We start from the raw sequence: 115,343 nt of genomic DNA on the forward strand, positions 1-115,343 counted from the left end.
TTTTGAATATTGAGGTTTCACTAAAATTCCCTCGTTTTGTGAAATTTTACCGGTTTTTCTATCCATAATACAAACGCCGATTTCTATAATTTCACTTTCTTGGCCTCTCGGCGGTCGGTCGTCCCAACACGTAGCTTCGAGGTCTATAATTAATATTTTGTCTGTTGTTTTCATTTGTTTAAAAAATTTAATATTTGTGGCTGGAAGTCTGAAGCTAGAGGCAGAAAGTAAATTTCGCACTGCAAAAAACTTCCCACTTCTATCATCCATCTTCCTAACCAAGTTATGACTGCAAAATTTCTCTCAAAATTTTGGCAGCATTGTAAGCATCGTCGGCTCCGCTGTGATGGTTTCCATCAAAATCCATGTTCATATAATGTAAGGCTCTTTTTAAACCCATCATTTTATGATGTCCGATATAATTTTTGAATTGATACATTACATTCAGATAATTTTCTGAGAAAGGGTTTTCTATTCCGAGATAATCACACTGTTCTATCATCTGTTCTTTATCAAAATTCCCAAAACCGGCCCAGGTCAGTGGTATTGAGTGATATTCATCTTTGATTTTCTCACAGGCTTCTTCGAAATAAATTCCTTTTTCTTCAATTAATTGTGGAGTAATTCCTGTAAGATTTGTACAAAATTTATTGATTTTAGACCTCTCAGGAATGACATAAATACTTTGTTTCTTAGAAATTGATTTTGTTGTTCTGTTTAATTCGCAAATTCCTATTTCTATAATATCAACTTTTTGTCCGGCAGGAATTCTGTCATTTTCCCAACATGTGGCTTCTAAGTCGACGATTAATATTTGATTTGTTGTTTTCATTTTATCATTTTTATTCTATTTATTCTATTTATTTTCATTCATCTGCGTTTTTTGTTTTTATTAATTTTTGAGGAGAAAGCGGGAAGAAATACCCAAAGAAGAATTGATATTGCTGCTAAAGCTTTGCAAAGATAAAACCACGAGTACGCATTCTATTTACGTAGTAAAAAAATAATTACAAAAAAACTCCCCGAAGGGAGTATTTCTAATTTCTAGGTGCAAACGGTGGTGTCCATTTTTTCTTTTTCATGATTTCTTTTACTTCTTCGTAGGAAACAGGATAGAAATTATGACAATCTACCCCGACATCGAAACTCAGCGCCAATTCATCATCCGGTAAAGTACCGTGAGAATGACCGTATAATTGCCAAACTCCTCTATGTGAACCGTTCCAAGTGCGCATTGCGTAATGAAAAAGAATTATTTTTTGTTTACCATTGCTGTTTTCGGGTTCATCGATTTTTAATTCGTGATAATCTTTGATGAAAGCAAAACGTTTAGGATATGTTAAAGTCGCACCTTCGTGATTGCCTTTTATGAGATGAATATTTCCATTGAGTCGATCCAAAATTTCTTTTGTAAAATCTGGTTTTCCTAAACTCATATCGCCCAAATGGTAGACTGTATCGTTCTCGCCGATCCTTTCATTCCATCTTTTGATAAGTTCTTCATTCATGTGTTCCAAAGACTCAAAAGGTCTTTCGGAGAATTTTATAATATTTTCATGACCAAAATGATGGTCTGCGGTAAAAAATATATTTGGTTTCATTTTTTTAATTGTTTGTTATTTAATCACAAAAGTTTTTTTAACACTTAAGAGCACATTCGTTTTTTAAAGTTTATTACTTTGAAAATATTTTAGTTCACATAAGATTAAAAATCAAAGATTTTTATAAAACTTAAGTAGATGAAAGAAAATAGAGAAAAGATAAAAGACTTACAACCTGATACTTATCTTCATAAAATAGAACATTAATTATTTTGCAGAACTTAAATGCTCTTTTCACCATTAATATTTAAACTTTAAGGCAGCTTAAGTGCTAAACATTTTCTAATTTTAATTGTTAATGAATATCCGTAATTAATAACAACTTAATTTTCAACAGTTTGTTTGTCATTCCGCAGGAATCTAAACTAATTTATTTTCAATATGTTGAGATTCCTGCGGAATGACAAAACGACTGCTGATTTTAGCGTTATGCTTAAAGACGGACATTCACAATTGTTATAATATTTACATAAAAGCTTATGTAAATAATTCCTAAAACTACATTTTTACAGTCATCAATTCTTCTTTTATCATATCAATGACCAAATTATTCAATTTCTTGTTAATTCTTTTATGCTCTTCTTTTTCTATAGTTGTGAAAGCTTTCGGGAAGTCTTTTTCAAAATCGTCTAAAATATCCTTTGCAAAAAGACCGATAACTTTACCTATCATTTTAGGTTCGAACTCACCAACTTTACTGACAACATTATTCAAACGGTTTATGGTTGCATATTTTTGTATTTCATCCCAGATATCTTGAGCTATTTCGCTGAAATAAACTGCCTTTTGAATAGGTTTATCTTTATTTACCATCTTAGATTTTTCGGTCCATTTTTCATTTTTATTTTTCAAAATGACTCTTGAGCCGTTTCCAAAATATTTGGTTTTTAAAGTTTTAATAATTGTTCCTTCGCATACATTATTTTCAATTTCCGGCAATCCCAACCAAGCTGGAATTTTAGAATCAAATGCATTTGAGAATTTCAAAACTTCTTCCAAAGTTCCTTGGAACAAAATTTTTGCATAGAAAAATCCTGTATCTTCGAAAATTTGGTTAACCAAATCTGTATCCAAATAAGTCGTTCCATTCAACTTAATATCGAATGCGTAAAATTCATTTTGAGGTGTATATTCAACACCTTTTTGAACTTTTATCGCTTCTTTTACCGATTCAACTTCTTTATGTTTGTAGCCTCCACCAAATAATTCTCCGTAGATTACTACAGTTTCTACATCCGGATGAATGGTTTTTATTTTTTCGAAAACGTTGATGACTTTTGTTCTGTAACGTTCTAAAATTTGATGTGCATTGTAGAATTTTTCATCTTTTTCGATGAAAGCAGTTCTTTTGGCAATTTTAATTTCTTTTCCGTCAGTGAAGAAAGAGAAATTAGCACCGTGAACCTTTTCCTGAACGACAAAAACCTCATCCCAGAAACCTTGTAATCTAATTTGATCGATGACTCGGGTTTGGTAAGCATTTTCTATAGAGTTATATGTTTTAAATATCATTTCTTTAATTTTTTATTATTTTAATCACATTTTTTACACTTAAGAGCACTTTAGTTTTTTTAGTTTACAACTTTGAAAATATTTAGTTCACCTAAGAGAAAATCAAAGATTTTTCAAAAACTTAAGTGACCTTTTTCAAAATAAATTTATCAATTACAAAAAGCTTAAGTGTTAAATTTTCATAGTTTTAATTCATTATTTTTCATCTGAGTAACGTGTCTCTTAGCATGCAGCGAAAGAAAGTAAATGTATTCATATACATTAATTTTCCCTAACTTATTTACGGTCATTGTCGTTTTACAGAGTAGACCTTCACCGTTTTTCATCAAGTCTAAATAGTTTAAACATTGATGATTTTGCTGAGAAATTAAACTTCTGATTTCATTTAAATTTAATTCTCCTTTTGGTTCCATGTGTTCCGGTCTTATCCATTCAAAAGCGCCGTACTCGCCTACTTTTTCAAACTTTTCCTGATTGAAACTATAATTTTCTATTTCAAGATTTAAATCAAGATTGAGATAATTCCGCATTGCTTTTCTTGAACCTTTTTCAATGAGAATCAACAAATAAAAGTTCGTGAGATAAATATGTTCCAAAATCTGCTGAACCGTCCAACCTCCGTTTGAAGGCTGAAAATTCAACGTTTCATTATTTTTATCAAACCATTTATCAACCTCACCAAAACTGAGTTTCAAATGTGTTTTTATATCTTGAATTAATCTAAAAATATCCATTACTTTATTTTTTTAAAACTTGATACAATAATTTTGCTGTGTTAAAAGCGTCATCTGCACCATTATGATTACTCCCTTCAAATTCTATATTTCTTGTCTGAAGTTCTTTCAATAGTCCAATTGGCTTTTCACCAGTCATTAAACTTATCAAGACTTTTAAATCAAGATACGTTTCACTAAAGGGAAATTTGATCTCAAATTCTTGACATTGACTTTCCATAATTAACTTGTCGAATCCACCATAACCGGCGTATGTTCTTCGTAATGAATTATATTTGTTTTTGATATTTGAACAGGCTTCTTTAAAAGAAATGCCTTCTTTTTCTAACTTTTCAGGCGTAATTCCTGTCAATTTTGTACAATATTCACTTACTTCCGATTGTGTCGGTTTTATCAAATAGCTTTTTTTGCCTTCGATATTTCCGTCCGACATATTGAGTTTACAAATTCCAATTTCAATGATTTCTCTTTTTTGATTTTCAGGAGTTTGCCCTTTTTCCCAACATGTGGCTTCGATATCTATGACAATTACTTTGTCGTATAAAAACATTTTAATTAATTTTTTTTATGGAAGCTGGATACAGGAAGTTTATATCGGTTTAAAAACTTCCAGCTTCCTACATCTCGCTTCCAGCTATTTTACACCATCATATCAGCACAATTGGAACTTGCGAATGCGTAAGGTTTTGCTTTAAACACATACCCCATTCCCAAAATATATCCCATTGCGTCTTTCAAAGCGACGTTGGATTTAAAATCCGGGTCAGTGTTAATGTCTGCGTGCACCTCCATTTCTACATCATACATTTCGAGAATAGAACAAATTGCATAAGCGATTTCTACAGACTTATTAACTTCATTCAACATTCGTTCTTTGATACTGATATTTTGTATTTCTCTTTCTTTTCTGATAAAGGTAAACGCTCCTTTTCCTTCACGAATAAAAACTACTGCTGTTGCATAATTGATGGCATTACCGTAAACGTGGGAATCTGAACCCACACAAATTTTTAGTCGGTGTCCATTAGCTTGTTCGCGAATGATGGCTTCTTCTACCAATGTTGTGATAGTATTTCGGAAAATCTTTCCGGTCATGTTTTGCCATGTTTGTTGTTGCGTTTCCATTTTTTCTACATGTTTTAAATTTGTTTTATTTACATATTAATTCGTTGATTCATCAGGATTCGAACCTGAACAACAAGAGTATATTTCCTGCATGCTTCCTTTACATTATAAGTGATATTGGTGGAAGTAGTAGGGTTCGAACCTACTCAGCAATGAAGCAACAGATTTTAACTCTGTTACTTTTTATTTTTAAGGAATCGTTCAATTAGTTCCTCATGTCAGTCTGCCCCGACTCTCCAACTTTGGCGTACTTCCCTTTTTTATGGGTAATAAGTAATTGATAATGAGTAATTCTCCCAATTAACTTTTAACTCTAAATTTTATAAAGAAAAACAAAGCCTGTCTCTATTTTTAGTTTGATGTAAGAACTTCTGCGCTCGACAAACTTTTATTTTTCCTTTGGAACTCATCTCATTTGAGTTATTTGAGATGGTTATGGGATTCAAACCCACTCAGCTTACGCAACGGTTTTGCAGACCGCCCCGACTCTTCCACTTCGGCGAACCATCAGATTTTATGAGTAATGAGTAATTTTTAAACTAACCTCTAATTAAAATAAAGCCTGTCTTAATTTTTGTTTGATATAAGAACTTCTACGCTTTGACAAGCTTTATTTGTCTAAAAATTTATATTATGTTTAAAACTTTTCTCATTCATTGACCATCATTATTAATTCTCTTTTTTTTGAGTTAAGAAAAAACCTGTCTATATTTTTGTGTTTTTTTTGGCGTAAAGATCTTCTGCTCTCGACAAGTTTTTTCTTTTTCTCTTTTGAAAAAATTAACATTTAGTTATTTGCGATTCTGGAAAGATTCGAACTTTCAACTTCTGGTTTAACAGACCAGCGCTCTACCATTGAGCTACAGAATCATTTTGTAATTTCGGAAGGACTCGAACCTTCAACCTTCGGCTTATGAAACCGATACTCTAACCTATTGAGCTACGAAATCTTTTGCACTCCATAAGAGAATCGAACCCTTATTTACTGCTCGAAAGGCAGTTGTCCTAAACCATTAGACGAATGGAGCAAATTGTCTGGAAAACAGGGTTGTTCATTGTTCCTTTTTATTGTTTTTAAAGGCATTTACGAATGCTTCACATTTCGAACCTATAACCTCCCGCATCCAAGACGGGTAAACAACCACCGTTATCTTTCCAGTTTTCAGACTCACTTCAAAATTCTTTTCCGAGAGACAGTCGGAGCAGAAAATTTTCCATGAATCTTTGTAATCCCAGAAAGAATCGAACTTTCAACTCCCGGTTTAAAAGACCGGTGCTCTAACCATTTGAGCTATGAGATTATATTAATTTTGAGAATGGTGAATCGTCAATGCGCTTCGCTGGTCTATTTTTAATTCACTAGTGAAACAAAATTCACCATTGACCATTCACTTTTAATCACTTTGGGTATCTTCGGGAATCGAACCCTGTTCTCCGGTGCCACAAACCGACGCTTTACCAAATAAGCTAAAGAAACCATAAAAAAAGCGCCTCTTTTTGAGAGGCGCTGTATATTTTTGACGTGTCGCTACATTAGCTGACCCATTTATATAAGCACCTTTTATTTACAAATTCACAATTAAGACACACCGCTCCTTTCGGTTCTTGCCCTTGTAGACTTGAATACTGATTGGATATGTTTAGTAAATGTTTCATTATATTTTTGTTTTAAATATTTTTAATTGAAGCCTGAAAACCAGTTGCTTTCAATTTTCGGTTGCAAAGTAAATATGTTTTTTTTGAATTCGCAAATTTATTTTCAATTCAAACCATTGAAAATCAAACAGATACACCTTAGGTTTAGATGTAAAATTCTTATCTGTAATACTTTACAGATATCTTAATTACCTAAATGACTGTCTCTCATCGGTTTATTTATCACTCTTATTTATCTTATTAATTGTTCATTTTGCATTAAATAAATTTCAATTTTCTGATTATTTTTTTTCATTCTAAATAATTTCTGCCCTAAAAACACAAAAAACGCCCCGAATGTCGAGGCGTTTTCACTATATTTTGATAAAATTTTACGTGTTTATTGTAAATAATTTTCAAAGCAAGCACATTTCGCCTCATTCCACACCATGCATTCATATCCGAACAACCCCTTTATTGATGGGCAATCGCATAGATTTAAACTGATATGTACTCTTTGTATTGTCATAATTTTACTGGGGCAAAGATAGATATTTTTTGTATTTTTAAAAAAATTCTAATAACCTATGAGAAAAATTTACTTTTTATTTATTATTTTAATTAGTTCTTTAACCTATTCACAATGCTGGAAAACTGTCACAAGCGGATACAAAACTTCTTACGGAATTAAAAATGACGGAACATTATGGGGCTGGGGAGTAAATGAGTTTGGACAACTCGGAAATGGAACCACCGTAGATTCAACTGTACCAATTCAAATTGGAAATGAAAATGATTGGATAGAAGTAGCGGCAATGGATGGCTCAAGCCATGTATTAGCTATTAAAAAAAATGGAACTCTTTGGGCTTGGGGATGGAACTCTTGGGGACAAGTCGGAAACGGAAATAATACAAACATATCTGTTCCCACGCAAATCGGAACAGATACAAACTGGAAAACTATTGCATGTTATGACAACCATAGTCTCGCCTTAAAAAAAGACGGAACTCTTTGGGCATGGGGAAACAATTACAACGGTCAACTAGGAATGACAGGAGGACATAGATATTACCCTACACAAGTTGGTAGCGATAATAATTGGGCTGTTATTGCTACAGCACTTTCAACCTCTTATGCAATAAAAACCAATGGTACTTTATGGGCTTGGGGAGATAATAACAGAGCTCAACTAGGTAACGGAACATTCGGTGTATGGAATAATCCCACCCCTACACAAATAGGAGTAGATACCAACTGGAAAACTGTAAGTGCTGGACATGTACGTGCTGCGGCTATTAAAACTGATGGTACACTTTGGCAATGGGGTGAAAAATTCAATTTTCCTGTTGCAGCTCCATATCAAACATTTCCGATACAAGTTGGTAACGATAATAATTGGAAAGATTTAGAATTAGGATACTTATATGCAACTGCGATAAAGACAGATGGAACATTATGGTCTTGGGGATATGGAGAGCTAGGTGACGGAACCTTTCATGGTTTTACAGCAAATCCTATCCCCGTAAATTCACAAAACGACTGGAAATTTATATCATCAGGTATGTACTATTCAATGGCATTAAAAAATGATAATTCACTTTGGGTTTGGGGGAGTAATTCTAATGGAGTTTTAGGTGACGGTACGACGGTTACAAAACTATATCCAGTTCCTATTAGTTGTCCTTTGTTGGTTTTATCAACTTATGAAACGAATATTGATAAGAACTTTGACATTTATCCTAATCCTGCAAGAAATACTATTACTATAGTGGGAAATAATGATTTTGTAAACATTCACGTTTACAGCATTGAAGGAAGGTTTATTAAAGATTTCTCTATAGAAAATAAAAAAGTTAATATCAGCTTTTTAGAAAAAGGAATCTATATTCTTAAAGCTCGAGATAAAAAAAATAATTTTTACACGAAGAAACTTATTAAACAATAAATCAATAAAAAGGTGGCCTAATTAACTTAGCCACCTTTTTATTATAATTTAGATTGAGTTTATTTCATTCATCTAACTATTCATTTCCTCGAAATTTAGAAACATCCTTGATAATCATGTAACTTTTTATAATCAGAAGTTGCAATAATTACGATTTCTTTTGCTTCGACCAAAGGAAGACTGGGAAATATTTCTCTTATTTTATTGATTGCAAACAGAGGTGATTTATATTTAATCTTCATTTCATTTACAATTTCATAAACATTTTTACCTTCGTGATTAAAATGAAGATACTTATTGATGTTATCCATTTGAAAATTTTTAAATCAATTTCTAAATATTTTATTTCTCCCCGTTCTGTATCTTGAAATATCTTTTAAAATCACCTCATCTTCCGGATTAAAATGCTTTAATTCATTGATAATCGAAGAATGTTTTTCTACATTTTCTGCAATGATTTCGTAAGCGATATTTCTAGTTGTTTCATGTAGTTTTACATCTTTTTTAAATTCATGTTTCATCGCTTCCAGATACATCAATTTCTTATCAGAAGGTGTTTTTAGATATAAATTTTGAATTTTAATATTTAAATCTTCTACACTATTGATATTCACAAAATAATTATTCAGACAATTAAATGCGTCTTTATTTTCTTCCCAACCTTGTAGCAAAATGTTCTGTGCTTCATCTGGAACATTCATTTTTTTGCGGTAAATAAGAGAAGCTTTCACCATTTGGTCATTACTTACATAATCATCAACAACCATCTGATAATAAGAATGTGCATTTTTGGTATCGTTAATCTGCATATAAAGGTCACCTACTTTTTCTTTTTGCTCGAGCTCTTTGTACAATTCAATTGATTTTTGATATTGTTTCGCTTTCTCAAAACAAGAAGCCGCTTCCGACTTATTATTCAGTTTTTTAAGATAAATTACGGCAGCTTCATTGTATAAACCGCCATCTTCGAGCGTTTTTGCGCCACGAAAATTATCATTCAACAAATTCATATATACTTTTGCAGCTCTTGTATAATCTTTTTCGGCAATATATTTTTCAGCGAGCTCTTCATATTTACTTCTGATTCTGTCGAACAAAGAATTGTCGAGATAAAAATTTCCGCCACCGCCTTTTTTCCCTGAAGAATTTCCAGATTTTTCTTTATTCTGAAGGAGGATTACTACAAAAAATACAATCACCAAAACGACGATAAAAATCACCAGATTTCCAATAACGCTCCAAAATGTTTTTTGAAAAAGCTCAGCAAAAATCGCAATGATTTTAATGATTGCCAAAACCATAAGCGCTCTCAAAAATTTGTCTATAAACTTCTGTTTATTCATTGTCTTCAGATTTTAAAATAGTTTTATCTTCCCTGAAAAGCCTGTATAAAAGAAGTGCTACACAAATAATCAAAGCCCAGACAAACCAATTGTAGCCAAACATTTCGATGATTGGATAAAAAATATAGCCCAGCAACATAACCAAAACAACCATTAGAAAAATTTTGATTCCGAGAGGAACATTTTCTCCACCGAAATCTATCTTTTTCTTTTTAAAAATAAGGGAATATAATCCTACAACACCTGTCATTAAAAGAATCAGCCAAAAAATATCCGATATTGAAACGTTTTGTGTTCCGTCATTTGATTTATTTTCTCCTTCAAGATAAGCCTGAGAATTTTCATCTACATCGGAAACTGGCGGCTCAATCGTTCCATAAAGCTTGCCTAAAGAATCTGCCATCAGAATTTGCTTTCTATTAAGCACCATTTTCACAACCCCTTTATCAGCAGGGATTCCGTTTCCTTCTTTTGTAAGTGAATCTGCAATTTTGTTTTGTAGTTTTTCGGTATTTTCTGTAATTACTTTTACTATTTTTTTATTGTAAATTGTTTTGAGAGAGTCTTTGGTTTTATTTTCATCAATTCTGTATTTTTCAACATCTTTTACGATATCATTTATCGATTTTTCATGATATTCTTTGGTTGCTTCATGGAAATCATTCATCAATTTTCCTCTTCGCTTTCTGTAAATAGAATCAATTTTTATATCAATATCAGTAATCCCAGATTTGAAGGCTAAAATTTTCCCAATCTTACTTTCCTGTTGAGCTTTTCCGGAACTTATGTGTTCCTCGGTTTCATCTTTAGTAAACTGAAATCCTATTCTGCCTATCACCATTAAAATGATAAAAACAAAAAAAATCCAACGGTAATTTCCCGAGCCAGAACTTCCATCTGAAGAATCACCACTTCCACCAAAAAAGTTTTGAAACCAGTTTCCAAATTTAAACTTGCTAAAACCATCCCCTCTTGAAGTTCCCATTATATCGAGCGGAACACCCAATTCTACAGCTCTTTCAGGATATTTTTCAATATATTTTAAATATTTCTCTATTTCCTTTTTATTTCCTGCCATTACCTTTTTCATATCAAAAGGCAGGTTTTTCATCCATTCTTCTTCGGTTTGTGGCTTCTGAAGCGCTTCCATCACTTGGTCGTTATCCATTTCAACCATAAAGCTTTTAATCTCTTGTGGAATTATTACTCCATTGGATGGTTTTCTAAGTTTATCTTCTGCTTGTTTAGGATGATTAAGCATTGAAAGCCAATCGATTTCCTCGTTTAATTTTACCAAGCCAAAATCGGGATGCATCACCAGAAATTCAGCGTTGGTATTTTGCCAGTCTTCAGGATTAATTTTAGGATAAAAAGTGGTATTTTCAGGAATAAAAAGTTTGTCATCTACGCATTGAAAATAAGCGTTCTTTCCAATTTCAGAAGGCACAAAATTTTTAAAAATCAAAAAACATCCGTACACAACATTCGGCTCGTTAGAAGGAATGGGAAATGAAAGAACTTCATCTAAATCGATTCCTAAAATTTCCATTTCATTAAACCAAATCAATGGTGAAGAACCTTTAATTAAAAGCCCTTTTTTAGGATAATTATTTCTCGGAAAAGGTTTAATTCTCAGTTCCATATTCTACAATTTGATGAATAAATGGTTCTAAATATTCTAAAATCATGTCATCCATTTTTCTTATTTTCAGTAAAGTACTTTCAGGTAAATAATACTCTGAACCTCCGAATTCACTATGACTCGCCAAAGCTAAAAACCCAACATCCATCGATGGAATATAAAACTCAGGAATACTTTGATTGCTGCTTTTAAAAGTTAGCATTCCACGAGAATCTGTGATAATTTCGCTGCCTTCAGAAAAAGTAAATCTGTTTTTATTTTGCTGAGCAAAAATCGTCATTGGATATTTATTACGATAAAATACTAATGAATTATCATAATTTTTGGTCAACGCATTGTTAGAAATCACAATACCATGTTCTGAATTGATGCCTACATTGTTGAAATTATTTAAAATTTTAACACCATTGTCATTCAGTTTATAGAGTTCAGTTTCAACTTTTGAATTGTTCTTTTCAACAGCATAAATATCACTTATAACTTCAATAGAGATATTTCCTTCTAAATTTATTTTGTAAACCTCGAAAGTTTCTTTCTTAAATAAATAAAAATCTTGATTGAAATGGACAAGTTTAGACCCATTTTGAATTTTATAACCTGACAAATTCAATTCAAAATATTCTCTTGTATTTACATTTAATTTAGAAATTAGTTTTTTATCCGGTTGATAATGACATAAAATAAATTGTTGCTGTTTGTTTTTGGCTAAAGCAAACTGACCTTTTGGCCTTACCGAAATATCTTCAAACAAAACCTCACAACCCCGATGAATTTTATACTGGTCGTAATAGTTTTTATTATAGTAATTATCTGATAAATAGGTTTTAAGCAACTGTTTTTTAGAACTTAAAATAAAAAATTCACCTTCATATAAAAATGTTGCAATTCTATTTTTTAAGGTTGGAAATAAAATAGGATAGTTCAACGGAACATCTGCTTTTTTGCTTTTCAGAGAGTTATTATTTTCTCCTTTTAGGTTTCTCTTTGGAGGATTTGCCCACAATTCTTTTAAAGGAAGCATGATTTTCTGAACGTGTTTTCTTGTTCCTTTATCATGCTTGTAAAAATTGAGTTCACCTTCTGCTGAAGTTGTCACCAGAAATTTCAACTGGTCTCTATTTTCATGGATGACTTTTTGAAGGTTTTGATTTGATAAATTCTCCTGATTGGTCATAAAAAATACTTCCAAATCTTTTCCGCTATGTTCTTCCTTAAAAAACTTTTCTAGTGATTGTGAAACGTCCAAATTCGGACTTACAAGATTCAGGTTTTCGATAACTTCTTCTACTTTATCAAGGTTAATGGGAGTAGAATTTTGTCCCAAAGCAAAAACCTTACACTCGGAATGTGCTTTCGGATGTTTGATGACCGCAATTGCCGATGCAAACGCCAAAACTTTCGGAGTTCCCCAATTTTTCAAGGAAGTATCGATGAGAATAATCCTTTCAAAAACATTTTCTTCAGGCGGAATTTCACGTTGAATGTATAAAGCTTCATTATTTGCCACACGATTCATAAAAACCTCATCTTCATTGGCAAATTCCGACAAAAGCATTCTGCTGAAATCGCCTTTATTAGTCATATCAGAAACTCCGCCAATCGGCTGTTCACCGGGAGAAAGATGACGCATCGGAATTTTCAGCCCGCTCCAGATTCTTTTAATTAAGCTTCCAACTTGAAAAGTTTTAGGCTCTTCTATTAATTGCTGAATAAAATCTTTATCAGTTTCTATTGTTGTTTCTTCTTTGATAAGTTCGTCTTCTAAATCAACAATTTCTCCAAAACCCTTCATTGTATCAATAATAGATTCGGTGGTAGAAAACTTTCTGTTGATATATGCTAATGTTCGAATATCTTTTCTAAATACCTCATAATTAAAGTTTCGTTTATTCGTACATTCTTCGATAATACTAGGCTTCTTAATGTATCTATCATATAACTGTTCTGCGTTTTTAGAAGAAACTCCAATTCTATTCTCGGAAAAGACAGTTAATAAAAGTGTAATTTTATTCTGTTTTATCGTGTATTTTTCTGGCAAATTACATAGCTTCTTGAGAAGTTCTATCGCTTCTTCCAACAACTCTCTAGTTTCTGTTCGTTCAACATAACGATTAAGTTCAGAAAACAGCGATTCAATATCAGCAAATTTATCCTGAGTTACATATAAAACTAATAATAACGCACCAAGCGGTGGCCAACCTTGTAATTGGATTTCTTTTAAAATTTCAATAATATACGGGCGATAAGCAACCGTTGTCATTACATTTGGGAAGTAGATAATACTAAGTTCAGAAAGATGATCATCAGTCCTCCATTCCCAAAAATAACTTTCGTAAGATTGGAAATATTCTTCTAATTCCATTCTTGTGATTTTTCAGCCAGACGAAATGAACTTACAGACAGTTTTCTGAAATTCTCTTTATTGATAGACAAAACACTACCGTCTTCATTCCACAAAAGCCATTGATTTTGATTTGCATTATATTTTCTTTGGAGCAAAGAACTCATATTTTTAAATTCAAAATCGAAACCTGTCGGTAAAAGATGCTCGTCTTTCAGCCAAAATGTTTTTCCAGGAAAACTCAACAAAGGATTTCCCATAAATAATGCTTTATCATTAATGACAATCCAATTCAGTTTTTCTAATTTGAATTTTGGTATCGTTACAATCATTTCTTTAACATCAGAAATCGAACATAGCAAAGCCATTGCAGGTTGTTCTTCTTCGCTTGGCTTTAATTTAATCTCAACCTTTTCCTCGATTCCAAAAAAATTATTATTTGAAATAGGAAAAGTTAGTTTTAAAGCTTTATCAATAGGATTCCAAAGCAAAGCAGTTCTCACTTTTTTAGCGGGAACCAAAGAATCTTTTCGAAATAAAAGTCCTTCTCTTAATTCGTACAGCAAAAAATTGGGCAACTGTTGAATTTCCGATGAAGCAACCTGTTCATCGGTAAAACCTCTCAACCAGATTATTTCTTCATCCATGGCAATCTGAACATTTTTCCAGTCTCGAATAGACCCTAAAAAATCTTTATCAGCATGGGGAAGTTCAGCCCAAAAAGTTTTTATACCGTTTGAAGAATTTTCTGCCATAAACTTTCTATTTCCTGTTGAATATATTGTTTTTGCTCAGGATTTCTGATCCAGTCACAACGAGTTTGAAGATACCTTAGCTTATCTTTTATCACGTTTTGTTCGTCAAAACTTAATGTTCCACTGTTCCATTTTTCGATGAGGATTTTTACATCTTTCATCACTTCTTCCGGATTGGGAATTTTATTTTGTAACGCTTGCGGATGAGATTTCGGATGGTCGTCTTTCTCAATCGTTCTGTTGATAATTCCCTCAAGAATTTCAATCTGTTCTTCGGTATCCCAAATATGCTTCAACACCCATAAATCTGAAATAACTGCTTCGTTTCGACCACAAATTAATGCACTTGCGGCAATTAAATTTTGCAACTTCACAGCACGACGGTCAGAAATGGCAATTCCTGTATTTCTAAGGTTGATAATTGTATTTAAATAAACTTTGTAAATAGGTTTTAGGTCTATTGTTTTACACAAACTTTGAAGTTCTTTAATTTCGTTCGACAAAATTTCAGGCGTTTCTGTTTCTGTATTATTTTCCAATTTTCTTCCGGCTAAAAGTACTTGCTGAAGAAGGTCAGGATTCACATTATCAACATTTATTCTGATTAGAAAACGGTCAAACAAAGCATTCAAGGCTTCGTCTTCAGGAAGAACATTACTCGCACCGACAAACATCAATGCGGGAAGTTTTTTTGTTTCTTTTCCTCTTTTGAAAATCTTTTCGTTTAAAGCCATCAAAAGAGAATTCAAGATTGCCGAATTGGCATTAAAAATCTCATCCAGAAAAACCATCGACGCTTCGGGCATCATCCCTTCCGTGTTGGTCAACAATTCGCCTTCTTTTAATTTTCTAATATCAAAAGGACCGAAAATTTCGTTCGGTTCTGTAAAGCGTGTTAAAAGATATTCAAAGTTTTTACCGTCTGTTACAGCATTGGCTAAGGTTCTTACAATAGCAGACTTTGCCGTGCCGGGAGGTCCGTACAAAAATGCATTTTCTCTTGCCAGCAAACAGATTCCGAGCAAATCTACAACGTCATTTTTACCAACAAAAGTATCTTTTACATGGGCAAGTACTTTGTTTAATTTTTCTATATTTTGAGTCATTTGTTTTTTATATTATTTTCTTTCAAACAGTTTTTATATAATTCTCGCTGATTGTACAGATTTAGCTGATTAAAAACAGAGAAATTAATCTGCTTAATCTGCGAGATAAATTATTTTCATTTAAATTTAATATTTGAAAATATTTTTCGTTCGCAAAGGCATTCCACTCAGCAAAGAAAAACGAGCGTTTTAATCATTAATTATTTTTAATTCTTTCCAAAAAATATCTTTATACATCCCAAATTCTGCTATTAACAATTGATTGATGTAGGGGATTTCTGCGAGCTTATAAGCTTTCTTTTCTACAATTCTTTCAAGATATAATTTTCGGTAAGTTTTATCTTTCAATTCTTCTTTCCAATTGATTTTTTCAAGATTTACATCAAATCCGACAGCTGAATAATGAAATGACTGCAGGATATTTTCCAGAATATTGACTAAAGGATCTGTAGAATCTGCAACCTGAAGCCCAACAACAATCTGTGGTAAAAATCTTAACGACAAATCTGCGGATAAAATTGCGGAAACATTATTTTCATCTTTATACTGTAGAATCAGCTTTTCTACATCTTTCGCCGTATCTTTTCTTATTAAATACAATTGAGCGCTGTGGTACAAAATTTTCCCAGCCCAAATAGCAGCTTCTTTATTGAATGGAATTTGATCAGATAAAAAATCTAATCTTTCTTTTTCAAATTCAGATTCAAAAAAATCTTCCGCCTCATTTTCTTCTTTTTGAGATACTGTTTTAAGGTTAGAAAAAACTGTTAGTGCACCTTCTTTTCTAAGAAGAAACAAAGTATCTAAAAATGGGGATTTATTTTCCATCATCTAACAAAAATAGAATTATTTTCTTTAATTGTTTATGAATTTTAAAAACTGAAATAAGATTCATCACCTAAATGGATAGATAAACCAAAATATCTTTCAAAAAAAAATAATCCACTTCATCTTTACATTGCCTAATTCTCAACTAAACAGTTAACGTTTTAAACAAGAATCATAATTAGTTGATGATAAACAATTAAAAAATCTAGAATTTGTATTAAATTTATATAAAATTGAATTTCTTATCCTAAGTCAATGAATTGGATATCATTCTAGCCTTAGATTTGCATTATAAATAACAACAAAAAAATACATACAATGGCTACAAAATGGAATTTAGACCCAGCACACAGTGAAATTACTTTCAAAGTAAAACACATGATGATTTCTAATATTAAAGGTAATTTCACTAACTTCAATGCTGAAATAGAAGCTGAAGATGATACTTTTGCCAATGCAAAAACTACGGCTACAATCAATGTAGATTCTATCTCTACTCACAACACTGACAGAGATAATCACTTGAAATCTGCAGAATTCTTTAATGCAGAAGCCAATCCAACAATTACTTTTGAATCTAATGCTCTTAATAATTCTGTAACCGGAAATCTTACGGTAAATGGTGTTACCAAGCCAATTACTTTGGATGTAGATTTCGGAGGAATCAACGTAGATCCTTGGGGAAATACAAAAGCAGGTTTTTCTTTTGAAGGAAAAATCAACAGAAAAGATTTTGGTCTTAACTGGAATGCAGCTCTTGAAGCAGGAGGTGTAATGGTAAGCGAAGAAGTAAAAATTGCAGGTGAATTGCAATTTGTAAAACAAGCTTAATTTTAAAATAAGTTTCTACAGCCCACAATTTGTGGGAATAATGAAATTAATAGTTTTTTAAATCAAAAAGGTTCAGGGATTTTATTAACCTTGAGCCTTTTTTAATCTTCATAAAAATGAATCTCAACGATTTACAGAATATAAGCAGCCAATTTAAAAATTCTCAGAAAATGCCTGTTCTTTTTCTGGGCCATGGCTCTCCGATGAATGCTATTGAGGAAAATCAGTTCGTTCAGGGTTTTAGAAATGTGGCGAAAGAAATACCGAAACCTAATGCGATTTTGTGTATTTCTGCACACTGGTTTACGCGTGGAACAAAAGTTACGGCGATGGATATGCCCAAAACAATTCATGATTTTGGTGGTTTTCCACAGGCTTTGTTTGATGTACAATATCCGGCTCCCGGAAACCCTGAATTAGCGCATGAAATTACCGATATTTTAAATCTTATTGTGGAAGAAGATCACAATTGGGGACTTGATCACGGAGCTTGGTCTGTGATTAAGCATATGTATCCGAATGCTGATATTCCGGTGATTCAGTTAAGCATTGATTATACAAAACCACCACAGTATCATTTTGATTTGGCAAAAAAATTAGAAAAACTAAGAGAAAAAGGAATTTTAATTATTGGCAGTGGAAATATTGTTCATAATCTAAGATTAATTGATTGGCGAAATATTGATACCGTTGGTGCGGGTTGGGATTGGGCAATTGAAGCTCGTGAAAAAACCAACAATTGGCTTCTAGATGGAAATTTCCAAAATCTGATTGATTATCAAAAACAAGGGACTCCTCTGCAATACGCCATTCCTACTCCCGATCATTATTTACCTTTAATTTATTCTTTAGGTTTAAAAAATAAGTCTGAGGATTTGATTTTATTTAATGATGATTTAATTGGCGGTTCGTTGAGTATGACGAGCGTAAAAATCGGTTAAAATTAAATTCCTTTTAGCTGCTTTTTATATCACTATAAATTTAGTAATATTGTTTACCATGAAAAAAGCAGTATTACTCTTGATGATCATCTTACCTTTTTATCTTTCGATTGCTCAAGTAATCAAAGGTACAGTGGTAAATGATGCCGAAAAGCCCATTTCCAATGTCAACATTTATTTAGACGGTACAAAAACAGGGACTATTTCTGGCTCAGACGGAAGCTTCAGTCTTAATATTCCTTCTAACAACAATAGTTTAGTTTTTAAAAAAGATGATTACGAAACATTTACAGTTAATACATCACAAGTTTTAAACAAAACATTGAAAGTTGTTTTAATTAAATCTAAAGAGATTGAAGAAGTAGTTATCATTCCTTTTACAGAAGCTACGTATAAGAATTACATTCATTTCTTTCTAGATTCTTTCATTGGATATGATAAAGAAAATGTAAGAATAAAAAATCAACGCGCACTAAAATTTGCCTACGATAAAAATAATAAAACTTTAAAAGTAAAAGCTCCACAAACTTTAATCATCGAAAATAAAAACTTAGGATATACCATCGAATATAATCTTGTAGAATTTTTTGCAAATTTTAATGAAAATACAACCCGATTTGTGGGTACCAGTTTCTTCAAGGAAACAAAAAGCAACGATAAAGTAAAGCTGAATAGAATGAATGCTTACGATGGCAGTCAGGTTCATTTTTTCAGAAGTGTTTTTGAAAATAAAGTTGCTAATGAAGGCTTCATTGTGAACCAAATTACCAAGTTTCCGAACTCAAAATATCCGACTGAAAAAGAATTACAACGACTCAAAGATTTTGCTGAAATGTTTAAATCTAAAGGTACACTGAATGTTCCGGAAGATATTTTAGATATTGGCAACCGTAAAAGAAATGAGCAACCTTATAAAATTGCTATTACAAAAACCCAGATTCGGGAAACTGAATATACTAAAAAAACAGACAGCAAATTGTATTTAGACTATGATTATATGATGCAGATTAATTTCAAAAAGTATTTTTATGAATTGAAAAAAGGTCAGTTTGTAAAAGCTACAATCCCAATTATACAGACCTCTTTTCTTCATCCCGAAAACGAAACTTTTGAAATTTACCCTAACGGAAATACCTCAAACCCCGGCATACTAACCAACCAGGGGGAATTTACAAAAGATAAAATTGAATTTCTGTTACCTTTAGATTATCAACTGGGAGATTGATTGTATATTATTATTAAAATTATTGCACAAAAAAAATTCGGAAGATAAATCTTCCGAATTACAATATGAATAAGTGTGTCAATTAGATTCTTGTAATAGAAACAACATGTGGTACGCCTTCGATTGGGCAATAAACTTCCACAATAGCTTCCCAAATTACATCTGAAGGAGGCATAGAGGCATCACATTTGAAACGGTAGTTAGTTCCGTTTACAATTTGTGTAGAAACCATTTTAGGAGAATATTTTACTCCTACAAATCCTCTCATTGCTTCGTCAAATACTTTTTGATCTTCTGGTGTAAGAGCGTGGTATGCTGTCCATCCTCCTACTAATGATTTTTGTGCTGTTGTCATGATTAATATTTTGTTTTGCTCCTACTCTTGTGGCTTTTCGGATTACGCCCCGTTTTTAAATGGTTCCTGGTCTCCATGGTTAAAGTTTTTTTTACAGATTGTTTATAAATCCTATTGAATAATTTAAAAGTTAACCATCAATATTTTTTAATAAACAATGCTATATTTGGTTGTGATCACATGACAAAACTAGCTCAGAAAAAATAAATTTAATAGCGTATAAATACGTATTTTTAATTTTAAGTATAATTACTAAATACCACATTTATTAATAAAATACATTATTAATATAAATTATAAAAACCATTTTAATAACAATAAACAATATTTAACAACAAATACAAAACCATTAATTCGATATAAACTTTAAAATCAAAACAGATTTTAAATCAAAAAAAATCGAAAACCCTACACTCCTATTAAACACAAAAAGTAGCGCTGTTTTTACATCACTACTTTTAAAATTTATTTTCTAATCTTGATTCTTAAAATATAATATCAAAACCTATTGCACAGCCTGCAAAACATTAATATTTCCGTAGCCGTAATCTGCATTTTTTGTTGGATAATAAGTTGCTGACTGTCTCATTTTATTTAAAACCTGATCTCTCGTCCATGAAGGATTTTTAGACCAAACCAAGGCCGCAATTCCTGCTGTGGAAGCTGTTGCTACAGAAGAACCGCCCACATAATCTGTTTGCGCATTGTAATAACTTAAAACCGGAATACTATTTCCTGAAGCTCTTTCCATCTGATAGGTAAAATCAATTTCACTTCCAGAATGGCAGACATCACATTTCTGATTCGAAGTATTTTCTTTCACTCCCGTTATTGCCTGTGTTTCGGGCATCCAAGCAGGGAAAATCACACCTACAAAATTTGTAAAACTCGTTGAAGTTCCTCCTGCACAGAATATCAATTTTCCTTTAGAATATGCATATTTCACACCGTCTTCAATTTTTCCGACTGAAAAAATATGCCCCATCGACATTGAAATAATTTTTACACTTGCCGTGTTTCCAAGATTGGTAAAAGCTATTTTCACGCCTTCTTGCTCATGATAACCATCCAAAACAACATTAGAAGCTGCACGATAAGAAATTAAATTAGCATTATAAGCAACACCAACGGGTTGTCCCTGATTATTTCTCGGAGCCGCCATCGCAGAAGCCATGCTCGTTCCATGCCCACATTTATCATCTGCACCATCGTAACCCGAACTCCAAGGCCAAACAGAATCTACATATACTCCATTTTTACTGATTGTTCTGCCCGAAGATGAGCCATTATTAAAACTTCCGCTCAAAAGACTTTGGTTAAAAGAAACTCCAGAATCGATTAATCCAATCGTAACGCCCGCTCCGGTGCTGTAATTCCATGCGCTTGTTATGTTATGTTTAGCAAATGACCAAGGCGCTTTTGCATTCGGAGTAACCGTTGTATAATCTGAGCTATTTAAAGCGGTAGATTCAAGACCACAACCTGAAGAACTTCCACTGGATTTGGCAGTACCTCCATTGATTTTATTTTCATTTTCAAAATAACGGTAATCTGCAGGCTCAAAATAACGGATTGATTTTAATTTCCTCAATGCTATCACAGTTTCCTGTTTTTCAATATTAACATCAATTTGATTTAAATATTCATCTGAAGAGACTAAAATTCGCTCATTTTTTCCTTCGTACTGTTTTATTATATCTAAAATTTCCTGTTGTAGAGCTTCAGAATTAGAAGATTTGCTTCTGTCGAAATCATCTTTTGAATTACCGAAACCGATAGAAGCTATTTTATTTCCCTGAACAATTCCGCTCCATAAAAAGTGAGTAGAAGCCTCGTTCCAGGAGAATCTTCCTTTCGTTTTGGTAGTTTGATTAATCTGTTCGTTGATTTGTCTTGCACTTAACGGGTCTGTCTGTACAATTTCTGTTTCAACTGCATTGGTCTGCATTTCTTCAGTGGAACAAGAGTACAACGCAAAAGTTGCGAATAGATAAAATACACATTTTTTCATAGTTAAATATTTTAAATTTGGTACGACAAGATATTAATTTCTAATGATATAGAAGGATTAAAAATTTCATTTTGAATCTAATCTACTATGCGATAAATACTGAATATTAATCCTGATTACAGATTTATTTTCAGGAATGAATTTGTAGTACAAAACAAGATTGATAATCTTACTATTTAAGCATATTAACTCTAATAAAATAGTAAAAAGTGATTCGTTAAAGTTATTCCTAAAATGCTACAGTTATCTGAACTTGTTTTTGTAATTTTGTGTTTGAAATTTTTTACTAGATGAAAGAGAGTGCTGTAAAAAAAATTGCAGTTCTTACCTCAGGAGGCGATGCTCCAGGTATGAACGCAGCATTAAGAGCGGTGGTAAGAACCGCAAATTACTATAATATCGAATGCTACGGAGTAAGAGAGGGCTACAATGGCCTTATTCACGATGATTTCCTGAAAATGGGAGCTCGTTCCGTAAAAAATATAATCAATCAGGGTGGTACAATTCTTAAATCTGCCCGTTCAGTAGAATTCAGAACCCAAGAAGGACGTCAAAAAGCTTTTGAGAACTGCCAGAAATTAGGAATTGATGGCTTAGTTTGTATTGGTGGAGACGGAACTTTTACCGGAGCAAAAATCTTTAGTGAAGAATTCGGAATCAGAGTAATTGGAGTACCAGGAACTATCGATAACGATATTTTCGGAACTGATAACACGATTGGTTACGACACTGCATTAAATACGGCGATGGATGCGATTGACAAAATCCGTGATACTGCAACTTCTCACAACAGAGTTTTCTTTGTTGAAGTAATGGGACGTGATGCAGGATTCATTGCTTTAAACAGTGGTTTAGCAACCGGAGCTTTAGATATTTTGATTCCTGAAAGAAAAGACAGCATCGAAGATTTATTCGGAAAATTCAGAAATGCAGAAAAAACAGGTAAGGCATCAAGCATCGTTGTTGTTGCGGAAGGTGAAAAACTAGCTAATGTGTATGAATTAGCCGAAAAAACAAAAGCAGAATTCCCCGATTACGACATCCGCGTAGCTGTTTTAGGGCATATGCAAAGAGGTGGTTCACCGAGTTGTGCAGACCGAGTTTTGGCAAGCAGACTTGGTTATGGTGCCGTTGTAGGATTAATGAATGGTGAAACCAATGTAATGGCAGGAATGCGTTCTAATGATTTAACATACACTCCGATTGAAGAAGCCATTAAAAAACATAATGAAATCAATAAAGACCTTTTATTAATTTCAGAAATTTTAGCAATCTAATCTATTTAATATAATTTTAAAAAAAAGTAAAACACTATGTCAACAATTAAAGTAGGTATTAACGGTTTTGGTAGAATCGGTCGTCTTGTTTTCAGAGCAATGACAGAAAGAAGCAACATCGAAGTTGTAGGAATCAACGATCTTATCAATGCAGAATACATGGCTTACATGTTAAAATACGATTCTGTACACGGAGTTTTCCCAGGAGAAGTTTCTGTAGAAGGTAACGACCTTGTGGTAAACGGAAAGAGAATCAGAGTTACTGCAGAAAGAGACCCTAACAACCTAAAGTGGAACGAAATCGGTGCAGATTACATCGTAGAATCTACTGGTTTATTTTTAGATAAAGAAAGTGCTGCTGCACACATCAACGCTGGTGCTAAGAAAGTAATCCTTTCTGCTCCTTCTAAAGATGATACTCCAATGTTTGTAATGGGTGTAAACCACACTGAGCTTACAGATGATGTAAAAATCTTCTCAAACGCTTCTTGTACTACAAACTGTTTAGCTCCTTTGGCTAAAGTAATTCACGATAACTTCGGAATCGTAGAAGGTTTAATGACAACTGTACACGCTACAACGGCTACTCAAAAAACTGTTGACGGTCCTTCAGTAAAAGACTGGAGAGGTGGTAGAGCTGCTCTAAACAACATTATCCCTTCTTCTACTGGTGCTGCAAAAGCAGTAGGAAAAGTAATTCCTTCATTGAACGGAAAATTAACAGGGATGTCTTTCAGAGTACCAACTGTTGACGTTTCTGTAGTAGATTTAACAGTAAGAATTGAAAAAGGTGCTTCTTACGAAGAGATTTGTGCAGTAATCAAAGCAGCTTCTGAAGGTGAATTGAAAGGTATTTTAGGATACACTGAAGATGCTGTAGTTTCTCAGGATTTCGTAGGAGACAAGAGAACTTCAATCTTCGATAAAGATGCAGGTATTATGCTTTCTCCAAACTTTGTAAAACTAGTTTCGTGGTATGACAACGAAATGGGTTACTCAAACAAATTGGTTGATATGTTGGTTCATTCTTCTTCTTTGTAATTGAAACATTTCAAATTGATATAAAAAAACCTTCCCGATGGAAGGTTTTTTTTGCTTATTATAGAAATGTCTAGTCCTAAAATAACGATACAAAAAAAATCGTTATGAAAGACTCATTAGAAATGCTTTATCTCAAGCTTTTTATTAATGCCCGTGCATCTTTAGTAAGGCTATAAGTAAGAGAAGCAAATACTCCTACTCTGTATTTATCTCTTGAATAAGAAGTTAAATCATCAGCTACAGGTACTTTAAGTCCTTCATATCCATCCTTTAATTCTCTTACATTTTTTAGCGATGCACCAAGCGTGAAAAATATCCTATCCTTCTTCCCCATCAATATAGTTGGTCCTATGAAAAAATTTGATATTTGTATCTTACCTCCTACAACATCCAATCCCATTCCTGCACTACCTCCAAAAGAAGTATAACCAGTTCTTCTGTAGCTCATAGTTACCATGCCTATAAGTGATGATGAAACTAATTTCTTTTCATAGGTTTTAAGCTGATTCTCTAGACCAATTTCATAACGAGAAACTTTGCCATAATATGCCGCAGCAAGACCTAAACTAAAATCCACTCGTGTTCCTCCATAAATAGCTTGCCTATAAATAAAGTTTCTTGACTTATCGTTTTTGCTAATCTTTGCCTTATCACGCAGTTCAATATTTATCTTAAACTCTACCATATCATTCTCCGGCTGAAAAGGATCTGATTTTACAGTATAATTTTCTAAATTATCTAATTGTGTTGTGACTAAAAATGCTTGTTTTATAATCTCATCCGAGTGATATTTAGCAAACCATAAATTTAATTGATCAGCCTTTTCTTTCTGAAATTTTGGATAAGAAAGCAACTTATCTATACCACTTTTTTCCATTATAAGGTCTAAATTATTCATCGTATAAAGTTTTACATATACTTCATTTAACTCCGAATAACTTTTCTTATACTCATCCATTTGTGATATACCTGATAACAATTCTTTTGAATTTGATATTATTTCTTTTCGATAAAATTCTTTATATCTTAAAGTATCTAAATCTGGTATTTCTGCAATTGCACTTACCTTTTTTGTTATACGTAACAATAAAAAAACAGACCTACAATCATCTATAAATTTTTTATATTTTTCATTAAAATCATTTGACAAAACTTGATATTCTTTAGTTTTCTCATTAATTAAAATCTTATTTTCTTTTATCTTTTCAGAGTTTTCAATAATTCTTTGTGTGATTTTATTATAGGTATTTTGTAAATTCATCAATACTTTAAGTGAATCGGGGTAATACTTTATATACATAGCCTTTTTCTCTAGTATTGCATCTTTAAATGTATTAGCATCTTTATCTTTCGTAGACACTTCAACTTTCAAAACATTTAATATTTCCGCATTCTCAGCTTTAAGTTTTAAGTTTTCATCGTTTAATATTTGATTTTGATTAATAGCTGATATAGCTTCACTATTTTTTTTCTTCTCAGAAGGGTCACCTTTTAAGTCATTATTAGTAATGACTTCCGTTTGTTTTGATAAATTTTTATTAGCTTCTACCTGTTCTAGCGAAAGCTTTTCTTCACCTTTTTGCAATTCTTTTTGAGTGAGATAATTTATTAACTCCTTATCAAATTTAGATTCACCAACAATAGAATCTTTAGAAGTAATAGTTATCTTATATGCAAAAGGGTTTATATTTTTAATTATAAAGATTACTGGAGTATGAACTTTTATTTTATGGATATCTTTAGAATAATCCCCAAGCTTAAAATCATAAATGATATGTTGAGTCGAGTCAATATACTTTCGTGAATTTGCAGAATCTTTTTGCGCAAACGCCATCCCCACCCATCCGAGCAGAAACAGCAATAAAATTTTTGTTCTCATGATTACTTTTGTTTTTATGGTTAGTTTTATAGAAAGTTGAAATCACAACTGTCAAAGTATTGACGGCCGAGTTTTCAGGTATTAGTTTATACAAATATCTATATTTTTTTAACACAAAAGTATTTTATTAGAATAAATTTTAAGAAATATTTAACATACTCTCCGTAACACTGAATTAATCCAACGTCTTGCTTTTCAACGACCAAACACCACCGTTGTAAATATTGAGGTCAATTTTAGAATTAATTCCGTGTACGATTCCGTTTTCTGTAAATTGCCAGAAATCCCATTGGTCTTCGGGCGAAGGTTGGGGAACATCATTGTAATTGGCAAGCCAAATTGGGTAACCATCAAATTCGCCTCTCAGAAAATCTTTGTAGTAATGATAATAGGTATAAATGATGGGTTTTTCACCATAGGTTTCTTCTACAATTTTACACCAGATTTTTAAATCCTCAATTAGCTTTTCTTTTGACTTACTTTTTGGAATCTTTTCGATATCTAAAACCGGAGGCAAATCACCACTTTCCAATTTTACATTATTTAGAAAATTATTAGCCTGAATAACCGGATCTTCATCTGCTCTGTAAAAATGATAGGCTCCACGGATGAGATTGTACTCTTTAGCAGAAGCCCAAAATTCATCAAAATTTTTATCAGCATTTCGATTTCCCATCGTGGCTCTCATCACGACAAATTCCAACGGAATTGTCTTATTTCCTATCGTCAAACTATCCCATTTTATATCTTCTTTATTTTGATAATGAGAAATGTCAAAACCATAGGTTTTATCAAGATTATTAGATATGATTTTCTGAATTCTTAAAGTTTCAGATTCGGTATTTTTGAGCTTCTTATGAGTGAATTTATTAAAATACAAAGCATAATAGTAACTGATTGATTGCTTTAGATATAAACCTGTTCCGATAAGTGCAATCATCAATATAGCCAATACAATGATGCGGCGCAAAAAATATTTCTTCCGTCTCGTTTTATGGATGCTTTTGGCAGTTTTTTTGGTGTACTTTTTATGGCTCATAAAGTTTAGCAAAACTAACTTTTTAAGCCATAAAATACTAAATAAAATAAGTAAATTTGTGTATTATGGAAACACGCGAAAAGATCATCATTATTGGAGGAGGTTTTGCGGGATTGCAGCTTGCAAAAACGCTGAATAATAAAAATAAAAAGGTAATAGTTCTCGATAGAGTAAATCACCACATGTTTCAGCCGCTCTTCTATCAGGTGGCATGCGGACGAATAGAGCCTTCCAATATTTCTTTTCCTTTCAGAAAAATCTTTCAGCAATCCAGAAATACTCAGTTCCGTTTAACCGATGTAAAATCTATTGATACAGCCAACAATAAGGTGATTACAGACGAAACAGAATTCACTTACGACAAATTAATTATCGCAACCGGATGTAAAACCAATTTTTTTGGCAATAAAGATCTCGAAAGTAAAGCTTTCGGAATGAAAAACACTCAGGAAGCCATCAGTATAAGAAATCATGTTTTATTGACTTTCGAAAAACTAATTCTTGAAAAAAGCCGAAGCGATGATGGAAACTGGAATATTGTTATCGTAGGAAGTGGCCCAACCGGAGTAGAATTGGCAGGAGCATTTTCAGAAATGAAAAAAGAAATTCTTCCGCGCGATTATCCTTACATGAATTTTGATCAGCTTCAAATTATTCTCGTAAGCTCTACCGAAAAACCTTTGGCAGTAATGAGCCCCGAAGCTCAGGAAAAATCTGAAAAATATTTAAAAGAATTAGGTGTAAAGTTTCTCAGTGGTGAAGTCGTAACAGATTATGACGGGAATAAAGTGTACATGAAAAGTGGCAAAGAAATCCCATCAAACAATGTAATCTGGGCGGCTGGAGTTACAGGGAATGTTATTGATGGTTTTCCTGCTGAAAATTTAGTCAGAAATAGATATATCGTAGACCGTTTCAACAAAGTAAAAGGTTATGAAAACATCTATGCAGTCGGCGATATTGCCTACATGGAAACGCCCAAATATCCTCAAGGTCATCCTCAGGTAGCGAATGTCGCGATCAATCAGGCAAAAAATTTAGGTAAAAACTTTTTGAGGCCTCATAAAAGTGATTGGGTAGAATATGAGTATAAGGATCAGGGTTCTTTAGCCACTATCGGGAAACACAGAGCCGTTGTAGATTTACCATTTATAAAATTTCAGGGATTTTTAGCCTGGTATTTTTGGATGTTCTTACATTTAATGCTTATTTTGAGCGTCCGAAATAAACTGGCGATATTTTTTAACTGGATGTGGAGCTATTTTAATAAAGATTCATCCTTACGCCTGATTATTTCGCCATCCAAAAAAAATAATACGCAGCAATGAGAATTGACATTATAAGCGTACTTCCAGAATTAATGGTAAGTCCGTTTCAAACTTCTATTTTGAAAAGAGCAATTGATAAAGGTATTGTAGAAGTACATTTTCATCAGTTAAGAGATTGGTCGGTTAACAAACATCGTCAGATTGATGACGAACCTTACGGCGGAGGTGCTGGAATGGTCATGATGATTGAGCCTATAGATAAATGCATTTCTGAACTTAAATCTCAGAGAGATTACGATGAAATCATTTATTTAACACCTGATGGAGAAACTTTAAACCAAAAAATTGCCAACACCCTTTCTATTAAAAATAATTTAATCTTTTTGTGTGGGCACTACAAAGGAATTGACCAGCGTGTAAGAGATTTACATATTACCAAAGAAATTTCTATTGGAGATTTTGTTTTAACTGGCGGTGAACTGGCAGCCTGCGTTTTGGCAGACTCTATTATTCGTCTTGTACCTGGAGTTTTAAATGACGAGCAAAGTGCTTTAACAGACAGTTTTCAAGATGACTTGCTTTCTCCACCCATTTACACAAGACCAGAATCTTACAAAGGTTTGGATGTCCCAAAAATACTTCTAAGTGGAAATTTCGCTAAAATAGAAGAATGGAGGCACGAGCAGGCAATAAAAATAACTACCGAAAAACGTCCCGATCTTTTAGAATAAGCTTAAAAAAACTATGCAATAGATAGTTTTGATGTAAATTTCACATTATTTATTGTCTTTCTTTAAATTTCCTTACAAAATATTTCACATACAAATGGATTGCTTTTAATTGAACAATACCTATTTTTTTTTGAAATTTATATTGTAAATTTGGGAAATATTTATCATTGTAATTAAAAATTGAGATTTTATAAATCAATTTGATGTAAGCATTTTTTAAGACTTAAAATTTTGCTATATTTAATGGTAAATTCGATTTGAATTTTATTAGAATTAGAAAAATATGTCGATGGAGCTTTTTGCTTTTTACAATGTTGAAAATTTATTTTTGCCCGATCCGCCGCAGATTCATAAACTCGACCCCACAAAATCAGGATTACGAAACTGGGATGATAGAAAGTACAGAACTAAGCTCTCAAAAATTGCACATGTTTTTCGTTTAATGAAAGAAGAAAACGGAATTTTGCCTGCCCTTATCGGCTTATGTGAAATTTCCGGAAAACAAGTATTAGAAGATCTGATACAGCTTGACCCTTTCAGCTCACAATACGGAATTGTACACTACAATTCTCTCGATGAGCGAAAAGTAGATGTTGCTCTGCTATATGATAAATCTAAAGTAGAAATTATAGATTCTGAAGCAATCACTTTCTTTTTTGAAATTGTAGACAACAAACCCGATAATTATGATACAACAAGGGATGTACTCTTTGCCAAAGTAAAGTTTAAAGAAGAAATAATGAATGTTTTTGTCGCTCACCTTCCTTCGAAGAGAGAAAAAGACATTAATCAACCCAAAAGAAACTTTATAATGGATGAAATTCGTGGCAGAATTTTAAATATTATTAACGAAGATAAGGAACATGTCATTGTATGTGGAGATTTTAATCAAAACCCGGATGATGAAAATTTAATAAAAATTCTTTACGACAATACACAAAAAAAGGTCTTACATAATCCTTTTCAAAAGTTGTTTTCAAATAAAAAATATTCTACTTTTCATTACAAATCCGGATTATTGTTTGACCAGATTATGCTGTCTGATTCTTTTTTTAAAGCTGATGCTGCATTATCTTTTCAGGATGCAAAAATTTTTAATCCTGAAAGTATGAGTACCCAAAATAAAGGTTTTGAAGGCAGACCCTTCAGAACGTATGCAGGAACAAGGTATCTCGGTGGATTTAGTGACCACTTTCCGGTATTAGTAACTTTTAAAAGTAAAACATATTGAGATGAAAAATACAGACGACGGTACAAGCTATCAATTGGATGCGCTAGACAAAGAAATTATTTATTTGTTGATGGACAATTCTAAAAGTTCTTTAGCATATATATCTAAACAAGTAGGGATATCTACCACCGCTGTGCATCAGAGAATCAAAAAACTCGAGGTGGCAGGGGTTATAGAGAATTCTATATCATTTTTAAACCCTAGAAAAATAGGGTATAAAGTAGTATCATACATTGGTATGTTTCTTGATCAGCCCAGTCATTATCCTGAAGTTGTAAAAGCTTTAAAAGAAGTAAATGAAGTGGTAGAAGCACATTATACTACAGGAAATTATACTATTTTTCTAAAAGTTTTATGTAAAGATAATGACCATTTAATGCAGATATTAAGTAAACTTCAAAAGCTGAAAGGGGTGACAAGAACGGAAACTTTCATATCTTTGGAACAAGGTATTTACAGACAACTGAAAGTATAATCATGATAAACATTGCTCAATATTTAGATTCAACCTATTTAAAAACGCCACAACAGTCAGGAATTTCTGAACAAGAAACCCTACAAAAGGTGAAAGACTTAACTCAGGAGGCTATAGATTATCATATTTTTTCTGTGATGATTCGCCCTGACTATGTCGCAGAAATTAAACGTTTTTTAAACGAAAAAAATTCTAAGGTGGTTGTTGGGACCGTTATTGGTTTCCATGAAGGAACTTACTCTATTGACGAAAAATTAGCTGAGGCAACCCAAGCAATTAATGACGGAGCAGACGAATTAGATTTTGTAATAAACTACGAAGCGTATCTTAAGGGGGATTTAGAACTCGTAAAAGATGAATTTGTAAGATGCACGCAACTATGCATTCAGCATCAAAAAATTGCTAAATGGATTATTGAGATAGCGGCTTTAACGGATGAGCAAATTGCAGACATTACTAAAAATATCTCAACGTGGGCTGAAGAAAATTTTGATGAAAAATATTTAAAAAATATTTTCGTTAAATCTTCAACAGGTTTCTTTCAAACACAAAACGGAAAACCAAACGGAGCAACCTTCGAAGGCATTAAAATAATGCTTGATAACGCAGGTAAACTTCCTGTAAAAGCCGCAGGTGGGGTAAGAACACCGGAAGATGCAGAAAAGATGATTAAAATAGGCGTAAAAAGGATTGGAACTTCTTCTGCACTCGCGCTTATAAAAAATGATTCTTCATCAGAAGGTTATTAATTAAAAACGAAACTTAAAAATAATAAAACCCATCAAAATTTGATGGGTTTAGTTTTTATACCTGAGCTTGATATTCTGCATAAAACTCTTTAGTTTCATTAATCACAGCATCCATTTCCTCCAAAGTAAATACTTCTAAGAATTTTCTTCTGAAATCTTTAAAATGTGGAACTCCACGGAAATAATTACTATAATGTTGTCTCATTTCTATTAATCCCAGCTTTTCGCCCTTCCATTCAGCACTCCATTCAGCATGTTGACGCACTGCCAATAATCTGTCTGATACCGTTGGAGCAGCTAGATTTTCACCTGTTTTAAAGAAATGCTTTATTTCATTAAAAATCCATGGATAACCAATCGCAGCACGACCAATCATAATACCGTCGCAGGCATATTTATTTTTATACTCTAGCGCTTTCTCGGGCGAATCAATATCACCATTACCAAAAATAGGAATTTCTATATTAGGATTTTGCTTAATTCTAGAAATATGTTCCCAATCAGCTTCCCCTTTATACATTTGTCCACGCGTTCTTGCGTGAATTGTTAAAGCTTTAATGCCCGTTTCCTGAAGACGTTCAGCAACTTCATCAATGTTGATTGAATTACTATCCCACCCCAAACGTGTTTTAACAGTTACAGGAAGGCTTGTAGAGCTTACTACAGCCTTAGTTAAACGAACCATCATATCAACATCCTTCAAAACACCGGCACCGGCACCTTTGCAAACTACCTTTTTCACAGGACATCCAAAATTGATATCTACCAAATCAGGATTTACAGTCTCCACAATTCTTGCAGACATCGCCATAGCCTCTTCATCACCACCAAAAATCTGAATTCCTACAGGTCTTTCATAATCGAAAATATCCAGTTTTTTTCTGCTTTTAATAGCATCACGAATTAATCCTTCAGAAGAAATAAACTCCGAATACATCAAATCAGCGCCATGCAATTTACACAAACGTCTGTATGGAGGGTCACTCACATCTTCCATCGGAGCCAACAAAAGCGGAAATTCCGGCAGTTCTATATTGCCTATTTTTATCATGGTGCAAATTTACGAATTTCTAAACTCTAAACAATTTAATAATATCTATTATCTTGATACTTAAATATCTTAGTATACAAAATCAAGATTCTTGCATCATAAATAGACTTCTCAGGAGCTATTTCCGGCTCTCCGCTGTATCTTTTTCATGACACCCACCGCTTTTCCCTTTCGTCAAGAAAAAGGATGTCGCTGCTATCCGGGCTAGGAAACCCAGCATAAAACATTTTATTTGATTAATAGAATATTTTATTCAAGATATAAATATGCCTATGATGAATTTGTTGAGAAAATAATGAATAAATAAATAGAATGTGAATAATGGTTTCGCTCCTCCGGAGCTCTGAGGCATTTGGTTGCTATTATCTGCTACAAAGGTTACGCTCCTCCGGAGCTTTAAGAGATTGGGATAGAATAAATTCCCTGCTTCTGCTATCCGGGATAGGAAACCAAGCATAAAATAAAGATTCAGATTAATAGAATATATTATTCAAGATATAAATATGCCTATGATGAGTTTATTGAGAAAATCTAATGTGGATAATAGTGTCGCTCCTCTGGAGCTCTGAGGCATTTGGTTACTATTATCTTCTACAAAGGTGTCGCTCCTCCGGAGCTATAACGCATTCGGTTGTTATTATCTGCTACAAAGGTTACGCTCCGAAGGAGCGCCCTATTCCCTATTCCCTATTCCCTATTCCCTATTACCTATTACCTATTACCTTCGCTTTAAGTTTAAAGCAAAAAAAAAGTCTCATACAAATTCATGTATGAGACTTTTAAAAAAACTGGCGGCGACCTACTCTCCCGCTTTCGCAGTACCATCGGCGCTGGTGGGCTTAACTTCTGTGTTCGGAATGGGAACAGGTGAGCCCCACCGCTAAAACCACCCTAAAGGTTGTATATAAGAGGTTAGAGATTAGTAGTTAGAGATTAGTAAAAACTAACTTCTAATATCTAGTTTCTAACTTCTGGTTTTATCGATAAGAATATTCACAAAGAGAGAACCTTTAATTGCGCAATTAAGCAGTTGCCAATTAGGCTATAAATCTACGGGTAATTAGTACTACTCGGCTATGCTGTTACCAACTTTACACCTATAGCCTATCAACGTGGTCATCTCCCACGACCCTTAAAAGATGTCTCATCTTGAGGCGAGTTTCGCACTTATATGCTTTCAGTGCTTATCTCTTCCAAACGTAGCTACTCAGCGGTGCTCCTGGCGGAACAACTGATACACCAGAGGTTTGTTCAATTCGGTCCTCTCGTACTAGAATCAAGCCCTCTCAAACATCTAACGCCCGCAATAGATAGAGACCGAACTGTCTCACGACGTTCTGAACCCAGCTCGCGTGCCACTTTAATGGGCGAACAGCCCAACCCTTGGGACCTTCTCCAGCCCCAGGATGTGACGAGCCGACATCGAGGTGCCGAACCTCCCCGTCGATGTGAGCTCTTGGGGGAGACTAGCCTGTTATCCCCGGAGTACCTTTTATCCTATGAGCGATGGCCCTTCCATACGGAACCACCGGATCACTATGTCCTGCTTTCGCACCTGATCGACTTGTAGGTCTCACAGTCAAGCACCCTTATGCCATTACACTCTACGCACGGTTACCAAGCGTGCTGAGGGTACCTTTGAAAGCCTCCGTTACTCTTTTGGAGGCGACCACCCCAGTCAAACTACCCACCACGCAGTGTCCTTCTAAAAGAAGTTAGGCTCCAAGTAAGTAAAGGGTGGTATTTCAACGTTGACTCCACAAACACTAGCGTGCCTGCTTCAAAGTCTCCCACCTATCCTACACATTACTTACTCAAAGTCAATACGAAGTTATAGTAAAGGTTCACAGGGTCTTTTCGTCCCATTGCGGGTACTCGGCATCTTCACCGAGACTACAATTTCACAGAGCTCATGGTTGAGACAGTGCCCAGATCGTTACACCATTCGTGCAGGTCGGAACTTACCCGACAAGGAATTTCGCTACCTTAGGACCGTTATAGTTACGGCCGCCGTTTACTGGGGCTTCAGTTAAACGCTTCGCATTGCTGCTAACGCCCTTCCTTAACCTTCCAGCACCGGGCAGGTGTCAGACCCTATACTGCATCTTTCGATTTTGCAGAGTCCTGTGTTTTTGATAAACAGTCGCCTGGGCCTTTTTACTGCGGCCACCATTGCTGATGGCGTCTCTTCTCCCGAAGTTACGAGACTATTTTGCCTAGTTCCTTAACCATGATTCACTCTAGCACCTTAGGATTCTCTCCTCGACTACCTGTGTCGGTTTATGGTACGGGTTGCTTCACTTCGGCTTTTCTTGGAAGCACTTTCCCTACAACAACTTCGCCCGAAGGCTAGGTCTTGACTATTCCGTCAGTCTCCAGTAAGTACGGCACTCCGTCCCCTTTTTAGTGTGAGCAAGTATGGGAATATTAACCCATTGTCCATCCACTACCCCTTTCGGGTTCGCGTTAGGTCCCGACTAACCCTCAGCTGATTAGCATGGCTGAGGAAACCTTAGTCTTTCGGTGAGCGGGTTTCTCGCCCGCTTTATCGTTACTTATGCCTACATTTTCTTTTCTGTCCGCTCCACCAAGCCTCACGACTCAGCTTCTGTGCAAACAGAATGCTCCCCTACCAGATACAACTCAAGGTTGTAAATCCATAGCTTCGGTACTCTATTTATGCCCGATTATTATCCATGCCGGACCGCTCGACTAGTGAGCTGTTACGCACTCTTTAAATGAATGGCTGCTTCCAAGCCAACATCCTAGCTGTCAATGCAGTCCAACCGCGTTGCTTCAACTTAATAGAGATTTGGGGACCTTAGCTGTTGGTCTGGGTTCTTTCCCTCTCGGACACGGACCTTAGCACCCGCGCCCTCACTGCCGTGGAACATTTATTAGCATTCGGAGTTTGTCAGGAATTGGTAGGATTTGACTCCCCCGCATCCAATCAGTAGCTCTACCTCTAATAAACTTATACACGACGCTGCACCTAAATGCATTTCGGGGAGTACGAGCTATCTCCCAGTTTGATTGGCCTTTCACCCCTACCCACAGGTCATCCGAAGACTTTTCAACGTCAACCGGTTCGGTCCTCCACTTTGTGTTACCAAAGCTTCAACCTGCCCATGGGTAGATCACAAGGTTTCGCGTCTAATACTACTAACTAAGCGCCCTATTCAGACTCGCTTTCGCTCCGGCTCCGGACCTGAAGTCCTTAACCTCGCTAGTAACATTAACTCGTAGGCTCATTATGCAAAAGGCACGCCGTCACCCAACTTGTGGGCTCCGACCGCTTGTAGGCGTACGGTTTCAGGTTCTATTTCACCCTTCTATTCGAAGTGCTTTTCACCTTTCCTTCACAGTACTTGTTCACTATCGGTCTTTCAGGAGTATTTAGCCTTGGAGGATGGTCCCCCCATATTCAAACAGGATTTCACGTGTCCCGCCCTACTCATTTATCACTTAAATATGCCTTTCATATACGGGGCTATCACCCTCTATGGCTGTTCTTTCCAGAACATTCTATTAAACATATAAAAGCTTTTGGGCTAATCCGCGTTCGCTCGCCACTACTTACGGAATCTCTTCGATTTCTTTTCCTCAGGGTACTTAGATGTTTCAGTTCTCCTGGTTTGCTCTCCTTGCGGAGTGACTGGTCTTCAACCAGACGGGTTGCCCCATTCGGACATCTGCGGATCAATTCGTGTGTGCCAATCCCCGCAGCTTTTCGCAGCTTACCACGTCCTTCGTCGCCTCTGAAAGCCTAGGCATCCGCCATACGCCCTTAACGATTTCTTTCCTAATTATTAATTAGTTCAGTATTTTTGCTTTAGCATTGCTGCTAAAATATTTTTGTAAACTCAAACGCTTAATTGCGCTCGGTTTTCTCTTTGTGATATTTTTACCGTTAATGTCAATGATCTTTATGCTATTTCTGATCTAATTCGCAAAATATTGTTTTTGGCTCTATTTGCTTCTTAAAATTAAACCATAAATCATGTTATATTACTATAACAATGTGGAGAATAAGGGAGTCGAACCCTTGACCTCCTGCGTGCAAGGCAGGCGCTCTAGCCAGCTGAGCTAATTCCCCGCTAGTTTAGATGTTAGTAGTTAGAAGTTAGAGATTAGTAAAAAACTAACTTCTAATTTCTAGATTCTAACCTCTATTTAAATTAGTAGTCTCGGGCAGGCTCGAACTGCCGACCTCTACATTATCAGTGTAGCGCTCTAACCAGCTGAGCTACGAGACTTTGTTATGAGTAATGGGTGATGAGTAATAAGTAATATTTGCATATCTCTTTTTTCTCTTCTTCATACTCAATCTCTCTTCCCTAATACTAATTTCTAGTGGGTTTTGTATTTCTTATATATATTATAAGTAATAAATAATTGGTAATGAGTAATTAATACAAGCTGTTACACTTGGCTCTTTTTACTTTAACCTTTTTACTTATACTTATATATCAACCAAATAAAAACTAAAGCTTCTCTTTAAGTAAGTGCATGGACACATTGTGTCCTTATTTTTTATCGTCCGAAGACGCTCTAAAATGAGATGTTCCAGCCGCACCTTCCGGTACGGCTACCTTGTTACGACTTAGCCCTAGTTACTTGTTTTACCCTAGGCAGCTCCTGTTACGGTCACCGACTTCAGGTACCCCAAACTTCCATGGCTTGACGGGCGGTGTGTACAAGGCCCGGGAACGTATTCACCGCATCATGGCTGATATGCGATTACTAGCGATTCCAGCTTCATAGAGTCGAGTTGCAGACTCCAATCCGAACTGAGACCAGCTTTCGAGATTCGCATCCAGTCGCCTGGTAGCTGCCCTCTGTACTGGCCATTGTATTACGTGTGTGGCCCAAGGCGTAAGGGCCGTGATGATTTGACGTCATCCCCACCTTCCTCTCTACTTGCGTAGGCAGTCTCACTAGAGTCCCCAACTTAATGATGGCAACTAGTGACAGGGGTTGCGCTCGTTGCAGGACTTAACCTAACACCTCACGGCACGAGCTGACGACAACCATGCAGCACCTTGAAAAATGTCTTGCGAAAAGTCTATTTCTAAACCGGTCATTTCCCATTTAAGCCTTGGTAAGGTTCCTCGCGTATCATCGAATTAAACCACATAATCCACCGCTTGTGCGGGCCCCCGTCAATTCCTTTGAGTTTCATTCTTGCGAACGTACTCCCCAGGTGGCTAACTTATCACTTTCGCTTAGTCTCTGAATCCGAAGACCCAAAAACGAGTTAGCATCGTTTACGGCGTGGACTACCAGGGTATCTAATCCTGTTCGCTCCCCACGCTTTCGTCCATCAGCGTCAGTTAAAACATAGTGACCTGCCTTCGCAATTGGTGTTCTAAGTAATATCTATGCATTTCACCGCTACACTACTTATTCCAGCCACTTCTACTTTACTCAAGACCTGCAGTATCAATGGCAGTTTCATAGTTAAGCTATGAGATTTCACCACTGACTTACAGATCCGCCTACGGACCCTTTAAACCCAATAAATCCGGATAACGCTTGCACCCTCCGTATTACCGCGGCTGCTGGCACGGAGTTAGCCGGTGCTTATTCGTATAGTACCTTCAGCTTTCCACACGTGGAAAGGTTTATCCCTATACAAAAGAAGTTTACAACCCATAGGGCCGTCGTCCTTCACGCGGGATGGCTGGATCAGGCTCTCACCCATTGTCCAATATTCCTCACTGCTGCCTCCCGTAGGAGTCTGGTCCGTGTCTCAGTACCAGTGTGGGGGATCACCCTCTCAGGCCCCCTAAAGATCACTGACTTGGTAGGCCGTTACCCTACCAACTATCTAATCTTGCGCGTGCCCATCTCTATCCACCGGAGTTTTCAATAATAATTGATGCCAATCATTATATTATGGGGTATTAATCTTCCTTTCGAAAGGCTATCCCCCTGATAAAGGTAGGTTGCACACGTGTTCCGCACCCGTACGCCGCTCTCTCTGTCCCGAAAGACAAATACCGCTCGGCTTGCATGTGTTAGGCCTCCCGCTAGCGTTCATCCTGAGCCAGGATCAAACTCTCCATTGTATGTTTGTCTGACTCACTCAAAGTTAATTGACGCTTTAGTTTTTCCTTACTTGGTTGTATATTATTTTTCAATGATCTCTTCTCTCTCGCTTTTTACGATACCTACATTTTCTGTCGTTTTCAGTATCGATTTGCGTGTGCAAAAGTAAAAAATTATTACTAATTGACCAAATGTTTTTTGAAGAAATTTTAAAGTTTTTTGATGACCCTAAATCCTTCTATCAACACCTAATCTATCTACTCCTGCGCTTCCCGTTTTACCGGACTGCAAAGATACTAATCTTTTTAACTCTCGCAATCTTTATTACTAAAAATTTTAAAGAGTTTTTTTTGATTTTATATCTTAAAGTTGATATTAGTTTTTCCTTTTTAAACTATATAAATAGTAGCTTCTGCGCTACTGAATCTCTTTCGTTTTTCAGTGGGGCAAAAGTAGAACTTTTTAATAACACAATCCTAATTTATTTAACATTATGTTTAATTTCAATTCATATTGAAGCTTAAACGACTGGTTCGGTGGATGAATAATTTAGTGTGTTGGTGTGTTGGTGTGTTGGTGTGTTGGTGTGTTGGTGTGTTGGTGTGTTGGTGTGTTGGTGTGTTGGTGTGTTGGTGTGTTGGTGTGTTGGTGTGTTGGTGTGTTGGTATCGCTCCTACGGAGCTCTTATCCTGGTTTGCTCATATTTATTCTACAAAGTTTTCACTCCTCCGGAGCTTATATATAATAGGAAAGAAAGTAATTGTTTTTACTTGATAAAAATATGACATTGAGATTCTCTTGATATCAATTAATAATTAATGGAACGATAAATACTCTACAAGTACCTTCTAAATATCGAAAGAACAAAGAATTCTAATACAAAATTAATCCTAGCCCCGATGGGAACGGCATCCTTTTTTTTGCTGGGGAAAAGCTTTGGCAAAAAAAAAGATATAGTGGACAGCGGGATTAAGCTCCTGAAGAAATAGGTAAGTGAGTTGGAGGGTTGGAGGGTTGGAGGGGTTTAGGATTGGAGTCGCTCCTACGGAGCTCATACTATAATCATATCGTTGGGATACAAAGATGGCGCTTCTACAAAGCGCTTAATTGTACTCATTGCTTTTTCTACACAGATACTACTCCTTCGGAGTAACAAATATTGTACAAAAGCTTTTGAGGTATTGTGTAATGTTAAATAGTAAATCTATAGGATATTGTTAAATTATAATACATCTGATTATCTATTTATTAAACTAATAAATTTTAAAACATTGATAATCAGATTTCTAAAATATTTTAAACTTTAGCAAAGTTCTACAAAACTATTTCAAATTAACAATACCATCTATAGAGGTAAATTCCCTTGAAACTGATTGTGGAAGATATTAAAGAATATCAGTAGGCAGAGTTGAGAGACAAAGCGACAGAATTAAATTTTAGTAATTAATGGATGATAATAAAATGATTATTGGTCTATAATACTAAACATAAGTATTTTGGGAAAACATTATTTTAGGATTTAAAATATAAAATGTCCTTAGTTTCTTAAGAAAATAATGAAATAAATGTAATATGGATAATAGTGTCACTCCTCCGGAGCTCTAAGAGATTGGGATAGGATTGGATTATTCCCTGCTACAAAGGTTACGCTCCGAAGGAGCGCCCTATTCCCTATTCCCTATTCCCTATTCCCTATTCCCTATTACCTATTACCTATTACCTTCGCTTTAAGTTTAAAGCAAAAAAAAAGTCTCATACAAATTCATGTATGAGACTTTTAAAAAAACTGGCGGCGACCTACTCTCCCGCTTTCGCAGTACCATCGGCGCTGGTGGGCTTAACTTCTGTGTTCGGAATGGGAACAGGTGAGCCCCACCGCTAAAACCACCCTAAAGGTTGTATATAAGAGGTTAGAGATTAGTAGTTAGAGATTAGTAAAAACTAACTTCTAATATCTAGTTTCTAACTTCTGGTTTTATCGATAAGAATATTCACAAAGAGAGAACCTTTAATTGCGCAATTAAGCAGTTGCCAATTAGGCTATAAATCTACGGGTAATTAGTACTACTCGGCTATGCTGTTACCAACTTTACACCTATAGCCTATCAACGTGGTCATCTCCCACGACCCTTAAAAGATGTCTCATCTTGAGGCGAGTTTCGCACTTATATGCTTTCAGTGCTTATCTCTTCCAAACGTAGCTACTCAGCGGTGCTCCTGGCGGAACAACTGATACACCAGAGGTTTGTTCAATTCGGTCCTCTCGTACTAGAATCAAGCCCTCTCAAACATCTAACGCCCGCAATAGATAGAGACCGAACTGTCTCACGACGTTCTGAACCCAGCTCGCGTGCCACTTTAATGGGCGAACAGCCCAACCCTTGGGACCTTCTCCAGCCCCAGGATGTGACGAGCCGACATCGAGGTGCCGAACCTCCCCGTCGATGTGAGCTCTTGGGGGAGACTAGCCTGTTATCCCCGGAGTACCTTTTATCCTATGAGCGATGGCCCTTCCATACGGAACCACCGGATCACTATGTCCTGCTTTCGCACCTGATCGACTTGTAGGTCTCACAGTCAAGCACCCTTATGCCATTACACTCTACGCACGGTTACCAAGCGTGCTGAGGGTACCTTTGAAAGCCTCCGTTACTCTTTTGGAGGCGACCACCCCAGTCAAACTACCCACCACGCAGTGTCCTTCTAAAAGAAGTTAGGCTCCAAGTAAGTAAAGGGTGGTATTTCAACGTTGACTCCACAAACACTAGCGTGCCTGCTTCAAAGTCTCCCACCTATCCTACACATTACTTACTCAAAGTCAATACGAAGTTATAGTAAAGGTTCACAGGGTCTTTTCGTCCCATTGCGGGTACTCGGCATCTTCACCGAGACTACAATTTCACAGAGCTCATGGTTGAGACAGTGCCCAGATCGTTACACCATTCGTGCAGGTCGGAACTTACCCGACAAGGAATTTCGCTACCTTAGGACCGTTATAGTTACGGCCGCCGTTTACTGGGGCTTCAGTTAAACGCTTCGCATTGCTGCTAACGCCCTTCCTTAACCTTCCAGCACCGGGCAGGTGTCAGACCCTATACTGCATCTTTCGATTTTGCAGAGTCCTGTGTTTTTGATAAACAGTCGCCTGGGCCTTTTTACTGCGGCCACCATTGCTGATGGCGTCTCTTCTCCCGAAGTTACGAGACTATTTTGCCTAGTTCCTTAACCATGATTCACTCTAGCACCTTAGGATTCTCTCCTCGACTACCTGTGTCGGTTTATGGTACGGGTTGCTTCACTTCGGCTTTTCTTGGAAGCACTTTCCCTACAACAACTTCGCCCGAAGGCTAGGTCTTGACTATTCCGTCAGTCTCCAGTAAGTACGGCACTCCGTCCCCTTTTTAGTGTGAGCAAGTATGGGAATATTAACCCATTGTCCATCCACTACCCCTTTCGGGTTCGCGTTAGGTCCCGACTAACCCTCAGCTGATTAGCATGGCTGAGGAAACCTTAGTCTTTCGGTGAGCGGGTTTCTCGCCCGCTTTATCGTTACTTATGCCTACATTTTCTTTTCTGTCCGCTCCACCAAGCCTCACGACTCAGCTTCTGTGCAAACAGAATGCTCCCCTACCAGATACAACTCAAGGTTGTAAATCCATAGCTTCGGTACTCTATTTATGCCCGATTATTATCCATGCCGGACCGCTCGACTAGTGAGCTGTTACGCACTCTTTAAATGAATGGCTGCTTCCAAGCCAACATCCTAGCTGTCAATGCAGTCCAACCGCGTTGCTTCAACTTAATAGAGATTTGGGGACCTTAGCTGTTGGTCTGGGTTCTTTCCCTCTCGGACACGGACCTTAGCACCCGCGCCCTCACTGCCGTGGAACATTTATTAGCATTCGGAGTTTGTCAGGAATTGGTAGGATTTGACTCCCCCGCATCCAATCAGTAGCTCTACCTCTAATAAACTTATACACGACGCTGCACCTAAATGCATTTCGGGGAGTACGAGCTATCTCCCAGTTTGATTGGCCTTTCACCCCTACCCACAGGTCATCCGAAGACTTTTCAACGTCAACCGGTTCGGTCCTCCACTTTGTGTTACCAAAGCTTCAACCTGCCCATGGGTAGATCACAAGGTTTCGCGTCTAATACTACTAACTAAGCGCCCTATTCAGACTCGCTTTCGCTCCGGCTCCGGACCTGAAGTCCTTAACCTCGCTAGTAACATTAACTCGTAGGCTCATTATGCAAAAGGCACGCCGTCACCCAACTTGTGGGCTCCGACCGCTTGTAGGCGTACGGTTTCAGGTTCTATTTCACCCTTCTATTCGAAGTGCTTTTCACCTTTCCTTCACAGTACTTGTTCACTATCGGTCTTTCAGGAGTATTTAGCCTTGGAGGATGGTCCCCCCATATTCAAACAGGATTTCACGTGTCCCGCCCTACTCATTTATCACTTAAATATGCCTTTCATATACGGGGCTATCACCCTCTATGGCTGTTCTTTCCAGAACATTCTATTAAACATATAAAAGCTTTTGGGCTAATCCGCGTTCGCTCGCCACTACTTACGGAATCTCTTCGATTTCTTTTCCTCAGGGTACTTAGATGTTTCAGTTCTCCTGGTTTGCTCTCCTTGCGGAGTGACTGGTCTTCAACCAGACGGGTTGCCCCATTCGGACATCTGCGGATCAATTCGTGTGTGCCAATCCCCGCAGCTTTTCGCAGCTTACCACGTCCTTCGTCGCCTCTGAAAGCCTAGGCATCCGCCATACGCCCTTAACGATTTCTTTCCTAATTATTAATTAGTTCAGTATTTTTGCTTTAGCATTGCTGCTAAAATATTTTTGTAAACTCAAACGCTTAATTGCGCTCGGTTTTCTCTTTGTGATATTTTTACCGTTAATGTCAATGATCTTTATGCTATTTCTGATCTAATTCGCAAAATATTGTTTTTGGCTCTATTTGCTTCTTAAAATTAAACCATAAATCATGTTATATTACTATAACAATGTGGAGAATAAGGGAGTCGAACCCTTGACCTCCTGCGTGCAAGGCAGGCGCTCTAGCCAGCTGAGCTAATTCCCCGCTAGTTTAGATGTTAGTAGTTAGAAGTTAGAGATTAGTAAAAAACTAACTTCTAATTTCTAGATTCTAACCTCTATTTAAATTAGTAGTCTCGGGCAGGCTCGAACTGCCGACCTCTACATTATCAGTGTAGCGCTCTAACCAGCTGAGCTACGAGACTTTGTTATGAGTAATGGGTGATGAGTAATAAGTAATATTTGCATATCTCTTTTTTCTCTTCTTCATACTCAATCTCTCTTCCCTAATACTAATTTCTAGTGGGTTTTGTATTTCTTATATATATTATAAGTAATAAATAATTGGTAATGAGTAATTAATACAAGCTGTTACACTTGGCTCTTTTTACTTTAACCTTTTTACTTATACTTATATATCAACCAAATAAAAACTAAAGCTTCTCTTTAAGTAAGTGCATGGACACATTGTGTCCTTATTTTTTATCGTCCGAAGACGCTCTAAAATGAGATGTTCCAGCCGCACCTTCCGGTACGGCTACCTTGTTACGACTTAGCCCTAGTTACTTGTTTTACCCTAGGCAGCTCCTGTTACGGTCACCGACTTCAGGTACCCCAAACTTCCATGGCTTGACGGGCGGTGTGTACAAGGCCCGGGAACGTATTCACCGCATCATGGCTGATATGCGATTACTAGCGATTCCAGCTTCATAGAGTCGAGTTGCAGACTCCAATCCGAACTGAGACCAGCTTTCGAGATTCGCATCCAGTCGCCTGGTAGCTGCCCTCTGTACTGGCCATTGTATTACGTGTGTGGCCCAAGGCGTAAGGGCCGTGATGATTTGACGTCATCCCCACCTTCCTCTCTACTTGCGTAGGCAGTCTCACTAGAGTCCCCAACTTAATGATGGCAACTAGTGACAGGGGTTGCGCTCGTTGCAGGACTTAACCTAACACCTCACGGCACGAGCTGACGACAACCATGCAGCACCTTGAAAAATGTCTTGCGAAAAGTCTATTTCTAAACCGGTCATTTCCCATTTAAGCCTTGGTAAGGTTCCTCGCGTATCATCGAATTAAACCACATAATCCACCGCTTGTGCGGGCCCCCGTCAATTCCTTTGAGTTTCATTCTTGCGAACGTACTCCCCAGGTGGCTAACTTATCACTTTCGCTTAGTCTCTGAATCCGAAGACCCAAAAACGAGTTAGCATCGTTTACGGCGTGGACTACCAGGGTATCTAATCCTGTTCGCTCCCCACGCTTTCGTCCATCAGCGTCAGTTAAAACATAGTGACCTGCCTTCGCAATTGGTGTTCTAAGTAATATCTATGCATTTCACCGCTACACTACTTATTCCAGCCACTTCTACTTTACTCAAGACCTGCAGTATCAATGGCAGTTTCATAGTTAAGCTATGAGATTTCACCACTGACTTACAGATCCGCCTACGGACCCTTTAAACCCAATAAATCCGGATAACGCTTGCACCCTCCGTATTACCGCGGCTGCTGGCACGGAGTTAGCCGGTGCTTATTCGTATAGTACCTTCAGCTTTCCACACGTGGAAAGGTTTATCCCTATACAAAAGAAGTTTACAACCCATAGGGCCGTCGTCCTTCACGCGGGATGGCTGGATCAGGCTCTCACCCATTGTCCAATATTCCTCACTGCTGCCTCCCGTAGGAGTCTGGTCCGTGTCTCAGTACCAGTGTGGGGGATCACCCTCTCAGGCCCCCTAAAGATCACTGACTTGGTAGGCCGTTACCCTACCAACTATCTAATCTTGCGCGTGCCCATCTCTATCCACCGGAGTTTTCAATAATAATTGATGCCAATCATTATATTATGGGGTATTAATCTTCCTTTCGAAAGGCTATCCCCCTGATAAAGGTAGGTTGCACACGTGTTCCGCACCCGTACGCCGCTCTCTCTGTCCCGAAAGACAAATACCGCTCGGCTTGCATGTGTTAGGCCTCCCGCTAGCGTTCATCCTGAGCCAGGATCAAACTCTCCATTGTATGTTTGTCTGACTCACTCAAAGTTAATTGACGCTTTAGTTTTTCCTTACTTGGTTGTATATTATTTTTCAATGATCTCTTCTCTCTCGCTTTTTACAATACCTACATTTTCTGTCGTTTTCAGTATCGATTTGCGTGTGCAAAAGTAAAAAATTATTACTAATTGACCAAATGTTTTTTGAAGAAATTTTAAAGTTTTTTGATGACCCTAAATCCTTCTCTCAACACTTAATCTATCTACTCCTGCGCTTCCCGTTTTACCGGACTGCAAAGATACTAATCTTTTTAAATCTCACAATCTTTATCGCTAAAAATTTTAAAGAGTTTTTTTGATTCTATATCTTAAAGTGGATATTAGTTTTTTCTTTTTAAACTATATAAATAGTGCTTCTACGCTACTGAATCTCTTTCGTTTTTCAGTGGGGCAAAAGTAGAACTTTTTATAAACACAATCCTAATTTATTTAACATTATGTTTAATTTCAATTCATATTGAAGCGTAAATGACTGACTGGATGAATGAATAATTTAGTTGGTGTGTTGGTGTGTTGGTGTGTTGGTGTGTTGGTGTGTTGGTGTGTTGGTGTGTTGGTGTGTTGGTGTGTTGGTGTGTTGGTGTCGCTCCTATGGAGCTCTTATCCTGGTTTGCTCATATTTATTCTACAAAGTTTTCGCTACTCTGTAGCTTATAGATAATAGGAAAGAAAATAATCGTTCTTACTTGATAAAAAATATGACATTGAGATTCTCTTGATATCAATTAATAATTAATGGAACGATAAATACTCTGCATGTAGTACCTTCTCAATATCGAAAGAACAAAGAATTCTAATACAAAATTACTCCTAGCCCCGATGGGAACGACATCCTTTTTTTGCTTAGGGGAAAGCTTTGGCAAAAAAAGGTATAGTGGACAGCGGGAAATAGCTCCTAAAAAAAATACCTCCGAAAGAAATCGGAGGTAAGACATTTCAAATGTCTATATTATATAGAATACACTTTACTATAAATTTTGAGGTAAAGAAATATTATTCTTTTTCATATACTCAATAAGCTCATTGTATTTGTCTTCGTAATCGTCTGTACTGCACTTGTGAGAAATGCTGCAAATTTCAGAGGGTTTTATTTTAAGAATGTCTGAAATTTTTGTGAGAATATCGAGATGGATTTTCACTTTTGAATTTTCGATATCAGAGTATGCTTTTTGTGAAATACCCATTTCGAATGCCATATATTCCTGAGTAAGGTCACGGTCGCGTCTTATTTTTCTGATATTTTGTCCACAAATTTTCATCACACAAGTACTTTAGTAGTTTTCGGTATATTTTAGAAGTTTATCTAATAGCCTTAGACAAAGTTAGTAAATACCTTTGTCAAAACATTACATACACAGCATGATATTTTTTTTCAAGGCATCGAAACCCTTTATTTAAGGGAGATTCTACAAAAAATATTATTCGCTGCAAGATACAAGACTTATGGAGACGCAAAAATTTCATTATGACAATAATATTGTCAGAGCATTCCTCTATGCCACCGTAGTATTCGGAATCATCGGTTTTATTTTAGGATTAACCGCTGCTTTGATGCTATTTTATCCTGAATTGCCAGAATTTTTATTTGGTACTGATGATACGACTATTCAAAGTTTAAGAAGTGGAAATATTCAGGGGCTTATTAATTCTCAGGGTGCTTTAGGCTTCGGAAGAATCAGAATGCTTCATACGAGTGCGGTGATTTTTGCTTTTGTCTGTAATTCTTTTTTCTGTGGTGCTTATTATAGTATGCAGCGACTTCTCAAAACAAGAATGTACAGTGATACGCTATCATGGATTCATTTCTGGACATGGCAAATTATGATTATTGCCGTTGTTATTACTTTCTTAATGGGAATTAATACTTCAAAAGAATATGCGGAGCATGAATGGCCGATTGATATTTTGATTACTTTCTCTTGGGTAATTTTCGGAATCAATATGTTTGGAACGATTGCCAAAAGAAGAGTTCGTCATTTATATGTTGCCGTTTGGTTTTATATTGCAACATGGATTGCCGTTGCGATGCTTCACATATTCAACAATTTAGAAGTTCCATTATCATTTACGAGCTGGAAATCATATTCTGCGTATTCAGGTGTGAAAGATGCTTTGGTACAATGGTGGTACGGTCACAATGCAGTAGCTTTTGTACTAACGACACCGGTTTTAGGTTTAATGTATTATTTTATGCCTAAAGCAGCCAACCGACCGGTATTTTCATATAAATTATCCATTATTCACTTTTGGTCATTAATCTTCGTATATCTCTGGGCAGGACCTCATCACCTTCAATATACGGCTCTTCCAGCTTGGGCTCAAGCGGTGGGAACAGGTTTCTCTATCATGCTGATTGCTCCGTCTTGGGGTGGAATGCTGAACGGATTATTAACTTTAAGAGGAGCCTGGGATAAAGTAAGAGACAATCCTATCCTGAAGTTCTTTGTCGTTGCAGTTACCTGCTATGGAATGGCCACTTTTGAAGGGCCACTTTTAGCCACCAAATCTTTAAATAAAATCGGGCACTATACCGATTGGGTAATTGGTCACGTACATTTAGGTGCTTTAGGGTGGAATGGCTTCATGGCATTTGGAGTTATCTATTATCTAATCCCGATTATGTGGAGAACTGAACTTTGGTCTAAAAAATTAGCAAACTGGCATTTCTGGCTCGGAACTTTAGGTATTATTTTCTATGCTGTACCCATGTATATCGCTGGATTTACCCAAGGTTTGATGTGGAAACAATTTAATCCCGACGGAACTTTATTGTGGAAAAACTGGCTAGATACTGTAACTGCGATTATTCCATACTTTAAAATGAGATTCTTAGGTGGATTATTTTATCTGAGCGGAGCAATTTTAATGGTTGTCAATGTTTACAAAACTGTTAGAAAAGGTTCATTCCAAAAAGAAGTTCCTGCAGAAGCACCCGCTTTAGCCAATGTAGGTACGGGCAGAAAAGAAGGCGAAGGCGTGCATCTTTGGCTAGAAAGAACCCCTCACCTATTATCAATATTAGCTTTCGTAGCAATTGCCATCGGTGGATTGGTAGAAATTGTTCCTACGTTAACTGTAAAAAGCAACTTACCTATAATATCAGCGGTAAAACCTTATTCACCATTAGAACTAGAAGGAAGAGATCTTTATATAAGAGAAGGCTGTAATTCTTGTCACTCACAAATGATCAGACCTTTCCGTGATGAAGTAATGAGATTTGATGGTAAAAACGGAGAATACTCTAAAGCCGGAGAATTCGTTTACGACAGACCATTTTTATGGGGATCAAAAAGAACAGGACCCGATCTTCACAGAGAAGGCGCAAGAAACCCAGATTCATGGCACCTAAAACATATGTACAACCCAAGAATTACTTCTGCAGGTTCTATTATGCCCCGTTTCCCTTGGTTGATTAGCAATAAATTGGATCGTTCTAGAATGGTTGATAAAATGTCTTTGATGAAAAATACGTTTGATGTTCCTTACACCAAAGCACAGATAGACTCAGCAAATAAATGGGCCGATAATCAGTCTAAAGCAATTGTAAAGAGAATTTACTCTGAGGCCACCGATGTCAAAGACCAGATGGATCAAGAAAAAATCGCCAAAGGAAACAATTTTATTCCGATGGAGCAAAGAGAAATTATCGCGATGATTGCCTATCTGCAAAGATTGGGAACCGACATCAAAACGACGGATATTAAGACAGCAAGCGTAGATTAATTTTAAATATCATTACAATGAAAACGAGAACCCCCATATCTATATATATAGCAATAACGATAGGTATTACTGTATTGGCGTTCGAAATGTTCGCACAAGATTCTGATTATTTTTCTACACCGTTCTTTTGGGCCTTGCTTATTATCATTACCATTTTGCTGCTCATCATGAATTCTATCGGAGATTTAGTAGAAAACGAAAGATTCGCTAGGCTTACCGATGAAGAAAAGCAAGAATACATTACCAATAACACAACACCATATATTCAGAAGCTTTGGAATTCAGCTTTTAAAAAACAATCCCAAACTGAAGAAAAAGACCTTCTCATCGACCATGGTTTCGACGGAATTACCGAACTCGATAATTCTTTACCTAAATGGTGGATTGGTCTTTTCTACTTCGGAATTATTTTCTGCGCCGTGTATATTATTGCATTTGCCTTCACAGATTACGCTCATCCTGAAGCAGAATATGAGAAAGAATCTAAACTGCAATTAGCTTCCATCGCAGAATATGAAAAAAATGCGCCGCCAATTAATTTAGAAACGGCAAAATACAGTGCAGATTATATTGCAGAAGGGGAACAGCTTTTTAAAACCAATTGTGTAACCTGCCATGCAGACGGCGGAAAAGGCGGAATTGGTCCCAACTTAACCGACACGTACTGGATTAACATCAAAGAAAAAAGCTTATTTAAAAATGTTTTCTGGATGCTTGAAAATGGCTCACCAAACAATCCGACCATGCGCCCTTTCATAAAAGACGGAACCATTACCGGAAGAGACGCAGAAAAAATCGCATCCTATATATATCATATTAATCAGGAAAAATCTCCTGTTACAGAAAAACAAGGTGGTGCTGCACCACAAGGTGAAGCTGTAAAATGGCAAGAATAATTAACTCATCTAAATATATTTAACTATGAATTGAATCTCCATCAGATGTATGTCGCGGTTGTAACTCAACTAACATCTGAAAACCTATTCACTTTAAATATTCCATAATATTTAAATCTCAACTGAGGCATACATCAACACAAAAACCTGTTCTTTGATCAGGTTTTTGTCTTTTACAACAGATACCACATTTACATTAAATTTCAATGAATATCCTCTGTTGGCAAACATATTGCTGAATGTATTCAAACAAAGCCTTTCCAGCAGGCGTTTTCGAAAAAAATTAATCATGGTAAAGCTTATCAAACTTCAAGTTCTGAAGATTTAAGGTAAAATGCGTATTTTTAAACATCGATGAACAACACTCATCCATCAAAACAGCATTTCATTGTCTAAATCACAGAAATTTTGAAAATAAAATTCAACAAAAGAAAAATTCTCAGAGGTATTGTTATTACAATTATCTCTTTTATTGTTTTAATTATATTGCTTATTTTAAGTTTGAGGCTTCCCGCAGTTCAAAACTTTGTAAAAGATAAATTAATCGTTTATCTAGAGAAAAAAATAAAAACCAAAGTAAGTCTCGACAAAGTATACATCGGTTTCCCAAACAGTCTCGTGATGGAAAATCTTTACCTGAAAGGTCAGAATATAGACACTCTTTTAGCCGTAAAAAAATTCGATGTCGGTTTAGATATGTGGCAATTGATGAATTCTAAAGCTGATATTACCTCCATAGACTTAGAAGGCGTTCGCGCCAATGTGGTGAGAAATCCGCAGGGAAAGTTTAATTTCGATTATATTATTGATGCTTTTGCCACCTCAGATAAAGAACAGGAACAAAAACCTTCGAAACCTTTTATAATTTCTTTAGATAAAATTAAATTAAAGGATATCGGGATTACGTTTAATGATGAGCAATCCCGCAATGATATTAAAGTTTATTTTAACTCTTTTGATACCCGGGTAAAAACGTTTGACCTTCAAAACAATTCTTATGCCGTCAACGACATTAATCTTGACGGATTAAAATTAAAACTGAAACAGGATTTAGTAGAAGAAGTAGCCAAAAATGTTGAACAAAAAGTAGATTCATTAAACCAGAAAAAAGCAATGAAGCTTGGTTTAAATAAAATAAACCTGACCAATTTCGACATTGATTACGGTGATGACAATACCAAAACATTTGCAAAAATTCTTTTTAAAGAATTAAGCACAAAAGTCAACAGCATTGATTTAGAAAATAACGATTATAATGTTGGAAACGTTTATTTAACGGGGGCAAACATCAACGCTAATCTATTTCTTCCTGCAGAAAATGCAAATCCTAAAAACGTAGAAAAGCCTGAAGTTTCAAAAGCGACAGCTAAAGAAAAAGCGATGAAAGTCATTTTAGGAAAACTTCGTTTAGATGATGTAAAAATCGCTTACAACAATACTGCGATTGCTCCTACAAAAAGCGGAATGGACTTCAATCATCTTAATTTTGCTAAATTAAATCTTGATGTAAGAAATTTTAAAATGGAAAACAATGGTTTTGCAGGTTCTGTGAAATCAGCCGAAATTAAGGAAGCAAGAGGTTTGGATGTACAAAAATTCAATACCGATTTCATCTATGCTGAAAAAGAAGCTTATCTGAAAAATCTTTATCTGCAGACTCCGAAAACAATTTTAAGAGATGAAATTATTTTAAATTACAACTCGATTGAGCAATTATCATCCAATTTGGGAGCGGTAAAAATTTCTGCCGACATCCGAGATTCTAAAATCGGTTTTTCTGATATTTTAAATTTAGTTCCTACTTTAAGAAATACAGCGCCATTTAATAAATATCCGAATGCCACTTTAAATGTAAATGCCTTCGTTCGAGGAACGGTAAATGATTTATCTATTCAAAATCTAAAGGTTTCAGGTTTAGATAAGCTCAAAGTTTTGGCGTCAGGAAAAATCAAAAACGCAATGAATCCTGACCAATTGTATTACGATTTAAATGTTGCTGAACTTTCTACCACATCAAAAACGATTTACAATTTAGTTCCGAAAAATACGATTCCTAACAACATCACTTTGCCTTCTTTCATGACCATTCGTGGAACTGCAAAAGGAAGTACTCAAATTTTTGATACTAACTTACGTCTCACTTCCACTTTAGGAAATGCAGCGGTTATTGCAAAAGCAGATATCAGAAGAAAAAACAGAGAAACTTTTGATGTAAAAGCAAACCTTCAAAGTTTACAGATTGGAAAAATCATTCAGAATAAAGATTTAGGAAACATTACGGCACAAATTAATGCAAAAGGACAAGGTTTTGACCCGAAAATAATGTCTGCAAATCTTTCAGGAGACGTGCAATCTGCAACTTACAACGGCTACACCTATCAAAACATGAATTTGAAAGGGAAAATAAATCGTGGCGCTTATGATATTGATTTAAACTCAAAAGACCCTAATGCCAATTTACATCTTGCCGCCTCCGGAGTTTTTAATGATAATCCGACGGTGAAAGTGAATGGAAATATTAATAAATTAGATTTAAATAAATTAGGATTCTACAGTTCACCCATGATTATCGCTGGTGCAATTGATGCCGATTTTAAAAGTCTTGATCCGGATAATTTGAATGGTTATCTTAATTTACAAGATTTTGCCATTTCAGATACCAAAGAAGTTTATCCAATTCAGGAAATCAGGCTGAATGCGGTTTCTACGGCAGATTCAACTTTAATAAAATTCAATTCTCAAATTGCAGATGTTGAACTGAACGGAAAATATAAACTCACTCAGATTTTTGGGGCTTTAGCACAAACCGTTAACCAATATTATCAGTTTCAAAAACCTGGAAAAGCACAGAAAGTTGATGCGGGACAGTTTTTCACCGTTAATGCATCCATTAAAAATGATGATTTAATCAGAAAATTTGTTCCCGATTTAAAAAGTTTTGAAACCATCAACATCACAGGAAATTACAATGCAGATTCTCAGAAAATAGAATTGGATGCAAAAATTCCGCAGGTTTTGTATGGAGCCAATTCTTTAGAAAATACCAATTTAAAAATCACCAACGAAAATCAGGCTTTACAATATGATCTGAGTGTTGCCGCTTTAAAAAGTGAAAGTTTTGCCATCAATAAAGTAAATATCAATGGAGATGTTGCCCAAAACACTATCAATTATAACATTACCACAAAAGATGATAAAGATGAAACCCAATTCTTGATTGCAGGTAATGCCAAATCAATGAATGATATTACCGAAATATCATTAAATCCGAATGGTTTAAAACTGAATTATATGGATTGGACAGTTGCCGAAAACAACAAGATCCAGATTTTCAGCCAGGGAATTGTCGCTGATAATTTCCGATTATCTAATTCGGGAGCCGAAATTTCTTTACAGTCTGAAAGCAGTTCACCAACAAGTCCGTTAAATGTTTCTTTAAAAGATTTTAAAATTGAAACAATTACAGAGATTATTAAAAAAGATTCTCTATTAGCCAAAGGAACCATCAACGGAACGGCTCAACTAAGAGATTTAACCAAAAACATGACGTTTACATCAGACATTAATGTTTCAGATTTAATCGTTTACGGAAGTCCGGTCGGAAATTTAGATATTAAAGTTCATAATCAGTCGGCCAATCTTCTCAATGCAGATATTGCTCTTTCAGGGAATAATAATGATGTGAAGATTTTAGGAAATTACAATACTTCTTCCAGCACATTTGATTTAGATTTAGCGATTAAGCAGCTTCAGATGAAAACGCTTCAGGGCTTTTCGATGAATGCAATTACCAATACGGAAGGCTATTTGTCGGGAGATCTTAAAATTACAGGAACTACGACTGCTCCCAAAATTTTAGGTGATGTAAAAATGAATAATGTAGGATTGATGATTGCTCAAACCGGAAGTGATTTTAGAAATATTAATGATAAAATAGGTTTTACGAACAGAGGAATTGAGTTTGATAATTTTAAAATTAAAGATAAAGACGGAAATTCTTTAAAAATAGACGGACAGATCTTAACGCAGACTTACAAAGATTTTGCATTTAATCTTAATGTAAATGCAAAAGATTTTAAAGTGGTAAACTCTGAAAAATCCAATGATGCCATGATGTACGGAGTTCTGGCGATTGATGCGGCTTTAAAGATAAGAGGAAATCTTGATTTACCGAAAGTTGACGGCAGACTTGCAGTTTCAGAGAAAACAGATTTCACGTTTGTCCTTCCACAATCGAGCCCATCGTTGCAGGAAAGAGATGGTATTGTAGAATTCATCGATCAGGATCAAATCGCTCTTAATAAAACCATTAAAACCGATTCTGTTAACGCACAAAGTCCAATAAAAGGACTTGATTTGAGCGTGAATATCGAAGTGGATAAAGAAGCTAAAATGTCGATTATCATTGACAAAGCCAATGGAGATTTTGTAAAACTTCAGGGTGAAGCAGATTTAACAGGCGGAATTGATCCTTCAGGAAAAACGACTTTAGTCGGCGTTTATCAGGTAGAAAAAGGAAGCTATGAAATGTCTGTAAGCCTTTTGAAAAGAAAATTTGACATTCAAAAAGGAAGTACAATAACCTGGACCGGTGAACCAACTACTGCCAAACTCGATATTACCGCAATTTACAAAACCAATGCGGCACCAATTGATCTTGTAGAACAACAGTTTGCAGGTGACCAGGCGCTTTTAAATCAGTTTAAACAAAGAATTCCGTTTAATACATTACTGATTTTGAAAGGTGAACTATTGAAACCTGAAATCTCTTTTGATATTACCACAGAAGAAAAAAATAATGCAGTATCTTCTGCTGTAACAGAAACAATAGACGGAAAACTAGCACAATTGCGACAAGATGAAAACGAAATGAATAAGCAGGTTTTTGCATTGCTTTTACTCAACCGTTTTATTGGCGAAAACCCTTTCGAAAGCAATTCTGGAGTTTCTGCTGAAACATTGGCGAGACAGAGTGTGAGTAAAATTCTTTCGCAACAGCTCAATAACATTGCCTCAAATCTTATAAAAGGAGTTGACCTTAATTTTGATCTAGAATCTACTGAAGATTACTCTAGCGGAACTCAAAATACAAGAACCGATCTGAATATCGACATCAGTAAAAAACTATTGAATGACCGTTTGAAAGTTACAGTAGGAAGTAACTTCGGATTGGAAGGTGAGGCAAGACAAAATGAAAACACCACCAATATTGCCGGAGATGTTACCATAGATTATAGCCTCTCAAGAGACGGAAGGTATATGCTGAGAGCGTACCGAAAAAATGATTATCAGGTTGCTTTACAAGGGCAGATTATAGAAACGGGAGTCGGATTTATCATTACTTTAGATTATGACAAGTTCCGAGATATCTTCCGTAAATCGAGAAGCAATAGAAATAAGGAAAACAGAGAAAATAAAAGAAAACAAGATAACCAAGTCGTAGAATTTAAATAATGAAGAATACCTTTAATATATATTGCAAATATTTTTTGGCATCGGGAATTACGGTGGCCGTTATCTCATGTAGCAATACCAAATTTCTAAAAGACGGACAAATGCTCTACACCGGAGCTGAAGTAAAAATAGAAAACGACAGCCTCACAAAAAAAGAAAAAAAAGAATTAAAGGCTGCACTCGAAGAAAACCTTACTCCAAAACCGAATTCTACCTTTCTTGGTTTAAGACCAAAATTATATGCATACAATACGACGAGTGAACCCAAAAAAGAAAAAGGTTTAAAATACTGGCTGAAATATAAATTTGGAGAAGAACCTGTACTGTTAGGAGATGTTGACAGAGAATTTAATAAAGATATTATTATTAATTATTCTGAAAACAAAGGTTATTTTAATGCTAAAGCCAAATACGATACCGTTTCAAAAAATAAAAAAGCACAGGTAATTTATACTTTAAATCCGGGAGCGAGATATCTAATCAGTAATGTTAATTTTCCACAAAATTCTACACTTATTAATACTGAAATTCAGAATTTAAAAGACAAAACCTTACTTAAACCAGGAAATCCTTTTGATCTTGAAGTTATCAAAAATGAACGACAAAGAATCGACAATGAACTAAAAGACAAAGGTTTTTATTATTTCAGTCCAGATAATATTATTGTACAGGCAGACAGTACCGTGACTAAGGATTCAAAAGTTGAACTTATTGTAAAACTGAAAGACAATACCCCAAAACTGGCAACCGAGCAATTTACCATTGATAAAGTAGTTGTTTTCCCTAATTACAACCTTCGCGATGCTAAAAAAGGAAAATATAATATCCCAATGAATCCTGATTCTTTGAAAGGATATGAGTACAACGATATTTACGTAGTTGATCCTAATAAAAAGTTTAAACCGAAAATTTTTGACAGAGCTTTATATTTTGACAAAGGAGACGTTTATAACCGAAAAGACCATAATTTATCGCTTAACCGACTCATCAGCCTTGGTGTTTTTAAGTTTGTGAAGAATGAGTTTGTCGTTTCAGATTCTTTAAATCATAAGTTTGATGCGTATTATGTATTAACTCCGAGAGAACTTCAGTCTTTACGTCTGGAAGCTTTGGGAAGGACCAACTCTGCAAATTATGCAGGAAGCGAATTAAATTTAAACTGGACGCAACGAAATTTTTTCCGTGGGGCAGAACAGTTTAAAGCTTCTATTTATGGTGCATTTGATGTGCAAATCGGAGGTCCTGCTGATGCCGAAAATATTTTCAGAGCGGGAGCCAATACGCAGTTATCGATTCCAAGAATTGTAGCGCCTTTCCGTTTTAATTCTTCGAGTGCTTTTGTACCGAGAACCAATATTAAACTGGGGTACGAGTTTCAAAACCGTACAACATTATATTCTTTAAATACATTGAATGCTACATTTGGGTATCAATGGAAAGAAAATGTAAGGAAAGAGCATGAATTGAATATCATTGATGTTTCTTTGATTCGTCCGGCAGACATTACTGAAAAATTTGAAACTAAATCTAAAGGTAACCCTTACCTTCAAAGAATAACTGACAAGCAACTTATTTTCGGTCCCACTTATTCTTACACCTACTCTACCACAATGCTTCCGAAAAAAAATACTTTCTATTATAAAGGAATGCTCGATTTAGCAGGAAATATTACAGGCCTAGTAACTGGAGCCAATGTAAGAGAAGGAAAAGAGAAAACAATATTTGGAGTTCCTTTTAGTCAATATGCCAAAATTGAAAATGATGTAAGATTCTACCGTAAGTTTAGTGAGAAAACATCTTTCGCATCGAGATTTATTGCAGGAGTTGCCATTCCGTATGGAAATTCAGAACATATCCCTTTCTCACGACAGTTTTTTGTAGGAGGAAGTAATAGTATCAGGGCATTCCGTGCAAGAACTTTGGGACCTGGGAGCTACGACCCCCGAACTCCCGATACAAACAGAGCGCTTTTTGACCAGGCGGGTGACATAAAATTAGAATTAAATGCTGAATACAGAGCCAATCTTTATAAATTCTTAAATGTTGCTGCATTTGTAGATGCCGGAAACATCTGGTTGATGAATGATGATATCAATGATGAAGGAGTCAATACAAGACCTGGAGGAAAATTTTCTAAAGATTTTTTAACCGAAATTGCTGTAGGAGCCGGAGTTGGTTTACGACTTGACTTTTCAATTTTAGTTTTAAGATTAGATTTGGCAATGCCTTTAAGAGTTCCTTATTATGAAAAAGGTGACCGATGGACTTTTGACAGAATTAATTTTGGAGATTCCAGCTGGAGAAGAGATAATCTAATACTGAATATTGCCATTGGATATCCATTTTAAATGGTTTCTGACAATTGGAGAATAGCTTTTGGCTTTTTAACTAATTAATTTTTAGACTTTGGTTTAAAACTTGAATGATTCAATAGGAACGGTCTTCAGCCCGTTTTTGTTGAGTACAAATCAAATTGGCTTTAGCCAAAACGTACTTTCAAATTTTAAACTCTCAAAACACCAAATTATGCTTAAAGAAATCAAATTTTTCTGGGAAACCGTGAAAGCGACCTTTACAGAATGGAATAATTCATCAGCTTCTAACGATTCAGCGAGTCTGGCTTATTATGCGATTTTCTCTATTCCTGGTTTGTTAATCATCATTATTTGGATTGCAGGGTATTTCTTTGGGGAAGAAGCCATTCGCGGGCAAATCAGTACTCAAATCAGCGGATTGATGGGTCAGGATGTTGCCAAAAGCATTCAGGATATGATTGCCGGTGCACTCATTGATAAAGAAAATATTTTCATGAAAATTGTGGGTGTCGGCTCATTGGTTTATGGTTCTACTACTCTATTTTTTCAGTTACAGAAATCTTTGAATAATCTTTGGGATGTAGAAGCTGCCCCTAAAAAAGCTTTAGTAAAATTTCTTTTAGACCGTGCCAATTCATTAGGGATGATTTTGATTTTAGGATTTCTGCTCATGATTACCATGGTTTTATCATCCTTAATTGGACTCTTTAATAATTTTATCACCACCTATTTTGGTCTTGAAACTTATATCATTGTAGAAATTATTAATTTCACGGTAGGATTTTTAGTGATTGTTGTGCTTTTTGCCTTAATGTTTAAAGTACTTCCTGATGTAGAAATCAGCTGGAAATCAGTATGGAAAGGGGCATTATTAACCGCTGTCCTGTTTACTTTAGGTAAATTTTTACTGAGTCTTTATTTTGGACAGTTTAAACCTACCTCAGCATTTGGAACTGCCGGTACCGTTATTTTAATTATGATGTGGATTAATTATTCGTGTATGTTGATTTTCTTCGGTGCCGAATTTACAAAAGTCTACACTTATCGAAAAGGCTATAAAATTGTCCCTTCAAAACACGCAAAATGGAGCAGTGCAAAACTGTATAGAGACAGCCAAAATGAGACTCGTATTTCTAATCAGAAAAATGAAACGCCTAAATTTAGTAATTCAGACGTTTAAATTAACAAAATGAGATGTCTTATTTTAAAAGATAAGACGTCTCAGTTTTTAACTATAAAAGCTTTTAAGATTTTGAACCTTGATAAGGTTAATAAACTTAATGAATGTCCGTTTTAATCATAACATCCGATATCAACAGGCACTTTGTCATTCTGAAAGAATCTCAACATATTAAATATAAAGCATCTTAGATTCCTACGGAAAGACAAATAAGGCGTTAAAAATTAAGTTATTATTAATTGTAAATATTTGTTAAACTTATAAAAAAATCCTCCCGAAAGTCTCAGGAGGATTAGTTTTTACATTCTGTTTACAGTACCTATTCCCAGTAAGCTTAATGATTTTTTTATCGTTTTTGCCGTGAGATCTGATAAATTCAAACGGAATTGTTTTAAATTCTCATCCTCAGTTTTTAATATCGGATTACTTTGATAAAATGAATTATATGATTTAACCAAATCATAAAGATAATTCGCAACCAAAGCCGGACTTAAAACTTCAGCCGCTTTTTCAACAATACCTTTATAATTTGCCAACTGCATTATCAATTCTTTTTCAGACTGATTCAGTTCAATATCATTAATTTCTTTATATTCAAAATTTGCTTTAGCCAATAAAGACTGAATACGTGCAAAAGTGTACTGAATGAAAGGCCCCGTATTTCCATTAAAATCAATACTCTCTTCAGGATTGAAAAGCATTTTTTTCTTAGGATCAACTTTCAACATGAAATACTTCAAGGCTCCGATTCCTACGTTTTCGTAGTTTTCATTCTTTTCCTCTTCAGTAAAGTTTTCTAATTTCCCTAGTTCTTCAGATTTAGATTTAGCAATATCAAACATATCCTGCATCAAATCATCCGCATCTACTACAGTTCCTTCACGGGATTTCATTTTTCCGTTTGGAAGTTCTACCATCCCGTAAGATAAGTGATACAGCTGATTTGCCCATTCATAACCTAATTTTCCTAAGATTTTAAATAAAACCTGGAAGTGATAATCCTGCTCGTTTCCTACCGTATAAATAAGTTTCTGAATATTGTTTTCTTTAAAACGCTCTACCGCTGTACCCAAATCCTGAGTCATATAGACAGAAGTACCGTCTGAACGAAGTAATAATTTCTCATCTAAACCGTCTTCAGTTAAATCGCACCAAACCGAACCGTCTTCTTTCTTGTACAGTACTCCTTTATCCAAACCTTCCTGAATAAGGTCTTTCCCTAAAATGTACGTATTGCTCTCGTATTGAATCTGGTCAAAACTTACCCCAAGTCTGCTGTAAGTTTGATTAAACCCTTCATACACCCACGAGTTCATTTCAGCCCAAAGACTTCTTACTTTTTCGTCTCCATTTTCCCAATCTAAAAGCATTTGCTGAGCTTCTTTCATTAAAGGAGCCTCTTTTTTAGCTTGATCTTCAGAAAGTCCCTGCTCTATCAAAGCAGCAATTTCTTTTTTATACTCTTGGTCAAATTTTACGTAATAATTCCCTACAAACTTATCGCCTTTAATATGATGAGTTGCCGGAGTTTCTCCATTACCAAATTTCTCCCAAGCCAACATCGACTTACAGATATGAATTCCTCTATCGTTGATAATCTGAGCTTTTAATACATCATATCCGGCTTCCTCAAGAATCTGTGCTACAGAAAAACCTAATAAATTATTTCTGATATGCCCTAAGTGAAGTGGTTTGTTGGTATTCGGTGAAGAATACTCTACCATCACAGTTGCATTTTTCTTTTCTATTGTTGAAAAACCTTCAGTAACAGAGGTAAACTGGTCTACAAAAAACTGGTTCTGAACTTTTACATTTAAAAATCCTTTTACCACATTGAAGCTTTCAAGCAATTCGGTTTGAGTCGTTAAAGCTTCACCCAGTTCTACACCAATGCTTTCAGGGTTTTTCTTCAATTGTTTTACCAAAGGAAAAGTAACGATGGTAAAATCTCCCTCAAATTCAGTTTTATTCTCCTGAATTTCAAGGTTGATATCTTTCAACTGATAGACATTAAGAATAACGTCTGCCAATTTTTGTTCTAATATATCTTTAATATTCATTGTTCTAATTTGAAATGCAAATATACGGAAATAAAAAAACCGCACTAAGGCGGTTTTAATATGAATGTTAAAAGAATGTTGAATATTAATTAATGTCCCAAATAAGTTTAGTATTCATTTTATCTCCTCCAATTGCACTGGCTGCAGCTTGATAATTAGTTGTATTTAATGTTTGAACGGAAGTAGGATAAAATAATCTCGTCGGCAAATCTGTTAACCCGGCAATAAGTGATGTAAATGTATATGTAGTTTGACCACCTGTCGTAGCAACGTTCAAATTAGCAGTTTGTCCTGGTAGCAATAATGTATTTGGATAACCTGTTCTTCTATATTCTGCCCATGCTTCGTAAGGTTGCATAAACAATGCAATATATTTTTGTGTCAATACGTTTTGCTGAGAAGCAGGAGGTAAATTGTTAATATATGCGGTAATATCTACTACTGGAACGCCCCATCTTTCCATTGAAGCCCTCACCCCGTTGGTATAATTAGCTTGAGACCAACCATTTGCTTCTGCTAACAAAAACTGAACTTCAGAATATTCCATTAAGATTTCTGTGTAGGCAGGCTTTAAAATATTGGTACTGAAAAAATTAGCAGAGGCAGTTTGACTTGCAGTTAATGAACTAGGAATTCCATAAGGCATGCCATTGTAATCTGCAGGATTTGTCGATTCGGTAACTGCATTGTTTAGAATCATTGTCTGAGTAGCACCAACCGGACTTGCATACTTAAATAATCTTTTGTCTAACCCAAAATTTCCCGTAGTTCCCTTTAATAAATTTATAAATGTTTTGGAAATTGCAAAATCTGATCTTTCACGAAAATCATTAAATAAAGGAGAAGGATTTACCAAATTATTCTCATAAGTTAATCCCACATTATCTGCATTTGAAGTCATTACTCCAGATGCAATAGCTTCATTAATATGAGTTTGAGCACTTGGAATAACTCCCTTTACTCTCGTTGCTACACGTAATCTTAAAGAATTAGCAAACTTTTTAAGCTTTTCTCCCGATCCAAATAATGCATCACCTTGAGTAAAAACAACTTCGTTTGTATCAATCATTTCAGAAGCTTCTTTCAACTCTTTTAAAATATCTGTATATACTTTTTTCTGGCTTGCAAATTTCGGTTGCAAGGTAACATCAATATTGAGAGCCTGAAAATCAGCATCCTGATTACCGAATGAGTAATAGGGAATATCGCCGAAAGAATCTGCCAAAGTAAGGAAAACGTAAGAAAGCATGATTCTTGAAGCTGCAATTTGATTTTCATTTGGACCATAAGTAACCATCTGAACTTTTGTTGCAGGGTTTGTATTCAAATCTATTATTTGCTTATAATCCTGTGCTACACGGTAAGAAAAACTCCATAATGATACTCCGGTAGAAAGCCTGTATTGATAACGGTCTTCTTCAGTATATCCTGTCTGAGCAGAATATTGTACCCAAGGCAATACAATTCTCCCAGATTGCCATTCGTCTCTGGTATTATCCATCAGTTCTTTATTAGCACTGTTGAAAATACCATATGTAAGAGGTTTATCTGTAGAATTGGGGTTAATATCTATTTCATCAAACTTGTCTGAGCAACTATTGGAAATCATTGAAAAAGCTGCGACCGATAATATTATAGCTATTTTTTTCATTTTTAATTAAAATTTAAAGTTAACATTGAATCCAAAAGTTCTTGTTGATGGTAAAGAACCACCTTCCATACCCTGAATATTTCCAGATCCGTAAGAAGTATTTTCAGGATCTATACCCTTATTTGCCAAATTCCATGCAAATACATTTCTTGCAAATGCAGAAATTCTGATTCCTTCAAATACATTTCCTATAAGTGATTTTGGCAACTCATATCCGATTGTTACATCTCTTAACTTTATATAACTTGCATCAAAAACGTTTTGAGCATCTACGGTATTGTAATAAGTACTACCCCAAGTTTGAGCATCAAGAAGAATATCATTTTGGGTACCGTCTTCTTTCACACCAGCAAGTACGATCCCTGCTTCTCTGTTTCCACCAAGAGCAGATTCTTCAAGCATTCCCGAGTACATTCCCCACATATGAGTGGTAGAAAAATATTTCCCACCTTGCTGAATATCAATCAAGAATGATAAGCTTAGTGATTTATATTTTAGGGTGTTTCTGAATCCCATATTATATTCGGGAAGAATTGATCCTAGAGATTTTAAATCTGAAGCTTTATAGAAACCATTTTCATCAACAACTTTATTGCCATTTCCATCATAAACGAAATCGGTTCCTAAAATTGTACCATAAGCCTGTCCGACCTGTGCCACTAATTGTGCTCTAAATGGAGCATTCGTAAGAACATAATTTTGTAAATCACCGTACAAATTAACTAACCTGTTTCTGTTTCTGGCAAAATTCCAGGTAACGTTCCACGAAAAGTTTTCATTTCTTATTGGTACTACATTCACCATTGCTTCAATACCTTTATTGGTCATCTCACCCGCATTAATTCTTTTAAATAAATAACCTGTCGCAGGATCTATAGGTAGTGCAATAATTAAATCTTTAGATTTTGTATCGTAATATGTGAAATCTAAACTCACTCTATTTTTAAATAAGCTAGCTTCAATACCAATTTCTTGAGTAACCTTCAATTCCGGTTTAATATTTGGGTCATTGGATGTATTTGGATTTGAATATTGTGGTGAACCATTAAACGGAAGTCCTATTTCTGTATAAGTCAGCCTGTTGTAAGGATCTGTTCCTAAAGCAATATTAGACCACCCCGCTCTAATTTTACCAAAAGATAACCAATCAGCATTTAATACTTTTGAAAATACAAAACTACCCGTTACTGATGGATAAAACTGATCATCGTTCAACATTGAAAACCAGTCATTTCTTCCTGTTCCCTCTACGAACAACATATCTTTATATCCTAAAGAGACCGATCCAAAAACACTTTTGACAGATGAATGAGAATCATAATTTGTTGCCAAAGAATTCTCTATTCCATTATTTAAATTATAAAGACCCGGAATAATTAATCCACCTACAGTTGTACCACGAAGCCAACTCATTTTATTATCTCTAATATTAAATCCAGCAAAAGCATTTAAGCTGAAATCACCAAAATTATTATTGTAGTGTGCTCTACCTTCATAATTGAACTCAGAAACATTTCTTTTTTCAAGTGTATAATTTGAAATTGCTTGAGATCCAACTGCAACCCTTGAGCTGATATTTTGTGAGTACAAATCTGCATATACTTTACCCGTAATATAAAAATGCTTATCTATGTTGTACGTCAAACCTGCATTACCGAAAAATCGATTTCTGCTATCAGCAGAAGTATTTTCGAAAATTGTCCAATAAGGGTTATCCGAATATTTAGGAGCGGCATTATCCCAAGAAGTTCTATTCCAGGTTCTTTGGCTTCCGTCTGCTAATTTATAATCCATTAATTTTACAAAATCTAAATTTCGCTGTCCGAATTGATAAAATTTTTGAGCTACTGAATTATCTCCATATCCAACCTCAGGTCTATTAAAACCTTCAGTATGTACATAATTTAATACAGCATCTGCTTTCAATTTTTCAGAAAGTTTAGAATTTAAATTGATGCTGAAATTATCTTTTTTAATTTTTGATGTGGGAACAATACCATTGATATTAGTATTTGTATAAGATAAACGCACATTGGTATCACCAAAAGATTTTGCAACCGATAAATTATTGGTATAGGCGACACCTGTTTTAAAGAAAGAATCTACATCGTTTTTCGGTGCAATAAATGGAACGGGCTTTAAGTAATCAGCGGAAAATTCAGGATCAAACGCATACCAAGGAAGATACATAAGATTGGGATCATATTTTGGTCCCCAAGAAGCATCTGTCTGATATTCCTGAATATTATACGTTGTTCCATTAATTGATTGAGTAGGAAGAGTAAACTGAGATCCACCTCCATATTGATTTTGTAATTTTGGTCTGATATAGATTTCTTCAAACGCAACACCTGTATTGAACTGAACATCAGTTTTACCTTTTTTAGCTGATTTTGTTGTGTATAAAATAGCTCCATTTCCTGCTCTAGATCCATAAAGTGCCGCTGCAGGACCACCCTTTAATACAGTTACACTTTCAATATCATCAGGATTAATGTCAAAGGAAGCGTCTCCATAATCTCTACCACCTGCTCCTCTCTGTGTATCTACATCGTTTACGTTTGAATTATCCAAAGGAACACCATCAACAATAATTAATGGTCTGTTTTCTCCAGTAATAGAGCTGATTCCACGCATTGTAATTCTAGTAGAACCTCCCATCGTACTGGGAGCAGTAACTTGAACTCCGGCAACATTTCCTGATAAGGCACTTACCGCATTCGTTTGTCCTGCATCAGAAATTACATCACCTTTGATTTCTTGAGAAGCATATCCTAAAGCTTTTTTTTCTCTCTTAATTCCTAGTGCAGTAACAACTACACCTTCGATTTCTTGTGTTTTTAGGGAATCTCCCGGCTTTATTTGCGCTTGTGCAACCACAAAAGACGAGGAAAGTACTAAAATTAGCACCCCTGCGGTTAATTTCTTCATATTAATATTAATTTTGCGTTAACAAAGTTGTAAAAACTTCTCTTATAAAACTGTTAAAATTTCAAAAAATTATTATTTTTAACATAATAATCAAGCTTTTAATGCATTTTTACAACTCTCAAATGTTAATATTTATGGATTTACTAAAAAAATGGTCAAAAGATTATATCGAAGCAGGTTGCGATGAGGTAGGAAGAGGTTGTTTGTGCGGGCCGGTAGTTGCAGCAGCAGTAATTTTAGATGAAAATTTTGAGCAAAACCTCATCAATGATTCAAAGAAATTGAGCTTTAAAACCCGAATGGATTTGGATAGTTATATTAAAGATAATGTGAAAAGTTTTGCCATTGCTGAGCTTCCGCCCTCTTTTATAGATGAGCACAATATACTGAATGCCAGCATTCATGCCATGCACAATGCTTTAGATAAACTTGCTATAAGACCTGAATTTATATTGGTAGATGGAAATAAATTTCATCCTTATAATTTTATTCCGCATCAATGCGTAATTAAAGGAGATTCTAAATTTTTGTCAATTGCAGCGGCTTCTATTTTAGCCAAGAATTATAGAGATAAATTGATGATTGAGCTTCATGAAGAACACCCCGAGTATGGATGGAATACCAACTTTGGTTATGCCACAAAAAAGCACCAGGAAGCCCTGATAAAGCATGGTATAACGAAACATCACCGTTTGTCTTTCCGATTAAAATATGACTAAAATATTTCACTAGTGAATTATCATTAAAGAAATAAGTCAAATCTTAATTTAAATTATTTCTAAATAAAAAAGAGAAGCAATAAATTGCTTCTCTTTTTGTTATAATAAGTTATTTTTTCTTGCCTTTCGTTTGCTCTTGCGTTTTCTGAGCATCCTGAGCCTTTTCCATCATTTCTCTCATTCGCTTTTGGAACTTTCCTTCAGCTTTAGGCTTTTCTTTGTTGGCCTGAATTTGAGCATGAATTTTCTTTTCATCCAGAATCACATACTTAATAACAAGAATAATCAAGATATTAATCGCATTCGATACAAAATAATACCAAGATAAACCTGAAGCAGAAGTGTTAAGGAAGAATAAGAATGTAATCGGGAAGATATACATAATCACTTTCATATTTGGCATTCCCTCCTGTTGTGGCTGCTGCATATTTCCTGAAGTCATTACTGTATAGATTAAAATCACAATGGTACATGCAATCGCAAAAACACTTAAGTGATCTCCTAAGAAAGGAACATTAAATGGTAATTTAATTAAATCATCATATGCTGTAAGATCTTTTGCAAACCAGAACCCTTGTCCTCTTAAGTCGATAAAGTTCGGAAAGAATCTAAATAATGCATAGAAAATAGGAATCTGTACCAATGCCGGAAGACATCCCGCCATTTGATTTACGCCTGCCTTTCTGTAGATTTCCATCGTAGCCTGTTGCTTTTTCATAGGATCTGCATCCTTGAATTTTGCATTAGCTTCATCAATCTCCGGACGAATTACCTTCATCATGGCACTCAATTTATGCTGCTTATACATAATTGGTGATAAAATCAACTTCACAATAATGGTCATTAGGAAAATTACCCAACCTGCAGATATTCCCCAGCTCGCAATAATACTGTATAACCACATGAAGAAATAACGGTTCATTGCACCAATGAAAGACCAACCTAAAGGTAAAATTTCGTCAAAATTTTTGTCGTAAGATTTTAATAAAGGCAAATCTAATGGCATGAAATACCATGTAAAATCTTGATTCAACTCACTTCCCTGCATCTGAACAAAACCTTCAAAATTAAGCTTCTTCAAATACTCACCTTCTTCAATACCTTCTTGATTTCCTTTACTGTGGGTAAACCCGTTTTTAGCTTCAATTACTGATGAGAAAAACTGCTGTTTTACACCGATCCAATTAAGGGTTTCTTTTTCCTCATTCATCTCTGTTCTGCCATCATAATCATAATCTTTATAATTATTAAATGCATACGCAAATTCTGAATGGGTTTGCTCCTGAGCTCTACCTTTTTCAAGGTTTCTCACTCGGTAATCCCAAATAAAATCTGCTTTATTATCAGAAGTTACATTCGCTAGACCTTGAGTTCTTACTTTAAAATCTAAAGTATATTGATCTTTAAGCTCTGCTTTAGGATTATTATTAATCGTATAAATAAACTGAATGGTTGCACCGTTGTAATTTGCCGTTAACGTAACAGAATTACCATTAACAACCGGAGAAAACACCAAATCTTTGGTATTAACCGTTTTTCCTGTTTTATCTTTAAACTGAAAACCGTAGCTCGAATTATTCTTAGTAATCAAATTAAGCGGAAGATCTGCCTTATCGGTTTTGCGATCATATGCTTTGTACTTTAAGAGTTCAACTTTTGAAACCTGACCTCCCAAACTTGAAAACTCAAGGCTTAACTCGTTGTTTGCCAAATTGGAAACCTGAATTGCATTCGGGGTTACATTGGGATTGATATCGGCTGCCGGAGTTGGTTTTACGGGATTTTTTGCTTGTTCTGTTTTCTGCTGCTCAGCTTTCAGCTTTTCTTCTTCCTGTTGATTATTCTGAAAATAAAACATGAATCCGAAAAGGACCAAACATAAAACCGCAAAACTAATAATCTGACTTTTATCGAGTCCTTTGTTCTCTTGCATTTTATTTTTATTAAAATTTTTTAAATATTTATTTTATAACATTTCAAATAATTTCAAGTTTAAATTATTTGAAACATTAAGAAAAATAAGTTTTAAAGATTAATTAAGAAATATCTAAAGATATTTTAAGCATATTGCTTAAAATTCGCTTGCGAAACCTTAACAATTCTTTTATTCTTAAATGCCTTAATGTTTTAAAAACTAAAACATATTTACATTGATAGCATTGCTATATTTTAGAGTCGACAAAAATACTGTTTTTTTATCAAAACTCTACAGTATAATGTGTTACTATATAATAAACTCAGACTGATTATTCTCAGTCTGAGTTTATATATAACGTTTATAATTTGATAATTACTTTAGATTCAAACCTTATCGGTTTAAAAAACCTGTAAGTCATCACCATCCAAAAGGTTTTATCAATTAATTTTCTTATTAATTTTTCTCACAAGCCTTAATAAAAGCTTTGAATAAAGGATGCGGAGTTGCCACCGTACTCTTGTATTCTGGGTGATATTGTACTCCCACGTAGAAAGGATGATCTGTCATTTCAAGGGCTTCCACCAATCCTGTTTCAGGGTTTGTCCCGGTAGCTAAGAAACCATTTTTTTCGAATTCTTGAAGATAATCACTGTTGAATTCATAACGGTGACGGTGTCTTTCAGAAATATTTTTAGCTCCGTAAATTTCATATAGCTTAGAAGCATTTTTCAATGAACATTTCCAAGCACCAAGACGCATGGTACCTCCTTTATCTACAACATTTTTCTGCTCTTCCATGATAGAGATTACAGGATCTGGTGTAGACGTATCAAATTCCATTGAGTTTGCTTTTGAGTGCCCAAGAACATTTCTGGCAAATTCAATCGTCATAATCTGCATTCCTAAACAAATCCCTAACATCGGAACTTTATTTTCTCTTGCGTATTGAGCCGTAAGAACTTTACCTTCAATTCCTCTGTCACCAAAACCTGGGGCAACAAGAATCCCATCAACACCTTGTAAAGTTTCTTTAATATTTTCTGCAGTAATCTCTCCACTGTATACCCATCTTACTTTCACTTCAGTCTCAAGACTTGCCCCTGCATGTTTGAAAGCTTCAGCAATAGAAATATAAGAATCTTGTAGAGAAATATATTTTCCTACTAATGCAATTTCTACCGTTCTTTTAGGATTTTTGAATTTTTTAAGGAAAGTTTTCCAATCTTTAAGGTCAGCTTCTTTGTCATTTTTAAGATCTAATTCTTTTAGAACTACATCATCAAAATTCTGCTTTTGAAGGTACATCGGAACTTCATAGATAGTTTCCAAATCTTTACATTCAATTACATTATCCAAAGAAACGTTACAGAATTGAGCTAATTTTGCTCTCTGATCTTTTGGAATATTGTGCTCTGTTCTACATACTAAAACATCTGCCATAATTCCGCTTTCCATCAATTGACGAACAGAATGTTGAGAAGGTTTAGTTTTCAATTCCCCACTTGAAGCCAAATATGGCAACAAAGTAAGGTGAATTACCATAGAATTATTCTCTCCCAATTCCCATTTCAACTGACGTACAGTTTCAATGTATGGTAAAGACTCAATATCTCCTACAGTTCCACCGATCTCAGTAATGATGATATCGTAGTTCTGCTTAGATAGCATTTTAATTCTACGTTTAATTTCGTTGGTAATATGAGGGATTACCTGCACTGTTTTTCCAAGGAAATCTCCTTTTCTTTCTTTATCAATTACAGTTTGGTAGATTTTCCCAGTGGTAACGTTGTTGTTTTGAGAAGTAGGAGCATCAAGATAACGCTCATAGTGCCCTAAATCCAAATCCGTCTCTGCGCCATCTTCGGTCACATAGCATTCTCCGTGTTCATAAGGGTTTAATGTTCCTGGGTCGATGTTAATATAAGGATCCAGTTTTTGAATGGTTACATTAAAGCCGCGTGATTTTAGTAGAAGTCCCAGAGAAGCAGAAACGATTCCCTTTCCCAAAGATGAAGTTACACCTCCTGTCACAAAGATGTACTTTGTATTCTTTTTACTCATTAGATTAGGTTTGTGCAAAGTTAGGGGAAAAAGAAAAGCAAAGCAATTTTGTTTACCTTTTAAATTTTAAAATATTGATTTCCTTCATCAAAAACACTATTCCAGGCGGTAAAAACTAGCCTTAAAGTTTCTATTAAAAATAAAAAGGTTTCTCAAAAATCATTTTGAGAAACCTTTCACTTAAACCAAATTATATATAAAAATTATTATTTCACTAATTCTAAAAACAGACTTACTTCAACATCTTTCGCAACTCCTGCTCCTGTTGGATCATATTTAATATTATAATCTAAACGATTAATGGTAAACTTTGCTTGCAAACCTGCAACTTCTTTACCTTGTTGGTTTTTTGCAATACCACCAAAAGTTACCGGGATACTAACTTCCTTCGTTACCCCTTTAATCGTTAATTTACCTTTTAAAATGTAATTATTCCCTTTTTCTTTTGTAAAAGACCCACTTTCAAAACGCATATCTGGAAATTTTTCAGCGTCGAAGAAATCTGCGCTTTTCAAATGCTTGTCTCTCATCTCTACTCCTGTATTGATAGATTCTGTCATTACCTGAAAATTAAAGTGGCCATTATCTAAATTTTCACCAGACGAATGTACCTCACCATTAAATTTATCAAATCGCCCTTGCACAAAACTAATTCCCATGTGTTTAATATTAAAATTAATTGATGAATGTGCTGGGTCAACCGTCCAAGCAGTTTGAGCAAAAGTAAACATGCTTACCAAAGCAAAAGCAAAGCTTAATAGTATTTTTTTCATTTTTTAAAATTTATAATAACAAAGGTAACCACAGTTTCAATATAAATCATTGACCTATGGTAATTTCTTATTTTTTGAAAGAATTATTTTTGAATATAGCAAATGAACTGGGAACATCAGCAGAAATATGATTATTGAGTTACTGTACATCATTACCATCAAAAGATTTTCATTTTTGGAATCTGATAAATATAAAAACGGATTATTTCCTGAGAATATCAAGAAAACCCAATAAATAGCTTCAAATAAAACAGCGATTTTTAATATTGAATCATAGTTTTTTCTAAAAATAATCACTGTTACCAAACCTATTGCAGTAATAATTGAGCAAAAAATAAGAAGAGCTATTGAATACATTCCAAAATCTCCACCGGGCAATTTTAGATATTTTATAGTCCATTCTGTAAATTGAACATGCAATAGCGACATCACAACAAAAATCACTAAACTCAAAAAAATATTTTTCATAACCGAAAATTAAGTAAAATTGGAAAGAAAATTTCAAAAAAAATCTTCAACTTCGCAGTATGGCAAAACTCAAAACAGCATACGTCTGTCAAAACTGTGGTTCACAATACCCACAATGGACTGGTCAATGTAAAAATTGTCTAGAATGGAACACTTTGGTAGAAGAAGTGGTAGAAAAAACCTCATCAAAAACACCACCTTTTTCAAAATCAAAGCAAAGCGTTATCAATATCATTGAAGTTGAAGCCATTGAAGAGCCAAGAATAAAAACACCTTCCGATGAGCTGAATCGTGTTTTAGGAGGCGGAATTGTTTTAGGATCTGTTACGTTAATCGGTGGCGAACCAGGAATAGGGAAGTCTACTCTACTTCTTCAGCTTGCCTTAAAAATGAAGAAGAAAATTTTCTATGTTTCTGGGGAAGAAAGTGCGTCTCAAATTAAAATGAGAGCCGACCGTTTAGCAGATATCAAAAATCCTAATTGTTTTCTGTATACCGAAACTTCTTTAGAAAAAATTCTTCATGAGGCTAAAAAACTAGAACCCGATTTCATTATTATCGATTCTATTCAAACTTTACAGTCGCAATTAATTGAAAGTTCGCCCGGAACCGTTTCCCAAATCAGAGAATGCTCCAATGAGATTATTAAATATGCCAAAGAAAATAATGTTCCCGTATTTCTGGTAGGTCACATCACAAAAGATGGGCAAATTGCAGGACCAAAAGTCTTGGAACACATGGTGGATGTCGTTTTGAATTTCGATGGCGACAGAAATCACCTTTTCAGATTATTGAGAGCCAACAAAAACCGTTTCGGTTCTACCGCAGAAATTGGGATTTATGAAATGGTTTCTCAAGGTTTAAAAGAAATAAAAAATCCTTCCGAAATTTTAATTACCAAAAAATTTGAAGAGCTTTCAGGAAATTCTGTCGCGGTAACTTTAGAAGGAAACCGACCTATGCTTTTGGAAATCCAGGCTTTGGTAAGTACTGCAGTCTACGGAACACCACAAAGAAGCTGTACTGGTTTTGATTCTAAAAGACTCAATATGTTGTTGGCTGTTTTAGAAAAAAGAGCGGGTTTTCAGTTGGGTTCAAAAGACGTTTTCCTAAATATAACTGGCGGAATAAAAACCGACGATCCGGCTTTAGATTTAGCTGTTGTTGCTTCGATTCTTTCATCAAATGAAGACATTGCCATTTCTGAACACTTTTGTTTTGCAGGAGAAATTGGTTTGAGTGGTGAGATTCGTCCTATTGCACAGGCCGAACAAAGAATTACGGAGGCCGAAAAACTAGGTTATGAGACGATTTTCATTTCTAATTTAAACAAACTTCCCAAGAAAAAATTTGGAATCAAGATTGAAGAAGTGAGCAAGGTTGAGGATTTTCATGAGCGTTTGTTTTAATGTTAAATAAATCTTAAAATCCTACTGGTTTATATATATATTTGCTATACAATAAAACCAAATATGAAAATCTTAACTACATGTTTATTGCTGTGTTTTGCTACAATTTTATTTGCTCAAACAAAAATTTCCCAAAACCAAATCAGCGAAAACAACCTGAACGATCAGTAGAAAATAAGTAAAAATATTGCTTCTACTTATATTTCTACAAAATCAATATCTAGATTAAAAACGATGAAATTTATATTTTTAAAGTCATCAATGTTTTAGGTCAGATTAAAAGCATTAATCTGAGAGATTTACCTTCCGGAGAATATTTCCTGAGCGTTTATACTGAAAAAAATTCTTTGATGGGAAGTAAAAAATTTATTATAAAATAACTATGAAAAAATACATTCTAATCGTTTTGTTATTTGTTAATTCACAGCTCATTCTTGCACAAAAACTATCCTTTGAAGATTTAACAAACACTTTTGAATTATCTTATGATGAACTGGTCGTTAATTTAAAAACTAAAGGCTACGAGCTTTTCAGAAAAAAAGTTTCATCGAACGGAGATGGAATTTATTATACATTTAGACTTACAAATAGGTTAAATGGTGCACCGAGTAGTCTATTATTTTTTAACACTTATAAACCTAGTAAACGAGATACTTTTTATAATTATCAACTTCAATATACCACAACAAGTTTGGAGGATTTTAAACAGTTTGAAACTTTTCTGATAGATAAAAAATATAAAAAATCAGATGACAAAAAATACATTACTTATTCAAATGGAGATTACAGTGTAGATTTTGAAACAATAAAGATTACAAGTACATTAAATTCTTATAGAATCTCTATTACAAATTATACCATTGGGATGGTTCTGTTGGAAATACTTGCCGAAAAAACGATTACTCAGTAAATAGTTCCTAAACAAATAATTTCATCATTGCTTAGGATGATCTGAAGTAATTAAATCTCACAAAGAATAGGTCAACCTCCTTCTGAAAGTTTTAAATATCACAAGATTAAAAAAGATGTTTGGGTAGAAACCTTACATAATGACGAAACTTTATTTAAAAATTTCTATATTCGTTTATGAACTTTCTCGCCCACTCTTTTCTCACTTTCAATGACGGACAAATTGTCGGGCAGTTTCTCGAAGATTTTATCCGAAACAAAGACCGTTACTCATTTCCGAAAGACATTCAGGATGGAATTACTTTGCATCGTTCGATTGATACGTTTACCGATTCTCATCCCGCTATTCATGAGGCAAAAAAAGTTTTCAGTCCACTTGTGAGGCTTTATGCAGGAGCTTTTGTAGATGTTTCGATGGATTATTTTCTCGCAAACGATTTTAGCTTAAATTCTTTGAAAGGCTGGAAAGAGCATTCTCTGAAAGTTTATAGAGTTTTGAATGAACATGAAAGATTTCTTTCTGAAAATTTCAAAAAAATGCTTGCAAAAATGGAACACGACGATTGGTTATTCAATTACCGGGAAGATTGGGGCATTAAATTCAGCATTCAGAATGTTTTGAATAAAGCGAAGTATTTAGATAAAGACATTCCTGTTTTTCAGGCTTTTTTAGACAATAAAGAAGTTTTACAGAAATGCTATGATGATTTTTTTCCGGATCTTTTAGCCCATGTAAAAGCAGAAAATGCACGGCTACAACTTCAAAAATAGAATTTAAAACTGTTGAAATAAATATCGATTCGGATATGTCAGTTTCTCGCTTTTACGATTTCCATTAACAATAACATGAACCAAATTGATTTGGTCATCAAATAAATTATACAGAAAACTCACCGCCGCTTCTACTTTTTTTGGATTTTCTACCTTTTCAGATTCCAGATACACATTCACCGATTCGCTATCTTCCTCATAACCAACGTAATTTATTTTTAAAAACTGATTATCTGTTTTCAGTTTAAAATATTCGGCACTGTAATTTTTCAAAGCTTCATTAATCTGAGTTTTATATTTCACATCATTAAAATGAAAAGGTTTGCCATATTTCTTGCTCAAGCCATTTTCCAAATCGTCTAAGAAAAACCTTCCGGTAATCTCAAAAGTTTTTGATTTTGAATTGTAATTGATTTCTACCGACCCCACATGATAAGGATGCTTTTTCTCTGTAAAAGAAAAAAGAATAAACAGAATTGAGAAAAATAAAAGTGCTTTTTTCATTTTAATAAATCAAGAATTTTTTGTGGATTTTGTCGCATATCGAAGAAAAGAAGAACTCTTATTTGGGTTTCACTTTCTTTTCGGAAATACATTCTTACATGTTTTTTTCCGATTAATGCAGAACGTATGTCTTTTGAATATTTTTGATAAAGTTTGAATTTACCATTCTTTAGATTACCAGAAACCTTTCTTATTTCTTCAAGAAAAATCACCACTTCTCGATTAGTCCATTTCATTTCAAGGAAAGCTATTTGTTCCTTTAATGTTTGTTTCGCTATTATTGAGAATTCAATCTGCATTTTTCTTCATCCACATATTTAAAAAACTCTTCTTCAGAAATCAGATCTTTGTCTTCAAGACGATCTGCATAATCCGCCAGTTTATCTATAAACCATTTGGGCGTTCCATCTTCATAAAACTCCTCATCTTCCCTTAAAGACACCGACTTCACCCCTTTTATTTTCTCTAAAAGTTGCTTGATAAAAACAAAATCTTCGGCATTTTCTAATTCTATATTCACAATCATGATCTCGAATTTTATACAAAGTTAAAATAAATTTTGTATCATCGCATTTCAAAAAAAATATCGGAAAATGCAGGACTTTTTATTCTATTTAAAACTCGGTTGGGAACACATCATTTCATTAGACGCTCTTGATCACCAACTTTTTGTTTTGGCTCTAATTGCTGTTTACAGCTTCAAAGACTGGAAAAAAATTCTGATTTTGGTCACTGCATTTACGATTGGGCATTCTATCACGTTGGCTTTAAGCATTCTTGATGTGGTAAGACTTCCTTCAGATTGGGTTGAATTTTTGATTCCGCTGACCATTGTTTTGACGGCTGCCGGAAATATTGCAATGAAAAATAAAAAACAATCTCAAAATACAACCAATTATTATTTAGCCCTCTTTTTCGGATTAATTCATGGGCTAGGATTCGCCAATACTGCACGAGTGATGATTGCCAAAAGTCAGAGCATTGCCGCTCCCCTTTTAGGTTTTAATATTGGTTTGGAAGCTGGGCAAATCGTGATTGTTTTTGCGATTTTAATATTGCTTTTTATTCTTTTAAATATATTCAAAATCAACAAAAAAGACTGGATTTTGTTTGTATCATCAGGAGTTTTCGCTTTAGCTTTAAAAATGACTTTAGAGAGACTTCCCTTTTAATCTAACATCTGAAATTAAAAATATACTTATCGTAATCAATAATAAAGCAATCATGACACAGGTTGCCAATAAATATCCATTATCAAGATTAAAATAAATCTGTCCTACAAAACTAACTCCGAATCCTATAGAAATTTGCTGTATCGTCAAATAAACTCCGGTCGCAAGCGAGGTAATTGAAACTGGTAGCTTCCTCATTGCATTGGTAAACATAGACGGCAAAACGATGCCACATCCGATTCCGTAGAAAAATAACACAATAGAGATAATGGGTAAATTAATGATTGAGGTATTGATGGCGTAAATATGCGCTACAAGCCCTAAAATCATTATTCCTAAACCAAAAATTATAAATCTTTCTTGATATTTATTTAAAAACCTCACCGATAGCAGAGATGCCAAAACATAACCAATTCCCTGACACGCAAACAACATTCCTGTTTTTGTAGAGCTTAAATGATGGTGTTCTTCAAAAAAATTGGCATTGATGAAAAAATAAGAATCCTGAACCAAATAATAAGTAATTGCAGCTAAAAGGGCAATTCTAAAACTTGGATATAAAAAAGGCCTCATATTAATTAAAACTTCTTTTCCTTTTTCAAATTTATTTTTTTGACTTAAAATAAAAAGAACTAAGCCTAAAAAAGAAAAAACTAATAACAAGATATTTTTTGCATTCCAGCCTTCTTCGCCTCCAATTACAATTTCATACATCAAAATAACCAAGAGAATAATCAATATCATTTGTGGCAGAATCTGCACTGATTCTTTTTCATTAATTTCGACTTCTTTCAAATATTTATTCGCCAAAATAATAACCAAAAGCGCAATCGGAATATTGATAAAGAAAACAAGTCGCCAAGCATCAAAACTAAAATGGAGATCTGGAATTAAACCTCCTAAAACCTGACCTATAACCGAAGCGATACCTGCAATAGCACCATAAATACCCAAAGCTTTCACCCTTTCTTCTTCAATTGTAAAAACATTAGATATTAATGCAACGCCTTGCGGAACCATAAAAGCTGCCGAAATCCCCTGAAAAAGACGGCTTATATTAAGCATTGTCCCAGATGTAGAAATTCCGCAAAAAAATGAAAACACCATAAAACTGAACATTGAAATGATAAAGATTTTCTTATGTCCATATTTACTCCCTATTTTACTTCCTGTAATCAGAAAAGCACCGTAGCCGATAATATAAAAGACAATAATAAACTGGGTTTCGGCGGTACTTGCATCTATAGAATTTTTAATAGATGGTATTGCAATATTGACAATAAAAAGATCTAAAACACATAAAAAAATTGACATTGAAATGACAATCAAACTCAGCCATTTGTTAAACTCTTGAAAACTTCTCATTTTTATTGATAATATTTTAACTTTACAGCATCAAAAGTAACAACATCAAGCCCTGCTGTCAAGTAGGTAAGAAAAACATACTCAGTATGAATTTTAATACTAATTCTGATAATGAAGTCGTTAACTGCACAGAAAATTTTATTTTTTTGGCAAATAATTGCTACGCAGAACACGCTTTAAAGATAATTAATGGAAAATGGAAGATTTCCCTGATAAAAATTATCGCTAATGAATGCCCAAAAAGATTTGGGGTTCTGAAGCGAGAATTGGATAATTTAGCACAGGGAACATTGAGCACAATTTTAAAAGAATTAGAAAATGACGGTCTTATTTTAAGAGTTGCTTACGCTGAAATTCCTCCGAGAGTAGAATACAAATTAACAGAAAAAGGGATTGCCTTTTTGCCTATTATAAAATCAATGGAAGACTGGTGGTTAGCTTTTCCTGAAAACAATTAAAAATATTAGCGATGAAACTAAAAGTAACGGCACTTTCGGTCTTTCTATATGTAGGTGTTTCTGCACAAAACATTCAAAACAATCCGGGGAGTAACCACGGAAACAGATTTGAACAGTTGGGTACGATTCTTCCTACTCCCAATGTTTACAGAACAGCTTCGGGAGCTCCAGGCCAGGCATATTGGCAAAACAGGGCAGATTACGACATCACCGCATATCTTGATGAAGACAAAAGAAATCTGAAAGGTTCGGAAACGATTACGTATCACAATAATTCACCCGATGATTTAGATTATATTTGGCTTCAGCTGGACGAAAACCAGCAGTCAACAGTAAAAAAAGCCGACTATCAGTTCTCATCTACTCTACCTAAATCTTTAAATGACCAGCAATTAAAGACCACAGATCTTCCCGCAAAAGATAACGGTCTTGGTGTTAATCTGGAAAAAGTAACCGATGCTTCAGGAAATCCTTTGAAATATACCATCAACAAAACGATGATGCGTATTGATTTGCCTAAAGTTTTAAAAAAAGGCGAAAAATTAGTTTTTAAAATCGATTGGAATTATAATATCCCGAATCGAATAAAAATGGGCGGTCGTGGCGGTTACGAAAATTTCGCAGAAGACGGAAATGACTTGTACACCATCACGCAATGGTTTCCAAGAATGTGCGTGTACAGCGACTTTCACGGATGGCAGAATCATCAGTTTACAGGAAGAGGCGAATTTGCTTTAGTTTTCGGAAATTATAAAGTTTCGATAAATGCTCCGGCTGATCACATTATTGGAGGAACCGGAGAATGTAAAAACTACGATCAGGTTTTATCATCAGAACAATTATTAAGATATAAAAAGTCTCAGACTTCAAATGAGCCGGTAGAAATCGTAACATTAGATGAAGCTAAAAAAGCAGAAAAAAATCATTCTAAACAAAGAAAAACTTGGGTTTTTGAAGCCAAAGATGTAAGAGATTTTGCATGGACCTCTTCAAGAAAATTTGTTTGGGACGCCATGGGGGTTACCATTCCTGAAAATAACAATAAAGTAATGGCGATGAGTTTCTATCCAAAAGAAGCTTATGGTCTGTACAGAAAATATTCAACAAAGGCGGTTGCTCATACCATAAAAACGTATTCAGAATTCACGATTCCATATCCTTATCCTGTAGCACAGTCTGTAGAGGCAGCCAACGGAATGGAATACCCGATGATTTGTTTCAATTTCGGAAGAACCGAAAAAGACGGAACCTATTCTGAAGGTACCAAAAACGGAATGATTGGTGTAATCATCCATGAAGTAGGCCATAACTTTTTCCCGATGATCATCAATTCAGACGAAAGACAATGGAGCTGGATGGATGAAGGTTTAAATACATTCACAGAATATTTAACCGAAGAAAAATGGGACAATAAATTCCCTTCAAAACGTGGTCCGGCGTGGACGATTGTTGATTATATGAAGCTTCCGAAAGATCAGTTGGAGCCGATTATGAGTAATTCTGAAAACATTATCCAGTTTGGTCCGAATGCCTATTCAAAACCTGCAACAGGATTGAATATGCTTCGTGAAACGATTATGGGAAGAGAGCTTTTCGATAAAGCTTTTAAAACGTATTCTAAAAGATGGGCTTTCAAACATCCTGAGCCTGCAGATTTTTTCAGAACGATGGAAGATGCAAGCGGCGAAGATTTAGATTGGTTTTGGAGAGGTTGGTTTTACGGAACAGATCCTGTAGATATTGCGATTGATAAAGTAACCATCGCAAGTCCGGATTTCAATATCATTTCTGAATCTGCAGACGGAAAGTATAAAGTTGAAAAACCTTTACAGAGCGATTTTGAGGATATTTCAAAAATTAGAAACAAAGAAGATAAAACGATTGCTTTTGAAGTAGAGAAAGATAAAGATTTACAAGATTTTTATTACCGCTATGACCGTGGTCAGGAAAAAGTAGATACCAATAAAGAATACACTTTAAAAACAGAAGGAAATGTAGCTTTAGACAAAAAAGAACAGGAAAAGCTTAAAAACATCAATGCTTATCAAATCGACTTTGTAAATAAAGGAGGTTTGGTAATGCCGGTAATCCTTGAATTCACTTTCGAAGACGGCTCAAAATTAAGAGATAAATCATCAGCACAAATCTGGAGACATAATGAAAAGAAAATTTCAAAAACTTTCTATTTCGATAAAAAACTAAAATCAATTCAGCTAGATCCGATGAGAGAAACGGCAGACATTGACACTTCAAATAATTTCTGGAGCAATGACGGAAGCACTTCTGAAGTTTCAAAATTCCAGGTCTTCAAAGAAAAACAAAACGGCGCCGTGAGAGGAGGCGCCAATGGAAAAGTAAACCCAATGCAGGCAGCGGGAAAGAAAAACTAAAATTTAATCAAAAAAGTTCACTTCTAACAGTGAACTTTTTTTCTGCCAAAATTTCACATTCCCATTTCAAAAGTCTGCCAAAATTTTAAAAACCCCTTCTTGGCATACAATTAGAGACTTCCAACACAGAAATAATTAAAAAATAAAACATATTATGTCAGTAAACTTTAAACCATTAGCAGATAGAGTTTTGATTGAGCCGATTGCTGCAGAAACGAAAACAGCTTCAGGAATTATTATTCCAGACACGGCAAAAGAAAAACCACAAGAAGGTACAGTTGTAGCAGTAGGTCCTGGTAAAAAAGACGAGCCAACAACAGTACAGGTAGGTGACAAAGTTCTTTACGGAAAATATTCAGGTTCTGAATTAAAACTAGACGGTAAAGATTTCTTAATCGTAAAAGAAGCTGATTTACTAGGTATCATCGGATAAACCGATGCTTCTTGCTATTGGCTTTTGGCTCATGGCGTGACGGCAGATTAAATTAGTATGAGAGATTTTAAAAAATTTGAAGTTTGGCAACTAAGTCATCAATTGACTTTAAAAATCTACACTTCAACCAAGAACTTTCCTAAGGAAGAATTTTTTGGATTAACCTCTCAAATCAGAAGATCATTCGCTTCAATTGGATATAATATTTCGGAAGGAAGTGGAAGAAATTCAGATAAAGAATTTGCTAATTTTATCAATATTGCATTAGGTTCGTCAAATGAAGCCGAAAACCAATTAATTCTTGCTAAAGATTTGGATTACATTAACGAAAATGATTACCAAAATTTTTTAACAGAATTAATCATCTTAAAAAAGAAGCTTGTAACCCTTTGGAACAGGCTCAACGGAAAATAGCTTTTAGCTTCTAGCTGATTGCTTTAAAGAAATAAAATCAAATATTAAATCAAAAACGCGAATCGCTAAAAGCCAAAAGCCAAAAGCAATTCGCCAAAAGCAAATATTATGGCAAAAGAAATAAAATTCGATATTGAATCAAGAGACGCTTTAAAAAGAGGAGTTGATGCATTGGCTAATGCAGTAAAAGTAACTCTAGGACCAAAAGGTAGAAACGTAGTAATCGAAAAATCTTTCGGTGCACCTCACGTTACTAAAGACGGTGTTTCTGTTGCAAAAGAAATCGAACTTGAAGACAGAGTAGAAAATATGGGAGCGCAGATGGTAAAAGAAGTCGCTTCTAAAACTAATGATATTGCAGGAGACGGTACGACTACCGCTACTGTTTTGGCACAAGCTATCGTAAGAGAAGGTCTTAAGAATGTAGCTGCTGGTGCTAACCCAATGGATCTTAAAAGAGGGATCGACAAAGCAGTAACTGCTGTTGTAGCAAACCTTAAAGAACAATCTAAAACGGTTGGAGATTCTACAGAAATGGTGAAGCAAGTCGCTTCTGTTTCTGCAAACAACGACGAAACAATCGGATCTTTGATCGCTGAAGCTTTCGGAAAAGTAGGTAAAGAAGGGGTAATCACGGTAGAAGAAGCTAAAGGTATCGATACAACAGTAGATGTTGTAGAAGGTATGCAGTTTGACAGAGGATACCAGTCTCCGTATTTCGTGACTAACCCTGAAAAAATGTTAGTTGACCTTGAAAACCCTTATATTCTTTTAGTAGAGAAGAAAATCTCTTCAATGAAAGAATTGCTTCCAGTTTTGGAGCCTATCGCTCAAAGTGGAAAATCTTTATTAATTATCTCTGAAGAAGTTGAAGGTGAAGCTTTGGCAACTTTAGTGGTAAACAAATTAAGAGGTTCTCTTAAAATTGCTGCTGTAAAAGCTCCAGGATTTGGAGACAGAAGAAAAGCAATGTTAGAAGATATCGCAATCTTAACAGGTGGTACCGTAATCTCTGAAGAGCAAGGTTTCACAATGGAAAACGTATCTCTAGATATGTTGGGAACTGCTGAGAAAGTATCTATCGACAAAGACAACACAACAGTTGTAAACGGTGGTGGTGACGAAGCTAAAATCAAAGGAAGAGTTGCTCAAATCAAAGCTCAGATGGAAACGACTACTTCAGACTACGACAGAGAGAAATTGCAAGAAAGACTAGCTAAATTAGCAGGTGGTGTTGCAGTTCTTTACGTTGGTGCAGCTTCTGAAGTTGAAATGAAAGAGAAAAAAGACAGAGTTGACGATGCACTTCACGCTACAAGAGCAGCAGTTGAAGAAGGTATCGTTGCTGGTGGTGGTGTTGCTTTTGTAAGAGCAATCTCAGCTTTAGAAACTCTTCAAGGTATTAATGCTGACGAAACTACAGGTATTAAAATCGTAAAAAGAGCCATCGAAGAGCCATTAAGACAAATCGTTGCTAACGCAGGTGGTGAAGGTTCTGTAATCGTTGCTAAAGTTGCGGAAGGAACTGGAGATTTCGGTTACAACGCTAAAACTGACGAGTATGTACACATGCTTGAAGCAGGGATCATCGACCCTACGAAAGTAACAAGAGTTGCCCTTGAAAATGCAGCTTCTGTTTCTGGAATGCTATTGACAACTGAATGTGTAATCACTGAAGTGAAAAGCGCAGAACCTGCTATGCCAATGGGCGGTGGAATGCCAGGAATGATGTAACACGGCGCGGTCAGCGACCGAGGTAATTTAATATATAAACCGTTCTGCTTTTGGCGGAACGGTTTTTTTTTGAAATTAGATTGTAAAGAAAAAAATGTTTTTGATGATTTAATATCTTTGAAATAAAGTAAAAAAATCTTCGTCAATCTACATAATTTGAGGTGGATATGCGCTATGATATAGCGGGTATAAGCAAGTTATTTGTAATATAAACCAAAATATAGAAATGAAAATAAAAAAAATAGTATTCAGCATATTAGCCGCTCTTGTTTTAATCATATCAATATTCCTTTATATGAATAGAGATAAATTTGTCTATGTAGGTTCAGTAGATATTATTGAAGTCGATTGCAGCAAAAAACGTCAAATCTTGAGCGAAGTTTTAGAAAGTGACCAAAGGTTAAGAAGATCAAATGACTTCATCAAACTCGCTAAAGAAGATCATAGGAATCAAGAATTAGTGGTTAGCATAATTGAAAAGTGTGGTATGCCAACATTAAAGGAGGTGGATCAAAAACAAATGGATGCAATCTGGTTAGTACTACAACATAGTGAGAAAAAAATCAGAAAAAAATATTTTCCACTAATAGAGAAAGCGGTAAAAAATGGAGATATACCTAAACAGGAATATGCCTTGATGAAAGATAGGATGTTAATGGACGAAGGAAAACCTCAAATATATGGTTCACAAATAAAAAATGGTAAATTTTATAAATTAGAAAATCCTGAAACGGTGAACGAAAGAAGAAAAGAAATGGGACTGGAACCCATAGAGGATTATTTAAAGAGATTCAATCTTCAGTTCAATCCGAATTAAAATCTAAAGGCTGGTGCGAGCGTCTCGCTTGTAACCACAAACATAAAAACCGCTCCCATCCGAGCGGTTTTTCCATTCCAAAATGAATTCGATATCTCCTATTTCCAATCCATCACTTTTCCCTATATTTAAAACATATTTTTCTCCACAGAAATCAATTAAACCCAAACCTCAACGTCATTGAAAACAAAATTAGTACTCCTTTCACTTTTCGGTTTATGTTTAGCCAATGCACAAACCCTGAATTTTAAACATCTTTCGGATATGTCTATGCGAAGAGGAGCGATAAGCAGTACCATTATAGATGACAATATCTATGTGAGCAATGGGTATAAAGATACAGATGGTAATGCCACTATCATTGAAAAATACAGTATTAAAGATAACCGTTGGAGTATCATCAATTCTACTTTGCTTCCTAAAAGATTCGCCAATTCGGAGACTTACGATAATAAAATTTATATTTTTAACGGTTGGGGAAACAGCCATCTTGAAATTATAGACCTTGAAACTCATAAAAAAACAAAGGGAGCGGTTAACCGTACCTACACAGGAAATGCAGGTTCTGCCATCCATAACGGAAAAATTTATACGTTCGGAGGAAGTGGGCTAAACAATGCCGCCACCACTGTATTTTCTGACAGGTTTCAATACTATGACATTGCTTCAGACACATGGCATTCATTACCGGATATGCCCACCGCCAGAGAAGCAAGGGGCAAAATTGTGAATGATAAGCTTTATGTCATTGGTGGTTTTAACGGTACTTCATCCCGCTTGGTGAATGTGTATGACCTCAACAAAAATAGATGGACAGAGCAATACACGATGCCTGCTGCGATATCCGGTCATTCATTAGCGGTATCGGGTCATAAGATTTTTATTGCAGGCGGTTATAATAATCAAAATTTTCTGGCCTATTTTGATACAGAAACCAATAAATTACATCAATTATCATCCAACATGATTCCCAGACGACACGCAGCTGCGGAAATATATAACAATAAATTATACATCATGGGTGGAAGTACAGCCACCTCAACCAAAACAGCGATAAAAAGCATTCAGGTTGCGGATATTAGCCAAGAAGCACTTTCCGCTAAATAAACGAATGAAGATGTATTTAAATCAAAAGTTTATCCTTGAAAAGTAGCTTCAGTTTCTGGAATGTTATCAACAGTAGAATGTGTAATCACAGAAGTGAAAAAGCGCAGAACCAGCAATGCCAATGCGATTTGGAATGCCAGAAATGATGTAACGCGGCGTGTCGCCGAGACAATATAAAATCAAAACCGTTCAGAGATTTTTCTGAGCGGTTTTTTGTTTTATGGTTTTCCGTAAGGAAATAGTATATTTATATTTTATATTTAACGATTGCCAAATAGATAGCTAAAAAACAACACTAGCGCAATTATGTATTGACGCAATGCATAAATTTGGTTTTTAGGACAACATTACACAAAAACTAATCGCAAAATGAATAAAACACTAGAGAGTATTTCTGAAAATTGGAAACTTGAAGCTAAATTAGAAAATAATCAAAAATACTTTTTTAATTATGATGAAGTTAATAAAATTATTAATAAAGACAAATGTTATGTAATTGGCAGAAAAGGTTCAGGTAAGTCTGCCATATGTGAACATATTGTAAAGTTAGATAATCCAAATACGTATTCAGTAAAATTAAGTTTTAAGAATTTTCCATTTAATGAATTATATGGATTAGATAATCATAAATATACAGCACCAAATCAATATATAACATTGTGGAAGTATTTAATATATTCTCATATTTGTAAATTAATGATTAAAAATGATTCAATTCATTTCGGCATCAGATCAGAATTGGAAAAATTATATCCTCAAAGTACAACTAGTAATTTATCTCGTACAATTAGTAAATGGACATCATTTGAATTTGGAGCTACGGTTTTTGGTAATGGAGGCTCCTTAAAAGTTGGAAAAGAAAATCTTAAAAATGAAAATAATTGGATTGAAAAAACTAATATTCTTGAAGATGTAATTTTAGAGTATTGTGATCACTCATATTATTTTATAGTCTTTGATGAATTAGATGAAGATTATCGAAATATACAGGACAATGAAACTCCAGAAAGTTATATTTTTTTATTAACAAGTTTATTCAAAGCAGTACAAGACATTAAATCAATATTTTTAGAAAAAAATCCAAATATAAAACCTATTGTTTTTTTAAGAGACGATATATACACTCTTATTAAAGATTCCGACAAAAATAAATGGAGAGATTTTAAAATAGAAATAGAATGGAATGAAAGTAAGCTAAAAAATTTATTAGCATTTAGGATTTCAAAGGATTTTAATGATAAAAATCCCCCGATTAGTTTTCAACAAGCTTGGGACAAAATATTTTTCAGAGAGCAAATTGGATTTGGTAATAAACAACAAAAGAAAATACATTCATTTGATTTTATAGCACGAAACACTCATCTAAGACCTAGAGACTTTATTCAATATATTCAGACCTGCTGCGAGGAAACTCATAATAAAAAATTTGATTACATTAGAGAAAGTAACATTAAATTTGTTGACAGGGCATTTTCTAATTACTTAAAAGAGGAAATTATTGATGAAATATATCCTATTTTACCAGAAATAGAAACATACTTCCAAATTTTCTCCAATATTAGAAAATGGAATTTTAGCATACAAGAGTTTACAATTGAGTATAACAAATACCTAACTGCAGGAACAATTAAAGAACAAAATATAGATTTTGTTTTAGACACATTATTTAATTTCAGTGTTATTGGGAATCAGCATATGTATAAACAAGACATTCACTTTTTTAAATATTTACATTCAAATATGACATTTAATAGAAACGAAAATATTGTAATACATAGAGGTTTATTTAAAGCTCTACAATTGTAACATAACCCGCTATCGCAGATTTCCAATCCGTGACCTTTAATGCAAAAAAAAATCTACGCTATCAAAATATTCTAAACCGTTCCCATTTCCAGAGCGGTTTTTTATTAATTTTACAGTCAACAATACATTATGGGTTATATAGAAACGAAAATTGATGAGGCCTTTATTACTACTTTCCTGCTTCCGAGAGAAAAGGTAGTGACCGATTTTTTAATGAATGTTTTGAGTTCGCAATATCAATTCAGAGAAGATGATAGAAAGATAGAAGTAATCAGTTTGTATTATTACGCTGCCAATCCTTTGGCTTTTCTATTTGCTTTGCCCAATTATGAATATTACGCTCCAGATAAAACCACTCAAATTGCAGAATTGCATTTGAAAGACCATTCTTTGGAAGACTACTCCTATTTTGATGTTCAAGAGTTGTGTAAAACGGTTTTGAATAAAAATAATATCGATTATTCAGCCTATCTCAATCATGAAAATCATTTAGATTTTGCTAATTATTGGGAAAATCAAAACGGATTGGAAATTGATTTCATTAAAAACTGCTGGAAAACTGCTAAAGAAAATACCCGCTCAAAAATGATTGGATTTTTAGAGTCATCAGACAATTCCGCCGGAATATTTGATTTAGACCATGGTTTTGAACTTCCATTTGAAATAGAAATTGATGAATATTTAAAATCCAGAGGCCATCTGATTAATAAAGAAATTTAATTTGATAAAAATAATTGTGAATGTCCGTCTTTAAGCATAACGCTAAAATCAGCAGTCGTTTTGTCATTACTGAGTAATCTCAACACACTGAAAATAACTCAGTTTAGATTAACTTCGTCGAACCACTACGTTAGGTTTCCTGCGGAATGACAAACAAACTGTTAAAAATTAAGTTATTATTAATTACGGACATTCATAAAAATAATTTTCATATTGCTACGATGCAATTTTATATTATCGCAATGCAGAGTAACATTCTTCCGTTGTAAAACAACATTCTTGTGATGTAAGTTCACATTTTTACGATGTAGTTTCACATTCTTCCGTTGTAAGTTCACATTCTTGCAATGTAAGTTTACATTCTTTCGATGTATTTTCACATTCTTCCATTGTAAGTTCACATTCGTACGTTGTAACTTCACATTCTTGCGATGTAAGTTTACATTTTCACGATGTAGTTTCACATTGGCACGATGCAATTTTATATTATAACAATGTAGAGTAATATTCTACCCCATGTCGCAGATTTGTAATCCGTTACTTTTCCTCTAGACTGGTGCAGTGTCTCGCTTGTAGCTATAAAAATGCAAAACAATCTTAATCTAGCAGATTTACAATCCGTGACTTTTTATTATCTTTAAAACTCTATTTTCTGCCAATTTAAAACTAAATAATCAACAGAAAATCAAATAAAAAAACAAAAACTATGACCAAGCAATTAAAATTTGCAGTTGTACTATTAGTAACAATTGCAAGTATGAATCTAAACGCTCAGAAAAAATCAACTGTAAAATCTACAAAACCTTCGACTGAAAAAGCAGCAGCTAAACCCACCAAACAGGAAACCATAGATTGGATTGGAGGAAAAATGAAAGAAAATTTAGCGGGGACATTAGGTGATTTCAGACACTTTGTTTCTTACAGTAATGGCATTTTTGTCTACAAAAAAGAAGCTAAAATGAATGAATGGTATTTTACAACAATCGATTTAAACACAGTTAAAGGAATGAATAATGAATATTCAAAAGATTTTTATATAACTGGGAAAAAATTAGTCAATACCGTATTGGAAGGAAAAGAGTATGGCACTGAAAAAGATTTTTTATCCATTAGCGGACCTAATTATAATGACTACTCTGCCCCTTTCAATTTTACAGCTGACCAAGCTTTAGTTGATAGATTAAAAAAAGCATTTGCAACATTAGTTGAATACAATTCAGAAAAAAAAGGAGCTGACGAAAAATTTTAGCCCACGCTCGTACAAGCATCTCGCTTGTACCCACAAAAATTCAAAACCGCTCAATTCCCAGAGCGGTTTTCTTTGTTTTAAATTATGATTTCCTCCAAGGAAGTAGTATATTTAGATTTCAATTTAATCATTAACAAACAGGTCACTACAATAAAAACAGCATAGCGCAATTGTATATTGGCGTAATGCGGAAATTTCACACAAAAACAGTCAATAAATGAATTTTAGATATATAATATTATTCTTTTTAACATTTAGCCTCTTCCATTCTCAAACCATTGATGATAATTTAGTTTTATGGAATCCAAGCAAAAAATTAACCATTGATGATTTTGGAATTAAAACTACAAAAGAGAATGAACAACTATCTTATGGACAATTTTCTATCGATTCAAATATCAAAGGATTTGACTTTCTAACAAAGAATTTTAATAAAAAAGTAAGAAATTACTTCATTAAATCTGCATCATGGATTAATACAACAAAAGATGTAGAAATATCACTTAAATATCAGCAAACAGTTTTTGATATTAGTGAAATTTATGCAAGAAATTTTAGAAAAGAACTAAAAAATAAGAGAAAGCAGATTCTTAAAGGATTCGAGATATTGGATGAATTAAATCAAAAATCTGCAACTGATTTTTCAAATAGAAGATTGCAGTATAATAACGAAACTAATTATGGAAGAATTGCAGATAAACAAATTGAATGGGAAAAGCAGATACAAAAGGAATTAGAGGAAAGTAAAGAGTATTCATATCAATAAAAACTTCTGCTAACATTGTATTGGCAAAATGCGAAACTAAAGTGCTACGATTCAATATTAAAGCAAAAAAAATCATCAAGCGTCAAAACCTTAGCGTCCAAACACTCACAAAAACAGACGACAGAAAATTCCGCATATATCAAAACAAATAAAAGTATGATAAAAGTATTTATAGCTGGAGCCACTGGCTGGGCAGGTTCAGAATTGAGCAAAGGAGTCTTCAATAACAAAGATATGCAACTGGTAGGAGCATTATCAAGAACACATAAAGGGAAGAACTTAGCAGACGTACTAGATCTTGGAAAGTCTGATATTCCAATTTTCGGAGATATTGAAACGGCATTATCAGAAACAGACTTTGATGTTTTAGTGGATTATACACGTCCTGAAATTGGAAAGAAGAATATTATTGCAACGATTCAAAAAGGCAGAAGTGTAGTAGTTGGCACTTCGGGATTGACCAACAAAGACTATGAGGAAATAGAGAAAATAGCCCTCGAAAATAATACTTCAGTACTGGCAGTAGGGAACTTTGCCATGACGGTTGTTTTACTTCAGAAATTCTCAGAAATGGCAGCTAAGTATATTCCCAATTTTGAAATTATTGACTACACTCACGAAGATAAGATTGACAGCCCGAGCGGTACTGCAAGAGAACTAGCTTACAGGCTTTCGCAAATCCAAAAGCCAACGGTACACGTTTCCAGCGAAGAGCTGGTTGGTCAGAAAGAAAGTCGTGGCGCAAACTTAGATGGCGTACAAGTACATTCTATAAGACTTCCGGGGCACGTGATTTCTATCGAAACCATTTTCGGGCTTAAAGATGAAAAGCTTATTATCCGCCACGATTCCGGAGCAGGTGCAGAGCCCTATGTAAAAGGAGCTTTACTTGCCATAGAAAAAGCAAGAACATTCACAGGCCTAAAACGAGGATTAGATACTGTAATGGACTTTTGAAAAATAGTCTAAATAAACAATTAGATTACCAGAACCCTAACAAGATATTGGCAAAATGCTGAAATTTGGTTGTTAGCAACAATCGTTTCCAAAATGACCTCAAACATAAAAAAAATAATAATTAAGACATTGACATTATTTGGAATAATGCCTGCATTATATTTATTTGGAATTAGTTTAATTTTTCTATTTACTCTATCTTCTGACTTATTGAAAAATCCAACATTAGATGATTTAATTATGATAATATTAATACTTTTTGGAATTTGTGGATTCGTTGGATTATCCATACAATTAGTATCAAATGTGTATGAGAAAGTAAAATTAAAAATTGCTTTATTATCTTTAAGTATAATTGGATACTTCAGCTTCTTCACTTTTACAAACGGATTGCAATCTTGGACAAATATATTTGACAGTTTTAAGAATTTTAATGAAAATTTCTTTGAACTATATTTTATATTAGCTCCAATAATTATATCAATTATTTTAGTTGGAATAAATCTCGAAATACAAAAAAACAACAACTTACGCTAACAAAGTATTGCCAAAAGCAGGGCAAAAGTAATTCTATTCAGCTTTTTGTTTATATTTGAACTGAGGATTTCTATTGAGCAGCGCTACAAAAATTCCCGCACTTCAGCAATACCCGAAACGTGAGCAGCAATGCTAACAGAACTCTCGAAACAAAATGAAAATACCAACAATACACGGAATTATTGAAAGACGAATGCTCATAAACTATGTTGCAGAGCCCGAGTTCGTAGCTAAGATTTTACCAAAACCTTTTCGACCAAAACTTTATAATAACAAAGCCATCGTTGGAATTTGCTTAATCAGACTTAAAAATATTAAACCTAAAGGCTTGCCAAATTTTCTCGGAGTAAATTCTGAAAATGGAGCTCACAGAATTGCTGTTGAATGGGACGAAAACGGAGAAACTAAAGAAGGCGTTTTTATTCCGAGAAGAGATACATCATTAAAACTGAATGCAATTGTTGGAGGAAAAATATTTCCTGGAAAACATTATTTAGCAAAATTCAATGTCTTAGAACAAAACAATCATTTTCATTTAGACTTTACAAGTTCGGACAATACAACTATCGAAATTGATGCAAAACTGTCCGACAAACTAAACGAAAATTCTATTTTCCAAACACTAGACAATGTTTCGGAGTTCTTTGAAAAAGGCTCGATAGGATATTCACCAAACGGAAAAGATTTTGACGGGCTACAATTAGAAACTTACAAATGGGAAGTAAAACCTCTTGAAGTAGAAAACGTAAAATCAAGTTTTTTTGAAGACAAAGACATATTTCCAGAAGGAAGCATAAAATTTGACAACGCTATTTTAATGGAAAACATTGAACACGAGTGGAAATCTTTGAAATCAATAAACCACCGCTGCTAGCATGGCATTGCCAAAACCTTCGCCCTAATTCTCAAACCAACGATGCAAACAGAAAAACCAAAAAAGAAAATTCTACAACTTGCCGAAAATGATGAAAGAATTAGAGCGGTCATCTTAAACGGTTCAAGAGCAAATCCCAACGTTTGTCCTGACCAATATCAAGATATTGATATTGTTTTTATCGTTAATGATTTCAATTCATTTTTAAATGACAGAAGTTGGATTAAAAAGTTAGGAAAACCTATTTTACAACAACTTCCGGATGAAATGGAATTAGGAAAAGATGTCAATCAAGACAATTTTTCTTTTGCGTTTTTAATGATTTTTGAGGAAGATTATAGAATTGACCTTACATTATTTCCTTCAGATAAATTTGAATCTCATTTTAAAACCGACAGTTTAACGTTTGTTTGGCTAGATAAAGACCATCGGTTTGAGAAGCCATCAAAGCCATCTGATAAAGATTATCATATCAAAAAACCTAGTCAACGGGAATTTACGGAAGTTTGCAATGAGTTTTGGTGGACGATTACCAATGTTGCAAAAGGACTAAAAAGAGAAGAGATAATCTACGCAAAAGATATGTTGGAAAATGTGGTAAGACCTATGTTTTGGCAACTTATCGAATGGAATATAGGCAACGAACACGAGTTCCAAATTTCACTTGGAAAATCAGGAAAGTTTGCCAAGAAATTAATACCCGAACCACTTTATGAAAATATTTTAAAAACATATTCAGATTCAAATATTGAAAACAATTGGAAGGCATTGCTAATTATGGTAAAGATATTTACCAACGAACAAAATAAATTAGGAAAAGCGCTCAAATTTCAAATTAATACAACTGAAGCCGAAAACTCTAGAAAGTATATTCAGAAAATGAGGGAAGAATAAGGAAAACTATATAGAACAAATGAATATTACAATAAAGTTGTTTAAACTAATTTTCGTTTAACCGCAAAAGAGAGGCAAAAGATATTTGAAATGTACATGATTAGATATTCAAAGCTCTCAAAAGAATAAAAATCAAAGATTTTTGAAAGCTTATGTGTTCTTTTTTCATTTTAAATATAAGCTTTAATAGAAATATCTAAATCTTTTGTGCCTTTTGTGGTTAAATAAAAAGTTTAAACAAGTTTAATATCAATGTTTGGAAGTTTTGGAAATGCTCTCACTCTTTTGCAATCGCATTGCTCATACAGACAGTATAAAACCGTTCAGTTCCCAGAGCGGTTTTTAATTTAAAACAAAAACATTTACAGATATAATCATACTCCATCAAAAATCGCTATGTTTGCATATTGTATACAATATGCAATTAAAATATGATCACACAAGAATCTTTAAAAAGTCAAATCATAAAAGCATTGTGGCAACTTATCATTGATGGCAAAATAATGCCCAACGAACCGATGCGCGAAATACAACTAACAGAATTGCTAAACATCAGCCGAACGCCACTCAGAGATGCACTTCAGCAACTAGAATGGGAAGGAATTGTAATTTCTGAACCTAGAAAAGGATATCGATTAGCCCAATTTTCGGAAGATGATATTTATGAAATTTATCCTTTGAGAGCAAAATTAGAATCTTTTGCTTTGGAGTTATCGGGTATTCCTACAAAAAAAGTGTTGGAGGAACTTACTCAGATTAATGTGAAAATCATCAATTCTAAATCGCCTAGAGAAGTGGTAGAATTAGATGAACAATGGCACATTCTCATGATTTCAAACTGCCCCAATCAAAGGTTATTAAAAATGATAAAAACATTGCATCGCCAGTCTCAACGCTATGAGTACGCTTATATGGCAATGCAAAAAACAGTCGAAAAATCTAGCAATCAACACGAAAACATTATCCTTCAACTACAAAACGGTCAGCTTCAAAAAGCTACAGAATTATTGGCTGAAAATAATGTAGTCGGCATGGATACACTTATTAAGTGGTTAAAATGTGATAACCAATGAAATTGCAGCATTGACGGTAATTTTTCCAGCAATAAAGCATTCAACAACTAATAACGCAAGAAAATGACAACAAGCATTAAAAATTGCGAGTCAGCCACTATATAAAAAACTAAAAAAAATGAAAACTACTTGTACAGAAACTATTTATAATCCAAAAATTATAGTATTTCTACTACTATGCCTTTCTCTGACGGGATATGGGCAAAACAAAAAACAATATAAAAAACAGATTGATTCAACGTTTGATAGCCTGAAAATTACCGCAGAAAAACTAATGAAGCAAAAAAAGCTTAATGGGCTAAGCGTTGCTGTTTTTGAAGATTATAAAGTAATCTGGACAAATCAATGGGGAGTAAAAGAGGCTGTTTCAGCTGAGAAAATCGATGTGAATACAGCATTTTCTACAGCTTCAATATCCAAGCCCATTACAGCAATTGTATGTGCCATTCTGGAAGAGAAAGGGCTAATTAACTTAGACGATCCTATCTCAAAATATATTAAAAGATGGGAGTTGCCAAAAAGTGATTTCACAAAAAATACCGAAGTGACCTGGAAACATCTTTTGTCACATACTGCGGGAACATCACAAGGTGGATTTCACGACTATTATGAGGGTGATTCTATACCTACTATTGTGCAAAGTTTGAATGGAATATTGTTGCCAAGAACCAAAGAACCTATTAAATTTCTTTTTAAGCCGGGTACCAACTGGGAGTATAGTGGTGGCGGTTATGTGATTGTACAGCTTGCCCTGGAAGATCATTTACATAAGCCGATGTCAGCAATTGTAAAAGAATACCTGCTCGACCCTTTGCAACTTAAGAACTCAACGATGATCCAACCCAATGAAAAAGGATTTCTGACTAATATTGCCAAAGCACACAATGATAATGGAGAAATAATAAAAACGGGAATCCCCATCACGCCACAGGTAGCGCCATCAGGCCTATGGTCTACCCCTTCCGACCTTGCTGCTATAGCTATAGAAATGCAAAAAGCTTTAATGGGAAAGGGAAACAAAGTTATTTCTACCAACGTTGCCAGAAAAGTTACGGATATTGTGACACTTATGGGTCCCAGAGGCTGGGGATATGGATGGCAGCGTAGCATAGGCTTTGGAAATCAGGAATGGTTTTTCCACGATGGGGCAAATACGGGCGTGGGCGGAGATGTCTTAGCGAATATGAATAATGGCAGCGGCATTATCATTTTGGCAAACGGAGACAAACCCAACAGGTATCCTTTGATGAGCTACGTCAAAAACAAAGTGTTCAGCACTCTCGACTGGAATCTTCCAAAAGATAAAAATAAAGTACAAAAAGTACCAGAAAATTTAGCGAAGGCTGTTAGCGGTGTCTATACCGAATTTCTTTTTGGCTATAACGGAATCGGGATGAATACAATTTTTCAGGAAAACAATGCATTATACATCAATTCACAGGTTCTAAAGCAAGATATAGGAATTGAAAAAAACAAAACCTATTACATTGGTGACCAAACGTTTATGATTGACAACTATCCGAATCTCATCCGTTTTGACATCAATAAAAACAATGAGTTGACGGGGATAACAATTTTAAAAGACCAAAAAAAGCTAATCATTCCTATGGACAAACTTAAAACTGTAGAGACAAAATTATATGATGCTTTTAGCAATAATGATTTTACCAAAGCTTTGGTCTTATACGGGCAATTAAAACTAGAATATCCAGCTTTTAACTTTGAAAATGCTCTGAATAATTTAGGATATCAGTTTTATGCAGAGAATCAACGCGAAATTGCTTTCTATGTTTTCAATCTTAATGTAAAAGAATTCCCAATGTCGCTCAATGTATATGACAGCAGGGCCGAATATTATTTTAACCATAAACAATATACATCAGCGAAGAAAGATTATGAAAAATGTATTGAATTAAACCCTAAAAATACCAATGCTAAAGAAATGCTTCTTAAAATCAATCAAATTTTATCTACTAAGAAATAATTTAAAACACTCATCAATAATTACAAACAACCTATTTTATAAATTTTACAATTAATTAAAATCAATTATCCCTCAATGAAAAAACTAAACTTTATCCTTTTCTTATTTTTATCAATCTCGATTTTTTCACAAAAAAATGATCCCGTAGACACAGAGTTTTTTATCCCGATAGAAAAATCAAACCTCTACACAAGAGTGGTTGGGAATCCTGACAAACCTATTATTATAACGCTTCACGGCGGACCAGGTGCATTTAATGTCGATCACGAATTTTATAGAGACGTCTTCGAAAAAGATTATTTAATGGTTTATTTTGACCAAAGAGGAAGCGGAAAATCAGACGAATGGAAAGATAAATCGATGTTGACCACAGACCAATTTGTAAAAGATTTAGACCTTGTAGTAGATTATATCAGAACTAAATATCCCAACAAAAAAATAAATATTCTGGGCTCTTCTTGGGGCGGCATGTATGGTTTTTTGTATTTGATAAAACATCAGGAAAAAATCAATGCATTCATCAGTAATTCTGGGACTGCCAACATCCGACACAATAGTCTTGCATTAATAAAACATGAAAAGCAACTAGCCAATCAACTCATCAAAAAAACCAATGACCCAGTTAAAATAAAACGGTATAATGAAATCTTAAAAGAATTAGACGTTATAGAAAAAAGTGGATTCAAGAGTTTCTTTAATGATATGAATACGATAAGATATGTATTTCCAAAAGAATTAGGATTTGATGTGTATTGGGCGCAACCTAACAAGAAAGGGAAAGTTGAAAAGCTTTTGAAAGACCCCGATTTCTATACCCGAAATAAATATACGCCTGAACTGATAGAACAATCTATGGCAAGATTTGAGTACATCAATGAAGTATTTCATGGTCAGGAAGCCTACAACAATCTTAATATCTTGGATGAACTTGCGGTGATTAAAACACCAACTTTAGTGCTTCAGGGAGATTTGGACTATGCTATTGGGATAGAATCTGGCAGAATGATTTATAAAGCACTCAAAAATGTTCCTAAAAAGGATAAAGAATTGGTCTACATCAAAAACGCATCGCACAACGTACCAGCAGAAGAACCCGAAATATTATACAATGCATTGACCTCTTTTTTTATAAAGCATAATTAATACGAATTAAATATCAACAGCATCTGTTTTTCTTTAACTTACGTAACTAATAAACCGTTCAATTTCTGAGCGGTTTTTTAATTAAAAGAATTCTTTAAGTTTTGGATTTAAAATTACAAATCGGCGAAATTTAAATTGGTTTTGATTATACTTTCCTGATAATTTATTAGCCCATATTTTCAATTCCACAATTTTGTTTAACTTAGTTCCGTTGAAAAAAGCTACAGCTTCTTGCTGAAAGCGGTTTTTGAGAGAATAGGAACTTTGGTTTTGAATTTTCGAAAAACCACAAAGTCTTAGCGACAATAATAAAAAAATCCCTCAATGACCACTTTTCCTGTAACAGCTTCTGTAGTATCAGAAATCGAATTATGTAATTTTATAAAGGAAAAATACCTCCTAAGCAATGATTTTAATTGTCAGTTATTTAGAACTGGCGTCAATCACACTTATTTCATTTCAAACAACGACGAAAAATTTGTTGTGAGAGTGTACTGTCATCAATGGAGAACCAAAATTGAAATTGAGCAAGAATTAGAACTATTAAATTTACTTAAAGAAAATTCTCTTTCAGTTTCATTTCCAATCTCAGATAAAGAGGGAAATCTTATTCAAGAAATCAATGCTCCTGAAGGCATTCGATATGTTGTACTTTTTTCATTCGCTGAAGGCAAAAAAATGCGTTTTATGTCAAGTGAAACGTGCTTTTCTATTGGCTCATTAATGGCTAAAATTCACAACATTACGGAGAATAAAAAAATCAAAAGGGTAAATTATAATTCTGAAACACTTTTATATACATCCTATAACCTTATAAAATCATTTTTTTCTGAAGATTTAGATGAAATGAGATTTTTAAAAGAAATAAGCGCGAAAATATCCAAAAAACTTGAAGACCGTAATTTATCAGAAATTCAAAATGGAATTGTGCATCTTGATATCTGGTATGATAATTTGAGTGTAAACAATGACAATGAGATTACTATTTTTGACTTTGATAATTGCGGAAATGGGTTATTTATTTTAGATGTAGGTTATTTTTGCAAACAACTATTTTTCATTGAGTCTGATAAAGATGAATATGAGCTAAAAGCACAAAGTTTCCTAAATGGTTACCAAAAAACAAGGTCTTTATCCGAATGCGAGCTTAAATTAATTCCTGAAGCTGGCGCAGCGATTTTTATCTTTTATCTCGGTGTACAAGCACAAAGGTTTGATTGGTCTAATATTTTTTTCACCGAAAACTATCTTAAAATGTTTGTTGGAAGAATAAAAGACTGGGTTGATTATTATGAAAGGAAATATAACTAAGCATAAAGAGTATAACTATTAAACAACTCAATTTTTGCTAAGTAAGAATTAATCAATGAGCAAACAAAAACAGTTTTAACAATCACAGAGTGCTAATCAGCAACATCATTAACTTCGTATGAGACATGAGCCAAATTACAGATAAAGAATATTTTTGGGGACTATTAGCAATAATAATATTTTTAATTTTCTATATAAGGTGGCAAACAAAAAAATATAAAAATTCAGACAATCCAATGGATATTGCAAAAAAACTAAAAAGTTATATCATCTTAATTTTTGCAGTATTATTATTTCTATTTTTCACAATGAAATTAATTTGAATGTAAAGAATATATGATTATCCGTAATTTATTCTTTTTTAATATTTTTCACTTTTAATTTCATGATAAATAGACACTTACCTCTCAATTTTTGAATACCTTAATGAAAAGAGAATTAACCTTATCGCAGCTACGACATTTAACATTAGAAAGCCAAGGATTAACAAAACCTAATCCTTTCGGAACAGGAAAAAATGCTGTACTTACCGCATTAGAACAACTCGGATATTTACAAATAGACACTCTATCAATTGTTGAAAGAGCTCATCATCATACTCTTTGGACTAGAATTCCAGACTATCAACCTGTATATTTGAATGAGTTGGTACAAGAACGAAAAATATTTGAATATTGGTTTCACGCTGCTTCTTATCTTCCTATGAAAGATTTTAGGTTTGCCTTGCCTCAAATGCTCGACATCAAACAAAGTACAACCCATTATTACAACGCAGACCCAAAAGTTATGCAGTATGTTTTGGATACCATCCGTACAGAAGGCCCTAAAAAATCTAGAGATTTTGAAAAAGAAACAAAAAAAGCCGGCAGCTGGTGGAGTTGGAAACCCACAAAAATTGCACTTGAAAGACTTTTTCTACAAGGAGATTTGATGATTTCGAATCGCAATGGAATGCAAAAAACATATGATATTACTGAAAATGTTTTGCCTCAAAATATTGATACATCAATACCAACTGACATGGAATTTGCCGAATATCTAGTGAAAACATATCTACAAGCCTATGGATTTACCACCATAAAACAAATTACACATCTTAAAACAGGAGGATTAATAAGAAAAAATGTTGAAGAAATATTAAAGTCAATGCTTCAGGAAGGTACGATACAAAGAATAAACATTGAAAATTCACCTCCAATATTTATAAAAAATGATTTACTTGAAAAATCTTTAGACAACGCAACTTCAAGCATTCAGCTTTTATCTCCTTTTGACAATTCAATCATTCATCGAGACCGAATAAAACTTTTTTTTGATTTTGATTATAAAATTGAGTGTTACACGCCCAAAGAAAAAAGAATATTTGGATATTTTTGTTTACCCATTTTATTTGGCGATACTTTTATCGGACGAGTTGATTGTAAAGCGCATCGAAAGGAAAAAGAATTTGAACTGATTCATTTACACGTTGAAAACACAACAATAAATCTTGAATTATGGCTAAAACCTTTTCTGGAATTGGTAAAAAGTTTTGCCACTTTTAATAACTGCGAAACCTTAAAGTTGACACAAGTAACACCATCTAAATTGACAAATACTATTCTCAAATTTAATAATCATGGCTAAAGCAAATAAAACCAACGAAACAAAAGTCGACGTTACAGATTTTATCAATTCTTATGTAGAACAAGACCAAAAGAAGGCCGACAGTTTTGAACTGATAAAATTGATGAGCGAATGGTCTGGTGCTGAGCCTAAAATGTGGGGTCCATCGATTATAGGATTTGGCAATTACCATTATAAATATGCAAGCGGGCACGAAGGTGATGCACCGGTTTTAGGATTTTCACCAAGAAAAGCTGCATTTTCGTTGTATGTCTATTCTGATACCGAAAAAAGCAAATTATTATTGCCCAATCTGGGGAAATTTAAAATGAGTAAAGCTTGTATTTATGTAAAAAAACTTTCCGATATTGACCTTCAAATTTTACAGGAGCTTTGTAAAGAATCAATTCTATACATCAGTGAGCATCATGAATGTTCTTGCAGAATAAAATAATAAACCCGTTGACGAAAATGAGCAAAGAAATTACTTCAAAAATAATAGGCCAATTGACACAGGACGACAGCTTTTCAGATTGGTGAAAAAGCACTGAAATTAAAATCCCGTTCTTTGATAACCAAAAGTTGGAAATTACACTGATGGATTTCGAACCTGAAGCTGACAAAACTTTTCTTGATGAAGCAGACCAAGCATTAACTCATTTTTTCAAACTTAAAAATGAAGATAGAAATTCAATTTCTGACCTTGTTTATAAAAACTGCACCGATTTTCTGGAGGCTGTAGACTTTGACGAAGCGGATGAACCGTTGAGACAAATCAAAGACCCTAACGAAATTTGGAACTTCATTGAACCTACAGAAATTTATATCTCAAGAAGAGATAGAAGAGACCATGATATCTATATACAAATTGCTTGTGAATGTGATTGCGAACAGGGACACGGACTTCAACTTGTTTTCAGACAAGGTAAACAATTAACCCGAATAAGCAGCCAAGACGGACATTTAACCGAAGCTGACGCTTATGATATACCAGACGAAAAAGATGAATTATTATCAAAATTTAAATAAAAACAAATTTAGCAAAACGATTATTTCGTTAGTAAATATACTATTAAAAGGTATCGGGCAAATAATGCTTCAGGAAAATTCACTCACTGGCTTTTTGTTTTTAATTGGTATTTTTTATGGCTCATGGACGATGGGCGTTGCGGCACTTTTAGCAACAATATGTGGAACTGCCACTGCCATTTTGATGAAATATGACCAGACAGAAATCAAAAAAGGGCTGTATGGTTTTAGTGCTGCTTTGGTTGGTGTGGCTACCCTATTATTTTTAAAACCTTTATTCATAAGTTGGATAATTTTAATCATTGGGGCTGCGTTGGCAACGGTGATACAGCATTTTTTCATAAAACGTAAAATACCCGTATTCACACTTCCTTTTGTTCTGATAACTTGGCTAATACTATTTTTCACAAACAATTACGGCACAGGTTTATTATCAGAGTCTTCAACAGCTATTTCTTCACCAATTGATTATTTCACAGTTGGCTTTAAAGGTTTCGGACAGGTTATTTTTCAAGATAGTTTAATTTCTGGAATAATATTTTTTATCGCAGTTTTTATTAGTTCACCTATTTCTGCCCTATACGGATTTGTAGGAGCTGTATTATCTGCTATTATTACATTCAGTATTTCTGCTCCCGTTGCAGACATAAGTTTTGGATTATTTAGTTTTAACGCTGTTTTATGCGCAATAGTTTTTGCAGGCAAAGAGATTAAAGATTTCATTTGGGCTTTTACAGCTATATTATTGTCACTTGTCATAAGCTTATTCATGTTGAAATTTAATTTTACTCAGCTTACATTTCCCTTTGTTTTAGCTTCTTGTATTACTCTTTTTTTGAAAATAAAATATATTAGTAGATATCAAAATAAGTAAGATTAAAATTAATTTGTAAATTAGAATTTCACAATAACCATAAATTTCCTGAAATAAATAGATGATTTCTACCAAAGACTACAAGCTTCTACCCGATGCCAAAAAATTAAAGTCTATCTGTAAAGCTATTTCTGTTTTAGATGCTATACTCTCTCAAGAATGGGAATACCGTTACTATTCTTACAACAATAAATGGTCAGATCATGAAGAGTTTTTTGAAATGCGTGATGGTTCCGGAGACCAAATGCTTGTATTATTCCCACAAAATCATTGCGTTATCAATGGTTTCGCTCACGAATATAAGCAGCAAGACAAGCAAAAACTAACTACCAATTTACCTTCTATTTTTAATGAATTTATTTTTGGTGAACCTGTTAATTCTATTGGAACAACTTTTTGTCTGTGGACTACCGAACAAAAAAACTGGCAGACAGGACAGCTTGAAAACTTCGAAGATAATTCTGAAGAAATGCTTAATATCTTTGATGGAAATCCTCAGACTTATATCGATTGGGCAACAGAATATTTTGAAGATAGGTATAAAGAATCCGGAATTCCTTTAGAAACCGTAGAAAAAATTTACTCGGGTCAAACTCTAACAAAAAATATGGTTTTATCAATCGTTGAAGAACTTGAAGACTGGGAACAACTAGAGACCGACCTTAATGAAATCGGGTATTCATATAGTTTTGACTAGTAAAATAAATTTAAATTTTCGTTTTTACAATGACCCTCCAAGAACAAATTAAAGAGTATATCAACAGCCACAAAGAACCAAAACGCAGTGATTTGGAAAATCTTCATCAGATTATTTTGGAGCTTATCCCTGGTTGTAAACTATGGTTTTTAGACGGTAAAAACGAGGAAAACAAAACAGTTTCTAATCCTAATATCGGGTACGGACTTCATATCATGAAATATGCAGATGGAAAAACCCGAGATTTTTATCAGATTGGGATGAGCGCCAATACTACTGGAATTTCTATCTATATTATGGGGATTGAAGATAAAAAATATTTAACCTCAACATTTGGAGAGAAAATTGGTAAAGCAAGCGTGACAAGCTACTGTATAAAATTCAAAAAACTCGACGACATCAATATTGAAGTATTGAAAGAAGCCATACAATCTGTGTTTTAAAATTAATTTTTCAAGAATTAACACTTTTAATCAAACCTCTTCCCTATCTCAAAAAACTTCCCGAAATTTACGGTCTGTGCGTTAAACAAAAAATTAATGAATTAAAGAACAATTAAAACAAACATACAGTAAAACTTAGCATAAGTTTTCTTCGGGGCAGGGTGCAATTCCCTACCGGCGGTTACAGTCCGCGACTCCTTTTTTACGAAAGGACTGATTTGGTGAAATTCCAAAACCGACAGTTACAGTCTGGATGGGAGAAGAAAATGAAACAATCAATAAGACTATTTTGATAGACTTGTTGTGTTGTATTTCATTTCCATGTACCGAAGTGTATTTTAACTTAAAATTAAAATAACATGGAAAAATTATTAGAAAAGTTCGGAGCTACTTCGAGAGAACGTGTAGAAAATGCACTTCTAAAATTACAACAAGGAAAAGGCATCCTTTTAGTAGATGATGAAAACCGCGAAAACGAAGGCGATATCATCTTCCCTGCCTCCACCATTACAGAAAAAGACATGGCACTTTTAATTCGCGAATGCAGCGGAATCGTTTGTCTGTGCATCTCGGAAGAGAAAAGTAAACACCTTAATCTTCGCCCGATGGTGGAAACCAACAACTCAAAAAATCAAACAGCATTTACCATTTCTATAGAAGCGAAGGAAGGCGTGGAATCTGGAGTTTCAGCAAAAGACCGGGTGACAACCATAAGAACAGCAATTGCTAAAAATGCTTTGGCGGAACATATTGCAAGTCCGGGGCATGTTTTCCCTTTAATTGCCAGAAAAAATGGAGTTTTCGAAAGAAGAGGTCATACAGAAGGAAGTGTAGATTTGGTAAAAATGGCAAATCTTGGTGATGATGCCGTTCTTTGTGAGCTGACCAACGAAGATGGAAGCATGGCAAGACTTCCGGAAATTGTAGATTTTGCAGAAAAAAGAAATATGACCGTAGTAACTATAGAAGATATTTACGCTTATCGTCAATTGATTTTAAGTAACTAAAAACATCGGTTTAACGCACATTAAAAGTCCACTTGAGTTTACTTGAGTGGATTTTTTTATTCAAAATCAAATAATTATGACCAATATTTCACAAATTATTTATCTTTAGAAAAAGTTAAAAATGAAAAAAACTCTCCTTATTTTAATTTCTTCAACAGCCTTTTTATCTGCTCAAACTACGATTACTAAAGCATTTAATGACCCTATTATTGGTGAAACCGTCAACAATGTCAACATCAACGGAACTGTTGATAACTCTGCAACGGGTAGTAATACAACCTTTACCAATACAAGTTTAACAGCTGGTTCTGCATCTTCAGCCACTTATTCTGCACCTAGTTCAACAGATATTTCTACTTTTCCAGGGTCTACTATTAAGATGACAGGTAGCGGAAGTACCGTTTACTACAAACAGACCGCCACAAAACTTGAAATCACAGGATTGGTAACTCCTGATGCTACACTCAATTTTTCTACCAATAATGGAACATTTATAAGTTATCCTGCAGCTTTTGGTTATTCTGAAAGCGATACCGCTGCCGGAACATTTAGTGCAACAACAGGAGCTTCAGGAAATTTTTCAGGGACCATTAATATATCTGCGGATGCTTCCGGAACTCTTCTCATCGGAACTAAAACCTATCCCAATGTTTTAAGGATAAAATCGATACAGAGTTTCAACCTCACTATATTTACTGTTCAGGTAGGAACGATTCTTAATACAACCTACGCTTATTATGACAATTTACACAAAGCACCTTTATTAAGTACTACAAATGCTGTGATTACCGTTCAGGGAACTCCACAAAACACGAATGCTGCACAAGCTTTAAATGAAACTTTTCTTGCAGTATCAGATTTAAAATTAAAAGAAAAACTAAGTATTTACCCTAATCCAGCACAAGATTTTATTCAATTAAAAGGGAATGTGTCAAAAGATTCTAAAGTTAAAATCTATAGTTTAGATGGAAAATTAATTAAAACTGCAGATTTAAAATCAGAAAAAATTGAAATTTCAGAATTACCTCCAAGTTCTTATTTTATTGAAGTTTCAGACTCAAAAACGACAAAAGAAACTACTAAATTCATAAAGAAGTAAAATTATTTTTATAAAACTTGCAACCGTTCTAAGATTTTAGAACGGTTTTTGATTTAACGTTTTCATCAACTTTTGTTCTTTCATTCGTGAACTTACACAAATGCTTTTCTCTTATTTTAATTAAAATTGTAAAGCCATGAAAAAACTACTTCTTATTATCCCCTACTTCATTATTTCAGAAGCAACAGCTCAGGGAATAATGAATAACGAAACTTCGCTTCCGGAAAATAAAATGAATATTATTAAAACTAATGTTACTGGTTATGCTTTCCGAAATATTAATGTATCATACGAGAGGTCTATTAACCGCTGGTTTGCGGTGAATGTAGGCTTCGGAACCGTGCCGGAAGGGAAAGTTCCTTTTATGAATGCTTTTCTGGATGAAGAAGATGAGAAAAAATTTCAAAATATTAAAATCAAAGCAACCAATTTTACCATTGAGCCTAGATTTTACATTGGCGAAGGCTATGGCAAAGGGTTTTATTTTGCACCTTATTACCGATATTCAAAAGTCTCTACCAATACTTTTGATTTTACTTTCGATTACAATGCTTTTGGAACCACATATCCTGTTCCGCTAAAAGGTTTAGGTGATGCAAATGGTAACAGTGGCGGGTTGATGATAGGTGCACAGTTTTTTCTGAATACACAACACAGCTTTGTCTTAGATTTCTGGATTGCCGGTGCACACTACGGTTCCGGAAAAGGAGACTTTACGCTGACAAGTGATGTAATTCTCACTCCTGAAATGCAAGTACAGCTGAAAAAAGAAATTCAAAATCTGGATGTTCCTTTTGTAGATTACACGGTAGAAACTAATGCAAACGGAGCCCGTATTAAAGTAGATGGCCCTTGGGCAGGATTTAGAAGCGGTTTTTCGCTGGGATATAGATTTTGAGTAATAGTTGATAACTGATAGTTTAAATATAAAAAAATGCGCCTCAGAAAATTTTCTAAGGCGCATTTAATATTTTAACTGTAACATTCTTTAAATCTAGAAATCAAGTTATCCATCGTATGTCTCTGCACATAAACTGTCTTTACATCTTCATATCTTGGAGATTTGTAAAACACTTCATGGAAATCCATACTACCATTACCTACTTTTACAATTTTTTGAACATCGATGTTCAATTTTTTCAATTCATCTTTTAAGACCTGAAATTCGTCTTGAATATTATCCATCTTTATATTTTGTTTTTAAGTTATAAAATCATCACTTGTTTCACTATTTACCCCTATAAAAATCAACATAAGGTTAAATTTTTAATAAATTTAGCAAATATATTTAACCCAGCAAAGGGGTTGAGGTAAATTTTAATGATTATTGTTAATTGCAAAAACTATACCTAAGTGTATAGGTATTAATGAAACATGAATTTAATATGAACTAAATGTTAACAAACCTACACTGAGGCGTACTTTGCCTAAATGATTCTCAATGAATCATTTAACAAAATTCGCTTTAAAATTAGAATTATTAAATAATAAAAATTTTAATAGCATCTGAAAAATTTAACCTTCAGTAATTTTAAACATCAAAAAGAAAAATAAACACCATGAATTTCTTCAAAACAGCGTCTCTTTTGGTTATTATAGCTTCTTCAATATCCGTTTCGGCACAACAAAACGAGCCCGTAATTTTAGAAGTCAAAAAGGGAAATGATAAAAAAAATGTTTCTAATGAAAAAGCTAAGTACTTTGTACAGTTTGGAATCATGTCACGAAATCACGACAGTTTTAAACAAAAATACGGAGTACATATAGTTTACGAAAACTGCGTCATCACTTCATTCATGTCTGAAAAAGCAAAAAAGAACAATCAGGAAGTTGCCCAATATCTAACGAAGAAATATGGGGAAAGCTGGAAAAAAGATTTAGAAATAATTCCTTACGGATTATAAGCTTTGCTTTTCTTCAACCTCAACTTCGTGTCTCAGCTGTGCTTTGTATAAAGTGGCGTAATATCCGTTTTTATTTAAAAGCTCAAGATGCTTACCTTCTTCAACGATTTTACCATGCTCCATGACGATAATTTTGTCAGCCTTTTCAATGGTTGAAAGTCTGTGTGCAATGATAATTGATGTTCTATTTTTGGTAATTTTCTCAGTCGCTCTCTGAATTAGCTTTTCACTTTCATGGTCAATTGACGAAGTGGCCTCATCTAAAATCAAAATTTTAGGATTTGATAAATAGGCTCTTAAGAAAGAGAGCAACTGTCTCTGTCCCAAAGAAATAGACGAACCTCTTTCGCTCACCACAAATTCGTAGCCACCGGGAAGGCTTTCAATGAAATCATCTACTTCAATTTCTCTTGCACCCGCTTTTATTTTTTCTAAAGTCACCTCATCATCACCAAACGCAAGATTCTCATAAATACTTCCGTGGAACAAGAAAACATCCTGCAAAACGACTCCGATATGACTTCTCAGGTTATAGAGTTCATAATCTTTAAGCTCAACATCGTCAATATAAATTTCACCTGAGTTGATATCATACAATCTTGTAATTAAACTGATAATCGTAGATTTCCCAGCTCCCGTTGCACCAACAATCGCTACCGTTTCCCCAGGATTTACTTTAAAATCGATTCCTTTTAAAACTTCCTGCTTTTCATCGTATGCAAAACGAACATCTTTGAATTCTATTTTCCCGTCGAAGTGGTCTTTTTTTACGGTTCCGGTATTTGGCATCTCATAATCTTCATCCATCACACCTAAAACTCTTTCTGCACCAACAATTCCACGCTGGATATTGTTGAAACGGTCTGCAATCTGTCGCAAAGGGCGAATCAACATCGAAATAAACTGAATAAACGCAATCACAACACCGGCACTGATGGTAATATAACCGCCATAGAAAAGCACAAAACCAATGAAAAGAGAAGAAATTAATTCAACAACAGGAAAAAACAAAGAGAAAATAAAAACCGTTCTCAGTAAAGCGCTTTTTAACGTGATATTAATCTCATCAAACTTTTTAAATTCAGCCTTCTGTCTATTGAAAACCTGAATAATAGGCATTCCAGCTAATCTTTCCTGCACAAATGAGTTTTGATTGGAAGTCCAGGTTCTTTCATCACCAAATGCTTTCTTTAATTTCTTTTGAAAAAAACGAGTAATAACAACCATTAAAGGTAAAATGGCAAGAGAAATGTAGCTCAAATGCACATCAACCTGAAACATCATAAATAAAACGAAGATGATTCTCAAAACATCTCCGAAAACCATCAAAAAGCCGTCTGTATAAACCGTTGCAATAGTTTCTACATCTCCTACGGCTCTTGTCACCAACTGCCCCAAAGGAGTTTTATCAAAAAAAGCCGTTCTGAAATAAATCAGTTTGCTATAAAGTCTTTCACGAATATCTCTGATAACATTCTGCGAAATATAATTTGAAAAATAAACTAAAAAGAAGTTTAAAATCGTTTCGGCAAAAACCAAACCTACCAAAGCATAAATATGCTTCATCATCAAGGCTTTATCTTTCAACTTTGTGATATCATTATCTACAATCTGCATCGTAAGATAAGGTCTGTAAGTAGAAACAACCGATAAAATGATGGAAATAATAAGGGTAACAATAAACCAGCTACGAAACTTCATCCCAATGAAGAACAGCCTCTTTACAATTGCCCACGTATCTTGTTTTTTCATTTTTGAAATTGACGTAAAGAATTAATTTGAAAAAATTCTCTGCAAAAATACAGCATTATAATTTTAAAGCCTGAAAAACTGAACTAGAAAATATCAGACATTTATTATTTTCCTGATAAATATCTATTAAATATTTTTCTTCTCCTTAACTCCGATTCCGTCTATTTCCGATTCGTGCGTGGAAACAGCATCTTTTCTCCAGGATTTCTCAAGATTTCTATGTACAAACCACACCGTAAAAATAGAAGCAACCCACCCAAAAGCTGTAGCAAGTGTTGCTGAAAACAAATCTAATTCCTCAGAAGGGGTATTTGAATTTAATATTAATTCAATTAATCTATAAATTAGCCAAACCATTAATTGTACACCTAGGCAAATCCCCATTCCCAAGAAACCATATTTCCAATGAACTTTTCCGTTTCTGACCGCTAACTTTTGATAATATCTAAAAACACCAATGGCAAGTATAAGTGAAATCATTTCTATTTTTATTTAAAATTCATACCCTACATTCACCAAAAATAAAGCATGAGCTGGCGCAGAAGTTCCTGCAGAATTTCGGTTTTTATCTTCTATTACTTTTCTCACATCTTCCGGCTGTATTTTTCCGGAACCTACTTCTACCATCGTTCCGACAATCGCTCGTACCATATTTCTCAAAAAACGGTTTGCTGAAACGGTAAATTTCAGTTCAGTTCCATTTTGTTCCCATTCTGCTTTATACATTTTGCAGAGATTGGTTTTATTGTCGGTGTGAAGTTTGGCAAAACTTGTAAAATCTTCATATTCAAACAAAATCTTACAGGCTTCATTCATTTTATTAATGTCTAAAGGTTTTCGCCAATGTTGCCAGGCAGAATCGTGCGTAAACGGATTTTTTTCCAATGAAATATAATATTCATACGTTCTGAAAGTTGCATCAAAACGTGCATGAAAATCATCTTTCACTTCAAAAATTCTTTTCACAGCAATATCTGTAGGCAAAAAACTATTCAGTTTATGAGTAAGCTGATTGTTTAAAACCTGATTGGTCTCAAAATGGGCAAACATTTTCTTGGCATGCACCCCGGTATCAGTTCTTCCCGCTCCGGTTGTTTTAATTTTTTCTTGTAAAATGGTAGAAAGCGCTCGTTCAAGTTCTTCCTGCACAGAAATATCATTCGGCTGAATCTGGTAACCAAAATAATTTTTTCCGTTGTATGAAAATTCTATAAAATATCTCAAAGTCAATTAATATTAAATTTTAGAAATAAAATGTGAGATAAACTCCCCACAAAATGATAAAATATTACCATTTATTTTTACTTCTTAAACGTTTCTGCAAAAATACTTTAATTTGATGGCAAAAAAAATTGTTAATTTATTTCGAAAACTGATTAAAAACACCATTTATAGGTTTTAAAATCCTTATTTTTGCCAGTGTATGAAAAGATGGTACCTCTACCCTTTTTCCTTAGGTTATCATATGGTTACGGGCATCCGAAACACATTATATGACCTGGGAATTTTTAAGTCTACAAAATTCGATACACCGATTATCAATGTCGGTAATCTTTCTGTGGGCGGAAGCGGAAAATCGCCAATGGTGATGTATTTGGCAAAATCTTTATCTAAACATTACAGAACCGGAGTTCTTTCTAGAGGGTACGGAAGATTGACGAAAGGATATGACGTTACCAACTACGACAGCAATTATAAAACTGTAGGTGATGAAGCCATGCAGCTTTTTGAGCGTTTCAAAAACCGTTTTGTGATTGCCGTTTCTGAAGACCGAGTTCCTGGAGCCAAAAAAGTAATCGAAGATATGGACCTTGATGTTTTGATTCTTGATGATGCCATGCAGCACAGAGCCATCAAAGCAGGATTCAATATTTTGATGACCGATTTTAATGACCCTTATTTTAAAGACCATCTACTTCCGGCAGGAGATTTGAGAGAATCGAGGGCAGGCTCAAAAAGAGCAGATGTCATCATGGTAAGCAAATGCCCTGATGAACTGACTGAGGAAACCAAGCAATATTATATCTCAAGAATAAAACCTGAGCGCAGTCAAAAAGTATTTTTCTCATCCATTGGGTATGACGAAAACGTCTATTCAAGAGAAAAAATGCTTCCCGACAACAACTTGAATTATTACGATATTCTTCTCATCACAGGAATTGCCAATCCCAAACCTTTGTTGAGTCATTTGGCTAAATTTTCACAGCGTGTAAAGCATCTTAAATTCAGAGACCATCATAATTTTTCTGATACTGATATTAAAAATATCTTCGAAGAGTACAAAAAATTGGGTGAATACAAATTAATCCTAACGACTGAAAAGGATTATGTACGTTTGAAAACTTTCGATTATCTGCGAGATTTGGTGTATTACTGGCCTATTAATGTAGTGATTGACAAGAAGGAAGAATTCAATCAAATGATAATGAATTACGTGAGTAAAAAATAATAGAAATCTGCGGCGAAAGTTGCAGATTTTTTTGTTTAATATAGATAGTTTCAATTCTTAAATTTCTGCCAATTCATATTATTTCATTTAAAAATTACGTTTCATTGTTTAGATTTGTAAAAAATTTAGATATGAAGCAGATAATGATTTTCATGATGTTGAGTATTTTCACTTTGGGATGTGCACAAAAAACACCTGAAGTATCGAAAACTCAGTTTTCAAAAGAAGCATTAAATCAGAAACTGGAAGATGAAAATGGAAAAAACATCAGCGTTCAGGAAATATTAAATCAACATAAAGGAAAAGTTTTGGTCATCGATTTTTGGGCGGGTTGGTGCAGAGATTGTCTCACCGCATTACCAAAAGCTGAAGAATTGGAGAAAAATAATCCAAACATAGATTTTGTTTTCTTTTCGCTTGAAAGGTCAAAAGAGAAATTCGACAGCAGTCTTGAACGTTTTAATATGAAAGAAAAAGAAAACTACTGGTTTTCTACGGGCTGGAAAAATGACTTCAACAATTACATTGAGCTCAATTGGATTCCGAGATATATGGTGATTGACCAGCAATCTAAAATTGCAAAATATTATGCCATTTCTCCTGAAGACCCTGAAATACAAAAAACAATTGATAAACTTTTAAAATAAGGTTTAGTTTAAATCGAAAATGATATCAATCATCTCTCTTGGGGGATGATTTTTTCTTTTTTTAAGAAAGAAATTGTAATTCAATTTACTTAAAATTAATAATCACAAAAGACTCAATTCAATAAAAATATTCCATTTTATAAATCTCAATTAAACTTCAAACTTTCATTAAAATCATATCCCTACAATTAGGGATTTTTTCATGTTAAAAAAATCTTAAAATTTGTAAAAACATTTAAACGATACACAATGAAAAAGTTTAGTTTATTTTTTACAGGAATCATCTTTGTAATATTATGTTTACAATGTACCAACAAAGATATTATCATAGATGAAAGTATTGCACCTCCCTCTTCAGAAAGATTGAAAGCTCTGTTTGATGCCGGATTGACCAGTGAGAAAGCATTTGCACATTTCGATTCTTCACTCTCTAATTATGTTTACACAACATCTCGTGGAACTACCGTAAAAGTTAACGGAACATGCCTAAGATTAAATGGCACTCCGGTTACAGGAACCGTTATTTTAGAATTTGTAGAAATCTACGACCGTGCAAAAATGATGGCTTCTAATAAACCTACCATGGGAATAAAATTGTCTGGCGAACAAGAAATGCTCTTATCCGGTGGCGAATTTTATGTCAATATAAAGAAAGACGGAAATGCATTAACTACCACCTGCCCGATTATTATCGAAACATCTACCGCTAATTCTGGGGGCACTGTAAGCGGAATGCAAGCCTTCAATGGTGTAATTACCAACGATGCTCTGACTTGGGAACCTGCCAACAACTGGGATGTAGTAACCAATACGCAATTAAATCCCAATAAATATGTACTGACTATTCCAGGATTTGGATGGTTTAACTGTGATAAATTTTCTAATTATTCAGAGCCTAAAACAACCATTACAGCCAATGTTCCCGCAGGATACGGAAGTGCTTCACAAATATTTATTCTCGCTAAAAATATCCCAAATGCTTTAGGAACAACCTATGGTAAATTTCCTGTCGGACTGCAATGCTATCTGATTTTTGTCACAGAAAACAACGGCAATTTTATGTGGATTATTAAAGAACAGACTCTTACCGCAAACCACACCATTTATTTTGATTTAAAAGATGCCAACGTGGGAAAAACTGCCGATTATATAAGTGCTATCACTCAATTAAACTAAACCAAAATGAAAAAGAAAATTATACTTTTAATACTACTTCAGTTCTGTGTTACTTATTTTTGGGGACAAACTGTAAGCTTAAGTTCTACGAATGATATCAACAGAGGATTTCAAATTTCTCTAAGAGGAGGTTACGATGCATTTCCTGTATACAATAACAATACACCCTACATTGACTATAAAGGAAACTGGATGGCAGGCGGAAGTGTAGATTACTACATGAACCGATGGTGGGGAATTGGGATTGACTTTGATTATTTAGTGAATAATCCGAGGAGTACCTATCCTACAAACAATATTTTGTACAGTAGTTTTTCTATTAATCAGTTTCATTTAGCCGAAGATTATATCTCCCGCACCTTTTTGGGAATAGGCCCTAATCTGAGATACAAAAAAAACGATAAATGGAATCTCGAATTAAAACTAAGAGGTGGAATCTCTAATATTAAAGGAGGATATACAATGCTTGACGGAACAATTCCCACAGTACCAACACAGATGAATATTGCACTTAATCAACATGCCGGCTATGATGCTAAAAATGTTTTCTCAGGAAAAGTGGCATTGCAGTATAATTATTTCATCAATAAATCTTTAGGTCTGCATTTGGGTATTTACCATATCAATCATTTTAAAGTAGAAGAATTGGTAGATCCGGGAACGGGATATTCATCAAATTATTATGGTTTTAACAATAGTTTAGGAAGTAATACTTTAAATTCAGAACCCACTTACAGAAACAAAGCTTGTAACTGCAATATCAATTCTACGGGTATCTATGCCGGAATTACGCTGAGATTTCCACCCAAAGAAAAATGTACAATGTGCCAAATGTGCCCTGTTTGCAAAAAAGTACATGAACCGCCTATGTGTGTTGCCGCTTGTACAGTCTGTGGTTGCAAAATTTCAATTACTGCAAAAGATAAAATAAGTGGTGAGTTATTAGATAAAACCGATGTTGTACTCCAAAGACAAGACGGAACCATTGTAGAATCTGGCACAACAAACAGTTTTGGAGTTGTAGTTTTTGATAATGTTCAGGCAGGAGACTATTCTGTAAAAGGTAAACTTTATAATGTGAATTTGCAGGAAACCAAAATTTCGCAGGCAGAGTTTGACCAATGCAAAGCCAACGGTGGAGTTATACAGAAAGAAATAATATATACGGATGACAATTTTGTCTTAAAAGGCCAAGTTTTCGAGTGCAATACCTCAAAAACTGTTGAAGGAGCCAATATAGAATTATCCCATTTATCCTCAAACACTAAGAAAAATACCATTTCATCGGCTTCAGGAGAGTATATTTTTAATGTCAATAAAAACACAAACTATTCTATTAAAGGAAGTAAAGACGGATATTTCTCAAATGAAATAGAAATCAATACCGCAACCTACGACAGAACAAAATCACTATTCATTAAGTTTGAAGTTTGTGTAGACCCTTGTGGTAAAGCCATTAGATTGAATAATATCAATTTTAATTTAGACAAATCTGATATTTTAAAATCTTCAGAAGCAGACCTTAATTATGTGGTGACTTTAATGAAGAAAAATCCTAAAATAAAAGTTGAGCTCTCCTCACACACCGACTGGAGAGGCAGCCACGAATACAATCAAAAACTATCTCAAAGAAGAGCAGACTCCAGCGTCAACTATATTGTAAGCAAAGGTATAGACAGAAGCAGACTTATCTCTCGTGGCGCAGGAGAAACAGAATTGCTCAACCGCTGTTCAGACAACGTAGAATGTTCGGAAGAAGAAAACCGTGTCAACCGCAGAACAGAATTTAAAATTCTTTGTGTAGAAAATTATTAATCCCATAAAATGAAACACTCACAATAATTTCGAAAATAATGAAATAAGAAATCAACCGAGTGTTTCATTTTCAA

General features: G+C 34.5%; 90 protein-coding genes, 11 tRNA genes, 6 rRNA genes and 1 riboswitch (1 of these 108 cut by a window edge). Of the genes, 54 read left to right on the forward strand and 53 right to left on the reverse strand.

The features are described 5' to 3' along the window. The 14 genes from LO744_RS16895 to LO744_RS16960 form a co-directional block, all read right to left on the reverse strand. Positions 1-174 carry the start of a 3'-5' exonuclease gene (locus LO744_RS16895; RefSeq protein ID WP_230671469.1) on the reverse strand. Its footprint begins 372 nt before the window's first position, so 174 of the gene's 546 nt are visible here — the first part of the coding sequence; the start codon lies at positions 172-174; its stop codon lies beyond the left edge, outside the window. Between the two features lie 109 nt (positions 175-283). Further along, on the reverse strand, positions 284-832 hold the full coding sequence (locus tag LO744_RS16900; RefSeq protein ID WP_230671471.1) for a 3'-5' exonuclease: 549 nt from the start codon (positions 830-832) through the stop codon (positions 284-286). Between the two features lie 205 nt (positions 833-1,037). Then, positions 1,038-1,601, reverse strand: coding sequence for a metallophosphoesterase family protein (locus LO744_RS16905; protein WP_230671473.1), 564 nt, complete (start codon positions 1,599-1,601; stop codon positions 1,038-1,040). Between the two features lie 498 nt (positions 1,602-2,099). After that, positions 2,100-3,113, reverse strand: a complete 1,014-nt coding sequence (locus LO744_RS16910; RefSeq protein WP_230671475.1) for an RNA ligase, Rnl2 family — start codon at positions 3,111-3,113, stop codon at positions 2,100-2,102. 179 nt (positions 3,114-3,292) lie between these two features. Continuing rightward, positions 3,293-3,847, reverse strand: coding sequence for a DinB family protein (locus LO744_RS16915; protein ID WP_230671477.1), 555 nt, complete (start codon positions 3,845-3,847; stop codon positions 3,293-3,295). 4 nt (positions 3,848-3,851) lie between these two features. Further along, a complete protein-coding gene (locus LO744_RS16920) occupies positions 3,852-4,397 on the reverse strand; it encodes a 3'-5' exonuclease (protein ID WP_230671479.1) in 546 nt (181 codons plus the stop codon). Positions 4,398-4,486: 89 nt separating this feature from the next. Then, positions 4,487-4,972, reverse strand: coding sequence for a ribonuclease H-like YkuK family protein (locus tag LO744_RS16925; protein WP_230671480.1), 486 nt, complete (start codon positions 4,970-4,972; stop codon positions 4,487-4,489). 118 nt (positions 4,973-5,090) lie between these two features. Then, positions 5,091-5,227, reverse strand: a tRNA-OTHER gene (locus LO744_RS16930). 172 nt (positions 5,228-5,399) lie between these two features. Next, positions 5,400-5,481: transfer RNA gene (locus LO744_RS16935), tRNA-Cys, on the reverse strand. 289 nt (positions 5,482-5,770) lie between these two features. Continuing rightward, positions 5,771-5,842: transfer RNA gene (locus LO744_RS16940), tRNA-Asn, on the reverse strand. A 6-nt stretch (positions 5,843-5,848) separates the two neighbouring features. Next, positions 5,849-5,922 (reverse strand) — tRNA-Met (locus LO744_RS16945). Between the two features lie 5 nt (positions 5,923-5,927). Beyond that, positions 5,928-6,000, reverse strand: a tRNA-Glu gene (locus LO744_RS16950). Positions 6,001-6,199: 199 nt separating this feature from the next. After that, positions 6,200-6,273: transfer RNA gene (locus LO744_RS16955), tRNA-Lys, on the reverse strand. 104 nt (positions 6,274-6,377) lie between these two features. After that, a tRNA-His gene (locus LO744_RS16960) sits at positions 6,378-6,450 on the reverse strand. Positions 6,451-7,194: 744 nt separating this feature from the next. On the opposite strand from LO744_RS16960, the gene LO744_RS16965 reads away from it, so the two are divergent. Then, entirely contained in the window at positions 7,195-8,553 is a 1,359-nt protein-coding gene (locus LO744_RS16965; protein WP_230671482.1) for a T9SS type A sorting domain-containing protein, read from the forward strand. Positions 8,554-8,648: 95 nt separating this feature from the next. Here LO744_RS16965 and LO744_RS16970 read toward each other — a convergent pair whose 3' ends face one another. The 7 genes from LO744_RS16970 to LO744_RS17000 all read right to left on the reverse strand — a co-directional run bounded on the left by LO744_RS16970 (position 8,649) and on the right by LO744_RS17000 (position 16,571). After that, entirely contained in the window at positions 8,649-8,864 is a 216-nt protein-coding gene (locus LO744_RS16970) for a hypothetical protein (RefSeq protein WP_230671484.1), read from the reverse strand. 15 nt (positions 8,865-8,879) lie between these two features. Beyond that, entirely contained in the window at positions 8,880-9,896 is a 1,017-nt protein-coding gene (locus tag LO744_RS16975) for a tetratricopeptide repeat protein (RefSeq protein WP_230671486.1), read from the reverse strand. Next, entirely contained in the window at positions 9,889-11,538 is a 1,650-nt protein-coding gene (locus tag LO744_RS16980; RefSeq protein WP_230671488.1) for an APC family permease, read from the reverse strand. The genes LO744_RS16975 and LO744_RS16980 overlap by 8 nt, the downstream gene beginning before the upstream one ends. Beyond that, positions 11,522-13,900 carry a hypothetical protein gene (locus tag LO744_RS16985; RefSeq protein ID WP_230671490.1) on the reverse strand — a complete coding sequence of 793 codons (2,379 nt, stop codon included), beginning with the start codon at positions 13,898-13,900 and terminating at the stop codon, positions 11,522-11,524. Before LO744_RS16985 ends, LO744_RS16980 begins: the two co-directional genes overlap by 17 nt. After that, the gene (locus LO744_RS16990) at positions 13,891-14,634 is read right to left on the reverse strand and encodes a hypothetical protein (RefSeq protein ID WP_230671492.1); all 744 of its coding nucleotides are present in this window, start codon (positions 14,632-14,634) and stop codon (positions 13,891-13,893) included. Before LO744_RS16990 ends, LO744_RS16985 begins: the two co-directional genes overlap by 10 nt. Continuing rightward, positions 14,607-15,740: an AAA family ATPase gene (locus LO744_RS16995; protein ID WP_230671494.1), complete on the reverse strand. Its 1,134-nt coding sequence runs from the start codon at positions 15,738-15,740 to the stop codon at positions 14,607-14,609. The genes LO744_RS16990 and LO744_RS16995 overlap by 28 nt, the downstream gene beginning before the upstream one ends. A gap of 189 nt (positions 15,741-15,929) precedes the next feature. Beyond that, complete coding sequence (locus LO744_RS17000; protein ID WP_230671496.1) at positions 15,930-16,571, reverse strand: hypothetical protein; 642 nt, start codon at positions 16,569-16,571, stop codon at positions 15,930-15,932. A gap of 315 nt (positions 16,572-16,886) precedes the next feature. On the opposite strand from LO744_RS17000, the gene LO744_RS17005 reads away from it, so the two are divergent. The 3 genes from LO744_RS17005 (at position 16,887) to LO744_RS17015 (ending at position 19,565) form a co-directional block, all read left to right on the forward strand. Continuing rightward, positions 16,887-17,399 carry a YceI family protein gene (locus LO744_RS17005; RefSeq protein WP_074231741.1) on the forward strand — a complete coding sequence of 171 codons (513 nt, stop codon included), beginning with the start codon at positions 16,887-16,889 and terminating at the stop codon, positions 17,397-17,399. 116 nt (positions 17,400-17,515) lie between these two features. Further along, positions 17,516-18,340: a 4,5-DOPA-extradiol-dioxygenase gene (gene ygiD, locus LO744_RS17010; RefSeq protein WP_230671498.1), complete on the forward strand. Its 825-nt coding sequence runs from the start codon at positions 17,516-17,518 to the stop codon at positions 18,338-18,340. A 58-nt stretch (positions 18,341-18,398) separates the two neighbouring features. Further along, entirely contained in the window at positions 18,399-19,565 is a 1,167-nt protein-coding gene (locus tag LO744_RS17015; protein ID WP_230671500.1) for a carboxypeptidase-like regulatory domain-containing protein, read from the forward strand. Between the two features lie 82 nt (positions 19,566-19,647). On the opposite strand, the gene LO744_RS17020 is transcribed toward LO744_RS17015, so the two are convergent. Together LO744_RS17020 and LO744_RS17025 are read right to left on the reverse strand one after the other, a co-directional pair. Beyond that, complete coding sequence (locus tag LO744_RS17020; RefSeq protein WP_230671501.1) at positions 19,648-19,920, reverse strand: hypothetical protein; 273 nt, start codon at positions 19,918-19,920, stop codon at positions 19,648-19,650. 505 nt (positions 19,921-20,425) lie between these two features. Further along, positions 20,426-21,931 (reverse strand): S8 family peptidase, encoded by a 1,506-nt coding sequence (locus LO744_RS17025; protein ID WP_230671503.1) that lies wholly within the window; start codon positions 21,929-21,931, stop codon positions 20,426-20,428. A gap of 290 nt (positions 21,932-22,221) precedes the next feature. Between LO744_RS17025 and pfkA the strand changes: the two genes are divergently transcribed. Further along, entirely contained in the window at positions 22,222-23,208 is a 987-nt protein-coding gene (gene pfkA, locus LO744_RS17030; RefSeq protein ID WP_230671505.1) for a 6-phosphofructokinase, read from the forward strand. A gap of 36 nt (positions 23,209-23,244) precedes the next feature. Continuing rightward, on the forward strand, positions 23,245-24,249 hold the full coding sequence (gene gap, locus LO744_RS17035) for a type I glyceraldehyde-3-phosphate dehydrogenase (protein ID WP_230671507.1): 1,005 nt from the start codon (positions 23,245-23,247) through the stop codon (positions 24,247-24,249). A 127-nt stretch (positions 24,250-24,376) separates the two neighbouring features. On the opposite strand, the gene LO744_RS17040 is transcribed toward gap, so the two are convergent. Next, positions 24,377-26,128, reverse strand: coding sequence for a hypothetical protein (locus LO744_RS17040; RefSeq protein WP_230671510.1), 1,752 nt, complete (start codon positions 26,126-26,128; stop codon positions 24,377-24,379). 175 nt (positions 26,129-26,303) lie between these two features. Continuing rightward, a complete protein-coding gene (locus LO744_RS17045; RefSeq protein WP_230671512.1) occupies positions 26,304-27,167 on the reverse strand; it encodes a glycoside hydrolase family 25 protein in 864 nt (287 codons plus the stop codon). A 65-nt stretch (positions 27,168-27,232) separates the two neighbouring features. Here LO744_RS17045 and LO744_RS17050 point away from each other — a divergent pair, with 65 nt between their 5' ends. The 5 genes from LO744_RS17050 to deoC all read left to right on the forward strand — a co-directional run bounded on the left by LO744_RS17050 (position 27,233) and on the right by deoC (position 31,621). Beyond that, positions 27,233-28,495, forward strand: coding sequence for an NAD(P)/FAD-dependent oxidoreductase (locus tag LO744_RS17050; RefSeq protein WP_230671515.1), 1,263 nt, complete (start codon positions 27,233-27,235; stop codon positions 28,493-28,495). Further along, the gene (gene trmD / locus LO744_RS17055; protein ID WP_230671517.1) at positions 28,492-29,166 is read left to right on the forward strand and encodes a tRNA (guanosine(37)-N1)-methyltransferase TrmD; all 675 of its coding nucleotides are present in this window, start codon (positions 28,492-28,494) and stop codon (positions 29,164-29,166) included. The genes LO744_RS17050 and trmD overlap by 4 nt, the downstream gene beginning before the upstream one ends. A gap of 289 nt (positions 29,167-29,455) precedes the next feature. Beyond that, the gene (locus tag LO744_RS17060; protein WP_230671519.1) at positions 29,456-30,397 is read left to right on the forward strand and encodes an endonuclease/exonuclease/phosphatase family protein; all 942 of its coding nucleotides are present in this window, start codon (positions 29,456-29,458) and stop codon (positions 30,395-30,397) included. A 1-nt stretch (position 30,398) separates the two neighbouring features. Then, the gene (locus LO744_RS17065; protein WP_230671521.1) at positions 30,399-30,872 is read left to right on the forward strand and encodes an Lrp/AsnC ligand binding domain-containing protein; all 474 of its coding nucleotides are present in this window, start codon (positions 30,399-30,401) and stop codon (positions 30,870-30,872) included. A gap of 2 nt (positions 30,873-30,874) precedes the next feature. Then, complete coding sequence (gene deoC, locus LO744_RS17070) at positions 30,875-31,621, forward strand: deoxyribose-phosphate aldolase (RefSeq protein ID WP_230671523.1); 747 nt, start codon at positions 30,875-30,877, stop codon at positions 31,619-31,621. Positions 31,622-31,676: 55 nt separating this feature from the next. Here the strand turns inward: deoC and dusB are convergent, their stop codons facing one another. From dusB to LO744_RS17130, 12 genes are all read right to left on the reverse strand, one after another. After that, positions 31,677-32,672 (reverse strand): tRNA dihydrouridine synthase DusB, encoded by a 996-nt coding sequence (dusB, locus tag LO744_RS17075; protein ID WP_230671525.1) that lies wholly within the window; start codon positions 32,670-32,672, stop codon positions 31,677-31,679. 786 nt (positions 32,673-33,458) lie between these two features. Next, a 5S ribosomal RNA gene (gene rrf / locus LO744_RS17080) occupies positions 33,459-33,566 on the reverse strand. Between the two features lie 146 nt (positions 33,567-33,712). Beyond that, positions 33,713-36,473, reverse strand: a 23S ribosomal RNA gene (locus tag LO744_RS17085). 221 nt (positions 36,474-36,694) lie between these two features. Further along, positions 36,695-36,768: transfer RNA gene (locus LO744_RS17090), tRNA-Ala, on the reverse strand. An 86-nt stretch (positions 36,769-36,854) separates the two neighbouring features. Continuing rightward, positions 36,855-36,928: transfer RNA gene (locus LO744_RS17095), tRNA-Ile, on the reverse strand. 298 nt (positions 36,929-37,226) lie between these two features. Beyond that, positions 37,227-38,743: ribosomal RNA gene (locus tag LO744_RS17100) — 16S ribosomal RNA — on the reverse strand. A 1,764-nt stretch (positions 38,744-40,507) separates the two neighbouring features. Continuing rightward, positions 40,508-40,615, reverse strand: a 5S ribosomal RNA gene (rrf, locus tag LO744_RS17105). Between the two features lie 146 nt (positions 40,616-40,761). Then, positions 40,762-43,522, reverse strand: a 23S ribosomal RNA gene (locus LO744_RS17110). Between the two features lie 221 nt (positions 43,523-43,743). Beyond that, positions 43,744-43,817 (reverse strand) — tRNA-Ala (locus LO744_RS17115). Between the two features lie 86 nt (positions 43,818-43,903). Next, positions 43,904-43,977, reverse strand: a tRNA-Ile gene (locus tag LO744_RS17120). Between the two features lie 298 nt (positions 43,978-44,275). Continuing rightward, positions 44,276-45,792: ribosomal RNA gene (locus tag LO744_RS17125) — 16S ribosomal RNA — on the reverse strand. The 16S, 23S and 5S rRNA genes sit together here with 4 tRNA genes alongside, the layout of an rRNA operon. 1,002 nt (positions 45,793-46,794) lie before the next feature. After that, positions 46,795-47,085, reverse strand: a complete 291-nt coding sequence (locus LO744_RS17130; protein WP_230671527.1) for a helix-turn-helix domain-containing protein — start codon at positions 47,083-47,085, stop codon at positions 46,795-46,797. A gap of 184 nt (positions 47,086-47,269) precedes the next feature. On the opposite strand from LO744_RS17130, the gene ccoN reads away from it, so the two are divergent. Further along, on the forward strand, positions 47,270-49,549 hold the full coding sequence (ccoN, locus tag LO744_RS17135; RefSeq protein ID WP_230671529.1) for a cytochrome-c oxidase, cbb3-type subunit I: 2,280 nt from the start codon (positions 47,270-47,272) through the stop codon (positions 49,547-49,549). Positions 49,550-49,566: 17 nt separating this feature from the next. Then, the gene (locus LO744_RS17140) at positions 49,567-50,445 is read left to right on the forward strand and encodes a cbb3-type cytochrome c oxidase N-terminal domain-containing protein (protein ID WP_230671531.1); all 879 of its coding nucleotides are present in this window, start codon (positions 49,567-49,569) and stop codon (positions 50,443-50,445) included. Positions 50,446-50,556: 111 nt separating this feature from the next. On the opposite strand, the gene LO744_RS17145 is transcribed toward LO744_RS17140, so the two are convergent. Next, positions 50,557-50,736, reverse strand: a complete 180-nt coding sequence (locus LO744_RS17145; protein ID WP_230671533.1) for a hypothetical protein — start codon at positions 50,734-50,736, stop codon at positions 50,557-50,559. A 117-nt stretch (positions 50,737-50,853) separates the two neighbouring features. Here LO744_RS17145 and LO744_RS17150 point away from each other — a divergent pair, with 117 nt between their 5' ends. The 3 genes from LO744_RS17150 (at position 50,854) to LO744_RS17160 (ending at position 59,394) form a co-directional block, all read left to right on the forward strand. Beyond that, positions 50,854-55,899, forward strand: coding sequence for a translocation/assembly module TamB domain-containing protein (locus tag LO744_RS17150; protein WP_230671535.1), 5,046 nt, complete (start codon positions 50,854-50,856; stop codon positions 55,897-55,899). Continuing rightward, entirely contained in the window at positions 55,899-58,247 is a 2,349-nt protein-coding gene (gene tamL, locus LO744_RS17155) for a translocation and assembly module lipoprotein TamL (protein WP_230671537.1), read from the forward strand. Before LO744_RS17150 ends, tamL begins: the two co-directional genes overlap by 1 nt. 178 nt (positions 58,248-58,425) lie before the next feature. Continuing rightward, positions 58,426-59,394: a YihY/virulence factor BrkB family protein gene (locus LO744_RS17160; RefSeq protein WP_230671539.1), complete on the forward strand. Its 969-nt coding sequence runs from the start codon at positions 58,426-58,428 to the stop codon at positions 59,392-59,394. Positions 59,395-59,693: 299 nt separating this feature from the next. Here LO744_RS17160 and argS read toward each other — a convergent pair whose 3' ends face one another. From argS to LO744_RS17175, 3 genes are all read right to left on the reverse strand, one after another. Next, on the reverse strand, positions 59,694-61,454 hold the full coding sequence (gene argS / locus LO744_RS17165; RefSeq protein ID WP_230671541.1) for an arginine--tRNA ligase: 1,761 nt from the start codon (positions 61,452-61,454) through the stop codon (positions 59,694-59,696). An 85-nt stretch (positions 61,455-61,539) separates the two neighbouring features. Then, the gene (locus LO744_RS17170; protein WP_230671543.1) at positions 61,540-63,105 is read right to left on the reverse strand and encodes a SusD/RagB family nutrient-binding outer membrane lipoprotein; all 1,566 of its coding nucleotides are present in this window, start codon (positions 63,103-63,105) and stop codon (positions 61,540-61,542) included. A gap of 6 nt (positions 63,106-63,111) precedes the next feature. Beyond that, entirely contained in the window at positions 63,112-66,036 is a 2,925-nt protein-coding gene (locus LO744_RS17175) for a SusC/RagA family TonB-linked outer membrane protein (RefSeq protein WP_230671545.1), read from the reverse strand. A 134-nt stretch (positions 66,037-66,170) separates the two neighbouring features. Here LO744_RS17175 and LO744_RS17180 point away from each other — a divergent pair, with 134 nt between their 5' ends. Continuing rightward, positions 66,171-66,755, forward strand: coding sequence for a ribonuclease HII (locus LO744_RS17180; RefSeq protein ID WP_230671547.1), 585 nt, complete (start codon positions 66,171-66,173; stop codon positions 66,753-66,755). Between the two features lie 109 nt (positions 66,756-66,864). Here LO744_RS17180 and yidC read toward each other — a convergent pair whose 3' ends face one another. The 4 genes from yidC to LO744_RS17200 form a co-directional block, all read right to left on the reverse strand. Beyond that, positions 66,865-68,688, reverse strand: a complete 1,824-nt coding sequence (gene yidC, locus LO744_RS17185) for a membrane protein insertase YidC (protein ID WP_230671549.1) — start codon at positions 68,686-68,688, stop codon at positions 66,865-66,867. 438 nt (positions 68,689-69,126) lie between these two features. Then, positions 69,127-70,734 (reverse strand): CTP synthase, encoded by a 1,608-nt coding sequence (locus tag LO744_RS17190; protein ID WP_230671551.1) that lies wholly within the window; start codon positions 70,732-70,734, stop codon positions 69,127-69,129. 206 nt (positions 70,735-70,940) lie between these two features. Continuing rightward, positions 70,941-71,507 (reverse strand): YceI family protein, encoded by a 567-nt coding sequence (locus LO744_RS17195; RefSeq protein WP_230671553.1) that lies wholly within the window; start codon positions 71,505-71,507, stop codon positions 70,941-70,943. Between the two features lie 54 nt (positions 71,508-71,561). Next, entirely contained in the window at positions 71,562-71,975 is a 414-nt protein-coding gene (locus LO744_RS17200) for a hypothetical protein (protein ID WP_230671555.1), read from the reverse strand. 59 nt (positions 71,976-72,034) lie between these two features. Here LO744_RS17200 and radA point away from each other — a divergent pair, with 59 nt between their 5' ends. The 3 genes from radA to LO744_RS17215 all read left to right on the forward strand — a co-directional run bounded on the left by radA (position 72,035) and on the right by LO744_RS17215 (position 75,064). Next, complete coding sequence (gene radA, locus LO744_RS17205) at positions 72,035-73,384, forward strand: DNA repair protein RadA (RefSeq protein WP_230671557.1); 1,350 nt, start codon at positions 72,035-72,037, stop codon at positions 73,382-73,384. 382 nt (positions 73,385-73,766) lie between these two features. After that, complete coding sequence (locus LO744_RS17210; protein WP_230671559.1) at positions 73,767-74,294, forward strand: hypothetical protein; 528 nt, start codon at positions 73,767-73,769, stop codon at positions 74,292-74,294. Positions 74,295-74,470: 176 nt separating this feature from the next. Next, complete coding sequence (locus LO744_RS17215) at positions 74,471-75,064, forward strand: acyl carrier protein phosphodiesterase (RefSeq protein WP_230671561.1); 594 nt, start codon at positions 74,471-74,473, stop codon at positions 75,062-75,064. Positions 75,065-75,067: 3 nt separating this feature from the next. On the opposite strand, the gene LO744_RS17220 is transcribed toward LO744_RS17215, so the two are convergent. The 3 genes from LO744_RS17220 to LO744_RS17230 are packed head-to-tail and all read right to left on the reverse strand — an operon-like array spanning position 75,068 to position 76,094. After that, positions 75,068-75,568 (reverse strand): DUF6702 family protein, encoded by a 501-nt coding sequence (locus LO744_RS17220; protein ID WP_230671563.1) that lies wholly within the window; start codon positions 75,566-75,568, stop codon positions 75,068-75,070. Beyond that, entirely contained in the window at positions 75,565-75,804 is a 240-nt protein-coding gene (locus LO744_RS17225; protein ID WP_230671566.1) for a hypothetical protein, read from the reverse strand. Before LO744_RS17225 ends, LO744_RS17220 begins: the two co-directional genes overlap by 4 nt. A 41-nt stretch (positions 75,805-75,845) precedes the next feature. Beyond that, positions 75,846-76,094 carry a hypothetical protein gene (locus LO744_RS17230; protein ID WP_230671568.1) on the reverse strand — a complete coding sequence of 83 codons (249 nt, stop codon included), beginning with the start codon at positions 76,092-76,094 and terminating at the stop codon, positions 75,846-75,848. 67 nt (positions 76,095-76,161) lie between these two features. On the opposite strand from LO744_RS17230, the gene LO744_RS17235 reads away from it, so the two are divergent. Continuing rightward, positions 76,162-76,740: a HupE/UreJ family protein gene (locus LO744_RS17235; RefSeq protein ID WP_230671571.1), complete on the forward strand. Its 579-nt coding sequence runs from the start codon at positions 76,162-76,164 to the stop codon at positions 76,738-76,740. Here LO744_RS17235 and LO744_RS17240 read toward each other — a convergent pair. Next, positions 76,720-78,054, reverse strand: a complete 1,335-nt coding sequence (locus tag LO744_RS17240) for an MFS transporter (protein WP_230671573.1) — start codon at positions 78,052-78,054, stop codon at positions 76,720-76,722. The genes LO744_RS17235 and LO744_RS17240 overlap by 21 nt on opposite strands. A 137-nt stretch (positions 78,055-78,191) precedes the next feature. Between LO744_RS17240 and LO744_RS17245 the strand changes: the two genes are divergently transcribed. The 28 genes from LO744_RS17245 (at position 78,192) to LO744_RS17380 (ending at position 106,424) form a co-directional block, all read left to right on the forward strand. Beyond that, positions 78,192-78,563, forward strand: a complete 372-nt coding sequence (locus LO744_RS17245) for a winged helix-turn-helix transcriptional regulator (RefSeq protein WP_230671575.1) — start codon at positions 78,192-78,194, stop codon at positions 78,561-78,563. 11 nt (positions 78,564-78,574) lie between these two features. Next, a complete protein-coding gene (locus LO744_RS17250; RefSeq protein ID WP_230671577.1) occupies positions 78,575-80,953 on the forward strand; it encodes a M1 family metallopeptidase in 2,379 nt (792 codons plus the stop codon). Between the two features lie 154 nt (positions 80,954-81,107). Then, on the forward strand, positions 81,108-81,386 hold the full coding sequence (locus tag LO744_RS17255) for a co-chaperone GroES (RefSeq protein WP_066681821.1): 279 nt from the start codon (positions 81,108-81,110) through the stop codon (positions 81,384-81,386). Between the two features lie 57 nt (positions 81,387-81,443). After that, complete coding sequence (locus LO744_RS17260) at positions 81,444-81,800, forward strand: four helix bundle protein (RefSeq protein ID WP_230671579.1); 357 nt, start codon at positions 81,444-81,446, stop codon at positions 81,798-81,800. Between the two features lie 108 nt (positions 81,801-81,908). Further along, positions 81,909-83,534: a chaperonin GroEL gene (gene groL, locus LO744_RS17265; RefSeq protein WP_230671581.1), complete on the forward strand. Its 1,626-nt coding sequence runs from the start codon at positions 81,909-81,911 to the stop codon at positions 83,532-83,534. Positions 83,535-83,760: 226 nt separating this feature from the next. Next, the gene (locus tag LO744_RS17270; RefSeq protein WP_230671583.1) at positions 83,761-84,351 is read left to right on the forward strand and encodes a DUF6624 domain-containing protein; all 591 of its coding nucleotides are present in this window, start codon (positions 83,761-83,763) and stop codon (positions 84,349-84,351) included. Between the two features lie 180 nt (positions 84,352-84,531). Further along, the gene (locus LO744_RS17275; RefSeq protein WP_230671585.1) at positions 84,532-85,458 is read left to right on the forward strand and encodes a Kelch repeat-containing protein; all 927 of its coding nucleotides are present in this window, start codon (positions 84,532-84,534) and stop codon (positions 85,456-85,458) included. 369 nt (positions 85,459-85,827) lie between these two features. Beyond that, complete coding sequence (locus tag LO744_RS17280; RefSeq protein WP_230671587.1) at positions 85,828-87,264, forward strand: P-loop ATPase, Sll1717 family; 1,437 nt, start codon at positions 85,828-85,830, stop codon at positions 87,262-87,264. Positions 87,265-87,393: 129 nt separating this feature from the next. Continuing rightward, a complete protein-coding gene (locus tag LO744_RS17285) occupies positions 87,394-87,984 on the forward strand; it encodes a hypothetical protein (protein ID WP_230671588.1) in 591 nt (196 codons plus the stop codon). A 706-nt stretch (positions 87,985-88,690) separates the two neighbouring features. After that, complete coding sequence (locus tag LO744_RS17290) at positions 88,691-89,233, forward strand: hypothetical protein (RefSeq protein ID WP_230671590.1); 543 nt, start codon at positions 88,691-88,693, stop codon at positions 89,231-89,233. A 217-nt stretch (positions 89,234-89,450) separates the two neighbouring features. Further along, entirely contained in the window at positions 89,451-89,999 is a 549-nt protein-coding gene (locus tag LO744_RS17295) for a hypothetical protein (RefSeq protein WP_230671592.1), read from the forward strand. 156 nt (positions 90,000-90,155) lie between these two features. Next, positions 90,156-90,956, forward strand: a complete 801-nt coding sequence (dapB, locus tag LO744_RS17300; RefSeq protein WP_230671594.1) for a 4-hydroxy-tetrahydrodipicolinate reductase — start codon at positions 90,156-90,158, stop codon at positions 90,954-90,956. 93 nt (positions 90,957-91,049) lie between these two features. Then, entirely contained in the window at positions 91,050-91,493 is a 444-nt protein-coding gene (locus LO744_RS17305) for a hypothetical protein (RefSeq protein ID WP_230671595.1), read from the forward strand. Between the two features lie 154 nt (positions 91,494-91,647). After that, complete coding sequence (locus LO744_RS17310; protein ID WP_230671597.1) at positions 91,648-92,367, forward strand: DUF2071 domain-containing protein; 720 nt, start codon at positions 91,648-91,650, stop codon at positions 92,365-92,367. Between the two features lie 42 nt (positions 92,368-92,409). Further along, on the forward strand, positions 92,410-93,261 hold the full coding sequence (locus LO744_RS17315; RefSeq protein ID WP_230671599.1) for an aminoglycoside 6-adenylyltransferase: 852 nt from the start codon (positions 92,410-92,412) through the stop codon (positions 93,259-93,261). Between the two features lie 431 nt (positions 93,262-93,692). Beyond that, the gene (locus tag LO744_RS17320; RefSeq protein ID WP_230671601.1) at positions 93,693-94,334 is read left to right on the forward strand and encodes a GntR family transcriptional regulator; all 642 of its coding nucleotides are present in this window, start codon (positions 93,693-93,695) and stop codon (positions 94,332-94,334) included. 118 nt (positions 94,335-94,452) lie between these two features. Next, on the forward strand, positions 94,453-96,318 hold the full coding sequence (locus tag LO744_RS17325) for a serine hydrolase (protein WP_230671603.1): 1,866 nt from the start codon (positions 94,453-94,455) through the stop codon (positions 96,316-96,318). Positions 96,319-96,393: 75 nt separating this feature from the next. After that, positions 96,394-97,461, forward strand: a complete 1,068-nt coding sequence (locus LO744_RS17330; RefSeq protein WP_230671605.1) for an alpha/beta fold hydrolase — start codon at positions 96,394-96,396, stop codon at positions 97,459-97,461. 324 nt (positions 97,462-97,785) lie between these two features. Continuing rightward, entirely contained in the window at positions 97,786-98,772 is a 987-nt protein-coding gene (locus LO744_RS17335; RefSeq protein ID WP_230671607.1) for a phosphotransferase, read from the forward strand. Positions 98,773-99,198: 426 nt separating this feature from the next. Next, positions 99,199-100,398: a winged helix-turn-helix domain-containing protein gene (locus LO744_RS17340; RefSeq protein WP_230671609.1), complete on the forward strand. Its 1,200-nt coding sequence runs from the start codon at positions 99,199-99,201 to the stop codon at positions 100,396-100,398. Further along, on the forward strand, positions 100,391-100,831 hold the full coding sequence (locus LO744_RS17345; protein ID WP_230671611.1) for a DUF1801 domain-containing protein: 441 nt from the start codon (positions 100,391-100,393) through the stop codon (positions 100,829-100,831). Before LO744_RS17340 ends, LO744_RS17345 begins: the two co-directional genes overlap by 8 nt. Before the next feature lie 98 nt (positions 100,832-100,929). Next, positions 100,930-101,406, forward strand: coding sequence for a DUF6985 domain-containing protein (locus tag LO744_RS17350; RefSeq protein WP_394799528.1), 477 nt, complete (start codon positions 100,930-100,932; stop codon positions 101,404-101,406). Continuing rightward, positions 101,381-102,280, forward strand: a complete 900-nt coding sequence (locus LO744_RS17355) for an urea transporter (RefSeq protein WP_230671615.1) — start codon at positions 101,381-101,383, stop codon at positions 102,278-102,280. The genes LO744_RS17350 and LO744_RS17355 overlap by 26 nt, the downstream gene beginning before the upstream one ends. A gap of 61 nt (positions 102,281-102,341) precedes the next feature. Then, the gene (locus tag LO744_RS17360) at positions 102,342-102,977 is read left to right on the forward strand and encodes a hypothetical protein (protein WP_230671617.1); all 636 of its coding nucleotides are present in this window, start codon (positions 102,342-102,344) and stop codon (positions 102,975-102,977) included. A 29-nt stretch (positions 102,978-103,006) separates the two neighbouring features. Continuing rightward, positions 103,007-103,420 (forward strand): DUF1801 domain-containing protein, encoded by a 414-nt coding sequence (locus LO744_RS17365; RefSeq protein WP_230671620.1) that lies wholly within the window; start codon positions 103,007-103,009, stop codon positions 103,418-103,420. Between the two features lie 143 nt (positions 103,421-103,563). Beyond that, positions 103,564-103,689, forward strand: a riboswitch (FMN riboswitch). Positions 103,690-103,779: 90 nt separating this feature from the next. Continuing rightward, a complete protein-coding gene (ribB, locus tag LO744_RS17370; protein WP_230671622.1) occupies positions 103,780-104,427 on the forward strand; it encodes a 3,4-dihydroxy-2-butanone-4-phosphate synthase in 648 nt (215 codons plus the stop codon). A gap of 121 nt (positions 104,428-104,548) precedes the next feature. Beyond that, positions 104,549-105,526 carry a T9SS type A sorting domain-containing protein gene (locus tag LO744_RS17375; protein WP_230671624.1) on the forward strand — a complete coding sequence of 326 codons (978 nt, stop codon included), beginning with the start codon at positions 104,549-104,551 and terminating at the stop codon, positions 105,524-105,526. 136 nt (positions 105,527-105,662) lie between these two features. Continuing rightward, the gene (locus tag LO744_RS17380) at positions 105,663-106,424 is read left to right on the forward strand and encodes a DUF3575 domain-containing protein (protein ID WP_230671626.1); all 762 of its coding nucleotides are present in this window, start codon (positions 105,663-105,665) and stop codon (positions 106,422-106,424) included. Between the two features lie 74 nt (positions 106,425-106,498). On the opposite strand, the gene LO744_RS17385 is transcribed toward LO744_RS17380, so the two are convergent. Further along, on the reverse strand, positions 106,499-106,711 hold the full coding sequence (locus LO744_RS17385; RefSeq protein WP_230671628.1) for a hypothetical protein: 213 nt from the start codon (positions 106,709-106,711) through the stop codon (positions 106,499-106,501). Positions 106,712-107,085: 374 nt separating this feature from the next. On the opposite strand from LO744_RS17385, the gene LO744_RS17390 reads away from it, so the two are divergent. Next, positions 107,086-107,430 carry an FEKKY domain-containing protein gene (locus LO744_RS17390; protein WP_230671630.1) on the forward strand — a complete coding sequence of 115 codons (345 nt, stop codon included), beginning with the start codon at positions 107,086-107,088 and terminating at the stop codon, positions 107,428-107,430. Here LO744_RS17390 and LO744_RS17395 read toward each other — a convergent pair. From LO744_RS17395 to truA, 3 genes are all read right to left on the reverse strand, one after another. Further along, positions 107,425-109,182: an ABC transporter ATP-binding protein gene (locus LO744_RS17395; protein ID WP_230671632.1), complete on the reverse strand. Its 1,758-nt coding sequence runs from the start codon at positions 109,180-109,182 to the stop codon at positions 107,425-107,427. The two genes, LO744_RS17390 and LO744_RS17395, sit on opposite strands and share 6 nt — an antisense overlap. 126 nt (positions 109,183-109,308) lie before the next feature. Further along, positions 109,309-109,662, reverse strand: coding sequence for a hypothetical protein (locus tag LO744_RS17400; RefSeq protein ID WP_230671634.1), 354 nt, complete (start codon positions 109,660-109,662; stop codon positions 109,309-109,311). Positions 109,663-109,674: 12 nt separating this feature from the next. Beyond that, the gene (gene truA, locus LO744_RS17405) at positions 109,675-110,406 is read right to left on the reverse strand and encodes a tRNA pseudouridine(38-40) synthase TruA (protein WP_230671636.1); all 732 of its coding nucleotides are present in this window, start codon (positions 110,404-110,406) and stop codon (positions 109,675-109,677) included. Positions 110,407-110,605: 199 nt separating this feature from the next. On the opposite strand from truA, the gene lpxK reads away from it, so the two are divergent. From lpxK to LO744_RS17425, 4 genes are all read left to right on the forward strand, one after another. Beyond that, positions 110,606-111,631, forward strand: coding sequence for a tetraacyldisaccharide 4'-kinase (lpxK, locus tag LO744_RS17410; RefSeq protein ID WP_230671638.1), 1,026 nt, complete (start codon positions 110,606-110,608; stop codon positions 111,629-111,631). A gap of 131 nt (positions 111,632-111,762) precedes the next feature. Further along, entirely contained in the window at positions 111,763-112,278 is a 516-nt protein-coding gene (locus LO744_RS17415) for a TlpA family protein disulfide reductase (protein WP_230671640.1), read from the forward strand. Between the two features lie 249 nt (positions 112,279-112,527). Beyond that, the gene (locus LO744_RS17420) at positions 112,528-113,454 is read left to right on the forward strand and encodes a hypothetical protein (protein ID WP_230671642.1); all 927 of its coding nucleotides are present in this window, start codon (positions 112,528-112,530) and stop codon (positions 113,452-113,454) included. A gap of 6 nt (positions 113,455-113,460) precedes the next feature. Then, positions 113,461-115,269 (forward strand): OmpA family protein, encoded by a 1,809-nt coding sequence (locus tag LO744_RS17425; protein ID WP_230671644.1) that lies wholly within the window; start codon positions 113,461-113,463, stop codon positions 115,267-115,269. Positions 115,270-115,343 lie beyond the last annotated feature (74 nt).

Origin of the sequence: Chryseobacterium turcicum, from assembly GCF_021010565.1 — a bacterium.
Taxonomy (GTDB): domain Bacteria; phylum Bacteroidota; class Bacteroidia; order Flavobacteriales; family Weeksellaceae; genus Chryseobacterium; species Chryseobacterium turcicum.

Bases quoted from the DNA above. Each gene is read 5' to 3' on its own strand.
- LO744_RS16900 (WP_230671471.1), bottom strand. From the start codon at position 832: ATGAAAACAACAAATCAAATATTAATCGTCGACTTAGAAGCCACATGT.
- LO744_RS16905 (WP_230671473.1), bottom strand. From the start codon at position 1,601: ATGAAACCAAATATATTTTTTACCGCAGACCATCATTTTGGTCATGAA.
- LO744_RS16910 (WP_230671475.1), bottom strand. From the start codon at position 3,113: ATGATATTTAAAACATATAACTCTATAGAAAATGCTTACCAAACCCGA.
- LO744_RS16915 (WP_230671477.1), bottom strand. From the start codon at position 3,847: ATGGATATTTTTAGATTAATTCAAGATATAAAAACACATTTGAAACTC.
- LO744_RS16920 (WP_230671479.1), bottom strand. From the start codon at position 4,397: ATGTTTTTATACGACAAAGTAATTGTCATAGATATCGAAGCCACATGT.
- LO744_RS16925 (WP_230671480.1), bottom strand. From the start codon at position 4,972: ATGGAAACGCAACAACAAACATGGCAAAACATGACCGGAAAGATTTTC.
- LO744_RS16965 (WP_230671482.1), top strand. From the start codon at position 7,195: ATGAGAAAAATTTACTTTTTATTTATTATTTTAATTAGTTCTTTAACC.
- LO744_RS16970 (WP_230671484.1), bottom strand. From the start codon at position 8,864: ATGGATAACATCAATAAGTATCTTCATTTTAATCACGAAGGTAAAAAT.
- LO744_RS16975 (WP_230671486.1), bottom strand. From the start codon at position 9,896: ATGAATAAACAGAAGTTTATAGACAAATTTTTGAGAGCGCTTATGGTT.
- LO744_RS16980 (WP_230671488.1), bottom strand. From the start codon at position 11,538: ATGGAACTGAGAATTAAACCTTTTCCGAGAAATAATTATCCTAAAAAA.
- LO744_RS16985 (WP_230671490.1), bottom strand. From the start codon at position 13,900: ATGGAATTAGAAGAATATTTCCAATCTTACGAAAGTTATTTTTGGGAA.
- LO744_RS16990 (WP_230671492.1), bottom strand. From the start codon at position 14,634: ATGGCAGAAAATTCTTCAAACGGTATAAAAACTTTTTGGGCTGAACTT.
- LO744_RS16995 (WP_230671494.1), bottom strand. From the start codon at position 15,740: ATGACTCAAAATATAGAAAAATTAAACAAAGTACTTGCCCATGTAAAA.
- LO744_RS17000 (WP_230671496.1), bottom strand. From the start codon at position 16,571: ATGATGGAAAATAAATCCCCATTTTTAGATACTTTGTTTCTTCTTAGA.
- LO744_RS17005 (WP_074231741.1), top strand. From the start codon at position 16,887: ATGGCTACAAAATGGAATTTAGACCCAGCACACAGTGAAATTACTTTC.
- ygiD (WP_230671498.1), top strand. From the start codon at position 17,516: ATGAATCTCAACGATTTACAGAATATAAGCAGCCAATTTAAAAATTCT.
- LO744_RS17015 (WP_230671500.1), top strand. From the start codon at position 18,399: ATGAAAAAAGCAGTATTACTCTTGATGATCATCTTACCTTTTTATCTT.
- LO744_RS17020 (WP_230671501.1), bottom strand. From the start codon at position 19,920: ATGACAACAGCACAAAAATCATTAGTAGGAGGATGGACAGCATACCAC.
- LO744_RS17025 (WP_230671503.1), bottom strand. From the start codon at position 21,931: ATGAAAAAATGTGTATTTTATCTATTCGCAACTTTTGCGTTGTACTCT.
- pfkA (WP_230671505.1), top strand. From the start codon at position 22,222: ATGAAAGAGAGTGCTGTAAAAAAAATTGCAGTTCTTACCTCAGGAGGC.
- gap (WP_230671507.1), top strand. From the start codon at position 23,245: ATGTCAACAATTAAAGTAGGTATTAACGGTTTTGGTAGAATCGGTCGT.
- LO744_RS17040 (WP_230671510.1), bottom strand. From the start codon at position 26,128: ATGAGAACAAAAATTTTATTGCTGTTTCTGCTCGGATGGGTGGGGATG.
- LO744_RS17045 (WP_230671512.1), bottom strand. From the start codon at position 27,167: ATGAGCCATAAAAAGTACACCAAAAAAACTGCCAAAAGCATCCATAAA.
- LO744_RS17050 (WP_230671515.1), top strand. From the start codon at position 27,233: ATGGAAACACGCGAAAAGATCATCATTATTGGAGGAGGTTTTGCGGGA.
- trmD (WP_230671517.1), top strand. From the start codon at position 28,492: ATGAGAATTGACATTATAAGCGTACTTCCAGAATTAATGGTAAGTCCG.
- LO744_RS17060 (WP_230671519.1), top strand. From the start codon at position 29,456: ATGGAGCTTTTTGCTTTTTACAATGTTGAAAATTTATTTTTGCCCGAT.
- LO744_RS17065 (WP_230671521.1), top strand. From the start codon at position 30,399: ATGAAAAATACAGACGACGGTACAAGCTATCAATTGGATGCGCTAGAC.
- deoC (WP_230671523.1), top strand. From the start codon at position 30,875: ATGATAAACATTGCTCAATATTTAGATTCAACCTATTTAAAAACGCCA.
- dusB (WP_230671525.1), bottom strand. From the start codon at position 32,672: ATGATAAAAATAGGCAATATAGAACTGCCGGAATTTCCGCTTTTGTTG.
- LO744_RS17130 (WP_230671527.1), bottom strand. From the start codon at position 47,085: ATGAAAATTTGTGGACAAAATATCAGAAAAATAAGACGCGACCGTGAC.
- ccoN (WP_230671529.1), top strand. From the start codon at position 47,270: ATGGAGACGCAAAAATTTCATTATGACAATAATATTGTCAGAGCATTC.
- LO744_RS17140 (WP_230671531.1), top strand. From the start codon at position 49,567: ATGAAAACGAGAACCCCCATATCTATATATATAGCAATAACGATAGGT.
- LO744_RS17145 (WP_230671533.1), bottom strand. From the start codon at position 50,736: ATGATTAATTTTTTTCGAAAACGCCTGCTGGAAAGGCTTTGTTTGAAT.
- tamL (WP_230671537.1), top strand. From the start codon at position 55,899: ATGAAGAATACCTTTAATATATATTGCAAATATTTTTTGGCATCGGGA.
- LO744_RS17160 (WP_230671539.1), top strand. From the start codon at position 58,426: ATGCTTAAAGAAATCAAATTTTTCTGGGAAACCGTGAAAGCGACCTTT.
- argS (WP_230671541.1), bottom strand. From the start codon at position 61,454: ATGAATATTAAAGATATATTAGAACAAAAATTGGCAGACGTTATTCTT.
- LO744_RS17170 (WP_230671543.1), bottom strand. From the start codon at position 63,105: ATGAAAAAAATAGCTATAATATTATCGGTCGCAGCTTTTTCAATGATT.
- LO744_RS17175 (WP_230671545.1), bottom strand. From the start codon at position 66,036: ATGAAGAAATTAACCGCAGGGGTGCTAATTTTAGTACTTTCCTCGTCT.
- LO744_RS17180 (WP_230671547.1), top strand. From the start codon at position 66,171: ATGGATTTACTAAAAAAATGGTCAAAAGATTATATCGAAGCAGGTTGC.
- yidC (WP_230671549.1), bottom strand. From the start codon at position 68,688: ATGCAAGAGAACAAAGGACTCGATAAAAGTCAGATTATTAGTTTTGCG.
- LO744_RS17190 (WP_230671551.1), bottom strand. From the start codon at position 70,734: ATGAGTAAAAAGAATACAAAGTACATCTTTGTGACAGGAGGTGTAACT.
- LO744_RS17195 (WP_230671553.1), bottom strand. From the start codon at position 71,507: ATGAAAAAAATACTATTAAGCTTTGCTTTTGCTTTGGTAAGCATGTTT.
- LO744_RS17200 (WP_230671555.1), bottom strand. From the start codon at position 71,975: ATGAAAAATATTTTTTTGAGTTTAGTGATTTTTGTTGTGATGTCGCTA.
- radA (WP_230671557.1), top strand. From the start codon at position 72,035: ATGGCAAAACTCAAAACAGCATACGTCTGTCAAAACTGTGGTTCACAA.
- LO744_RS17210 (WP_230671559.1), top strand. From the start codon at position 73,767: ATGAAAAAATACATTCTAATCGTTTTGTTATTTGTTAATTCACAGCTC.
- LO744_RS17215 (WP_230671561.1), top strand. From the start codon at position 74,471: ATGAACTTTCTCGCCCACTCTTTTCTCACTTTCAATGACGGACAAATT.
- LO744_RS17220 (WP_230671563.1), bottom strand. From the start codon at position 75,568: ATGAAAAAAGCACTTTTATTTTTCTCAATTCTGTTTATTCTTTTTTCT.
- LO744_RS17225 (WP_230671566.1), bottom strand. From the start codon at position 75,804: ATGAAATGGACTAATCGAGAAGTGGTGATTTTTCTTGAAGAAATAAGA.
- LO744_RS17230 (WP_230671568.1), bottom strand. From the start codon at position 76,094: ATGATTGTGAATATAGAATTAGAAAATGCCGAAGATTTTGTTTTTATC.
- LO744_RS17235 (WP_230671571.1), top strand. From the start codon at position 76,162: ATGCAGGACTTTTTATTCTATTTAAAACTCGGTTGGGAACACATCATT.
- LO744_RS17240 (WP_230671573.1), bottom strand. From the start codon at position 78,054: ATGTCAATTTTTTTATGTGTTTTAGATCTTTTTATTGTCAATATTGCA.
- LO744_RS17245 (WP_230671575.1), top strand. From the start codon at position 78,192: ATGAATTTTAATACTAATTCTGATAATGAAGTCGTTAACTGCACAGAA.
- LO744_RS17250 (WP_230671577.1), top strand. From the start codon at position 78,575: ATGAAACTAAAAGTAACGGCACTTTCGGTCTTTCTATATGTAGGTGTT.
- LO744_RS17255 (WP_066681821.1), top strand. From the start codon at position 81,108: ATGTCAGTAAACTTTAAACCATTAGCAGATAGAGTTTTGATTGAGCCG.
- LO744_RS17260 (WP_230671579.1), top strand. From the start codon at position 81,444: ATGAGAGATTTTAAAAAATTTGAAGTTTGGCAACTAAGTCATCAATTG.
- groL (WP_230671581.1), top strand. From the start codon at position 81,909: ATGGCAAAAGAAATAAAATTCGATATTGAATCAAGAGACGCTTTAAAA.
- LO744_RS17270 (WP_230671583.1), top strand. From the start codon at position 83,761: ATGAAAATAAAAAAAATAGTATTCAGCATATTAGCCGCTCTTGTTTTA.
- LO744_RS17280 (WP_230671587.1), top strand. From the start codon at position 85,828: ATGAATAAAACACTAGAGAGTATTTCTGAAAATTGGAAACTTGAAGCT.
- LO744_RS17285 (WP_230671588.1), top strand. From the start codon at position 87,394: ATGGGTTATATAGAAACGAAAATTGATGAGGCCTTTATTACTACTTTC.
- LO744_RS17290 (WP_230671590.1), top strand. From the start codon at position 88,691: ATGACCAAGCAATTAAAATTTGCAGTTGTACTATTAGTAACAATTGCA.
- LO744_RS17295 (WP_230671592.1), top strand. From the start codon at position 89,451: ATGAATTTTAGATATATAATATTATTCTTTTTAACATTTAGCCTCTTC.
- dapB (WP_230671594.1), top strand. From the start codon at position 90,156: ATGATAAAAGTATTTATAGCTGGAGCCACTGGCTGGGCAGGTTCAGAA.
- LO744_RS17305 (WP_230671595.1), top strand. From the start codon at position 91,050: ATGACCTCAAACATAAAAAAAATAATAATTAAGACATTGACATTATTT.
- LO744_RS17310 (WP_230671597.1), top strand. From the start codon at position 91,648: ATGAAAATACCAACAATACACGGAATTATTGAAAGACGAATGCTCATA.
- LO744_RS17315 (WP_230671599.1), top strand. From the start codon at position 92,410: ATGCAAACAGAAAAACCAAAAAAGAAAATTCTACAACTTGCCGAAAAT.
- LO744_RS17320 (WP_230671601.1), top strand. From the start codon at position 93,693: ATGATCACACAAGAATCTTTAAAAAGTCAAATCATAAAAGCATTGTGG.
- LO744_RS17325 (WP_230671603.1), top strand. From the start codon at position 94,453: ATGAAAACTACTTGTACAGAAACTATTTATAATCCAAAAATTATAGTA.
- LO744_RS17330 (WP_230671605.1), top strand. From the start codon at position 96,394: ATGAAAAAACTAAACTTTATCCTTTTCTTATTTTTATCAATCTCGATT.
- LO744_RS17335 (WP_230671607.1), top strand. From the start codon at position 97,786: ATGACCACTTTTCCTGTAACAGCTTCTGTAGTATCAGAAATCGAATTA.
- LO744_RS17340 (WP_230671609.1), top strand. From the start codon at position 99,199: ATGAAAAGAGAATTAACCTTATCGCAGCTACGACATTTAACATTAGAA.
- LO744_RS17345 (WP_230671611.1), top strand. From the start codon at position 100,391: ATGGCTAAAGCAAATAAAACCAACGAAACAAAAGTCGACGTTACAGAT.
- LO744_RS17355 (WP_230671615.1), top strand. From the start codon at position 101,381: ATGAATTATTATCAAAATTTAAATAAAAACAAATTTAGCAAAACGATT.
- LO744_RS17360 (WP_230671617.1), top strand. From the start codon at position 102,342: ATGATTTCTACCAAAGACTACAAGCTTCTACCCGATGCCAAAAAATTA.
- LO744_RS17365 (WP_230671620.1), top strand. From the start codon at position 103,007: ATGACCCTCCAAGAACAAATTAAAGAGTATATCAACAGCCACAAAGAA.
- ribB (WP_230671622.1), top strand. From the start codon at position 103,780: ATGGAAAAATTATTAGAAAAGTTCGGAGCTACTTCGAGAGAACGTGTA.
- LO744_RS17375 (WP_230671624.1), top strand. From the start codon at position 104,549: ATGAAAAAAACTCTCCTTATTTTAATTTCTTCAACAGCCTTTTTATCT.
- LO744_RS17380 (WP_230671626.1), top strand. From the start codon at position 105,663: ATGAAAAAACTACTTCTTATTATCCCCTACTTCATTATTTCAGAAGCA.
- LO744_RS17385 (WP_230671628.1), bottom strand. From the start codon at position 106,711: ATGGATAATATTCAAGACGAATTTCAGGTCTTAAAAGATGAATTGAAA.
- LO744_RS17390 (WP_230671630.1), top strand. From the start codon at position 107,086: ATGAATTTCTTCAAAACAGCGTCTCTTTTGGTTATTATAGCTTCTTCA.
- LO744_RS17395 (WP_230671632.1), bottom strand. From the start codon at position 109,182: ATGAAAAAACAAGATACGTGGGCAATTGTAAAGAGGCTGTTCTTCATT.
- LO744_RS17400 (WP_230671634.1), bottom strand. From the start codon at position 109,662: ATGATTTCACTTATACTTGCCATTGGTGTTTTTAGATATTATCAAAAG.
- lpxK (WP_230671638.1), top strand. From the start codon at position 110,606: ATGAAAAGATGGTACCTCTACCCTTTTTCCTTAGGTTATCATATGGTT.
- LO744_RS17415 (WP_230671640.1), top strand. From the start codon at position 111,763: ATGAAGCAGATAATGATTTTCATGATGTTGAGTATTTTCACTTTGGGA.
- LO744_RS17420 (WP_230671642.1), top strand. From the start codon at position 112,528: ATGAAAAAGTTTAGTTTATTTTTTACAGGAATCATCTTTGTAATATTA.
- LO744_RS17425 (WP_230671644.1), top strand. From the start codon at position 113,461: ATGAAAAAGAAAATTATACTTTTAATACTACTTCAGTTCTGTGTTACT.